This window comes from Pantoea sp. XY16 (assembly GCF_025153065.1).
Classification (GTDB): Bacteria; Pseudomonadota; Gammaproteobacteria; order Enterobacterales; family Enterobacteriaceae; genus Pantoea; species Pantoea alfalfae.
Map to the genome: position 1 here is coordinate 343,716 of NZ_JANZNP010000005.1, position 115,343 is coordinate 459,058.

Genomic DNA, 115,343 nt, shown 5'->3' on the forward strand with positions numbered 1-115,343 from the left:
ACAATAAGCGCATGCGGATTAAGCGCCTGCAGCATGCCCTTCAACTGGTGCAGCTGCGCCGGGCTGAGCAGGTCCGTTTTGTTCAGCACCAGCAAATCACAAAACTCAATCTGATCCACCAGCAGATCAACCACGGATCGCTCATCCTGCTCGCCCAGCGACTCACCGCGCGACTGAAGATCATCGACTGAACGGTAATCGCGCAGGAAGTTAAAGCCATCCACCACGGTAATCATGCTATCCAGCCGGGCATAGGCTGAAAGACTTTCACCCGCTTCATCTTCAAACGTAAAGGTTTCGGCGACCGGCAGCGGTTCAGAAATACCGGTAGACTCAATCACCAGGTGATCGAAACGTCCGGCCTGAGCCAGACGTTTTACCTCCAGTAGCAGATCTTCTCGCAACGTGCAGCAGATACAGCCGTTACTCATTTCGACCAGCTTTTCGTCGGTGCGGGAGAGCTGCGCACCGCCATCGCGCACCAGCGCAGCATCAATATTAATTTCAGACATATCATTGACGATCACCGCGATGCGACGTCCTTCGCGGTTGTTCAGAATATGATTAAGCAGGGTAGTTTTACCGGCACCGAGAAAGCCAGAGAGAACGGCAACCGGCAGACGGGGATCGTCTGATGTCAGAGCAGAGAGTGTCATGGTGCTACCTGTAAGAATGCAATTAAAGATATGTTATAACATAACATTTATGGATTTGTTTTCAACCCGGATTTGTGCTTTTGTTTCGGGTATCAAAGAGCGTTTAAAAGGAGCGGAAATGCAACAACTCACGCTTGTCCCGCGTCTGATGCCAGCCGTCAGGTGCGGAGAGAAAACCTCGACGATTCGCTGGCAGGAGGGCCATATCACCATTGGCCCGCTGAGACTGGTGAATCAGCAGGATGAAAATGACGCGGTAATCGTGTCGGTGACGCAGGTCGACACGCTGCGCTTAAGCGAAGTCGCCGCAATGCTGGGAAAACAGGAGGAATGGCCTGATGAGGTGCTGCTGGAAGGGATGCGCGAGCACTATCCGGAGATCAGGCTGAGCAGTGAGGTGCAGCTAATCACTCACCTCACGCCCGCAGAAACCCTGCAGAAGCTCCCTGAATAGTGATCAGCTGTGCTCAATCACCAGCAGCGCCATCGTATCGGCTTCCAGCGCCCGAAAGATATGCAGCTCGTCGCCCGGATAGGTAATGTAATCACCCACATCCAGCTCTACGGCGCTGTCCACCGGCCCCACCAGCGCCCGACCTTTAGCAATAATAATATGCTCTATAGTATTGGGAATATGGGGCTGCGATATGCGCTCACTGCCAGGCTGAACCTCCAGCAGATAGATATCACGCCGGACGCCAGGCGGGCAGGATGCCAGCAGAACCGCCTGATAGTCTGCCAGATCGGCGGTTACTGTCAGGCCCTCTCCACGGCGGATCACCTGCAGACGACGCGCATCCGGCTCCAGCAGCCGTGAAAACGGAATATTCAGCGTTACGCACAGTGACCACAGCGTCTCAATGCCCGGATTGCCATTACCCGCCTCCAGCTGTGAGAGCGTTGATTTGGCGATACCGGCGCGGCGCGCGACTTCGGCCAGTGACAGGCCGGCTCGCTGACGTTCACGCACTAAGGCATTGGCAATGATGCTGATAGGGGTATTCAAACGCACTCCTGATAAACGAAAAGTTTTTTATAACGAACGAATTGTTCGGCTTGTAAAGCGACGCTGCAGTGTTCATTATATCGGATTATATGTTCATTATGAGACAGAGAAATGCTTTTTCCGCAAATGCAGTTGCTGGACAAAGGGGTGATCAAAGCGATTTTTCTGGTCTGCCTGGCTGATGGAATTGTCGGTTTATCCTATGGCTCGCTGGCCTCCGCCGACGGGTTTCCGCTCTGGGTACCGCTGGCGCTGTCAACGCTGGTGCTGGCAGGTGCGTCTGAGTTTCTGTTTATCGGCATCGTGGCTGGCGGCGGCAGTCCCTTTACCGCGGCCGCTGCGGGCCTGCTGGTGAATGCACGTCATCTCCCTTTTGGCATTGCGGTCAAAGATCTGGTGGGAAAGGGTTCCCTGGGCTGGTTTGGCTGTCACATTATGAATGATGAAAGCGTGGTGTTTGGTATCTCACAACCACAGCTTGCCCAGCGTCGCAGCGCGTACTGGCTGTGCGGCATCGGTATCGGCTTAATCTGGCCGGTGAGTGTTATGATCGGGGCGGCGATTGGTCAGTTTATTCCTGATGTCTCAATGATTGGGCTGGATGCGGTGTTTCCGGCGATCCTGATTGCTCTGATCTTCCCGGCGCTGCGCCAGCGCCGAACCAGAATCCCCGCCACCGTCGGCGCGCTGCTCTCCTTACTGGCGACGCCGCTGGTTCCGGCGGGCATGCCAGTACTGTTCTCGCTGCTGGGCCTGCTGACATGGAGATCGCGCAAATGACGCATCAGGGAATGATCATTGCCGGCATCGCCATGCTGGCCGCCGGAACGTATCTGATGCGCTTTGCCGGTGTCAGGCTGGGAAATCGTCTGCCTATCAGCGAGCGCACTCAGCAGATGCTCTCCGACGCTGCCACGGTGTTACTGCTGGCCGTCGCGGCGACCACCACGCTGTTTGAAGGCCAGCATTTTGCCGGTGTGGCACGGGTGGCGGGCGTGGGGTTTGCCCTGTTGCTGGCCTGGCGTCGGGCTCCACTGATTGTCATTATTCTGGGGGCGGCAGCGATGACCGCGCTGTTGCGTTTTCTCGGCGTGGCCTGATGCTGCTTTACACGACTTCCCCGGACATCACTGTAAAGCGCCTCCAGCGCCCAGGATTGCTATCTGACCGGGCATCACGGCATGATGGTCACTCATCACCCGCCGGAGTTTACGCATGAATCGTCCGCTACAGATTGGTCTGTTACTTTTCCCTGATGTTACCCAGCTCGATTTAACCGGCCCGTGGGAGGTATTTGCACGCACGCCCGGCGTGGAGTGCCATCTGATCTGGAAAAATCGTCAGCCGGTACGCTCCGATCGCGGCCTGTCGATATTACCGACTACCACCTTTGACGATTGTCCATTACTGGATGTGATCTGCGTACCGGGCGGGCCAGGACAGATTGCCCTGATGTCGGATGATGAAACGCTGAATTTTCTGCGACGGCAGGCTGACCAGGCGCAATGGGTCACTTCGGTCTGTACCGGTTCGCTGGTGCTGGGCGCTGCCGGATTGCTGAAAGGATACCGAGCGACCTCACACTGGAGTTCCATCGATCAACTAGCTTTGCTGGGCGCGGAGCCAGTGAATCAGCGGGTGGTGCGTGACCGCAACCGTATCAGCGGCGCAGGCGTCACCTCCGGCATCGATTTTGCCCTGACGCTGGTGGCGGAAATCGCAGGAGACGCCGTCGCCAGAGCCGTTCAGCTGCAGATGGAATATGACCCCGAACCACCGTTTTCCTCCGGCTCGCCGCAGACCGCGCCGCCCGCGGAGGTGGCGCAGGCACGGGCGAAAATGGCTGAGTTCATTGCTACGCGCCGTGCAGCAACTGAGCGGGCCGCGCGGCGACTACAGGCTGATCAGCTTACGGACGCCGGGGATGCGCAACAGCAGAAGTGACAGCGCCATCGAGATGATCAGCGTCAGGGCGATGACCAGCAGTTTATCGCCCAGAGTCTGAATGCGGATAGCGGCTGCCAGCACACCAAAAATCAGGTAATGCAGGATATAAACACCGGTCATGGTCTTGCCGAGTGTGGTCAGAAATGAGGTCAGCCATTGGGCTTTATCCGGCAGCCGGATAGCGTTAATGCTGATCACGATCAGCACCACCAGCAGATAAACCTGTGAGCCGGTCAGCACCACATCATTGTGGGTCGCCAGAAAGCGCGCGATAAAGTAATAGCGCTCATACAGCCAGGTAAAGAGATACACCGCGGGCAGCAGTAGAAGGCTCACCTTTATGACTCTGGGTGATGTCAGTAACTGCATCACCCGTGGCGCAGCCATCAGTCGGCCCGTAAGGTAATAAAGTACCCAGGTCCAGATTCGGTACTGTGGCAGCAGCGAAAAGGCCCGCTGGTCCGGATAGAGGCTGGCGAGCAGGTCATAAGCAAAGGCCAGCACCAGCAACAATAAAATCCCTGCTGCCATTGCGCCAGGCCGCTGAATCAGCCAGTCGATTAGCGGATGCGAGATGTAAATGACAATCAGTGCAATCACAAACCACGGCTGGATCAGGTAGCCTTTGTGGTGCATCCCGGCAAACCAGAAAAAGCTGAACCAGAAGATAAAAATCAGCATAATGCGGCGAATTTTGCCAAGCTGCCATGCGGGTGTGTGCAGCTCGCCCGCGTCGAGATAGCCGCTCAGCAGAAAATAGAGCGGCGTAGCAATGGTCGAGATAAAACTCAGCACATTCAGCGTCAGATTAACGTCGTAATGGTAGCTGTCGTAACTCTGATACAGCGTGAAAAACGACACGGCGGTGATGCAGGCCAGCGTCTTCAGCATTGCCAGCCCGGTCTTATTCACCGTGCGCCTCCCGTCCGTGGAAGCAGCGATAGATCACCGGCAGCACCAGCAGGGTCAGCACCGTTGCAAATCCCAGACCAAAAATAATCACCACCGCCATGCTCTGGAAGAAAACGTCGCGCAACAGCGGCAGCAGGCCCAGTACGGTAGTAAAGGCCGTCAGCAGGATAGGGCGGAGGCGCGACGTCGCCGCATCAATAATCGCGAGCTGCAACGGCTTCTCCTGCCGGAACAGCCGGATCTCCTCAATCAGCACGATCCCGTTGCGGAGCAACATCCCTGACAGGCTGAGCAGCCCGATCAGCGCCATAAAGCCAAAGGGAATACCGGTGATCAAAAAGCCACAGGTCACACCAATCATCGCCAGCGGCACGGTGATCCAGATTGCGACGGCGTCACGCAGCGAGTTGAACATCAGCACGGTAATGATGAACATGGCCAGAAAGCCTACCGGCAGCGAACTCAGCAGACCACTTTGTGCTTCTCGTGAGCTCTCAAGTTCGCCACCCCAATCCAGTCGATAGCCCGCCGGGAGTTTAAGCTGATCGATCTGCGGCTGAACCCGTGCCACTACCTGCGCGGACGTTAAGCCTGAGGCGGGATCGGGATCCGTCTGCACCGTCAGCACGCGCGTACGGTCACGACGCATAATCAGCGGGTTTTCCCACTCCAGCCGGAAGTCAGAAATCACATTGCTCAGCGGCACAAAGTGCTGCAGGGCAGCGCTCCAGAGCTGAATGTTTTCGATGTGATCAACACTCTGCCGCTCTTCATCAGCCGGATAGAGCATCACCGGCATCAGCCGCGATCCGTCCCGGAAAATGCCCACGGCATCGCCGCTGAAATTCATTCTCAGCGCCTGATCGATATCGCGCTTATCAATGCCCAGCTCCTGACCACGCAGTGCCGAATAGACCGGGCGGATCACTTTGCTGCGCTCCTGCCAGTCATTACGCACCGGGAACGTCGATCCATCCGCCAGAAAAATCGCATCCAGCTGGCTGCCGATGTGACGCAGCACTTCCGGATCCGGGCCGGTTACTCTCAGGGCAATCGCGCTGTCACTGGCGCTGCCAAACTGAATGCGCTTGATGCGCTGATTCACCTGCGGGAAGTTCTGCTGAATATAATGCTCGGTCTTCAGCGCCAGTGCATCCAGCTGCCGGGCATCCTTAACCCGCACCATAATCTGTGCGAAGTTGCTGTACTGGCGCGCCGCGTCATACGTCAGGGTAAAACGCAGTGCACCCTGACCCACTGTGGTCACCGTTGCCGTAACAGCCGGATCCTGATTAATAAACCGGGCTATTTCCCCCGCAGTATCTGCGGTGTAGTGAATATCGGTGCCGTAGGGCAGCCAGAGATCGGTAAAAAAGACCGGCGTGCTGGATGAGGGGAAAAAGTTCTGCTTCACCAGAGTAAAGCCATACAGCGACAGTGCCAGCAGCGCGACCATCGTCGCCAGCGTGATCAAGCGAAAACGCAAAAGGCCGCCCAGCGCCTGGCGGTAGAGCCGAAAAACGATGCCCTGGTAAGGATCGGAGAGGTCAGTTTTGGCGGGCTTCGCTGCGCCACGACGTTTCTCGCTCCAGTTAATAAATACCGGGGTCAGTGTCAGCGCGGTTACCCAGCTCAGCATCAGCGAAATCAGCAGCACCTGGAACAGCGATTTACAATATTCGCCGGTTGAGTCCTGCGACAGGCCAATCGGTGCGAAGGCAAGTATCGCGATAATCGTGGCACCCAGCAGGGGCAGGGCTGTACGGCGTACCATGCGGGAAATCGCCTGCTGTAAAGGATGTCCGCGCTGATGATCGATCTTCACCCCTTCGACGACGACGATGGCATTATCCACCAGCATGCTGAGCGAAATAATCAGCGCGCCCAGCGATACCCGCTGCAGTTCCAGTTTAAACAGGTACATGATCAGTAGTGTGCCGAGCACGTTAAGTGCCAGTGATGCGGCAATCACCATGCCGCTGCGCAGGCCCATAAACAGCAGCAGCGTTCCCACTACAATTGCCAACGCCATCAGAAAGTTGAGGATAAAGCCATCAACAGACTGTTTCACCTCGTGCGCCTGATTGTAGAACACCTTCAGGCTGATCCCGGCGGGGGTATCCTGCTGATAGTGCGCTATCCGGGCGGAGAGCGCGTCGCCAACATCAATCACGTTGACGCCAGGCGCAAACGAAATGCCGATTGCCAGTGCCGCTTCACCATCGGCAAAGTAGATATTGGCCGGGTTATCGGTCACGCCACGTGTCAGGGTGGCGATATCGCGCAGATGCACGTTCTGCGGGCTGCCCGCAGGCAGAATGGGCAGATTCGCCAGGTCGTCGAGTGTCTTTAGCTCGCCGGTAGGGTGAAAACGGATGGATTCGCTATCGACCCGCAGCGTGCCGGCACTGGCAACACTGTTATTCCGGTTCAGCAGATCGGCGATGCGCTGCGGCGTCATACCATAGGCGGTCATTTTGCTGGCGGAAAGGGCAATGCGGACCTCCTCCTGCTCAACGCCCGCTACCGCGACTTTCGCCACGCCCGGCACCAGTACGAGATCGCGCCGCAGCTGATCGGCATAGTTACGCAGTTCGCTGTTCGTAAAGTCTTTGCCGTGGATAACGAAGAAATAGCCATACACATCGCCGAAGTCGTCGTTCACCAGTGGAGCCTGCACGCCTGGAGGAAACTGCCGGGCCGCATCGCCGACGCGGCGACGTAGCTCATCCCAGATTTGCGGCAGCTGATCGGCAAGATAGCGGGTGTGGATATTGACGGTAATCTGCGACAAGCCGTTGCCTGAAATAGACGTGACATTGTCCAGTGATGGCAGGCGCTGCAGCGCATTCTCCAGCGGCAGGGTCACCTCTTCTTCGACCTGCTGGGCTGACGCGCCAGGATAGTGGGTGACAATCACCGCCGACTTGATGGTAAACAGCGGATCCTCAAGGCGGCCAATGTTCAGCAGGGCATAAATGCCGCCCACGCCCAGCAGCAGAATAACCATCCAGATGCGAATGGGTTTATCAAGAAAGTGCTCCTGAATACGCATTATAACCCCCGCTCACGCTGCCAGATGCGCACCGCTTCACCGTCACGCAGCTCACCCACACCGGCAGCAACAATGCGGTCGCCCGGCTGCAGCCCGCTGATAATTTCAATGCCCTGCGCGGTAAGACGACCTACTTCGACGGGGCGATCTTTAATGCGCAGAGCCTCGCCATCCTGCTCAACCAGCCAGACGTGCGGCTGATTAGTGGGGCTGCGATCGGGATTGAACACCGCAGCCGCCGGTACCACCAGCCGCGGCTGCGCTGGGGCATTCGGCAGGTTATGCAGCTTAACGCGCACTGAGCCGCTAAGGCCGGCAACGCCAGGCAGATCATCGGGACGCAGCATGGTCAGCACCACCTGGTACGTCAGCGTGGCAGCGTCGGTCTGGCTGGTGTGCTCTTTATATTGCGCGTTGAAAAAGCGGCCTGGCAGGGCGTTAAACTGCACCTCCGGCTGATAGTGAATATTCTGGATGTCCAGGCTGGTAAAGAGGGTTTCAGGCAGCGTGAAGATAACATCGAGCAGATCGGCCCGGGTCAGCAGCGCAATCGGCTGTCCGGCGGCTACGACCTGATGATTACGCGCCTGTACTCTGGCAATCACCCCATCAAACGGCGCGCGCAGGGTCAGGAACTGTAACTCTTCCTGCGCGATTTTCAGTGCGGTAGCGGCGGCATCACGGTTAGCACGCTGCACATCCATTTCCGATTTTGAAACGGCGCTGCGCTGGGCCAGCGTGTTAAAGCGCTGAAATTGCCGCTCCGCCAGATGTAGCGCGGTCTGACGATCGCGCACCCGTAGTGTCGCATCCGTGTCGTTCAGGGTGGCAAGAATTTGACCCGCTTTCACGGGCGTTCCGTCACGGATGTCGAGCTGTACCAGCTGGCCCGCCCTTTTGAAAGCCAGGTCGGTATTATCTCCAGCCTGAATACGGGCAGGAAATACCCGGATATTCTGCGCAATGTCCGGCTCAAGGGTAAAAACTTTTATTACGCGGGGTGGTGGCGCGTCCGGTTCTTTTTTTTCATCGCACGCTGTCATAAATAAGCAACAGAGAAAAACAGGAATAACCTTGCGTTTAATCATTTTATTCGCCTTAACATCAGCTATTTCACTGCGGTTTAATAAGCGTTAAGGCGTCATTAGCCTGGTGCTTATCGCCACCGGGATAAAAATATTTTTTAATATTCGTAATCTTATTTTAACGAGACGGCAGGGCCGCTTCGCCTGGATCGGGTTACGCTGCCATATGAGAGACCACCAGCCAGGTCAGTAAGCCGACTAATGTGGTTGCGGTGACCGCGAGAATAACGAAACCGCAAAGCATGATAATGCTCTGTTTTTTCATCAGAGTTTCCTTTTGCGAGCCAGAGTACAAGCCGAAGCACACTGCATCAGCATACTTAAACCTTACCTAAACAAAAACAACGTTGTTATTCTCATAATATAGGTTAGATTTAATTTAGCCATTTTATGTTATTCATCAGACGTTTCTTACCTAAATATGATATCGGTCATTACCGGCGGGAGCGGCTCCCCGCAAAATGCATGTCTTTTAATTGCGCCTTTAATTCATCGCTAAATGGCACGAGGTTTATATATGCTAAATAATGATAAGCAGGATAAAGCGTTAGCTTTATCTGAGCGCCCCTGGTATCAGCGTAGTGTAGTCGAGATATTTTCTGACCTGCAAAGCTCTCCAGCAGGATTATCGACTGCTGACGCACAGGAACGTCTGCATAAACAGGGGCCAAACGCGCTGCCGCAAAAAGCGGATAAATCAGCGCTGCTCAAATTTATCGCCCATTTTAAAGATGTGCTGATTTATATTCTGCTGGCCGCAGCGGTGATCACCGCGCTTATGGGCCACTGGGTTGATACCTTTGTCATTATCGGCGTGGCCGTTATCAATGCCCTAATCGGCTTTATTCAGGAGAGCAATGCCGAGAAATCGCTGAAAAGCATTCAGAACATGCTCGCCAGTGAAGCGATGCTGGTGCGGGACGGCAAACAGGTCACCGTCGCAACACGCGATATTGTGGTCGGTGACGTGGTGATGTTACGACCCGGCGACAAAATCCCGGCTGACCTGAGACTGTTTGAAGTTAATAACCTGCGGGTTGAAGAGGCGATACTTACCGGCGAATCAACGGTGGTGTCGAAGAAAATCGACACGCTGAGCGGTGAAAAATCGCTGGGGGACCGTCTGAATCTGGCGTTTTCCGGCACCACAGTCAGTTCCGGCACCGCCTCAGGTGTGGTCATCGCCAGTGGGGGTGACACGGAACTGGGCCATATCAACGAAATGATCAGCGGCATAAAAGAGGCTAAAACCCCGCTGCTGGTGCAGATCGACAAACTGGGTAAAGCGATCTTTTTCATCATCCTGCTGATGATGGTCGCTCTGTTTATCTTCGGTTACCTGCTGCGTGACATTCCATTGGGTGAGCTGTCTCTTTCCGTGATCAGCCTGGCGGTTGCGGCCGTGCCGGAAGGTCTTCCCGCTATCATCTCCATCATCCTGTCGCTGGGCGTGCAGTCGATGGCGCGCACTAAAGCGATTATCCGTAAGCTGCCGACTGTCGAAACACTGGGCGCGATGTCCGTGATCTGTTCCGATAAAACCGGCACGCTCACCATGAATGAGATGACGGTGAAAGCCGTAGTGCTGGCGAAGAGCCGCTGGCGCGTCAGCGGAAACAGCTATGAACCCAAAGGGGAGATTGTTGCTGAGCAGGGCGACGCAAGTGGACTCTCTGCGGCCCAGGATCCGCTGTTTCAGCAGTTCCTGCATGCGGTAGACACCTGTAATGAAAGCCAGCTGCGTCAGGAAAGTCAGGGTCACTGGACGATTGTTGGCGGCCCGACTGAAGGCGCGCTGAAGGTGCTGGCGGCGAAGGGCCAGACGACACCTCAGCCGGTTGAGGTGGTGAGCAAGCTGCCGTTCGATTCCCTCTATAAATATATGGCGGTCAGTTGTGTTGCCAGCGGCGAATCTTATGTGCTGCTGACCGGTGCGCCAGATGTACTGCTGACGCTGTGTCAGCAGCAGCAAACACCGGAGGGCGCCGAGCCGATTGATCGCGCTTACTGGGATGCCGCCATCACCACTTACGCCAGCGAAGGGCTGCGCACCGTAGCCGCCGCCTGGAAGCGAACATCTGCACCCGTTACCGCGCTGGACCATGCCGATCTGAAAAGTGACATGGTGCTGCTGGGTCTTGCCTGCATGATGGATCCCCCACGCCCGGAAGCGATTGCCGCCATCGACGAGTGTCAGAAAGCGGGTATTCGCGTCAAAATGATCACCGGCGACCATCAGGAAACCGCGATGGCGATTGGTCAGATGCTGGGTATTGGCAACAGTCAGGCCGCCATCACCGGCTACCAGCTTGAACACATGAGCGATGCCGAACTGGCCGACGCCGCAAAAACCTATGACATCTTCGCCCGAACCAGCCCGGAACATAAACTGCGTCTGGTGAAAGCGCTGGAAGCGAGCGGTGAGATCGTCGGCATGACCGGCGACGGTGTGAATGACGCACCGGCGCTGAAACAGGCCAACGTCGGCATTGCGATGGGCATCAAAGGCACCGAGGTGACAAAAGAGGCGGCCGATATGATTCTGGCCGACGATAACTTCGCCACTATCGCTGCGGCGGTGAAAGAAGGACGTCGCGTTTACGACAACCTCAGGAAAACCATTCTGTTTATCATGCCAACAAACCTGGCACAGGGCCTGCTGATTATTATCGCGATTCTGATGGGCAATCTGCTGCCGTTGACTCCGGTACAGATCCTGTGGATGAACATGGCGACGTCGGCCACGCTGTCGTTTGGTCTGGCGTTTGAACCTGCTGAAGCCAATGCGATGCGCCGGCCACCGCGTAATGTGAAAGCGCATGTAATGGATGCTTATGCTATCTGGCGCGTGGTGTTTGTCGGCCTGCTAATCTCCATCAGTGCCTTTGTGCTGGAGGCCTGGCTGCAACCGCGCGGCTACAGCGCTGAGTTTATCCGCACCGTCCTCCTGCAGATGCTGGTCACCGCGCAATGGGCTTACATGCTTAACTGCCGTAATTCTGATGGCTTCTCACTGGATCGCGGTCTGCTGAAAAACCGCGGAATCTGGCTGGTGACGCTGGTACTGATTGTTCTTCAGGCGATCATTATCTATGTGCCATTAATGAATACGCTGTTTGGTACGCGCCCACTGCCAATTAACTACTGGCTGATTTCGCTAATTGTCAGCATCGCGATCTTCATTGTGGTTGAGATCGAGAAACGCCTCACCCGCGCATGGCGGGTGAAGACGGCGTCACTGAGTTAACTCTGACTCCGGGTCCTGCTGCGGATTGCTCGCCAGCAGGACCTTCTTAATCAGATAGGTCAGAGGAATAGCCAGTATCCCGCCCGTAATCCCCAGTAATGCCTGCCAGAAGAGAAACGCCAGCAGCTGTGTGGTGAGCGCCAGATTGAGTCGTTTACCAATCAGCAGAGGTTCAATCACCGAACTCAGGCAGAGGTTCAGCACCATAAAGAAGCCTGAGACCGCCAGCGCAACCTGTAAATCAAACATGATGTAGCTCTGGATCACTGGCGGAATTGCGGCCAGGAAAGAACCCAACACCGGCACGTAGTTAAAAATAAACATTAACACGCCCCAGAAAAAGGCAAACTTCAGTCCGATCAGGTGTGCACCTAAACCCACGATGATCCCGCCAAGAATACTGGTCAATGTTTTCACCCTGGCATAAACAATAACGCTCTCAATTCCCTCCTGCAGCGCCAGATAAAAGGCCTGATTTTTTCCGCTGACCCGCTGCTGAAGCGCCGCTTTCAGCAGCGGCATCTCATAGAGCATGAACAGCAGCATCAGGAACACCATGATCCACCAGGAGATGACGCCGGGAATTTGCGTCAGAAATGCAGTGACGATGCGCACTATTGCCCCCGCATCCACAAAGGTCAGCAACTGGTCGGGCGTCATACCGATATCGAGGCGGGCAAAGGCCAGCGTCAGCTGTTCAAGCCGGGCCGCCAGCAGCACGGGCGCCTGGCGGCTGAGCTGCATCAAATCGGGGGTCAGCACGGTTAACTTGAGGATAGTGACCACCATGATCAACAGCATCAGCATAATCACCAGTAGTGACGAGACGATGCGCGGTATGCGTTTGTTTTCCAGCCGGGTAATCAGGGGATCAAGCATGATGGCCAGTAACATCGCCAGCAGAACCTGATTGATCAGCGGTGCTGCCAGATAAAGGCCGGTGAGAATAATGGTCAGACAGGCGAGGATAAACAGCACGCGTGCCAGTGGCGGCCAGAGGGTGAACCAGCTCATTCCCATGATTGGGCTCCTTCAGCAAAGATAAGCTGCAGTATAGATGAGGCTTAAGCTTCAGTGCCTTGCGTCAGGTCAGAGGGGGGAGGGTCTGGAGAAAGGTTATGAAATGCGTATCAGCGTCATAATGCATTGTTTAGCTGCTGGGAAAAAGATTTTCATTGCGGGACAAATGAGTCTATCTTAAAGGAAATGATCATTCTCTAATGGTGTTTGCGATGAACGATAACCGTTTTAAAGAGCGGGGACGACCGCGGGCGTTTGATACCGATGCGGCACTGGACAGCGCAATGCTGGTATTCCGGCAAAAGGGCTATCACGCCGCCTCGATAGGCGATTTGGGCCAGGCAATGCAACTCACTACCGGCAGCATCTATAAAGCTTTTACCGACAAGCGCACGCTGTTTGCAAGCGTCTTTGCTCGCTATCTCTCAATGCGTAACAGCAGTTTAGCCGCGCGGCTGGCGCAATGTGAAAATGGCCGTGAGAAACTGGCGGCGCTACTCAATTTTTATGTGGATTCAGTGCGCGATGTCGAAGGTGAGCGCGGCTGTCTGGTCGCTGTCAGCGCCGTGGAGCTGCAAACTCTGGATGAGGAACTTGCCGGAGCCGTCAGCGCGGCGCTAATACGCAACCAGCAGAATCTGCAGCAGATAATCAGCCTGGGTCAGCAGGATGGTTCGATCAATCCCGCACTGGACAGAGAGGCCACCGCTTCGTTAATGCTTTGCATCGTGCTGGGGATGCGGGTAGCCGGTAAAGTTGCTGCGACCCGGCCCGATGTCAGCATCATCCCCCTGGCGCTGAAATTACTCGACTAAATTTTTTATTCATTAAGGAAGTGATCGTTTCCTTATTTTCCGGAGGTTTTATGCACGTATATCCACTCCACCAGCACCACTTCATTAATATTGACGCGCAGCGGCTGCACTACCTCAGCGCAGGCAGTGAACACGCTGAGACTGTGGTTTTGCTCGCGGGTTTCCCGCAAAGCAGTTATGCCTGGCGGGAGGTTATTCCCTTGCTTGCCAGCCGCTTTCACGTGATCGCACCCGACCTGCCAGGGCAGGGTGATTCTGACTTTCCAGCCAGTGGTTACGACACTGACAGCGTGGCAGAGCGCATACTGGCGCTGCTGGACCTGCTGGGTATCGAACGCTTTCATCTGGCCGGGCATGATATCGGGGCGTGGGTCGCCTGGTCACTTGCGGCAGGCCATCCCGAAAAGGTCAGGCGTCTCGCGCTGCTGGATGGCGGCATTCCCGGCATCACACTGCCTGACTTACTGCCAATGGTGGGTGATAGCGCCTGGAAAACCTGGCATTTTGGATTTCACTGTGTGGATGATTTACCGGAAGCGCTGATCACTGGCAGAGAGGCGATCTACCTGGACTGGTTTTTTAACCGTAAGTCAGCTAATCCACATCGCATCGATGCGGCAGCCCGTCGTGAATATCTGCGCGTTTTTCAGCAGCCCGGAGCCTTGCGGGCCGGACTGGCTTTTTACCGCGCTTTTGCACAGTCGGCAGAGCAGAATCGACAGCGCGCGTTAACAGGCAAACTGGCTTTACCGCTGCTGGCTGTCAGTGCCGACCAGGGATCGATACCCGATATGGCCACCCCGCTGCGCACCGTAGCGCATCAGGTAAGCAGTGAAACTGTTCTCAACTGCGGCCATTTTATTCCCGACGAACAACCCGAGAAATTAGCGGAAATACTGGCAGACTTCTTTGTTCCCTCTCCGGATAAAAGCGCAATATCACCTCAGTGACAGTAGGGAAAGTAATGTCGTGTGGCGGATTATTAATATTATTGCTGATCCGCTGTTATCTCATACAGGTTTCCAATAAATAACACTATCTTATTGATTTTTAAGCATGTAGAGCAGGCTGTTGCGCGTTGCTTTCTGTCGCGTGCTGTGAATAAATAAACGGTCATCAACGTCCGCCATCAGGATAAGATTAAAATAGCGGTCGGCAGCAAAGTGCCGATCGCATATTGCCGGGGCTGCTATGAATCAGGAAAAAGCACGACTGGCCGGGGAAATAAAAGCCAGAGTTAATGAACTTGAATCGCAGTTAGTGGCGATTCGACGTGATATCCATGCGCATCCGGAATTAGGCTTTGATACGCTGCGTACCGCCAGCCTGGTCACAGAGTATCTGCAGGCGCTGGGACTCAATCCCCGCACCGGCGTTGGTCGCAGCGGTGTTGTGGTGGATATCGACGGCGCAGAGCCGGGTAAGACGCTGCTGTTGCGCGCCGACATGGACGCGTTGCCAATCCATGAGCAGACCGGTTTACCGTTTGCCAGCCGCTATCCCGGAAAAATGCATGCCTGTGGGCATGATATTCACACCGCAACGATGCTGGGTGTGGCAACGATCCTGCCGCACTATCGTCAGCAGCTCAAAGGCCGGGTCCGGCTGATATTCCAGCCCGCGGAGGAGACGCCAGAAAGTGGCGCTGAGGCGATGATTGCGGACGGCGCGGCAGATGGCATCGACTGGGCCGTGACCCTGCATAACAAGCCTGAACTGGCTGCGGGGGAAGTCGCCCTGACGCGCGGGGCCAGCACCGCCTCCAGTGATGAATTCGACGTTACGGTACATGGCGTATCGACCCACGCGGCACGTCCTCACATGGGCACCGATCCGATTATCGCGACCGTGCATCTCATCAGCCAGCTACAGACCCTCATCTCGCGTGAACGCGATCCCGCTTACTCCGCCGTATTAACCATCGGGCACATTCAGGGTGGTACCACCCACAATATCATTCCCGATAGCTGCCTGTTTCAGGGCACCATCCGGACTAAGTCGCCGGAAGTACGCGCTGCTATGGAAGCCTCGTTTAAACGGATGTGCGAAGGGGTGGCGCTGGCGCAAAACGTACGGGTGGAGGTTAACTTCCAGCGCGGCGTGCCGCCTCTGATGAATGACGATCGTTTGATCGATTCACTGGAACAGATTCTGTCGCATCAGTTTGATAAACCCATCATTGCGCAGCCCAGCGCCAGCTTTGGTGCCGAAGATTTTTCACTGTTCACGGAACGGGTACCGGGCTGCCAGATTCATATTGGATCGGCCACGCCGGGCCGTGACGATCACCTGCATAACTCCGACTATCAGCCGGACGAACGCAGCATTACCGCCGGGACGCAGGCGCTGACCCGCCTTGCAATTGATTTACTCTCTTAATAATAAATAAATGAGGTTTATATGATGATGCGTAACCGCCTGTTCACGGCTTCTCTGACCGTCGCGCTGCTCGCCACTTCCGCGTTCAGCCAGGCGAAAGATTTCGGCACCCTGAAGTTTGCGACTGAAGCGGCTTATCCTCCGTTCAACCAGACCACACCGAGCGGCAAAATCGTCGGCTATGAGCCGGATATGGTGGCGGAACTGGCTAAACGTGCTGACTTTAAATATGAAATCATCGCCCAGAAATGGTCGGGCATGATCCCAGGTCTTATCGACGGTAAATATGATGCGGTGATCGATGCGGTGACCGTAACGCCAAAACGTGCTGAAGCGATCGATTTTACCCATCAGTACACCGTCAGCGTCTCCAGCTTTGTGACTGCGAAAAAAAGCCCGCTGGCCACGCTGCCAGGCAGCGGCACGATTGTGACGGCGAATGATGACGCCGGCATGAAAAAAGCAATCGACGATCTGAAAACCACGTTCAAAGGCAAAACCATTGCGGTGCAGGTCGCCACCATTCAGGCGGATTTCCTTCAAAAATACCTGGGCGATGTTGCCACTATCCGCACCTATCAGGCGGGTCCTGAAACCTTCGCCGACCTGATGAATGGCCGGGTGGATGCCGTCATGGCGTCTCGTACCAACCTCAACGCCTTTGTGAAAAAACATGCTGAGTCGATCAGCAGCAGCGGCTATGGCTTCTCCGGTGGCGTGCTGGGCGCAGGCTCGGCGATTGGTCTGCGTAAAGGCAACAGTGAGCTGCAGCAGGTGCTGAATCAGGCGCTGGACGCCATGATCAAAGATGGGACGCTGAGCAAACTGTCGATCAAATGGTTTGGCGAAGATGTCGCGCCGAAAGCGTAACCGCTGATGCTGATGAATATTGACTGGCAGATACTGGGCTTCGGGGATGAGGGCTGGGGTGGCGTGCTGCTTAATGCCGCCGCCGTTACCGTCAGCGTATCGATATGCGCCTGGCTGCTGGGTGCGTTGCTGGGCAGCGTGCTCTGCTGGATACAGATTGCCGGTTCGCGCTGGCAGCAGCGACTGGCGGCAGGCTATATCACACTGTTTCGCGGCGTGCCGGAACTGCTGGTGATCTACCTCTTCTACTTCGGTGGACGACAGGTGGTCTCCACCGTGGGCACCGCGCTGGGCTTCCAGGGACCGTTCGATGTGAACGGCTTTGTGGCGGGCGCGATTGCCATCGGGCTGATCTCTGGTGCCTATCAGAGCGGGGTATTCCGTGGCGCCTTCTACGCCATTCCCGGCGGAACGCTGGAAGCGGCGACCGTGACCGGCATGGGGCGGCTGATGATGTTTCGCCGCATTATCGTGCCGCAGGCGTTACGCACTGCGCTGCCCGGCATGGGCAACCAGTGGCAATCGGTGATCAAAGAGTCGGCACTGGTCTCGGTCACCGGACTGGTGGAAACGATGAACCAGGTCTCCACCGCAGCCAACTCCACCCAGATGTCCTTTTTCTTCTACAGCGTGGGTGCGGTGATCTACCTGATTATCACCACCTGTTCCGATATGGTTTTCCGCTACGTGGAAAAGTTTGCGATGCGCGGTCAACAGCGCGTGAAGGGATAAGGAGTCCACGTGGATATCATGTTTTTACAGCAGACGCTGCTGGCGCTGCTGAAAGGATTGCCGCTGACCATCAACCTGGCGCTGCTCTCACTGTCTGGCGGCGGCGTGCTGGCGCTGCTGCTTAACCTGCTGCGCATGACGCGTGTCGGCAGCGTTTTCTGTCGCTTCTACGTCTGGCTGTTTCGTGGTACGCCGCTGCTGATACAGATCTTTATGGTCTATTACGGTCTTGGCAGTTTACCGGCGGTGCGGGAAAGCCTGTTCTGGCCGCTGCTGCGCGATCCCTACTGGTGCGGCTTGCTGGCGCTGATTCTGAATGATGCCGCCTACACCTCGGAGATCCTGCGCGGCGGGCTGCGTGCCGTCAGTCAGCAGTCGCTGGAGGCCGCTAAAGTCTCGGGCATGTCGTCGTATAAAATCTTTACTCGCATCACTTTACCGATTGCGATTCGGCAGGCATTGCCGGCTTACAGCAATGAGATCATCTCGATGATCAAAGCGACGTCGCTGGTCAGCACTATCAGCCTGATGGAGATGACTGGCATTGCCGACTCGATAGTCTCTTCCACTTTCCGGGCGCTGGAGGTGTTCCTGAGCGCAGCGGTGATCTATCTGATACTCACCATGCTGGTCAGCAAAGGCGTATCGATGCTGGAACGACGCTTATCACCTTACTATTTTGGAGCACGCTCATGACCGCACCCACCATCATGCTGAGTCATCTCAGAAAGAGTTATGCGGGACACGAAGTGCTGCACGACATCAGCCTGACTGCGCAGGATGGCGATGTGATTTCGCTGATCGGTGCCAGCGGCTCAGGCAAAAGTACGCTGCTACGCTGCATTCCGTTTCTTGAAGTGCCACAGGCAGGCGAAATTGCGGTCGGCGAGGTGAACGTCACGCTGGATAACGCCGACGAAAAACTGAGCCGCGAGCAGCGCCGTCGCATCAAGCTGATGCGAATGCAGCTCGGCTTTGTATTTCAGAGCTTCAACCTGTGGCCGCATAAAACGGTGATGCAGAACATCATTGAAGCACCGGTTCATGTGCAGAAGCGCAGCCATAAAGAGGCAATTGAAGAAGCAGAAGCGCTGCTCCATAAAGTGGGACTCTATGCAAAACGCGACGCCTGGCCGTCGCAGCTTTCCGGCGGACAGCAGCAGCGCGTGGCGATTGCCCGGGCGCTGGCGCAGCAGCCGAAAGCGATCCTGTTTGATGAGCCGACCTCTGCGCTGGATCCGGAGCTGGTGGGTGAAGTACTGCGGGTGATCCGCAGTCTGGCAGAAGAAGGGCGCACCATGATTATCGTGACTCATGAAATGGGCTTTGCGCGTGACGTATCGAACAAAGCGGTGTTTCTGCATCAGGGGATGATTGAGGAGTCGGGCTCACCGGAACAGGTGTTCCTCGATCCGATCTCGCCGCGCTGTCGTGCCTTTGTGAACAGCCACTTTGAGCGCAATGCAGGCTAAAGCAACCGGGATGATGCAATCTGGCTTCAGCACTGATGGCTATTGTTTGAAGCCATGTTCAGGATTAATCACTCTGGCGCAGGCCGCCCGTCAGCTGGATAAACACCTCGATCATCTTCGGCAGTGCCTTTTCCGGGTCACGGCTGGAGCCGACCCAGAGTGCGGCATTCAGCGCTGCGCTGTTCAGCAGATGCGCGGCGGCATCGGCGTCTACCGGCTTGATCGTTCCGCTTTCGATCAGCTTCACAATCGTTTCGCGCGTGGCTGCCAGACAGCTGTTCTGGCTGGGCCAATGCGCGGGATCGCCCAGAAACGCCGGGCCATCGCGCAGCACAATACGCTGCACTTCGGCCTCCATGGCTAACTGAATATAGGCAATGCCTTCTGCCACCAGCTTCTCCCACTCATCTGCCACGCCAGATGCGGCTGCTTTAGCCCGCTGCGCCATCTCACCATCAACCTGTGCCACGACCGCTGCCAGCAGCCCTTTTTTATCGCCGAAATTATGGTAAAGCGCACCACGGGTCAGGCCAACGCTGGACGTCAGTTCATCCATTGATGCTGCCGCAAACCCTTTTTCAGCAAATGCGGTGCGCGCCGCTGCAATCAGCTTTGCACGGTTCTCTTCCATTGTTTCAGCGCGACGTTTAGCGGCCATGAGATCTCCTTTCACATACGGCTCGTATATCATTTGACATACGCAGCGTATGTGTGATTAATATGACATACGCCGCGTATATTAAATCATTCCTGTGTACGCCGCATCCTGCTTTGCCGACTGGCGTTATGAAAGGAACCACTATGATTACGCGCGAAACTGTTTTTCCCGCTGACCGCCATGCCCTTTATCAGCAGCATGGTTATTCTGCTGCCATCCGATCAGGCGATCTGCTGTTTGTCTCCGGTCAGGTGGGCAGCCGTGCTGACGGCACGCCCGAACCCGATTTTCCTGCTCAGGTTGAACGGGCGTTTGAAAATCTGGCGGCAACACTCGCTGCAGCAGGCTGCACTTTTGACGACCTGGTCGATGTCACCACGTTCCACACTGATCCGGAGAACCAGTTTGAAACCATCATGCAGGTGAAGCAGTCCATTTTTCCGCAACCGCCTTACCCTAACTGGACCGCGGTGGGGGTCACCTGGCTGGCGGGATTTGATTTTGAAATCAAGGTGATTGCCCGCATTCCGGCACAACAAAAATAATCCGGTGATGCCGCAAGAAAATAATTAAAACTTTTTGCATCCGTTTTCTTCACTCATTCGTATTAACAGATGAGGGCACATCGGCCCTGTCTGCAAACTCAATGAGGGAAGTGAAAATGAAACCATTCCTGCCAACTCTGCTTTTTTCTGCATTAGTTTTCAGCGGTGCAACCTATTCCGCATCCATGGACAGCGATACGGTCATGGTTGGTGGCGCTGCCATGTACCCGTCAAAAAATATTGTTGAGAATGCTGTTAACTCGAAAGATCACACCACGCTGGTCGCGGCGGTTAAGGACGCCGGTCTGGTTCCGACACTTGAAGGGAAGGGGCCATTTACCGTTTTCGCGCCGACCAATGCCGCCTTTGCAAAATTGCCGCAGGGCACCGTCGACTCTCTGCTTAAGCCAGAGAGCAAACAGAAGCTCACCAGCGTTCTGACCTATCACGTGGTCGCAGGAAAACGGGACATGAAAGCACTGGAGAAAAAAATCAAAGCGGGTGGAGGCAAAGCGGAGCTGAAAACGGTAAATGGCGCATCCCTGCGGGTGATGGCAAACGGCCCGCACAACATTCAGCTTAAAGATGCTCAGGGCAATGTCGCTAACATTACCACTTATGATGTGAATCAGAGTAACGGCGTCATCGACGTTATCGATACCGTGCTGATGCCGTAAAGTGTTACTTATACGGTGTGTAGCCACTGATACTGTGGCTACATCTTTAACAGGGAAGCCGATGACAAAAACTGTGCCTCAAATTCAGGCTGACTTAATGAACCAGATTGCCTGCGGCGATAAATCTGCGCTGGCGCAGTTCTATCACGTCCTCTCTCCCCGGCTTTACGGCATTATTCTGCGTATGGTCAGACGGCGCGACTGGGCAGAAGAGATCCTTCACGACACCTTTATTCAAATCTGGCAGTCGGCAAACGACTACGACCACAAGCGCAGTCAACCGCTGATCTGGCTCAGTCACATAGCAAGAAACAGAGCGATCGATTTTCTGCGCAAACACGAGAACAGATGCTGTTCGATTGAGGAAATTAGCGAAGCTGAAGCGGGTTTTCAGCGTTCACATCTATCTGACGAAAGTCCTGCTGAAGCGCGCCGCCTTCAGCACTGTATGGCGCAGTTACCGTCAGAACAGCGACAAAGCCTTTCGCTCGCCTATTATCGTGGCCTGTCACAGAGTGAGATCGCACTTTCCATGAGACAGCCCGAAGGCACGGTAAAAAGCTGGATACGTCGCGCGTTAACCCATATTCGGGGGTTTTGGCCTGGAACTAGGACTTATGATACTTCCTGGCGCAATATGTAAACGTGCAAGTTTATAAACTACCAGTGCAGGAATAAACATCCTGCACACACTGGCGTGAGCAGGAAAATTGATCATATGTTCTTTGTTGCGCTTCTTTTGCAGAAAGCGATTAATAAAGTCGCGCCATCATGCATGTCATCAATCACCACTTCAGTAATAAATGCCGGAACGTCTTTTATGGTTACTCTTTCTGACAATCAAACCTCTTTACGGCCCAGATACCGCTCTTTCATCAGCGACAATTTAATGCCGATATCCAGCGCTGGCGAGGGTGGCATGATATTGGCTTTGCCCAGCGACAGCATATCTGCAATATGCGGGTTATCCTGTTTCATCATGAAATCCGCCAGCAGCGTGCCTGCCACGGTCTGCTTTGAAATGCCTGCGCCGTTACAGCCGCACGCCGTGCAAATAAATTTGTTCAGCATACCCCATTCCGGCGCGCCGTTACGCGTGACGCTGATGGTGCCAGACCAGGTATGGGTTATCTTCACACTGCCCAGCGTTGGATAGACTTTCTTAAATAAGTGCTCATGCAGCTGGGTCGCCTCATAAGTCCGGGCCGCATTTACCTGCCCCCTGAGCGCGGGTATGACATGCTGGCGAATCAGGAAACGGCGATCTGAGGTAAAACGAAAGGTCGCTCCGGCAATGGCGTTAACCGGCGTGAGTCCCCAGCTCTGCATGGGGGGCAGGGTAGCCAGTTGTTCGTCCGTCAATGGATCGGTGATGCTGGCGAAGGTTGCCATGGCAGCCTGACGCGAAAGTCCCGGACGCAGCTCTGGTGATAGTGCATTGGTGGCCAGCATCACTTTTGGCGATTTAATCACCCCAAAAGGTGTCAGCACTTCAGCCGTGCTGCCGTAACGGATCCCCAGCACGGGTGTGTTATCGAAGCGCTGAACATTCTCAGGTAAACACGCGTTCAGGCCAGCAATCAGCTGTGCTGGATTAACCAGCACGCAGCCCGGTGTATAAATCCCTTTGCTGTAAAAGCGCGTACCGAGTTTATGGTACAGCTCCTCACTGTCTGACATCTGCCACGGCTCGTTCATCAGATCGAGATGGCTGGCATATTCCTTTAAAATAGCGTCGTTACCACGTTCAGCCTGACAGTGATATTTACCGACCTGTTCCCAGTCGCACTGAAGATGATGCTGGGAAATAACCTGCTCCAGCTGACGAATGCCTTCCTGAAGCAAATTCTGGTATGCGTTTGCCTTTTTTAATTCGGCAGTTGAGCTGCCAATATTATGCGGCAGGCCGATAACGAAGCCGGAATTACGTGCCGATGCGCTTTGCTGTGTGCTATGAGCTTCGACGATAATGATTTTCAGGTTCGGATTAATGTCTGCAAGGCGGCGCGCAAAGGCGACGCCTGCAAATCCTGCCCCGACGATGACCCAGTCTGCAGTGATATCGCCCTGCAACGCAGGCTGTGGCGGAAAACTGTGCTCACCCGCAGGCCAGCCCGGTTGATTATGATTGAATGGTATCGATGCGTAGCGCAATTCCCTATGCCTTATATGAAAAATAAAGCAGTTTTATAGGGGAAAGCGGGATGTCTGTGCCAGCGGTAATCTGACTAATCTTGATTTCAGACAAGTAAAATAAAGTGTTTTTTTCTGCACAACCCGGTGTGCACGGATTTGCCGAGAGGAGAGGATAACGCGCCCACAGATTTGCTCTTCAGGACCGAAAAATCACGCTGTGAATTTCAGCCACCACCTGTAACGTTGCCTCTTGAATGCTCCCTTCATTGCGACATAAAAACCAGCCGTTGCTGGCAACTTCCTGCTCAAACGCGCGGGTGCAGGCGATATGTTCTTCCAGGCGGTGAATTACCGTACTTCCCAGGCCACGCGATCGTGCTGCGGCTCTTTCCCAGGAAATTTCCGGCGCAGTGACCACCCCGACATGCAGATCTGGCGTGCGGACGTTGTGCTCACGGTTTAGCTGCAGAACCTCTGTAAAAGGAATCATCCGTCGAAACGCGGCATCTGATGGATACCAGCGATCCATCAGGATAACGCTGTTTTGCGGCTGTTTAGCCAGTACGTTCTGTGAAATCCAGGCACGACTTAAAGCAAAACGCTGACAGATTTCCCCTTCCAGATCTGCTGAGGGATCTCTGGCAAGCCGGTTAACCAGCGCCATGGATTCTGCCCTGAAAGGATCGCTCTTTCTCTCGCTGAGTCGGATCACTTTCATGTTGTCTGCCCTCAGCACTTGCGTGATGGCTTCCAGCAATGTGGTCTTGCCAGCGCCCTTCGGCCCATCCAGAGAAACAAACAGTTGACGATTCATGACTGGAGTGACGATAGAGTCAGGATTTCAGTAAAACGCACATTTGCCAAAAGCATGTTATTTCCTGGTGTGAGAAGCGGATAGTGTCTTAAGCCGTGGGCCATCTTTGTGAGAACAAAATGGAGGAGTATTCACAGACGATAATGGATACGATAAAACGGCTCTGCCTGGCAGGCCTTATCATCCTATTTTCGGATGCATGGAGTAAAACCTGCGTCCTGTAGTTTACGGGAACAGCCTGGAAAACAGAAAGTTCCTGATTTAGTCTGCTGACGGAGGGTTTGAGAGAGAAACGGACCTGAACGCATGCGACGCTCATGTAAACGCAGGACAAAAATCGTTTCTGACAGGGAATCGCATCGCATCAGTTAATCCGTAACGGGTAACATTTTGTCCAGTTGTAGTTGATCTTTGCCAGCGTCAGTTCTCCGGCGACATCCCCAAAATCAACGGTCTGACGTTCCAGAAAATAGCGACGCAAGGTTACGGGTAAAAAAGCCGCGTTGTAGCGCAGCAGGGTGCTGTGCCAGAAGGGGGCCGGTAAAGGGCTGCCGGAATGACGCATCAGCAACTCATGTTTCCAGTCAGAATCGAGCACTTTTTCGCAGAATGACTGGCGCATGGCTACGGCAGGACTTTCAGGGATCCCTGCGAGCAACAACTGACCGGGCAACGCAATGAGCCGGAGATTCCTGATAACGATTTTCTTCGCATCAAGTCCGGTCCAGATAGCCGTCAGCTGATCCACCTTTTCGGGCAACGACGCGTTTTCGTGATAGAGCGGCAGGGTCAGAGGTAAAAAGGTAAAATGAAAACCGTCTGCTGGCAGAACATCGGCTAGTGGATCATCTCTGGTGAGTTGCTGCAGTTCACACAGCAGACGTGTGACATCAGAGGATACAGACGGCTGTATGCCTGCTGCGAGAGCGAATTTTACCGGATCGTAGTAGTTCCCTTGCCTGATATCGCCAATGCCTGCATTTTCTCCCCATATCGCAACGGTATTCTCATTTGCAGAACGGTAGATGTTGTGCAGATTCATCGATTTCATATCAGCCCTTTTGCCATTTAAATCTGTTTGTCGCTAAGGATATTTCTGACTAACGTTTCAGGCTACCTGATTAATCTTTAAGTGATCATTTGGACATTAAAAAAAATGTGAAAGGTTAATTCAGTGCGGATCTCATCCGAGGTGTCTCTGTGGCTCATCGCGCACGTTTAACAAGGTGCTAAACGTGCGCCTCGGCCTTGTAGCGGACAGTGGCAATTTTTGAAGACTGGTAGGTAATCTGACGCAAAAAGGCATTCGAAACATAATGCAGTATCAGCTTTTAACACGCCAAAATTCCAGAATTTCCCTGGTAGCCAGATGTACATGGAAAATGGCTGGACAGCCATTATGGCGACTCGGGGCAGAGGCCGGTTTTCAGTCAAAGAAATCGACAGGGATGATGCACGAACTGGAACGCTGGATGGTGCCGGATAAGCTGCCATTGCTCAGGCTGGCACAATCCGGTGTTTTTTAGGGAGGTTTGGCATTTGCCTGAGCTGGCAACTCCATCAGCTTTTGCAGTTCAGGTCCTGCAGCACGACGTATCAGCATTGTTGTACTGTCTGTTTAGTCTGCAGGCATGAGGCCGCCGGAGTAATCAATCTCCGGCAGACCGCGTTAACAGCATACGGATAATTACGTAGATGCCCTGGTTCCGCTCATCCCGGGAGAACCATCATGTCCTCCCTGACTCCCGCCGCTGCCACCCTGACCGCCGACGCCGCCTGGAGCGGCATCGCCGCCGTTTCCGCCATTACCTGATCCGTCACCATTACCTCCGTTTCCACCATTTCCGCCGTTTTCCCCCCCATTACCGCCGTCGCCGCCATCTCCGTTGCTGCCAGAACCGGCATTCCCTCCGTCTCCCCCGTTTCCATCACCGCCACCGTCGCCACCATCACCATCACCGCCGGGTGAATTATTCCCGCTTCCTCCGTTGCCACCATTCCCTCCATCGGCTCCGTTTGTGCCTCCATTTCCGCCATTTCCGCCATTTCCGCCATCTGAGTTGGAACCCGTGCCAGCGTTACCGCCGTTACCGCCATTACCTCCGTTCAGACAACCGGTGCCTGGTACGCCATTTTTACCATTTTCTCCGTTGGGTGAAGTGGCGTTCCCATTCTGTCCATTCTGACTTTCACAGTCAGACAGCTGGATAGCGCCCTGCGGCAGTGTCTGACTGAAGACTGGAAGGGAAAAAAGAAGTCCTGCCGAAAGCGGTATGAGAATCAGAGTGTTGAGCAGCTTTGACATAAAATTTCCATCCTTTAATTAATAGCCGCCTTCCGGAGGCGACCATTTTTAGTAAGATTTAACAGCCTGATTACGCGCCGCCGCCGTCACCACCACCATCACCGCCATCACCACCGCCGGAACCATTGCCGTTAGCTGAGCCGTTGCCAGTGCCGTTACCATTACCGTTGTCGTTCCCGTTACCGCTGCCGCTGTTATTACCGCCATCTCCGCCCGGGCCACCTGGAGAATTGGCTCCAGAGCCGCCGTTACCGCCGTCACCACCATTCGCATCGCTAATAAGTACGAAGGTATGGGAGAAGTGGTCAGTAAGCGGTTCGTTAATTAACGGTGCGGCGACAGAAATTCGCGCCGCAGAGAGAACAAAAAGACCTAAAGCAAGAGTTAGTTTTTTGTGTCTCATAATCCATCCTTAAAGGTAAGAAATACATGAGATAATCGCGGCCCATCCCGTAAGTAATGAGCCATTTGATTAAAGGTAAATTCATTAAAAATTAAAATCACAGGAGTGTAATGAAACGTATATCGGTGTCTTAGGATGTTTTCATTTGAATTTGAGCGGAGACATCGGAGGTGTTAATTCTTTGTCAGGTCATTGAGTGTATATAAAATTTAAGGCTAATAATTAATCTGCTAATGGTTTGCTCTTTTCATGAACATACACACATTACACTCTTATTAAAGTGGTTTTCTATCAACAAAAAAAAGTGGCGTATATAAATTTAAGAAAAAAGGCGAAAATTTCATTTCTGTATAATTATGCTGACTATTAAGAGGGATGTTCTGATGGATATTATTTAACGATTCTGAACTAACTTTAGCGAACCTTTGAAATACAGATATTTCAGGAGGTACTGCCAGAACAGCTACAGACGAGACCTTAACAGCTAAGGAAACTGCTCAATATCGTTCGGCTGCAAAACAGTAATGCTGTGAGAGCGTTCAGTGTGCGGCCGGTTAATAGTTCGCGGTAGCTTCTCAAACAACCAACTGCCGGAACATGGCCCCCTTCAGCTCCCCGGCGTTGCCGGGTCGTCGAGCTCCACTGCGCTAACCGGCAGTGCCGCTAAGCTCTGCCGAACCGCTAAGCGTTCCGGGCCTGACGGCCAGGGTCTGATGGCGAAAGGCAGGGTTAGCCTCAGCAGCCTGCTTACCGTGCGTAATGAGCGGAAAGCGGACTTTGTATTACCGGTATCATTGAACTCTTAGAGCATTCCACTCATCGCGGGTGATTTCCCAAAGCTCAGAATCCAGAAGGCCGCTGACATACTCCTTCTTGACAGTTTTGATAGGCCGCATTCCGCTAGTGACCGAAATACGCTGAGAGCGGCGGTTAAGGGCTGCTTTAGGTGCGCGTAACACCGGTTTATTCAACACATTGAACCAGTAATCTGTAGCCGCAATACTAGCCTCACGCATATAGCCCTGACCCTGATATTCCGGTGCGAGCCAGAATCCACGATTGTTATCTTCTTCATCGTAAAGACAGATCAAGCCCATAACTTTATCTGGTATCTCACGATTTCTGATAGTCCAGAACCATGCAATTCCTTTCGCCATGTCAGGCAGAGCAACGTTATTGACGTAATTTTCTGCACCATTCTCTGGATAAGGCCAGGGGACCGATGCCACCATATAGCAGACTATTTCCCAGCGAGGATAAAGCGTCTGGATCTGCTTAGCATCTTCGGCGACTAATGGTTTTAAAAGCAACCGATCTGTTGTAAGTGTGGGGGTTAGCATAGGCAGTTATCCTTACTGGTTAATAAATTCCTGATCAGATTCTGTTTACCTTACGAAAAATATGCACATACCGTCATCTGTTACATCATGCAAAGATGGTATTACGGCTTCAGCGTCCGCTTCTGGCACATAGCGGGCATTCAATTCTCCCATTGTTAGCAGCATGGCGCTTTGAAAGCGTATTGCCCGTTTTTCAGCTGAGGCTATGACGGGTTAAGCTAACCAGGCCAGAACGATGGTCGAAGGCTTGCGAAGGCATCGTGATGCGCTGTTACAGAAACCCTTTTAGTAAAAGCTATCAAGGCCGTCTGCCAGCCTGTTTTGTGCTGTTCAGCGAGCGTCTTGCATAGCTAAGGCTGAATCACCTTTCCCTGTTCATCAAGCAGATCCGTCAGAAGTGCTGTGCCGTCGCTCCCCACGCGAAATGCCCCGTATCGTGCCTGCGTGAAACGCTCGCCATGACCTTCCTGAAAGAAATAAGCGTTGGTGCCGACGGTCAGCGAGCCGGAGTGTTGATGGTATTTTACCCGTAGCTGATTCGTCTGTAGCGGCTCACCCTGATCAAACCGGGCCTGAGTTGCATGACGCTGCGCATCGAGGTACACAATCAGAGTTCCGCTGGTGGGCAGGCATGGCGCTGACCGGGTTGCGCCGCAGGCCACCGCCTGTTGATACAGGATCTGCTCCAGCGGTCGGGTGAGGGCATAATTCAGCGCCATGTAATCACCCTGCATCAGGGAGCGCGGGTCAACCGGCGCAAGGGGTAATATCATGACCGCGCCCTGTTTCAGCAACTGCTCTTTTTGCCAGATGCTGACATTAACGGTCACCAGCGCCAGCGCTATCACCGCGCCTGTCAGCCATCGGCTCTTTTTACGCGTTCTCACTCGCACCTCCGATCTGTGCGGGTAACACTTTTGTGACGACCCACGCCAGCCCCAGCAAAATCAGACCACCAGCCAGCAGCAACAGCGCTTTATGCAGCAGCAGCACTTCCAGGAAGTAATACCAGCCAATGACATACAGCACCATGAACCCGCCACTGACCACCAGCAATCCCGGACTTCCCTGATAACGTGCCATCAGAATTAACCACAATCCCAGCCCGATACCCGGCGCATAAAGGGCGGCAGCCCCGCAGATAACGGCGGCGGGCAGCGTGATGATCGAAAACAGCGGCTGACTGCTCTTTTTCTGACTGAGCGCACTCAGCACTAAGCCTGCCGCAATACCGGTGCCTGTCGCAGGCGGAAGCATAGAAAACTGCGCAGAAGACCAGAGTAAATTCATGAGAACCGCCGCGTTTATGCCGAGTGAACTCAGCACCATCAGACCCGCCGGGATGCCATACAGCAGGGGATGCACGGCGTCAGCATAGGGTCCTGCCAGTAATCTCAGTTGATGACTGACAATCCACAGCCACAAAAACATCACCGCTGCCACCAGCAGGGAAACAGCAACGCGGCCTGCCGTTGGCGACAGGTAGAGCAGGGAAAGTAAATAGCCCGCCAGCACCAGAAAAAAAGTCAGGGCAGTGATGGCCATAAATCGGTAAGTGCTGTCAGGCATCGCCACCGCCATCGCCGCGAGAATCGGTAATGCGCACAGTGAGCTCAGCATCATAAAGCTGACGTCATCGCTCTGGATTTGTAACACAACGCCGATAACCAGCCCACACGTCGCCGCAATGGCCCATGCCAGCCCAAGGTGATACTTACCGTCACGATCGCTGCGTAACAGGCCGCGGGCAATCACGGCGAGGACCAGTGAAGGCCCGATAAGGGTCACAGCATTCGGGTCGTCGAGCAGGTCAGTGCTATAGAGCACCAGCGCCATCAGTAATAGAGTGATGATCGCGGCGACCCAGCCTCCGACGCTCAGCGCCAGCCTCAGATACCAGGGCAGATTGGATGCGTGACCGCGTTGCTGAATCTCCCTAATCTGTGCGTCGCTCAGCAGACCCTGATGACGCAGGGCATCTGCCAGGAAGGTCAGCCCGGCCGGAGCCTGATCGAGCGGTCCCTTTTCAGCCAGTTTGCGCTGCCACTTCAGCAGGATCGAACCATTTGCCGCCACCCAGAAAATCATCAGAACGCCGGTCAGATACAGGTCAGCCGTAACATAGGCTACAAGGAATAACTGCATGATCAGTGCGCAGCCCACAATTGTCAGACTGGTGATGCCCAGCGTCAGCATACAGAGATCAACATGGCGATAACGGTACAGGTAATAGCCTGCCAGCAGGGTGGCCACCCAGCCGCCCGTGACTAACGTAAAGTGGTTAGCACCGTGCCCGTCAGAGATATTTCCGGCCACGATGGCGGTCAGCAGCAGCAGTAAAAATCCGGCCATGACGCGTGAGAACCAGCGGCTTGCCAGCCAGCTCTCAGGATGATGCGTTATTGCCCGACAGGCCAGAAATTCCCTGATAATCAGGCAGGCTGCCAGCAGTGCCAGATAGACGTGCAGCACTGTCGTCGGGAGCCAGAAGAAGCTGTCAGACACGGCGAGCTCCAGCAGTGACGTCGGCAACGTGGCGGTGTAATAGAGCTGGAACGCCAGGTTAGCGACCAGCCAGCTGCAAAACCACAGGCTGTTTTGCCGGGCAATCAGCGCCAGCGGCAGAAGAATGCATAACCAGGCCCGGAATAGCTCCCAGCTATCCGCACCCGTCTGATAAATCTGTCCGTAAAGCGCAAAGAGAGCACCGAAACTTAATCCTGCTGCCAGCAATGCGCTGCGTGCCAGCGTGCTGTACCAGCGCCACCAGACCACTACCGCCAGCGCGACGATCAGCAGTTCGGTCAGGGCGAATTTCGCCATCTTCGGCAGCCAGGCCCAATTCCAGGCAATAAAAAACACCGCACCTGCAACCAGTGACAGCAATCCCAGACAGCAAAGTACCGGGATAAGAAACTGACGCCACTGCGAATCGGAGGGGCTGATACCACAGAAAGCAAAGATGCGCTGGCAGGTTTCCGGGCTCAGTCTTCCGACGTTGACCAGACCAGCAATCTGACGGCAAAGATACGCTGCCGTTCGTGATGGCATCCCGGTTATTCCATCAGGTGCAATCTCCCTCATACAATCTCTGCCTCTGTTTGCGGTGTGAGTTTGATGACGATAACCACGATTCTTCCCTGCGCTCACGCTTTGCTGAGCGGCCGATAATTTTGCTGAACAAATGTAAACATCTTTTGCGGGATATAACAGTGTCAATCTAATACGAGGGGGGAACGCTGCGCGATCCGCCACACTCTTTTGAATATGAGCATCGCTGACCAGAGCACCTGCGTTTACTGATGTCATAATCCTGATCGTTTTGTCTGAACAGACAGGTCCATCCCACTGAGCTCACGGGAAAATAATCACTCTGTTAACCGCCAATGTTTCCCGGTGATTTCATTTTTCTGTCACTTTTATTCTTTAGGCTCGTGGCTTTCCTTAACGGATATAAAAATATGAAAATAAAAGCGATTTCTCTGCTTATCGGTTGCGCACTCTCTTTATCAACATTAGCGGCACAGCCGAAAGTTGAAAGCTACGTCGTCAGTTTCCCTGAAGGAACGCGCGTGAGCTACAACGGGGCATTCGCCAGCGCATTTCCTCAGGGTCTGCCGGTGGGTATTGGTTCCGGTTTGCTGTTTACCGGTAAGCAGGGGGAGGCGCTGACCTTTGTTACCGTCACCGATCGCGGACCCAATGCCGACTCACCTGATGTCGGTAAGAAAGAATCAAAAATATTCGTCACGCCGGACTTCGCTCCACTGCTGATGAATATTCGGGTGCAGAACGGCAAAGCCGAGGCCACGGATGCCCGACCATTGCATGACGATAAGGGCAATATAAACGGATTGCCGTTGCAGGATGGCGTCATTGGATCAACTAATGAAGTCGCGCTAAGCGATACGCTGAAAGCGCTGCAGGGTGACAACCGTGGTCTGGATACAGAAGGCATTACGCCGGATGGCAAGGGCGGATACTGGCTATGCGATGAGTATGGTCCGTTCCTGATTAATGTAGATGAGCGCGGTAAAATCCTGGCGATTCACGGGCCGCAGGCAGCCGAAGGGGAGAAATCCATCGCAGGCGGTCTGCCGAACATACTCAAATGGCGTCAGCCAAACCGTGGCTTTGAGGGGATCACCCGCATGCCCGATGGGCGTATCATTGCCGCGGTGCAGAGCACGCTTAATATCGACGGTAAAAGCAAAAAGCAGGCGCGCTTTACCCGCCTGGTGAGTTTCGATCCGGCGACCGGGAAAACCGCGATGTATGGTTACCCTATCGACAGCGAGGCTTACAGTAAAAACAGTGACGCAAAAATTGGCGATATCGTGGCGATCGACAATCAGCATATCCTGCTGATAGAACAGGGCACCGATAAAAACGATGCGATGCGCAACCTTGTCTATAAGGTGGATCTTAGCCCGGCTACCGAGCTTTCAGCATTTGATAAGCCCGGTGAATACCCGGAGTTTGACGACGAGAAAACGCTGCTGAAACGCGGCATTAAGTTTGCCGCTAAAAAGCGGGTGGTTGATTTACGTCAGCTCGGCTGGCAGCAGGAGAAAGCCGAAGGGCTGGCGCTGATCGACGATAAAACGCTGGCGATCACTAATGATAATGACTTTGGCGTGAAAGCGGTGATGCAGGATCCGGTTGAAGGTAAGAAGCGTAAGGATTATCGGGTGACGGAGCAGGGGACGCTTAAGGTTGATGACAAGCCGGTTGCCACGACTATTAGCCTGAAGCCACTGAAGAAACCGGAGTCGGACAGTGAGTTGTGGGTTGTTACGCTGGCGGAATCGCTAAAATAAGATTCAAAGGAGTAAAGCGTTAACGTTCGTTTTTGGTCAAAGCGGACAGATGCGCATGTTAATGTCCGCTTTGTGCCAGAAGCGGACATTACCTAATTAAGTACCGGCAGCCGATGGCCAGCACGGAGCGTTTGACGAGGCAGGCGTCGTCAAAGCTGCTATCACCGCGCATCAGATAAGTAGCGACCATCAATACGGATTCTGAAAAAAGTGTCACTGTCTGCGGCCGCACAGAACGCCTGGTAAACCTTTGCCGGTACGGCAAGCTAGCGCCTGCAAGCGCCGTTCCGGTACTCCAGCTCCAGCACGCCTGTAGTCGCGTCGTATCCCGCGCTTCTGAAAAGCGCAGATGTAACTTCATGTCTGTTCATAGTGTTCTTCCGGGCAGGTCCCTGATGAAGAGAATATTTGATCGTAAAAGCGCGGGGCACCCGTGCAGAATACCTGTACAGGGTAAAATACAATGGCATACAGCATGCTGTTTACTTGCGGCTAATCCACTGCGTGTCCTTGACTATGAACGCCCCGGGCGTTTACTGAAAACTTTATAAAGTAGTGATTTTATTTGTTATAGGTCTTAACCGGTTTACACGTCGGCGTGCTTACGGTTGGTTCCTGTAACGGAAGGCCAGGAATCACGTGGGCTTCACAGTCTAAAATACGCCCCTTATCAGTAGTTGCGCGATACGATATCACCTGAGACCCGAGCGCGTCAGGCTTAGACATGGAAACATTAGTCACAGTTATCTCATCGGAAGACCCCAGGCCTAACATTTTGGAAGTATCAGCCTGTAGTATCGGGATTGCGAGATCAGGAGACATCGTAGTACACGCACTTAAAAGAAAAGAAATAGCTGAAATACAGATAATTTTTTTCATGATTTTAACTCCAGATTATTCATGTTAAATTTTATTTGCTAATTACCAATGGTCTACCAGCAACATATTTAGCTCATCGTTAAATGGTCAAGATTATTGATATAAGTATTCCTTTTAAGTAATGGTTTTTATTTGAAGTCTAGCAGGTATTCAGGTCAGTTTATTCCCCAATAATGTAATATGCCGGTTGTACCGAATCCCCAGCCTCCTAATCCACAGTTACCTTTGACTTCGTAGTAATCGATTATGTTCGTTTTGGGATCAGCCCAGAATCCAACTCTACATGACTCCTGCACATGTTGTGTTTCGAACTGATTAACCAGAACCTGACGGCCTTGTGACGTATCCATATAAGAACCGTTGAACTTTTCCTGATCGTATTCAAGTCCCTTAAAGTAAAATTGATAAAAATTATGTCCGTAAAATTTACTTTCCGTACTGACACTTGTTTCTGTACTAACAAACAATGGATTACCGAAAACCCTGTAGGCTTCATTGATGTTTTTTCCCATAAGATTTGCTGCTGCCGTCCGCTCCGGAGCCAGGGTAGAGCATCCTGATAGCAGCCAGGCAGCTGAAATAGTAACAGCTATTTTATTAATCCGTTCACACATTTTTTAAGGCCTTCTTAAAGGTAAATTCACTCAAGAAACAGCACCATATATTACATAGTGGTAATAAATTCTTGATTAATGCCCTGCCAGGTGCCTTTATTTCATTTCCCTTATATTCAGGATTGCCACCTAGCGAAAACCATTCTATTAATGTGCGCTGTTAGAAAAAAACTTATGACAGGTGAATTTATAATCCTGAACCCAGAAGTTATGCAGAATATTTTATTCCCAGTCATGACGCATACCATCCATACCGAATCCCTACATCGCCAGCCAAAGTTAACTTTACTATTTTCGCTCCCGCCAGCTAACGGTAAGATGCCAGGCGGAAGAGCGGGCGGATACGAGCGAATGAGAATTAAAAAATAAAAATAATGAGTCAGGAATGATTTTTATTTTCTCAATTAGCTCATAATTTAATTACATAATCCAGTCAGAAACAACTTTGTTTTTGGTAAAGTAAATTGTCAAAGAGTCGCTACGATGCTCTGAATTTCCGGTTACTTTATCAGAAACAGAAGTTATATCATCCTTGGTGTTCTGTGCTATAGTGGCACTAGTCATGGCGCCGCTTAGTGCTGAGGTTCCGGGAATGTATGAAAGCGCTTTTGAAAGCGAACTCATGTTACCATCCTTATTAAACGACCATACGTAACTACCGTCTGAATGTGATGTCTGTCTGTCTGGTGTGCCATAGAGAGCCTTAACCTCAGATTCTGTCGTTTTATTAGGCGTGATGTGAGCTGAAACATAACTCCGGGTAAACTTATCCTCACCGCTGAAGGAGCTGCATCCTGAAACAAGTAGCATAAATGAAATTGCTGCCGCATAAATCTTCATAATATTGACCTTATGATATTTCCTGAGTTGATTGAATTTTTATGACAAATTACCACCGAAGTTTTGTCAAAGTTTTTTCTTATACTGAAAAGCCCGTTTTTAACTGATGTTCTCCCAGTAATTGCCGGATTATGTAAGCTTTCTCCATATTAAATCCAGATAAGAGCAAGACTTACTAAAGAGTTGGTTTTGGTACCGGTATACTTCCATCAATCAATTTTGCCCCTTCAGGTCTTTTTGGGCAGCCACCTGATGAATACCATCTTGTTATTATCCCTTGCTCAACCAGAAATCGCTTATCACAGTTTGCATATTCAGGAATATAGTTCCACATACTTGAATCGTATCCATTTACAATCCAGTTATACTGGTAATCCAGTATGCTGCTTCCGTTACTCAGAGCCTGGCTGTTTTGAGGCGGTCCCCACGCCATTACCAGTTCATCTGCCGACGACCCTACCCATGATGCAGCGATATCTGAACTGGTCTGATAACGCTTATTAAAAATCAGGTTGCCGAGTGGAGAGCCTGCACATCCAGTCAGTATTAATAAAGGAATAATTAAATAAATGCACCGCATATGATTTCCCTTAAATCATTATTTATAAATTAAGATATTTTATTCTCATAGCTTCAGTTACTTTTCAACATAACACCCCTTTAACCAGAGGGTTTAATATTGCTCAGGCTGAATCTAATAAAATAAAAAGTTTCTTAGTATCTTTAATACTCCACATCTCTACATGCATTTTTCTATGGCGCCGCGCAGCTTTGTGACGGCTCAATGTTAAAATCGTTGAGCGGCCCCTTAATTAAAGACGAAATTTTTCAGTAATACATCGACAGATTTGCAAAGTATAAAATGAATCGCTGATTCATATACTTGCTGTATTACTGCAGTTCAATTTTCTGCCTTTTGTTAGAAAGACCACCTGTCGAAAGCCATTTTGTTAGTATGCCCTGCTCGACAAAAAAAACATGAGCACAGGTTTCATAATCCGGCATATGATTGCGCGTTGTTAAACCATATTCATTTACAGGCCTGTTATACAGGTAAGTCAGTGTGCTACATCCGGCACTCCGATTCAAGCTATATTGCGGCGTACCCCATGCAATCAGCAGTTCATCCTGCGATATCCCTACCCATGATGCAGCAATATCTGAAGCAATCTGATCACATTTATTAAGTATAAGATTACAGGATGGAGAGCCTGCACTCCCCGACAAAATCAAGACAGGCCTGATTAAAGAAAGCCACCTCATTTATTTCTCCTTCCCAGAAAACCTTAATTTTGCAAAAGCGACATTGAAAGATATTCTTCATTTTTTCAACAGGGTATCTCTTTTTCAGATCATCTTAAGGCTGTACTGTCAGAGAATTAATAAAAGTACTAGATTGTGCAAATTCTTCGGAATGAATACATGTCCCGTAAGGTACAGAACTCAAATTCCCGAATGGTAATGTTACCAGCCTTCGCAATCATTTCTCTCCACTCCATACTTTTTTCCCTATACTCCAACATTTCCGCTCCATCAAGCGTCTGCAGAAGATACCCGAGCGTAATATGGTACTGATAGGAGCAATGATCGTCGCGACGAATACCCGTTATTTCTGACAACTCATCTCTTATTTTTTGAAGACGGTTGTGTGTGGTTTGATCGGCCGGTTTTAGCGGGATGAAAAAATTATCATTTCTTCCCGGTAATGGTGCGTCTGAGTCCACTATGAAATCAAAGCGTTCAGACAGGCCTGGCTGACGTAAATTAAGTTTATCCAGAAAACATCTGTTAAGCTCCTCCAGCGCCAGCTCACGAGATATACCGGCTGGCCATGGGCCTGAATGACGATCGCACTCGTTTACACCGGTAAAAAGCGTAATGTGGTAACTGCTGGATGGAAGGGCCGTCATTTTCCTGAAAAAACGGGTTTCCGGCAGTTCTCTGTATACATTAAGAATTGTATCAAAAGTCTCAAATCCTTCCCCCTGCTGTTCAAGGTGGCCAAGAAATGTATTACCCGCAAAAGGTAAAGGACACCCGGAGGATGAAAATTTTCTTCCCACATCCGGGGCGTAACTGACAAAATCACGTGACATATCCCATCCTCTTTTACTGATATACGGGCCGGCGTACCCTTTACACCAGAGTAAAACTAATCCGGCACTGCTACTTTTTTATATTCAGTGTGTAATATAAAGGCAGCATTGCTGCCCCGCGTGACGCACCCTCTTTACTGAAAGCAGAAGCTTCAATTTGTGCTGATGGCCGTAACGGCTCTAATCGTCCGCTGACTCTCAGCCTGAGCTCCTTCACCAGCCGGCCGACGATTTTTTTAGGCATCGCGCCACCCAGCGTGATGACTTCAGGGTCCAGCCATTGGATACAGCTGAATATAATGGGTTCCAGTTGTTCACTGACACGCGCTATCCAGCACTCAATAACCTTATTCCCGCTGCAAGCAAGGCCATCAAGTTCATCGGGATCCAGACCGGCCTTCTCCAGAGTGATAAGCAAATCTTTATAAGAAGGCCTTGGCAGTTCGAGTGGGAAACTCATTCCAAGTTCTCCGGCATTCGAAAACCCCCCACTCAGAAGCTTATTGTCAGCAATAATGCCTGCAGCAATTCCGTAACCCAGATCAATAAGGACCAGGTCAGAAATGTTACTGTGATTACCGGAGTAATATTCGGCAATGACAGAAGCATTTACGATGTTTTCTACCCAGGTCGGGTAAGGTAACGCTGCAGCAAAAACCGTCTGAAGGTCAACCTCCCTCCAGGTATCAAGCCATACTACTGTCTGTCTTTTACGGCCGTCTTTTTTCAGGAATCCCGGAACGGCATATCCAATGCCCAGTATTCGTGAGTTACTTAAACGTTTCTTTTTAAGTGCACCGGCAACCATCTGTATGACCTGATTGACCGTATGGGCTATTTCACGGTTTTCAGCATGTTTTTCTGAAACCTGTATGAGCGGTTTTCCGCTTAGGTCAACGACGGCAATATCAATAAACCCGGGACTGAAGGAAACGCCTACAGAGCAGGCCCCTGCTGGATTCAGGCGCAGGGGTAAAGAAGGCTGACCACGCTTGCCATCATGTACAGGCTCACCCTCGATAATCAGCCCGGTAAAAATCAGTTCACGACACTGCTGTGTTATAGCTCCCGGAGTCAGTCCTGAGAGGCGACTGAGCTCGGCCCGTGTAACGGTGCCATGATTCCTGATCAGGTCGATCAGATTACGCTGCGTCGCGCTCAGTTCTAAAGGTGCACTGACTAAATTCATGATAATTCCTATATACGGGCATCAAATGGTTAAGCACATTTTAACCCGGCGTCTATGATGAGTCTTTTGACATACAGGACATCATCATGGCTGACCATGTCAATCAGACCTTCCTTCATCCAGAACAGTATCTCGCTGCGGACATCATGCCCGAACTTAAAACGGTAGTACTCCAGCGTATCGAGACCGAGCTTGCCCGGAGTAAGGTAAAGGCGTACACCTAATCCCGCCTGCTTATAGGCCTTCAGATCGTCTATATGTGTATGTTCATATTCAAGACAAACACAATCAGCACCCGAACCGAGAATAGCTTCAAGCTGATTTTTATAACGTTCAAGTGAGACTGTCTGAATCTTCAGACCCGGAACACTGTTCCTGACCTGATTAAGCAGTACATGGTTAAACCCCAGTAACTGCATTCTTTCGATAATGCCGGTTCTGGTGTTCACCAATTGGGTGAATCTTTCAATAAAGCGGTCAAGACGACAGCGCTGTTTTATCTCTACGACAAGACCCATATCGTGCCTGATCGCCCAGTCAAAAATGTCATCCAGGTGCGGTATGGCAGCCTTTCCTTCTTCGGAGGAAGCGCTGGCGCTAAAGTCATACGTTCTCAGTTCGTCGAGAGTCATATTTGCCACATAACCAGAGCCATCCGATACTCTGTCAATGCGGTAATCATGAATAACCACCATTTTCTCATCCTTAGTCATGTGCACATCGAGTTCAATACTCGACATTCCAGCCAGGCGTGCGCCATCAAATGCCAAAAGCGTATTTTCGGGATACTTACTGGAGTATCCACGATGGCCGTTCGCCAGTACGACCCCTTTACTGGCCTGATGGAAGTTGAACACGTTCAGCACCTTTGAGAAAAAGTATTATTCTTCACTATTAAGTATGTTATCTAAACTTAATAAAAAAAGCAGCGAAAATCTAATTTATTTTTTTATTTAATAAAATCATATATATACAGTTTTCTTAATGAGGGTTATCCTCACGTAATTCACTGTCACAAAATTTTAATGTTTAATCATTAAAGTTAATCGTGATGATAATTAGGGACTGCATGATGGCTAAACTGAGACTTGAAAAAATTACAAAGCGTTTTGACGAGTACTATGCAGCGAGAGAGATCTCTTTCGATGTTGAAGAAGGGGAGTTTGTCACCCTGCTGGGACCCAGCGGATGCGGTAAAACAACCCTTCTGAAGATGATTGCGGGATTCGTTACCCCAGACAGTGGAAACATCATTCTGAACGGTCAGGCAATTAATACACTACCCCCGGAGAAGCGAAGCACTGCGATGTGTTTCCAGTCTTACGCTTTATTCCCTCATCTGAATGTTGTTCACAATATTGCTTATGGGCTGAAGCAGAAGAGGATCCCCCCTGGCGAACAGAAAGCTACGGTGAATACCGTGCTGAAACAGATGGGCCTCGGATCACAAAGACACAAAATGCCTTCTCAGCTTTCAGGCGGGCAACAGCAAAGAGTTGCGATCGCGAGAGCCATGGTAACAAAGCCTCACGTCATGCTTTTTGATGAACCTCTTTCCAATCTGGATGCAAAGCTGCGTGAAAGTGTGAGATATGAAATCAAGCAGCTTCAGGAGCGCCACAACCTTACATCAGTTTATGTGACGCATGACCAGAGTGAAGCGCTCTCCATGTCAGACAAAATTGTGGTACTTAATGCAGGGAACATTGCGCAGGCAGGCACACCTGAAGAAATATACTATCAGCCGGCAAACCGCTTTATTGCCGATTTTATTGGTGCGGCAAATATTATGCAGGCAACCATATGCAGGGCAGAACAACCCGGCTATTACAGGGTATCCACTTCAATGGGGGGCTTCTACGTCAGCTCTTCCAGAGTACCTGAAAGCGATCATTGCTGGATATGCTGGCGACCCGAAGATGCTGTATACATTCCGGAAAGCAGAAAAGACTCTAATCACTTTACCATCACCGTTGAAAGTATGGCTTTTATGGGAAACCATACCGAGGCTTTGGGGCACACAAGCGATGGAACCGGCGTGCGGCTGCAACTTATAAAAAAACCTTACTTTAAAACCGGTGAGCAGGCATGTTTCTATTTGCCTGAAAATGCCATCGTATTTCTGGAGCCTGTGATATGAAAACTAATGTCCGGCAGGAGTTATTTGCCTGGCTTCTTATGATAAGCGGGCTTGGTACTATCCTTATGCTTATGGGCTCAACATTCTATGTTCTGATAGCGCAGAGTATTGGCTATTTTAATCTGACGGGTGAAAGTTATTTTACACTTCAGTACTGGTCCGGGATGCTTCGCGATCCCGTACTGGTGAGCTCACTTCTTTATTCATTGAAAGTTTCACTTCTCGGAGCCCTGGGGGCCGTTATTCTCGCCTACCCCATCGCTTTATGGCTGAGAAAGCCGCTGCCCATGAAAGAAAGTATCATTGCCATACTGCGTATACCTATGTTTATTCCTGGCCTTGTTGCAGCCTTTTTATTTATTAACATCATTTCATTCCATGGTGCTATTAATGAATTCCTTCTGGCCGCAAAAGTTATCGGTGCGCCGCTGCGTATGCAGAATGACAGTTTCGGCACGGGAGTCATTGTCCTGCAGATATGGAAGAATATGCCCTTTGCGCTGATTCTGATAAGCAGCTCAGTGAATACTGTGAAAAATGATCTTTTAAACGCATCGGTAAATTTAGGCGCTAATAAGTGGCAGCGGTTTATCACTATTGTACTGCCACTTACCCTGCCCGCAGTGCAGGTGGCATTGATTATTGTATTCATTGATGCGATCGGTGACTTTGCTTTTTATTCAGTCGCCGGGCCTCATGATGTTTATTCACTTGCGCGACTGATGCAGTCAACGGCTATGGAGTACGGAGAATGGAATAACGCTGCCGTGATTGCCATGATCATCATGATAACCTCACTATTATTCAGTATAGCAGTTAAGTTAATGATAACACCTTTCATGACATGCAAAGGCGACCTGAAATGAACGTGAACAGTCCAGAAAAGACCAGTGTAGTCATGAGAGTTTCGGTAGCTTTTTTTCTCATTGCTAATTTTATATGGCTTGGGCTGCCCGTGGGCATGGCGGTAATATGGTCGATGGTTGACCCTGCACATCCCTGGAGTTTCCCTGACATATTTCCGGACAGCCTCTCTTTCACAAGATGGGTAAATATGTGGCAGACGACATCGCTTCCTGACGCTATGTTCAACAGTTATTCGATAGCGTTAACAGTAGCTCCCCTGAGTCTGTTACTGGCTCTTCCTACTGCTTATGCTTTCGGACGCATACCTTTCAGAGGAAAAGGGATAGCTGAAATCCTGACACTGATCCCCCTCGTTATGCCGGGTATGTTGATCGGCATATTTTTCAGCGCCATGATCTTGCAACTCGATATCGAAAATCCTTTTATCAGCATCGTTACGGGACATACTGTCCTCGCACTGCCTTATGCAATAAGAATACTTTCCGCCGGTTTCCGGGCTGTACCGCAGGAGATGATTGACGCCAGCCGCGATCTGGGTTCGGACAGGTGGGCAACATTCAGGAATGCTTATCTGCCTTTTCTGAAGAGTGCCATTCTTGCTACTCTGATACTGTGTTTCGTCAGGAGTCTTGAGGAATTTTCCGTTTCATATGTACTGGGTTCACCGGATTTTATTACCATTCCGACAATACTTTATTCTTTCCTTGGATACACGTTTGTAAGACCAGACGCAGCAGTTGTATCAATGATACTCATCATTCCTAACATCTTCCTTATGATCATCATTGAAAGAGCGCTGAAGGATAATTATGCGGCTGAGGCAACTGGCAAATATTAATATGAAGAGGTTAATATGAAACGATTTTTAACTTTAACTACCGTTATAACGGTTACTTGTCTCTCTTTTTCCGCGGCAAAGGGAGCGCAGCTTTCAGAAATGACGTGGAGCGAGGTTGTCTCCCAGGCAAAAAACGAAGGGACAGTTAACTTTAATGTCTGGTATCTCAAGCCACAATGGCGAAATTTTGTAAAAGAATTTGAACATGAGTACGGTATTAAAGTAATCATTCCTGAATCGACCATAGACGGGAATCTGAATAAAATTCTTGCTGAAAAAAATAAAGAAACCGGGAAGCTTGATGTAGTAGGCTTTACGATGAGCCAGATGCCACTTGTCCTTAACTCTCATACCGTTTCGCCAGTAGCATGGCTTCCTGAATACCAGAATGGCTATAGTCAAGTCAATGGTACCGACTTCCTGGGATATGGCCTTGCATTCTGGGGAAGCCAGACCGGGTTTGCGTATGACCCGCTGCAAATGCAGGACAAAAAACTGCCTCAGACTCTGGAGGAGCTTCAGGGCTTCATCGACAACAATCTAAATTTATTTGGATACAATGATCCGCAAAATGGCGGGGCGGGTGAAGCTTTTATACAGAGAGTACTGACACTCCACGGACAGGGAGAGCATAAGTTAGCTGATAAAGCAGACCCGGCCGTTCTCCAGCAGTGGGATAAAGGATGGGAATGGTTTATTAAAAATAAAAGTAAGATCACGCTCACAAAATCGCAGGCAGACAGTCTTACCCGTATCAATGATGGCGAGCTTATTCTGGCACCTGCGTGGGAAGATCACCTGCTGACTCTTAAAAAAACAGGTGCAGTGACATCACGCATAAAATTTTATGTACCCGGGTTTGATATGCCTGCCGGTGCCAACGCTGTAGTAATAGCTAAAAATTCAGCACACCCCGCTGCATCTGCTCTGTTTGTCAACTGGCTGATCAGTGAAAAAACGCAAAGCGAACTCCATAACGTTTTTGGCTCAATTCCTGTCAATAAACATCTGAATAAGGAATTCGATGAGAAATTTCAGAAGGTAAGCTTTTATAACGCCCCATACAGCGTTGAGCTCAAAAAAGAATTTTCAAGGCGGGTATTGCTGAGACGATAAAATTTACCGTTAAACATTTTCCGCAGAATAAATGATTTTTATCAGGTTACACATCCTGTCTCTCATCAATAAGGTGCTATATCAGCTCTGGTATATGCACCTTTTGTCCTGTTCACGATGCGCGCGACTCACGCTCGCTTTCTGTGACCGCATTAAAAGTTATATGTGGCACACAGGTCAGGTGCCAGTAAGAGGTAATTCCCAGGGGAAATTTCGTGTATTAAGTTAAAAATCATTAACTGCGCATTATCTGGACTGACAAGATGGATTCTGCTTTTCGCTCAAAGCGGACATTGGCCTGCACAACGTCCGCTTCGTGCCAGAAGCGAACATTCGGAAGAAATCATAGGTAACAAGCAGATGTGTCGGCTGATATCAGTGCGTATTAGTCAGCAGGGCGCAGCCCAGACTGACTCAGCGTCATAAAAAGGCTTGTCACCTTACCGATATAATTTACGGAAGGAAACAGCCAGATGAGGTTAAACCCACCTCTGGCTGCCGGATGGATATCAGAAAGTTTCCCAGTTGGTTTCTGATGTCCTGAAGGACGACTGAGGTTTTAACACAGGCGTGACCGCCTGAACCTTCGGCGTCAGCAATCCGGAAGAAGGCACACGGAACACGGCAACGGTTCTCTCAAGCTCGAGCGCCTGCTCTTCGAGGCTGCTGGCCGCTGCGGATGACTCTTCAACCAGCGCAGCGTTCTGCTGAGTAGTTGTATCCATTTCCGTCATGGCCTGCGCAATCTGCGTGATCCCGCGGTTCTGTTCGTCCGACGCAGCGGCAATTTCACCCATGATGTCCCTGACCTGCGATACAGACCTGACGATATCCTCCATCGTATTGCCGGCACGGTTAACCAGCTCGGTCCCGTTACTTACCCGGCTTAGAGACTCACTTATCAGCGTCTCAATTTCTTTTGCAGCAAGCGAACTGCGCTGCGCAAGGTTGCGGACTTCACCGGCAACCACAGCGAATCCGCGCCCCTGCTCGCCAGCCCGGGCCGCCTCGACTGCGGCGTTTAGCGCAAGAATGTTCGTCTGGAAAGCGATGCCGTTAATAACGGAGATGATTTCCCCAATCTTGCCTGAACTCTGACTTATTCCCCCCATGGTGCTAATCACGTCGCTGATGATATTCCCGCCGCGGCTGGCATTGTGTGACGCGTCGGTAGCCAGCTGGCTGGCGTGATGCGCGTTCTCCGCATTTTGCTTAACCGTGGATGTCAGTTCTTCCATGCTGGCAGCCGTCTCGACCACTGCAGCCGACTGCTGTTCGGTACGTGACGACAAATCGGTGTTACCGGCCGCAATTTCAGAGGAGGCGCGGGCAACGTTATTCACGCCGTCCCTGACCCGCGAGATGATGTTACGCAGGCTCTGGTTCATGGTGCCCACGGCAGTCATCAGCTCGCCAAGCTCATCAGTGCGGGAGCTGGTTATTTCTGACGTCAGGTCACCTTCAGCAATACGTTTTGCAGACGACAGCGTTTCTCTCAGCGGGATGGTGATGCTCCGCGTCATTCGCCAGGCAATAATCAGGCTGAGAATAATACAGGCGAGGGTAGCCAAACCAATCTGCCAGATTGCGGTGTGGATATACTTCTGAGCCATCTCTGACTGAAAGAACGCGAGTCCTGTGATGGCGCTATTCAGTTTGCCTGCCGCTGCGGTCATTTCCTCTGAAGCCAGGCTTTCTGCCCGCACCGAAAGGAGATAATTATTTAACAGGGCGGAACCCGATAAAGTTTTCTGGTCCACTTCCGCCAGTATTTCAGCGAGCGCATTGTCAGAATCGCCTTTGAGCTGGTTAACAAGCGGAGCAATCGTGTCCCTGATCCCAGTGAATTTATCCAGCGCGACAGACTCTGGCTTTCTGATAAAGGCCTGGATATAAAACGCTGCCTGCTCTGTTTTGAAACTGAGAGAAAGCAGGGGCGCAGCAATCCCTGCGGGGACAGAAGCCTGACTGGAAGCCAGTTTTTCAGCCAGTGAGGCCAGATCCATCGTGTTTATCTGACTAAACGCGAGTGCAGCCCTGTCACTGCTCTCAAGAAAGGCCCGACGTTTTTCCTGATACTGCGCCAGAACCACACCCAGGAGAGAAAGCCTCTCACTTCCTTCGGCTGACCACGAGTACTTATCGAGACTGGTTCGTAAAGCAAACAGCTGATTCATCGCCTCGCCGTTAATCTCGATAAACTTTTTATCCCGGGTGTACTGAAAAAGCGTGCGGTTAAGCCTGGCTTTTGCCAGCGTGTCCAGCATCTGAACGGTAACATCCCGCTTGGCTGAGTTTTCCTGAATACTTAAAAAACAGCGAAACGCGAGCGCCGCTATGATAACAGAGGCCAGGATGACCAGTGTGAATCCCAGCGCCAGTTTGCCCCCTATTTTTAAATCCGTAACTTTTTTTATAATATTCATTTTAATAATCCCAGTGTTAAATAATACCCTGCTCCTGAAATAACCTCAGGCTTCAATACGGTATCGGTAAAAAAGATGCTTTGTTTACACCTTTTTTGAATGCATTTAAAAAGGTGTTTTCAGGAAGGATTTAATGAGTCATCCCGCTTCGGTTAGTGCTGGACACTACCTGGATTGATTGTCATTGCGGTTATGGTTTGGTATCAACCTTGTTTTAGCGGACAGACAATTAATAAGCATCTTTACCTGTGCATGAAAGGAAATGTAAATAAGTGCGTGTAGAGAAATGCGCACGTTTGCATTCATCATGCTCACCCACAGTGTGCATCCAAAATAAACCACGCAAGCTTATGATAAATATAGCTAAATATCATAAATCTTGTATTGGGCTACCCATTATCGATAGCAGAATGAGATTAAACCTGTGAAGGCTTCAATCACACTTTTACCGTGATAATTTCGCTTTTTAAGAACGTATAAATATTTTATTGTAAAAATTAAAAAACGCCGGTTTTATCTTAAAGTATGGTGCGATTATGACGATAAACTGTCACAGGCAGGCCTGCAGCAGTAGTCCTGAAGAAATAAATCAGCTAAACAGATTAGCTGCAAATACAGGACAGGTAATATGGTGGAATCCTCAACTTCAATCAATCTCTGAATGTTTAGTGAAATGATATTTTGTGTGGCATGTGGATTAGAAATGTATTAATGAATTTAACCTGAGGATGAGACTATGCCACTACGAGATGAAGATAAAGGGCAGACAATTATTAGCGAGGCCGCACTACGTCTGGCCCTCGCTGAAAAAGAGATAAATATTAATTCCCTTTTGATTGAACTGGGACACATGGCAACAGATAACTGCCACGACGAGCGCCTCAATAAAATTTTTGTAGCCAGAACATGGCTGAGAGAGTTCATCACTCCGGTTCCTGCGGAACAGCACGCACTTTACCTGCAGATACTCGCTGGCCTGAATGAATAAAATAACTGTTAAAAAAGCAGAATCCCTGTGAGGCAGCAATGATTCCATCGGACTCAGGCGGATCATTCCGTCAACACATAAAAATGTAATACGGTGACCTTCTATGACCGCTCAAAACAATCCTGTTTGTTTACACCTCCTACTGGCACAAAGCAGACCTTGAATAATAGGTTTGCTCACAGCCAGAACAACCCGTTCCCCCAGCGCAGATTCCTGGTGGCGGGGGCTGCATGATCTCCACGCTGTTGATGACGCTGCTGCTTCACGGGTTATAGCGATCATATTACCCAGCCTTACACGGGCGTTCACGTACATCCGGCTACATCAGTAAGGGTTTTATCAAGCCCCGTGTGTTGCAGACTGTCGCGAAGCCCGGCGTAATTTCCTTCTGTCAGACGTATCAGGATATTCAAATAAAGCGCCAGCGTGCGTCTCTTCAGCGTCAGTGAAGCGAGAGCCGTTCAGGAGCGCCCCTGTTTTAACCGAAGTGCATTTTCAGCGTAAACAGATTGTCTTTTACCTGCGTCTGTTTTAATTGAAAGGCGGAAATTGATTCACAGATTAAGGCAAAAAATCACGCGGTGTTGAATTCAGAATGGAACGGAAAGCAGCGCTATAGGACGCCGGACATGAAATGCCAGGCTCATAAGCGGCCTTTTTGATTGGAATGCCATTCGCGAGTTGATCCAGCGAAACATAAATCATTGCTCTTTGCTTTCAGGTGTTGAAACTACAGCCCGTACCTTTAATAAACAATCGCGAAAAGGTACGCTCTGACATCGCCGCTATAAAAGCGAGAACACTCATCGATGCTTCTCAGCGTTGGTTAACCAGTAGTTCCCTGACAGCAGAGAATAATCGCTCATCATTTTGCATTGGAAGTACTGCAGTTAATGGTTGAGTTTCGCTGAGTATTTCCAGAAGCAACAGGGCCATATTGCGCTGACTCGGCCTGTTGTCGTTCTCACTGAACAGACCTGTTATCAGTTCTTTCACCAGGGGCAGCGCCGTAATAACGTGTACCGGGTCACTCTTCGTAAAATTGGTGCATTCTGCGAAAAGGCTGCAACTAAAACAGAGAGCCCTAAGATCGGTATGAGACAGCAAATTGTAACTATGGATCTGCAGAGGTGGCAGCCACAATGCACCCTGAGGGGGATAACCCATCGGTTGTTTTCCGTTTCAACCAGCATGACCTCCTGACGGCATAGCGTTATTGCCACTCAAGATGATGTTGGGGAGGATCGATTTATCCACATTGATAGCTTATAGCCGTGCCAGACCAGCCAGTAAAGTCTTCATGTCCCGGCGCTTTATCTATACTACCTGGCATTTCAGATTCAGACCCTGCCACTATGATACTTAAATCGGAATCATCCGGCGTGCGAGTTCACGGGATAGAGAATGTTTATCGCCAGATTATCCCAGGTATAACAGGAGCCTGTCTTAATGCGGGTACACTTTACTTACATGAACGTTTCGAAGCACCAGGGCATAAGAAACATGGGCGAGAAATCAGGGTCATGATGTGACTTACTCACACTGATACGCAGGTGATGCGTTGTCAGCCAACGCTCAGGGCATCGATTTTCTAATCATTATGGGCGGTCCACAAGATCCAGCCACAACATCTGAAGCGTGCCCGCACTTCGATTCAAAAGGTGAGCAGGCGCTGATTGCCTCCGCTGTTAAAACCGGTACGGCTGTGATTGGTATCTGCCTGGGATCACAGTTGACCGGTGAAGCGCTCGATGCGCCGTTCGCCCATAGCCCGGAAAAAGAGATTGGCAAATTTCCGATTACCCTGACTGAAGAGGGCAGAAGGGATGCGTTGTTCTCTCATTTTACGAAATCGCTTGATGTCGCCACTGGCATAACGGCATGCCGGGTCTTACTCCGGAAGCAAAAATGATTGCTTTCAGCGAAGGCTGCCCGCGCCAGATCGTTTCATATTACGACCATGTGTTTGGGTTCCAGTGCCATATGGAACTGACGCCGGATGTTGTTGAGCTGCTGATCGCGCATCCTGACAAAGATCTGAGCCGTGCTGCAGAATACCGCTTCGTTGACACGCCGGAAAAACTTCGGGCGCATGATTACAGCGAAATGAATCAGGTACTCTTTAAATTTCTGAACAAGCTGGAAAAACGTTATAAAGCCGCTCAGGCATAAGGTCATTCCGGGTGAAAACTGTTGCCGGTTTTATGGCAGATAAGCGGGTGTTGAGCATGAAGAGGATTTTTGGCTTTCAGTCAGATTGACTTGCCGCCGACCTTCCTCTTCTCAATCATGCGTTCTCAGCCTTGCTTTTTTATATCTGCTTACATTCCCAGACTGGCCAGCAGGTCGTCTACATCATCCTGGCTGGCAGGGGTTTCTGATGAGGAAGCGGGTTTAGACGGCGCTGCGCGCTCGGTCGTGCCATGTGAACCAGTGTTATCACGGATGACCTGTATCAGCTGCTGCTCAGCCTGATTCAGCACGGCCATCATCGCCTGGACTATCTGTCCGGTAAGATCCTGGAAGCCCTGTGACATCATAATCGCGTGCAACTGCTGTTGTGTCAGACCCGTGATGCGGGGGACCTCATCCAGTAAGGCAACAGTATCAGCAGCTAATGCCTGATCCTGTTCTTTGTCCGACGGATTCCCGGAAGTGGCATCCCAGCGTTGAGTGAGCTTCTCCGCTTTTTCGCCCAGTTCGGTTTGCAGAGGCTGCGTGATCTCCACGCTGTTGATGACGCCCTCTGCGGCTTCACGGGTCATAGTGACCACATAACCCAGTCTTTCACGGGCATTGGGGATACTTCCCGCCACATCTGCAATGGTTTTATCAAGCCCTAGCTGTTGCAGACTGTCGCGAAGCTGCCGCAGGATGGAGCCAGCACGCGCCGTGATTTCGCTAATTTCCTGCTGCTTACTATGGGTGTCGGATGGTGACATGAATGTTTTTCCTGCGGACAGAGTTTCGATATCTGAGGTTATCGGCAGAGTCCGGCGGTTTTTTAAATTTCCTGTGATTTTTCCCATCGAACAGACGTATCAGAATGTTAAAAAGACGCCTCGGTGCGGATATTTTCAGGTTTGGGAAAGGGAAAAATGTGGCTGAATAGCTGTGTTCACACAGCGGGCTTTTCTGCCTGGAGAATGTGCCAGCGGTTACGTTTTTTTTGATCGAGAAGCGGGCTTTGGTCGTTGTTCCACTGCGGAGAGCGTAACCGTCAGCGAAGTTGCTTATTGATTAACAGAGGCATGCCAGCGGCAGCCATTGATATGGTGCTTTTGATAGCCGGTGCGATGATTTGAAACGGAAATTAGCGCATCAGGTAAATCTTCATTGCTGCTGTGAACGGTATAATATCTGTTCAGACAAACGGCGAGAGGTTGTAATCAAATGCTGACGTATATCACGATTGGTACAAATGACCTTCAGCGATCCATGGACTTTGATGACGCTGTTTTTAAAGTGCTCGATGATTCACGACTGCCAGCCCGGACAGAGGGCTGGGCAATGTGGGGTATTTACTTCAATGCCGACTGACCAATGTCCGCTTCTGGCACAGAATGGACTTGCGCGTCGCACTATTCGCATCCAGCAAAAGCAGCCCCTGCGCCACGTTTTTGATGCCCCTGACACAGAACCTATGTGCGCGCGTGGCAAGGTACGCTGTGAGAGAAATGCGCACATGCTGCGCTTCTTGTCCGAAGCAAGAGACTCTGGCGATTTTCCTTAAGCAGATGCAGACCTCAGTTGCTGTCACTCGGTATCTTAACGACGACTTTGCCTTTCGCATGTCCCTGCCCAAGGTAGGCAAGAGCTTCTTTTGTTTCCGCGAAAGTAAATACCTTGTCGATCACAGGCTTGATTTGTTCAGTTTCTACGAGTTTACAGATTTGAGTAAGCTGATCGCCATCAGGCCGGACAAAAAGAAATGAATAGGTCAGGCCTCGCTTTCTGGTAAGACGCAAAATCCTGCGGCTCATCAGCCCGAACACAAAACGCAGGAGAAAGTTTAGTCCCCGAGTCCGGGCGAACGCAGTATCTAACGGGCCGACAAGAGAAACAATCTTTCCGCCCGGCCTGAGAATTTGGGCAGACTTTTCAATTGAGTCGCCTCTGATAGTGCCGAGAACCACATCGTAGTCACTCAACTGTTTTTCAAAATCTTGTTTTTTATAATCAACAACTTCATCTGCGCCAAGATGACTTACCCATTCGACATTGTCTGTACTGGTAGTCGTTCCCACCTTTGCACCAAATTGTCTGGCCAGCTGGATAGCAAAACTGCCAATCCCCCCGGAACCTGCCGGGATGAAAACCTTCTGGCCTGGCTGCAACCCGGCTCGATCTGTCAGCGCCTGCCAGGATGTGAGGCTCACCATCGGGAGCGAAGCCGCCTGGACGAAATCCAGGTTTACGGGTTTCATGGCCGCAGCGCTTTCAGTCACTAAAGCAAATTCAGCAAGAGAACCCGTTCCCGTGTCGAAAATGCTGGCGAAAATTTCGTCGCCTGGCTTGAAACGCGTCACGCGACTCCCCGCTGCGATCACAACCCCAGCTAAGTCGCTACCCAATGTGGCGGGGAGCTTGAAATGCAAAACCGGCTTGAATATTCCGGTTGGGATCAAGTTATCAATCGGGTTCAGACCCACGGCGTAAACTTTAACCAGGATTTCATCAGCAGCAGGGGCTGGATAATCGATGTTTTCAAATCCCAGCTCAGGGGATTTACCGTAGCGTTTAAACGTAAATGCTTTCATCGTCTTATTCTTCATTTATTGTTTTGCATCAAGCTGAAGACTTTTGCGCACCACCTTATCCAGGAATGACGCAGGGGCGAACCTGAGAATAAAATTCAACTGACCAGCCAGCTTTCCTGCCGTATAGCGAATCTTTGGACGTGAAGTCTGTGCGGCTTTAACCACCACGTCAGCCACCACCTCTGGACTTTCCGCCTCAGCCATTGCCTTGTTCACTACTTTCGTCAGCTTAGCCCGAATCTGGTCATACTCCTGAAGCCTGGCGTCCGGCTCGATATTATTGGCTTCAAACTGTGTTTTCATGTAAGCAGGTTCGATGACAGAAACTCTGATGCCCTGCGTGCGCAGTTCATGATCCAGTGCGCCCGAATACCCTTCGACCGCATGCTTACTGGCCGCATAAAGTGCCACATACGGCAACGGAACGATGCCGAGTATCGAACCAATATTGATGATACGCCCGCTGCCCTGACGGCGCATATGAGGGATTACTGCCCGGCTCAACCTGACGATGCCCAGAAAATTGGTGTCGAAAATGTGCCTGGCCTGATCAACAGAACTTTCTTCCGCCGCCGCCGGAGCGACCCCAAAGCCCGCATTGTTCACCAGAACATCGATACGCCCTTCCAGACCCAGTAACTCCTCAATGGCGGCCCCGACAGAGGCGTCGTCGGTCACATCCAGCGTAAGTAACGGAAACGATTGTTTTCCCGCCTGTGAACCACGCCGGCTTGTGCCATATACAGTAAATCCAGCGGCTAAAAGTTTACGGGCAGTCGCTTCGCCGATACCCGAGGACGCACCGGTAACCAGTGCAACACGTTTTTTTATCATGCTGAATAAGACCTTAATGATGTGTTTGAGGTTTCTCATCGCGGATGAGACGACAGGCTGTAAGGGATTTATGTCGGATTTACCGCTGCGCAGAACAGCCGGAAGACCGTTCTGCACAGTGCACCTCATTGATTACCGTGTTTTATATCGTTCAGCGGCTTCATCCTGTTTGATGTCTGTAAGCAGCGCCTGACGCGAAGCATCAAGGGTGTCCCAGTGGGCAGCATTACGTAAAGGCGGGATGGTGACGAGTTCACGGCGGTCAAAGCCCACCAATGCGGCATCCACTAACTCGCCCACTTCCATGAAATTTGCCGAGTTACTGATGTCGATACCTGCGCGGTCCCAGATTTCCGTATAAGTGCCGGCAGGAAGCACCGCCTGGATATAAATGCCTTTAGATGACAGCTCGACATTCATTCCCTGAGACAGGAAAAGCACAAAGGCTTTGGTTGCTCCGTAAACCGTCATGGCAAATTCCGGGGCGAGTCCGACGATGGAACTGATATTGACGATCGATCCTTCGCCCGTTTGCACAAAGCGTGGCACCACGGCACTGGCCAGTCTGGTCAGGGCGGTGACGTTAAGCGCGATAAGGCTTTCTATCGAATCAGGCGTCTGCTCTGTAAAACTGCCAGACTGCGCGATACCCGCGTTATTGATAAGGGTGCCAATCCGTGTGTCTTCACGCAGACGGGATTCGACCGCGGCTAAATCACGCGTTTGCGTGAGGTCGGCAGGCAGAACGTCGACAGAAATGCCATTTTCCTGTCGCAGACGCGCGGCCAGTGTTTCTAACTTCGTTTTGTCGCGCGCGACCAGCACCAGGTCGTGGCCCCGGCTGGCAAACCGTTCTGCGTAAACAGCACCAATACCCGTGGATGCGCCTGTGATGAGAACTGAAGCTTTAGTCATAAGTTGATCTTCTTTATTAATGTGTAAAAAGAATCTGCAATGTGCGATGTATGTAGGGCTTTACTTGCTGGCCTCAGTCAGCGACGGGTAATCGGTATATCCCGCTGCGCCACCGCCATAAAGGGTTTCAGGATTGAGTGAGGCCAGAGGCGCGCCCGTCTTCAGCCTTTCGACCAGATCCGGGTTGGAGATGAACAAGCGACCGAACGCGAACAGATCGGCTTTGCCTTGCGCAAGCTGAGTGGACGCCAGTTCCAGGTCATAGCCATTGTTGCCGATATAGGTGTTTTTAAAACGCCGGCGCAGGGAGTCGTAATCAAACAGTGAAACATCACGCGGGCCGCCCGTCTCACCTTCAACTACATGGAGGTACACGATGCCTGATGCATTAAGTTCATCAGCGACGTAGTCATACAATGGCTGCGGATCACTGCATGAAATGGCATTAGCATGGGAAACTGGTGAAATGCGCACGCCGGTGCGGTCAGCACCAATCTCATCTTTAACAGCCGCTGTAACTTCCAGCAGCAGGCGCGCACGGTTCTCGATAGAGCCACCGTACTCATCAGTTCGCTGATTGGCGCCATCTTTAAGGAACTGTTCCAGTAGATAACCATTCGCGCCGTGAATCTCTACACCGTCAAATCCGGCGGCAATGGCATTGGCCGATGCCTTTCTGAAATCGTCAATAATCCCCGGTATTTCCTGCAACTCCAGCGCACGTGGCTCAGAAACATCAGCAAAGCCATTATTCACAAAGGTTTTCGTCCCGGCGCGCATCGCAGACGGCGCGACCGGTGCAGCCCCACCCGGCTGTAAATCGACATGCGAAATTCGTCCTACGTGCCATAACTGTACAAATATGCGCCCACCTTTGGCATGCACCGCGTCAGTCACTTTACGCCAGCCATCGATCTGAGCCTGTGTGTAGATCCCCGGCGTATCCTGATAGCCCTGCGCCTGTGCGGAGATCTGTGTCGCTTCAGTGATCAGCAATCCTGCTGTGGCACGCTGGGCGTAGTAGGTCGCCGCCAGTTCGCCCGGTACCAGCCCCGCTCCGGCCCGATTACGTGTCAGCGGTGCCATCACGATGTGGTTGGCCAGTGTTAGTGAGCCAAGTTCATAGGGTTGAAATAATGTCTGATTCGTCATGCTTATTCGCCCGTTAATGGTGGGTTGTGGTGTCAATATAATGATGATGATCATAATCAATAAAGTCAACCAGTTTGATTATGGTCATCATCAATGTATACTTAAACTCAATTTTTAAAAGGGGCAGGAAACCATGAAAGTGTCGAAAGAGCAGGTTCGGGAAAACCGGACACGCATTGTTGAAACGGCCTCAGAACTTTTTCGTGAGCGCGGTTACGATGGCGTGGGCGTCGCGGAACTGATGGCTGCGGCGGGATTAACACACGGCGGGTTCTACAAGCACTTTAGTTCCAAGGCTGACCTGATGTCGGAGGCCATGAGATGTGGTTTTACGCGATCGGCAGAAAGTACGGTTGGTGTGAGCCGGGAAAAATTTATTGAATACTACCTCTCCCGACAACACCGCGATGATATGGGGAACGGGTGTGTGATGTCGGCACTAGGCACCGATACTGCGCGTCAGTCTGAGTCAATGAAGGCGGCATTTGCGGCCGGGATTGAACGTCAGCTCGCAGTGTTGGGGAATGAAAATGTAACGCGCGCTGACCTGATTGATAATATTGCACATCTTGTTGGTGCCCTGGTTCTATCTCGTGCCTGCCCTGATAACTCAGCACTGGCTGATGAAATTCTGGATGTGTGCCGTACTCGCCTTTGCAGTCAGGATGTCCATAAGGATTGAATATATTCTGTTGCGGGAATTATTTTATGAGCAGTGCAGTAATTAAATAACCCATGTCCGCTTCTGGCCCATGATACGACTTTTGTTCCATGAGGACCTTGTCATGTTCAATCTTCATAGTGTCAGGAGATTTAATTATGGATGTCCCATATGAGCGAGATGCAGACATTATGGTCTGCCTCCGGGGAATATCGATCGCGACGATTACACCTGAGGATTATAGCCGCACTGCTGCTCGTTCAAGCGTTCGGAGGGCGTATATTCCCGCTAACCGTACCCGGAGAGGCTGACCCTCGATCAGATTGCTGTTCACTTTGCTTCGGTCTGTGGTTGTGCGGCTGATGTGCCAGACCTTACGCCTGACAGCTATGTTGAATAGCTGCTCAGACAGACACCGATGACAAAGATGAAATCGGAAGTTACCACTGCGCCCCTTTATCGCCGCTGGTCAGCAACACTGTGGAAACCATTACCGGTCGTCCACCGGAGCGGTACGCCGAGTATCTGGTTACGAACTTTTGCACCGAAAGCCTGAATAAAGCTGACGAAAGATGAATACACCAGCCTGTATTTCCGGTTTAACTTTCAGCATAAAGCAGTCCGATAGGGTCTTAAATGCGTTTTAAGTGAAAACGGTAGCTAAAAATTATGCTCACTGCCTTCTGGTGGCTTTAAAATAACGCATTGTATTAATAAATGCTTGGGTAATTAACAGTCGCCAGGCACCATCCTTTTTTCATCCAACGATCGATGCTAATCATCCAGGGTTAGTTTATTAGAGTAAGCACCAGGCATAATGGCCAGTTTATTTCATATTAAAAAAGGCGCTTAATCAGCGCCAGATGACCCTATATAGTAACCTGATGGCTAATTTTTAACGGCGACTCAGATTCCAATCTCATTTTTAACCCATGCTCGCGCTTTTTTGACCGTCTCTAATGGCGGTGCTTTTACCGGGTCTTGTTCTGCCTCAATAATTATCCAACCACTATAATTTGATTGTTTCAGAAAATTAATTACTGGCGTGTAATCGACGATGCCATCTCCAGGAATGGTGAACAGACCGTTTCTGACAGCATTATTAAAGCTCCAATCATTGTTGATCACATTATTTAATACATCTCCACGCACATCCTTCATATGGATATGTGCCACCCGGTTGCCGTAGTTTTCCAGCACCCAGCTAATGTCTATGCCAGCGGTTGTCGCATGGCCACAATCCAGCACGATACCTACTACATCATCAGTCGCTTCCAGGAATGCTTTCAACTCATCGTTAGTTTCTACAATCATCATCAAATGATGATGGTAAGCGAGACGCAAGCCGTAAGTTTTCAACAGTGACGCAGCCAGACTATTTACCTTCTGCGCATACTGCTCAAGATTGATGCTCCCTAAAGCTGGAGACAGCGATAATGGCTCATCCAGAGGAGAATTGCCTGGCATAACACCGCACTCACCATAAACCATTACTTTCGCCCCAAGAGACTTGAGAAGTAATGCGTGATTGTGAACAGCTTCAAGCTCTTCCTCGACGCTACGCTCAGCAAGAAATCCGTTAAACCAGCCGGATGCCAGCTTGAGCTTTGCGTTGGAGAGAATCGGCTGGAGTGTATTAATTGTTCCCGGGAATTTACGCCCCAACTCAATCCCTTCATAACCAGCTGCTGCGGCTTCTTCCAGGCAGGTTTCTAGCGGGATATCGCCGCCGAGATCTGCCAGTACATCATTGGTCCAGGACAGTGGACTCACTCCAACAAGAATACGCGTTGAGACGCTCATATTTCTATCCTTCAAAATAAAAAGCACCGCTCCCGATGAGCTGCGAAGCGATGCTAACCAGGTCCTGCGAGGCTCGGGGGGGGCAGGGATTACAGGGTGAACGCTTCGCGGAAAGCGTCCAGCGCCGCCACAGAATCACCTGATGCCCAACCTTCCAGTGCTACCACGCCGTGGTAGTTGATGCCCTGCAGCGCCCGGGCAACGGCTTTGTAGTTGATCTCGCCCGTTCCCGGCTCCTTACGGCCCGGCACGTCAGCGACCTGGATTTCACCAATGTACTTCTCGCTTTTCTGAATCAGCTCAATCAGGTTTCCTTGACCAATCTGCGCGTGATAAATATCAAGGTTCATCTTCAGGTATGGGCTGTTCACTGCGGCAACCAGCGCAAGCGTATCGTCTGCTTTGGCGAAAGGCGTACCCGGATGGTCAACGGCCGTATTCAGGTTCTCCAGAGTGAACACCTTGCCGGCTTGCTCGCCCAGTTTTGCAAGCGCATCCAGCGTTTTCTTCGCCTTCAGCCACATGTCACCGGTTACTACTTCAACTGGTTTCACAGGCAGGCCGACATTGTTCAAACCGGTTCCGTGCAGGTTCAGTGACGGACAGCCAAGACGACAGGCAACCTCAATTGACTCGCTGGCACTGGAAAGCAGCAGTGCAATCTCTTCGTCGTCGGTCAGGTTTCCTGAGATATAGCCGGTCATTGAAGTAATGCGGGCACCGGTTTTCACCAGCGCTTCGATGTCTTTCTGGGTCCAGTCCCAGATTTCCACGCCGAAGCCCATGGCGTGAAGGCGTTCCACGCGCTCAATGAAAGGCAGTTCGAGGAACACCATTTCAGCGCATACGGATAATGAATAGTCAGACATGAGTAATCCTTACAGAGTGATCGGCTGAGACTGCTGAACAGAGGCAATACATGCCAGCGCAATTTCCAACGCGTTGCGAGCATCTTCGCCCGTTGCCTTCGGGGTTTCACCGGTCGCAACACAACGCACGAAGTCGGTCAGCTCTGCTACATAGGCATCACGCAGCAGATCGGTATCGCGGCGTGCAGTATCGATTGAGATACCCTCAGCGGTGTACCGCACGCAGTTGTTCACGTTCATATTGCCAGCCTGCAGCATCCCTTTGCTGCCGAACACTTCACCACGCACGTCGTAGCCATATACTGCCTGGAAATTAGCTTCAGCAGTAGCTATTGCGCCGTTATCAAAACGAATGTTCACTACGGCGGTGTCCAGCAATCCACGGTCTTTAAAATCAGGACGAACTAAAGCATCGGCAACGGCATAAACCTGGGTAGGTTTCGCCCCCGGGTTCAGGTGAAGCAGGATGTCGAAGTCGTGGATAAGGGTTTCCAGGAAAATGGTCCAGTGTGGGATTGGAGCAGGATCGCCCAGGCCTGGATCGCGTGTGGTTGAACGCAGCAGCTGCGGCACACCAATTTTACCTGCTTTGATTTCTTCGTAAGCAGCAGCAAAACCGCTCACGAAGCGACGGTTGAAGCCAACCTGCAGCGTAACACCGGCTTCTTCAGCGGCGTTGATTGCCTTATCTGCCTCTTCCAGAGTCACAGCCATTGGCTTCTCACAGAAAACGCCTTTACTCGCCTTTGCTGCTGCTACAATCAGCTCAGCGTGAGTACGCGCTGGAGATGCTATAACGACTGCGTCGATGTCAGGGTCATTCAGCATTGCCTGCGGGTCGGTATAGGATTTTTGTGCGCCCAGTTTAGCGGCCAGTTTCTCTGCGGCGCCTGGAACAGGATCTGCAACTGCTACTAAAGTGGCACCTGGAATACGTTGAGCAACCGTTTCACCATGAAAACTGCCCATACGACCTGCGCCAATCAGACCAACGCGCACAATATTTTTTAAAGACATGTGACTCTCCTCAATATGTAGGGTATTTAAGGCTTACTTTTGGGATACCGATTCTGGTGTAACGAGCGGTTGCTGCTCATGTCCAAAACGACGGGATTTAGAAAGCATCAGCGGTTCGATGTGCTCCAGCGATACACCTTTTGTCTCAGGCAGGAAGCGGCCAACGAACCAGAAAGCGATGACGCTGAACCCGCCGCATAGCAGCAGCGGGAAGGCGCCGTGGAAATGCTCCATCAGTGCCGGACTGCGGTTCATCATTGGAAAGCTCTGAGTAACGATGAAGTTTGAAATCCACAGGGAACAGAAGGCATAGCCCATCGCTACAGCACGCATACGGTTCGGGAAGATTTCTGATATCAGCAGCCAGGCACCGAGGCTCCATGACAAGCCGAATACAAAGATAAATCCCACTAAGCCAACCACCGGCAGGTAACCTTTGGCTTCGTTCATGAAGGCCCAGGAAGTGAAGAACAGGAAGGCAGCGCAACCTAAAGCACCCCAGCGAAGTAACGGAATACGGCCCACGCGGTCAAACGCAACCAACGCAATACTGACACCCGCTAACAAAGCCAGACCCAGAAAAATGCTTTGAAACAGAGAGTCCTGTGTATTACCCGTCACGTTCTGCAGTAGTGATGGTGCGAAATACATCAGGATATTGATGCCGGAAACCTGCTGAAGCACGGCAACGGCACAACCGATCCACAGAATATAAGATGCCTTTTTGTCCTTAAGAATGCCGCGCTGCGATGGCGCACTGGTTGAGGCGGAATCAACATCAATAGAACTACGGATCTCGGCGTATAAGCGTTCAGCATGTGCTGCGTTGGAAAGAGAGGTCAGCACCTTGAGTGATTTCTCTTTTCTGTTATGCATCGCATACCAGCGTGGCGATTCTGGCATAAAGAAGGCCATCACCAGGAACAGGACGCAGGGAACCAGTGCTGACGCCAGCATCCAGCGCCAGCCCATCGATACAATCCATTCGTGAGCCGCCCCTTTGGCAATCAGATAGTTCACCACGTAAACCACCAGTTGGCCGCTCACCATCAGCATCTGCTGCATACCCAGCATGCGCCCACGCAGATCTTTCGGAGACACCTCGGCGATGTAGAGTGGAGTAACGGCAGAGGCCATTCCCACGGCCAGACCGCCAATCATGCGATAGATAACGAACCAGGTAAGGTCATTGGCGAGAGCCGCGCCGACTGCTGAAATGGCAAACAGAACTGCAGTAATGATTAATGTCGCTTTACGGCCAATATGGTCAGTAAGGCGCCCGACACCCCAGGCACCAATAACACATCCCAAAATAACGTTAGAAACCGCCCATCCACTTTCAGCAGGCGTGAGCGATAAATGTTCAGTCAGTGGTTCGATAACGCCTGAAATAACAGAGGCGTCATAGCCAAGAATGATCCCGCTGACTGATGCGATGGCACAGATGAAAATGAGGTAAGGCACATTATGCTTTCGTGTAGACATTTCAATATTTCTCCACGGTGGTTTTTATGATTTGTATTTGTAGGTAAGACCTTTCTGGTTAGCAATGAATGTGCCAACTCACACATCGCTGTTTTATATGGGAATAAAAAAAGATGACGATCACAAAGTGTTTATAAAAAGGACATGTCTCCATAACATGTCTATAGAATGTACATATTCAAAATATTAGATAATGAAACGTATGAACCATAAAAACGAAAAAACGTGGGATGAGGAATGGGAGCTGATCGCCAGGCTGAACCATGCGCAGAAATTTGACGAATACATAGAAGAACTGGGGATAGCCTGGAAAGCTTTCGAGCAGGGAAATGTACCGAAAGGCTTACGCCCGGCTGTTCACGCATCATGGATACGTAGCCATGAAGAAGGTATTGATGCCTATCGCTTCGAATACCAGTTATGCGCAGAGCACGAACTTCGCAGAGTCATGACACGGAACTCGGCATTAATCGCCATAGCGCGCGATATCATGCGTAATCTGCTCGCCTATAATCCTGATGGTCACATCAATCTGACTGACGCTAATGGTGTAACGATGCACTATTGTGGCCAGGATTTAACGCCAGTAGGCAGTATTCTCAGCGAGGCAATATCCGGTACCAACTGCACCGGTCGCTGCATTAAAGAGAACAAACTGGTCTATATGCTGAGCGCAGAAAATTATAAAGAAGCGCTGCGTATTCGTGGCAAACACTGCGCTGCGGCTCCCATCCGGGATGAAAATGGCGTTATGCTGGGCGTGCTGACATTAACTGCCAATCCTGGCTATTTTCACTACCATACTCTGGGAACCGTTCAGGCTGCTGCAGAGGCAATTTCACAGCAGCTGATTTTGCGTCATTTAGTAAATGAGCAGGAATCAGTAATGGAATCGCTGAATGAAGGCGTTCTGGTTGTCAGTGAGAGAGGCACAATTCGGCAGTTAAACCGCTATGCCCGCCAGATATTAGGTATACAGGAAGATGTCCGCTTCCGTGATGCTGATGAAGTATTCATGCCGGATGATTGTTCATTCAGAGCGCTGCCAGCCTGTAAAGATCGCAACATTACTCTTTCTCCTGGCCCTGTTTCGCGTATCACATGTGTGATTTCCGTTGTTATCACACCTGAAGGTGGCCGCGTCATTTCTATGCGTGATAACCGCCGTATACGTGATATGACGCGTCGTGTTATTGGCAGTAGTGCCAGCTATACCTTTGACATGATTCTCGGCCAGTCACGCATAATGCAGGATACCCGTAATAAAGCACGTAACGCTGGACGCAGTGATAGTACTGTACTGCTTACAGGCGAAAGCGGTACCGGCAAGGAGCTATTTGCTCAGTCCATCCATAATGGCAGTAATCGCAATGCCGGTCCGTTCCTTGCTGTTAACTGTGGCGCAATTCCTCGTGATCTTGTGCTGAGCGAACTGTTTGGCTATGAGGATGGCGCGTTCACCGGTTCAAGACGTGGTGGCTCAGCGGGTAAATTTGAACTGGCAGATGGAGGAACGCTGTTCCTTGATGAAATCGGTGATATGCCGCTCGATGCGCAAGCCAGTTTGTTGAGAGTACTGCAGGAAGGTGAAGTGACGCGCATCGGCGGGAAGCAACCACTAAAAGTCAATGTGCGTATTGTTGCTGCAACCAATCGCGATCTGAAAAGAGATATTGATAATGGCTCATTCCGTCGTGATCTCTATTTTCGCCTGAACGTGATCAGTCTGCCCATTCCACCTTTGCGAGTCAGAAAAGAAGATATCAAAGAGCTGGCTGACTGGTTCTGCGAAAAAATATGCCGCGCACTCAATCGTGAACGCGCATTACTTTCCGGTTCGGCGCTGCAGATGATGGAAAACTATGACTGGCCCGGAAATGTGCGTGAACTGGAAAATATTGTTGAACGAACCATCAACCTGACCGAAACGGACGATATCAGTGATAAAGATCTACCTGAGGAGCTTCGTCTGTCCGCCTGTGCCATTTCCGATATACCAGGCGAGAGCGTGAAAAGTTTTAGTCTGAAGGATGGCGAGAAGACGCTAATAGAACTCTGTCTGATGGAAAAAAAGGGCAATATGCGTCAGGTTGCCATCGCGCTGAATCTTTCACGCGGTGCGCTGTATAACAAAATGAAGCGTTACGGGATTGAACCCGATAATTACCGCAGGTTATGTCATGATGTCTGAATCAGCTGTAACAGACCGGAAAAACGTCCGCCTTTGGTACTGAGCGGACATCGGCTCCGTCCCGGGTCTGAGATATGCCGTAAGAGAGCGTTTGCCACGCACAGAGATCATCGGGCAGTCATCTGATAAAGAACAGGGTTCTGACTTCGAAACACCCTGATTCTAAGCGCATTCGATTTCCCGGCCTCGTTCTCTGATCCTGCATCCCGGCTTTACCCTCAAATGGACAACGCAGGGACAAATCAGGACAACATACGGGCAGCGTATGGAACCCATCAACGCTCTCAGCTATTCATGACGTTAAATCATGTCTGTTGAGGGAGAAAAGATGAACTTTTATCGCAGTAAAGCATTTACCGGCTCTAAAGCCTGGGATGCTCAACACATTGCCAGCTTCGATAATATCAGCGTGAAACTTCACTGGACCGATCAACCCTATAGATGGCACATCAATGACGGACAGGAGGTTTTTGCTGTTATGGATGGGTGTGTTGAGATGCAATACAAAGAAAACGGTGATATCAAAAGCAGGACACTCAACACAGGTGATATTTTCTATGCCAGCGAAGGGACAGAACACATTGCGCGTCCACAGGGCGTCGCCCGCGTGTTGGTCATTGAAAAAGAGGGTTCCGTTTAATCAAGGTCTGCTCCGTTAACCGGTAAAGCCGGATGTCAGTGTTTGCTTTGGCCATCAGTAATACCAGCCAGCTACCCGCAGGCTGGCGTGAACGGGATAATCTTGCAGGAAACGGCAGACCAGACCTATGTTTGCCAGGGGCAGGCTGTCGATGTCATATCCAGCCTGCCAGATTTATAAAACCTCAGGCCGCGCGCACCTGCGGCATCGCAATATCTGCGCTGATACGTGCGCCGTCGGCATCAAACACCATGCAGTGGTGCGGATGGAAGCTGGGACGCAGCGTCTGATAAGGGCGGAAATGCACATCGCCCGGCAGCAGCATCTTAAAGCCGTCGTGGCCGTGGCTCTGACCAAACAGATAGGTATTATTGCCGAGCCGTTCCACAACCTCGCAGTGGAAGTCGATATTCAGAGGCGCATCGCCGTTGATCTGCAACTGTTCCGGCCGGATACCCAGGGTGATCTCATCTCCTGACTGCAGCTGGCGGATGGGTGAGGGGAGTTGCAGCCGGTGTTCGCCGTCATTGATCAGGGCGACCAGCCCGCCAGGGCCACACTGTTCTACACGCGCGGGCAGGAAGTTCATCTTCGGCGAGCCGATAAAACCCGCAACGAAGCGGTTGATCGGGTTGTAGTAGAGTTCCATCGGCGAACCGACCTGTTCCACCTTGCCGTAGTTCATCACCACAATCTTATCGGCCAGCGTCATCGCCTCCGTCTGATCGTGCGTCACATAAACCATGGTGGTTTTCAGCTCCTGATGAAGCTTAGCGATGTGCAGCCGCATATCGACACGCAGCTCTGCATCCAGGTTCGACAGTGGCTCATCAAACATAAACACCCGGGGATTACGCACAATCGCGCGACCAATGGCGACACGCTGACGCTGTCCGCCGGAAAGCTGCTTAGGTTTACGATCCAGTAGTTGCCCCAGCTGCAGCGTCTTCGCCACCATTTCAACCTGATGCTGAATCTGCGCTTTTGGCAGCCCGTTGACCTTCAGGCCGTAACCGATATTCTCCGCTACCGTCATATGGGGATAGAGCGCGTAAGACTGAAACACCATCGCCACCCCACGATGCGAAGGTGCGACATCATTCATCACCTCATCGCCAATCAGAATCTCACCGTCACTGATCTCTTCCAGTCCGGCAATCAGCCTCAGCAGCGTGGATTTTCCGCAGCCTGATGGACCGACGAATACTGCAAACTCACCAGCTTCAATATCGAGTGCGATATTTTTTAGCGTTTCTGTTTTACCAAAGCGTTTGGTGACATTTCTCAATCTGATGCTGGACATGCTGAACCTCATGGCAAAGAGTCTGGTGGCTAAAATGTACGACGTATAACAGTGGGTCAGATTCCACGTCAGGCCTGATGGTGCCTGCATTGACTATAACGTTCTGTCCGGGCACGCCCTATCGCTGTTTTTGATTTCTGTAATACCGATCACACATTGGTGCAAACGGGCTGGAGCGCAGCACCTGTTCCGCGTAGCGTATGACTCAAATGCGATACGTTACTCATACTTCATATGCACAATCAGCATGTGTTTATAAAAAGAACATCAGCAAATGGCAGCTAAAAATGTCATACCTTCACACGAGGCCGGTAATGAAAATCAAAATCAGCGTTACGCTACTCCTCTCAGCATTGATGCTTAATCAATCCGTCTGGGCCGCTCAGCAACTCACCGTCTGGGAAGACATTAAGAAATCGGACGGCATCAAAACGGCGATCGCCGATTTTCAGAAAAAGTTCGGCATTGACGTAAAAGTGCAGGAGATGCCGTTTGCGCAGCAGATTGAAAAGCTGCGTCTGGATGGCCCGGCCGGAATTGGCCCGGATGTGCTGGTGATCCCTAACGACCAGCTCGGCAGCGCGGTAGTGCAGGGCTTGCTGGCTCCGCTGAAAATCGATGCGGCAGAGCAGAGCGCTTATACGCCTTCGGCAATGGCCGCGTTCACACAGAATAATGTGGTCTACGGCGTGCCTAAGGCGGTTGAAACCCTGGTGCTGATCTACAACAAAGATCTGCTGCCCGCGCCGCTGAAAACGCTGGATGAGTATCGCGCGTTCTCGCAGAAGCAGCGCGAGGCAAAACAGTATGGCCTGCTGGCGAAGTTTGACCAGATTTACTACAGCTGGGGCGTGATGGCACCAACGGGGTCTTACATTTTTGGTAAAGACGCAAAAGGCGTGATTAACACCAACGATATCGGGCTGAACACCCCTGGTAGCGTGGAAGCGGTGACCTATCTCAGGCGCTTCTTCAGCGAAGGATTGTTGCCTGGCGGCATCATGGGCGACAACGGCCTGAATGCCATCGACTCGCTGTTTACCGAGAAGAAAGCGGCGGCGGTGATCAACGGGCCATGGGCGTTCCAGCCTTATCAGGCTGCCGGGATCAACTACGGCGTGGCACCCCTGCCATTGCTGCCTAACGGCAAACCGATGAGCTCTTTCCTGGGCGTGAAAGGCTATGTGGTGTCGACATGGAGTAAAGATCAGGCGCTGGCGCAGAAGTTCCTGACCTTTATCAACCAGCCGCAGTATGTGAAAGAGCGCTATCAGAAGACTCAGGAGATCCCACCGGTTACTGCGCTGATGAACGATCCGATTATCAAAGAGGATGAGAAAGCCAACGCTGTTGCGGTGCAGGCGGCGCGAGCCTCAGCCATGCCGGGCGTGCCGGAGATGCAGGAAGTGTGGGGCCCGGCCAATGCGGCGCTGGAGCTGAGCGTTTCCGGCAAGCAGGAGCCAAAAGCGGCGCTGGATAACGCGGTGAAACAGATCACCATGCAGATTGAAGCGATGCAGGCCAGCAACCAGTAATGCTGGTTCACGGGATAACCGTACAGGATAAGGATCAGAGTGTGGCTATATCTTCCGATGAACATCTGGTGACCGCTAAGCGTCCGCGTCGTCATGCGACGACCGGTGCGTTGCTGGCACTGCTGCCTGGCTTCGGCCAGTTTTATCACCGCCAGTGGGCGAAAGGCCTGTGCTTTCTGATTCTGCTCAGCAGTTTTACCGGCGTCTTCCACGATTTTCTGCGAGAAGGATTCTGGGGGCTATACACGCTGGGTGAATCGGTGCCGCGCGATAACTCCATTTTCCTGCTGGCGGAGGGAATTATCAGCGTGCTGATCGCCGCCTTTGGCGTGGCGGTCTGGGGATTGTCGGTGCGCGATGCCTGGGTCAATGGCGTTAAGCGCGACAGGGGGCAACCCCTTAACAGCGTGCGTCAGCAGTATCAGCTGCTGCTGCGCGACGGCTTCCCCTACCTGATGATTTCGCCGGGGTTTATTCTGCTGGTTTTCGTGGTGGTGTTTCCGATTCTTTTTGGTTTTGCCATCGCCTTCACAAACTACAACCTCTATCACACGCCGCCGGCGAAGCTGGTGGACTGGGTAGGATTCAAAAACTTCATCAACATTTTTACGCTGTCGATCTGGCGTTCCACCTTCTTCGATGTGCTGCAGTGGACGGTGGTCTGGACGCTGCTGGCGACCACACTGCAGTGTACCGTCGGCGTGATGCTGGCGATTCTGGTCAATCAGAAGGACCTGCGCTTTAAGCCGCTGATCCGCACCATCTTTATCCTGCCGTGGGCAGTGCCGGGTTTTGTCACCATTCTGGTCTTCGCCGGGATGTTCAACGACAGCTTTGGAGTGATCAACAACGCAATTCTCGACTTCTTTGGCATTGCACCGAAAGCCTGGATGACCGATCCATTCTGGACCAAAACCGCGCTGATTATGATGCAGACCTGGCTCGGCTTCCCGTTTGTGTTTGCGATGACCACCGGGGTGCTGCAGGCGATCCCGGACGATCTCTATGAGGCGGCGATCATGGACGGTGCCAGCGCCTGGACGCGGCTGAAAACCATCACGCTGCCGCTGGTGCTCTACGCCATTGCGCCGATCATCATCACGCAATACACCTTCAACTTTAATAATTTCAACATCATCTATCTGTTTAACAACGGCGGTCCGGCGGTGGCGGGGTCGAATGCCGGAGGCACCGATATTCTGGTGTCGTGGATCTACAAGCTCACCATGTCGTCGTCGCAATATGCTATCGCCGCTACGATTACCATTCTGCTGTCGATTTTCGTGGTAGGTCTGGCGCTGTGGCAGTTCCGCGCGACCCGGTCGTTTAAACAAGATGAGATGGCGTAAGGGAGCAGTTATGGCGAAGTCCGGCAGTATTAAACGCGAAAGGTGGATACGCCTGTCGCTGACCTGGCTGGTGGTGCTGGCCGTCTCGGCCATCATTATCTATCCGCTGGTCTGGACGGTAGGAGCATCACTGAATGCAGGTAACAGCCTGCTCAGCAGTTCGATCATTCCGGAGAATGCATCGCTTCAGCATTATCGCGACCTGTTTAACGGCACGGTGCCTTACCTGACCTGGTACTGGAATTCGATGAAAATCAGTTTCCTGACCATGGTGCTGACATTAATCAGCGTCAGCTGTACCGCTTACGCCTTTTCCCGTTTTCGGTTTAAGGGACGGCAGAATGGGCTGATGCTGTTTCTGCTGCTGCAGATGATCCCGCAGTTTTCAGCGCTGATCGCGATCTTCGTCCTGTCGCAGCTGCTGGGATTAATCAACAGCCACCTGGCGCTGGTGCTGATCTACGTTGGCGGGATGATCCCGATGAACACGTATCTGATGAAGGGCTATCTCGATTCGATACCCAAAGATCTCGATGAGTCAGCGCGCATGGATGGCGCGGGCAACTTCCGCATCTTTGTTGAGATCATCATGCCGCTGTCGAAGCCGATTCTGGCGGTCGTTGCGCTGTTCTCGTTCACGGGGCCGCTGGGCGATTTCATTCTCTCCAGCACCATTCTGCGCACGCCGGAACAGTTCACGCTGCCGATTGGACTCTACAATCTGGTGTCGCAAAAAATGGGTGCCAGTTACACCACCTATGCGGCCGGAGCCGTGCTGATCGCTGTGCCGGTAGCCGTGTTCTATCTGGCTCTGCAAAAATACTTCGTCTCTGGCCTGGCTTCAGGCAGTACTAAAGGATAAATCATGACGCCCAAAACATTGATTCTCGCCCTGGCGCTGGCCTGGGCGACGCCGCTGCTCGCCGCCGATAAGCCTGCCATCGGCTCTGCCGGGCCGTGGCCCGCCGATTTTATCAAAGGTGCGGACATCTCTTCACTGGCAGAGCTGGAGAAGCAGGGCGCGAAATTCTACAACGCGGACAACCAGCAGCAGGATGCTATCGCCATTCTGAAAGCCAGCGGCATCAACACTATCCGGCTGCGGTTGTGGGTCGATCCCACTGACGGCAGCGGTCACACCTACGGTGGTGGCGGCAACGATCTGGCGACTACGCTGGCGCTGGCGAAGCGGGTTAAAGCAGCGGGCCTGAAGCTGCTGCTGGATATTCACTACAGCGACTTCTGGACCGATCCGGGCAAGCAGTTCAAGCCCAAAGCCTGGCAGTCACTGACCTTTTCGCAGCTGGAAACGCAGGTGCATGACTACACCCGCGACACCATCGCCCGCTTTAAAGCAGATGGCGTCATGCCGGATATCGTGCAGATTGGCAACGAGCTTAACGGCGGCATGCTCTGGCCGGAAGGCAAGAGCTGGGGCCAGAACGGCGGCGAGTTTGATCGGCTGGCCGGCCTGCTGAAAGCCGGGATCAGCGGGGTGCGCGAGAACCTCAGCGATCCGCATCAGGTGAAGATCATGCTGCATCTGGCCGAGGGTACTAAAAACGATACCTTCCGCTGGTGGTTCGATGAAATCGTTAAGCGTGATGTGCCGTTCGATGTGATCGGTCTGTCGATGTACACCTACTGGAACGGCCCGATTAGCGCTCTGAAAGCCAACATGGATGATATCTCCCGGCGCTATGACAAAGACGTGATGGTGGTGGAAGCCGCCTATGGCTACACGCTGGAAAACTGCGACAACGCTGAGAACAGTTTCCAGGCAAAAGAGGAGCAGGCAGGCGGCTATCCCGGCACGGTCGCGGGTCAGGCGGCCTATCTGCATGACCTGATTAAAGCGGTGCTGGCAGTGCCGGACCATCGCGGCAAGGGTGTGGTCTACTGGGAACCGGCGTGGATCCCCGCGCCCGGCAATACCTGGGCTACGCCCGCCGGCATGAAATATATCCACGACGAATGGAAACAGGGTAACGCCCGAGAGAACCAGGCACTGTTTGACTGTCACGGCAAGGCGCTGCCTTCGCTACAGGTTTTTCATTAACTATCAGCACTAACGCTGATCTCTTCCTCTGAGGACCAGGTATGAATAAATTTCCCCCGCTGAGCGCCCGGGTTAACCGGCTGCTGCATGGTGCTGACTACAATCCGGAACAGTGGGCGCACCAGCCGGGCATTATTGATGACGACGTCGCGATGATGAAGCAGGCGAACTGCAACGTGATGTCGGTGGGTATTTTCAGCTGGGCGAAGCTGGAGCCGGAAGAGGGGCGCTATGAGTTTGGCTGGCTGGATGAGGTGATCGATACGCTCTGGCTGCAGGGGATTTCCGTGTTTCTCGCCACACCGAGCGGGGCCAGGCCGGCCTGGATGTCGCAGGCGTATCCTGAGGTGTTGCGCGTGGGGCGCGATCGTGTACCTGCCCTGCACGGTGGCCGTCATAACCACTGTATGACCTCGCCGGTTTATCGCCAGAAAGTGCAGGCGATGAATAGCCGCTTGGCCGCGCGTTACGCGCATCATCCGGCGGTGGTCGGCTGGCATATCTCTAATGAGTATGGGGGCGAGTGTCATTGCGATCGCTGTCAGCAGGCCTTTCGCGGCTGGCTGCAGCGTCGCTACGAGACGCTGGAGAAGCTGAATCTCGCCTGGTGGAGTGACTTCTGGAGTCATACCTACACAGACTGGTCACAGATTGTGTCGCCTGCGCCGCAGGGCGAGATGTCGATTCATGGTCTGAATCTGGACTGGCGGCGATTTATGACCGATCAGGTGACTGACTTCTGTCGGGAGGAGATTAAACCGCTGAAGCAGGCCAATCCCGATCTGCCCGCGACCACTAATTTCATGGAATATTTCTACGACTACGATTACTGGAAGCTGGCACCGGCGCTCGATTTTATCTCCTGGGATAGCTACCCGATGTGGCATAACGAGAAGGATGAGACCACGCTCGCCTGTTATACCGCGATGTACCATGATTTGATGCGCACCCTGAAGCAGGGCAAGCCGTTTGTATTGATGGAGTCGACGCCTGGCTCAACGAACTGGCAGCCGACCAGTAAACTGAAGAAGCCGGGGATGCATATTCTCTCTTCGCTGCAGGCAGTGGCGCATGGTGCGGACGCGGTGCAATATTTTCAGTGGCGCAAGAGTCGGGGATCGGTCGAGAAGTTTCACGGCGCGGTGGTTGATCATGTCGGCCATATTGATACGCGAACAGGGCGTGAAGTGAGTGAGCTGGGCCGGATGCTGGCGGCCATGACGCCGGTAATGGGCAGTCGGGTTGAGGCGCGCGTCGCGATTATTTTCGACTGGGAGAGTCGCTGGGCAATGGATAACGCGCAGGGCCCACGCAATCTTGGTCTGCACTATGAGCGTACGGTAAACGAGCACTACCGCGCGTTCTGGGAGCAGGGTGTTGCGGTAGATGTGATTAACGGCGACAGCGATCTCAGCGGTTACGATCTGGTGATAGCGCCAATGCTGTATATGGTACGCGACGGTTTTGCGGCGCGGGTTGAGCAGCATGTTGAGCGGGGCGGGCATTTCGTGGCCAGTTACTGGAGCGGCATCGTGAATGAGAGCGATCTCTGTTATCCGGGAGGATTCCCTGGGCCGTTGCGGCCGCTGCTCGGCATCTGGTCAGAAGAGATCGATAGTCTGACCGATGAGGAGTTTAACGGCGTGCGCGGGGTGCGCGGCAATGAGCTGGGTCTGAGCGGGCCATATCAGGCGCGGGAGCTTTGCGAGCATATTCATCTCGAAGGGGCCACGGCGCTGGCCAGTTACGAGAGTGATTTTTATGCCGGAACCCCGGCGGTGACGGTGAATCGGGTTGGTCAGGGTAAAGCCTGGTATATTGCGTCACGTAATGATCTGCCGTTCCATCGGGATTTTTATGGTGCGCTGATTAAGCAGCTTGGGTTACCGCGTGCGCTGGCGACTGAGCTGCCGCCAGGCGTTGTCGTTCAGCGGCGAACTGATGGTGAACAGGCATTTCTGTTTGTGCAGAACTTTACCGGTCAGACGCAGCAGGTCTCGTTGCCTGTCGGGGTGAGTGATTTGATTGATGGCTCGGGTGTGGGGGAATTGCTGACGCTTGGGCCATGGGGATGTCGGGTTCTGAGTAGGCCAATGGAGTAGGGGGGGAGTACAGGCTCAGGAGTTAATTCATTGGCGATTGCTGGCAGTCTGAGCACTGGCTCAGGGGGCATATGCCTTCCGTAAAGACGCAAAAGACGGCATCCATGTCCGCTCAGCAGGGGCAATTACGCATCTCATCCCTGAGGTGCGCCCGTTAGCGGGCCAACGCATCGCGTTGTTCAAAAACGCTTCCGGCGTTTTTATCCGGGCGGTGTGATGCTTTGCTACAGGCATATGCCCCCATCGCTTATGGATTGGGAGCTGTCTGTTGGAAGGTCTGCATATAACTGTTGATATAGAGCAGGTTTTAAGAGGCTGATTGCAGGATAGGCGCAGGAAGCGTGTATATTCTGTGAGCAGCCCCAGGCATTCTGCCCCGCGTTTTCGTTTATCACTCGTGAGTGGCGGGCAGTTGCCCGCCTTTTTATTATCTGAAGGAGAACCACATGTTGAGTCTCAAATCGTTTAAGCAATATTTCAGTCGGCAGCCGCTGACGGTGGAAGAGCTTGAGGTAGACAGCGCGCTACTGGAGCGTCTGGTCAACTGTTTTGGCGGACGTGACAATATTCAGCAGGTGGATGCCTGTTTAACCCGGCTGCGGGTGAAGGTGACATCGCTGAAAGCGGTGGATACGGCGGGATTGCAGAAGGCGGGGGCGATTGGCGTGGTGATTCTGGGGCATGAGGTGCATGCGATCTTTGGTAAGCAGTCCGACCAGCTGCGTCAGCTGCTGGAAGAACGTTTCTTTAAACCGGAGTAACAGACGCCCGAGAAATATGAATAAAAAAATGGATAACCGTCGCCGGTTATCCAAATAAGCCCCTGCATAAGAGCTCAATAATGATCACAATGAGGAGATTGCGCGGTTACCACCAGGCTTCAACCTGTACGCCGAAGTTCCAGGTGTTATTACTGGTGTTGTCTTTGAAGCTGTGTCCATCCTCTGAGTCATTCAGGTAAGAGGCAAACAGTCGAAGTTCCGGACGAGACATAAATTCGGGACCGGCTGCCAGACCCAGCGCCAGCGTATATTTCTGTCCTGCCGCTTTATAGTCGCTGCCCACTTTGTTTTCATCTTTCTGCCAGAAGCTACCGACTTCACCGATGCCGCGGACATACTGCGTAAACTGATACTGACCACGCCCCACCAGCGACAGCAGGGTACTTTTGCGGGTCTGTGCGGTGACATCGTCCGCCGATCCCCAGGTAAAGACCTGATTCAGTGAGAACTTGTCGGTGATCGGAAGCAGACCGGTGTTAATCACGCGGTAGCCGGTGGCGTTTTGAGTATCATTCCACATGTCATACCAGCCGCCGCCCTGCGAAATCATGTTCTGCGCCAGACCTTTGTTGGCGTACTGGAACACCAGCTTCTGGTAGCCGCCCCACATGTCCTGACTGATTTCACTGGTGAGCATGACGCCGTTATCTGCGTTATACAGGCCACCATATTCTTTCTGTTTGTTGGTGGTGTTTGGCATGGCGTAATCAATACCAAATTCGGTCCAGGCGCCGTTCCAGGGTTTCCAGCCGGCATAGCGAAGATCGAGGTAGTTGATGTTGACGTCGTTGTCGCCATCGACGCGGTAATCCACGTCATTCGCATCGCCACGAATCCAGGCAAAGGAGATAGCGCCCGGACCCAGCGTGTAGTTTTCGATACCGGCACCTGAACCCGAGATGTTCCAGTACTTGGTATCAATGATGTGCAGATCGTGACGCTGGTAGTAGCGTTTACCGCCCCAGATCACCGCATCTTTATCACCCGGCACCAGTCCTTTGATCTGCAGGTTGAGCTGACGCAGGCCAAATTGCGCATCGTCGCCGAAGGTAGTTTCGTTATCGTTTGAGCCGTCGGAGAACATACTGACCATGGTGTCGACGTAAAAACTGACGTCATCCTTTTTGTAGACTTCGCTGCCCAGCTCAACCTCGCCATAAGTGTCGGCTTCATTGCCGAGACGGCCAACCTTGTTCTTTTGATACTCTTCAATACCGCCATCCTGCGATACGCCAACGCCACCACGCAGATAGCCATGGAAATCGATGTTGTCGATGGCGGCATAGAGCGTCGGGGAGGTCAGGGCCGCAGCAAGCGCCACAGCAGCAGTACGTAACCTTGTTTCCATGTTATCCTCAGTTTTTATTTGTAATACGTTCACATGACAGCGGCAGTAAACGCTTTTTGTCAGATGAGTGACAAATAAAATCGCGATAATGTGTGATTTACTGCAAATAAAATGGCGGAATCTGTAACGATTAGTGAATCAGATCACCAAATTTTACGATGTGAAGGTATTACTTTTATTTTTTATTCGCGCAATGTGACTGCGGTAGTCTGGCTGACATCAGGGCTGTGATAACATTCCGCCATCGGTAATCAGGGATGCGAATTATGAAATCAAAAAATGCCACCTTAGAGGATGTCGCCCGTCATGCTGGCGTGTCGTATCAGACGGTATCAAGGGTTCTGAATAAGTCGGCAAACGTCTCGGAGTCAACGCGGCGCAAGGTGGAACACGCAATTGAAACCCTGCGCTACGTACCCAACCGCCTGGCTCAGCAGCTGGTGGGCAAGCAGAGTACAACTCTGGGTCTGGTAACGACTTCGCTGGCGTTGCATGCGCCCTCACAGGTGGCCGCTGCGGTTAAACGTTATGCGAATGCTGCGGACTACCAGGTGCTGATCGCCATGATTGATGAGAACGTCAATCAAAGTCTGCAGGATTGCATCAATGAACTTAAATCTCAGCGGGTGGATAAAGTGATCATCAATGTCCCGCTGGAGAGCAGCGCTGCTGAGCAGGTCGTGCAGGAGAACGACGATATTCTCTGTCTGTTCCTTGATGTTGATCCCTACAGCGCAGTGTTTAACGTTTCGTTTAACCCGGCTGACGGCACCCGCGCCAGCGTCAAATACCTCTATGAGCAGGGGCATCGCGAGTTTGCCCTGCTGGCGGGTCCTGAGCAGTCGGTCTCCGCCAATCTGCGGTTAAAGAGCTGGCTCGACACGCTGGAAAGCTACCGTCTGAAGCCGGTCAGCATCAGCCACGGTAACTGGGATGCGCAGAGTGGTTACAATGGCGTGCTGCAACTGCTGCGTGAAGCGCCAGAGTTCAGTGCACTGCTGGTGGGCAACGATCAGATGGCGCTGGGTGTGCTGAGTGCGCTGCATCAGCGAGGTGTGGCCGTGCCTGGGCAGATTTCGGTGATTGGCTACGATGACACTTATGAAAGTGCCTTTTTCCATCCGTCGCTGACCACGGTGTCGCTGGATCTCGATTTGCAGGGCAAAGAGGCGGTTGCCCGTCTGTTGCTGGTCAGTGAGCAGGACGAGCAGCGTTCCTCCTCGATTCTGCCGGCAAAGCTGGTGGTGCGCAGCTCGACCGGTATCGCCGGACAGCAGCAGCGTGATTTAAAGCAGATTGCGGAACAACTGCGGCTGATTGCCAGCCGGCTTGAGTAGCGGGGAGCCAGGCAAAGATAAAAAAGCATAACAACACCTCGCTGCTATGCTCAGATCAGGATAACGTTTCTGAATGTCAGAAAAATTACCTATTGCCTGAGCTGGTCGGTAAACGGGCATTCTTACTACCTGTAAGCCAGCCGGCATGCTCAGCCCGATTCCTCTACATCCAGGATGTGACACTATGCTGTGGCTTGAACAGGGACTTTACCTCAGGATCGAAGAGTTAGCGCATGGCCCCAGGCCGCTGCCGCTTTCCAGTGGCTTTACCCCGCAGACCGCTTATCGCGCACTGGGCTGCTTTAACCCCTCTGAAACCTCAGATGCTTACTACATTCTTTCAAATGACCGTGACGAAATCTGGTTTATCTGCAACCGGCATCTGAGAACCGTTTTTCTTGATGCCAGCAATACAGCATTTCGGGTGAAAATGCAGGAGCCAGTAGAAAGTCTGCCCGTCCTCTCTGCTGCGCATGAAGGGATTATCGTCTCGCTGGAGCGGCCAGCCTGAATTTAACAACCTGCACGGACGATGACAGATCAGATAAAAAATAGCCGCCATCACTGGCGGCCCTGACCAGGTTCAAAAAGAAGCGTTACCTTTAATTCTTCCGGTCGTGCTTTTTAATTCGCGGGGGCGGTCTTCATTGCCGCGCGCTGTGGCAGCACCACCAGAAAAGCGATGATGATCAGTGCCAGCGTCAGCGAGGCGCCATAGCGACTCAGCGCCAGTCCGCCTGAAGCAAGAGGTTTGTCCAGGAAGTCACCGACAACGGCACCCAGTGGCCGGGTCAGGATAAAGGCTGCCCAGAACAGCGCGGTTCGTGAAAGGGAAGTAAAGCGACTTGCCGCCCAGATGATCGCCAGCGCGCCAACAAACAGCAGGATCCCGCCATCGTAACCCAGCCCTTCGCTGTCTGCCGTCCAGTCACCCAATGCTGTGCCCAGTGTCTGAGAAAACATAATGGTGACCCAGTAAAAACTCTCAGTAACAGCGTTGTTTACCGAACTCACTGCGACCGTTCCACAGGTCATTTTCCAGAGAAAAAGAGAGAGGATCAGCAGAGTGCTCAGCAGCAGCGTACCGCCCAGATAACCCATGTTCAGTGAGCGATCGGCAAAGTCCGCCATCGTTGTACCGACAGTGGTCGTCGCCACGACGGTGAACCAGTAGATCCATTTGTTGAAGCTGGTGCGATTGATCTGCACTACGACAGCGACCAGAAAGATGATGGCGAAAATCAGTGTTCCGGTCAGGTAACCGAGATTCATCGACATCGTCACCGCATCGCCGCCGGTTTCACCCAGGGTGGTTGCAGCGATTTTAGTCAACCAGAAAGCCGCGGTAACGGCCGGAACTTTACTCAGAGCGTGAGAAGCTGTGTTGTTATTTTGCATAGGGTGATTCTCCGGATAAGCCCTGCATGGGCTAATACAGCGGAGATGTTATAGGATTAATCTTAAGGAAAGATTAAGCTGCACAAGAGGTGAGAGAAATTTTCGACCGGTTTTTTACTGCTGCCTTGAGGATGGAAATGCGCCACGATAAGCAGTTTTTAAAGGCCAGGTGCTATTATGATTCTGTATTAAAAGATTTTTTATACGTCTTGCGGGGTGTTAAATCCTCACTGCCCTGAAGGGCTTTTCAGAATGGCTCAGATGGCTCTTTCTGACAGCACATTATCTGCGAGTAAAAAAAATTAACAAATTGTGAAGCGCAATTAATTGTCAGCAGCTTAGTCTTTGTCAGTCTGGCTATCAGTCCCTCCGCCATTCAGCCAGCCGGAATGACATGACTGAGTGACGCCCCAAAACCCGCAGGGATTTACTGTCGGAACAATGTTCTGCCGGTTCCAGGGTTCACAGCCATCAGACAACAAGCCGTGATTAAAGATTATGTCCCGATGAGCCGATATACACAGACTCATACTTCTGACACTGCAACCTGATAGCTTTACGTAATGCCACAGGAGAAGGCACCTCAGAAACTGCTGCCGGTAAGGCCTCAGTTTCCACCAGCATTTATCACGGCCCGCAATACTGAACCCTTATCCATAGCCTCCCTCAGCTACAGGCAGGCATTAACGGTTATAATCAGGTCTGTAGCGACGTGTATTGAACTTATTTAACATCGTCAGCAACGTCGGAGTCGGCCACCATGAATCCAATGATCAAACCTTCTTTTACCGCTGTTTGGTCTACGGATGCTCAGGGGATCTGCATCGCCAGTCAGGAAAGTCCTGCGGGTCTGATACCTGAGCTTAAAGGCGTGACGCTGAGTTCATGGCTGAGACTGGCGCAGGCTGACGACGATGCAAAGATCGCACTGCAACTGACTGCAGCCCTGGAATTGCTGAGGCCTTTCCATATTGAAGTGCCGATTCATTGTCTTGATGGCAAGACGCGTCGGGTTCTTGTTTCCGGCCTGCCGGATTGCCAGCCTGGCACCTCCCATCTGCAATACAACGGCTTTATTCTGGATGTGACCGGGCAGCGTAAAGCGCTGGAAGATGCACTGCGCACGGCGGCGGAATATCGTCTTCTGATTGAAAACAGTACCGATCTGATCGCCCATTGCGACGCGGAGGGCAGATACGTATCAATTTCTCCCTCTTACAGCGAAATCATAGGCTGGACAACCGAAGAGGTTGTGGGGCAACTGGTCGTGGATTTCCTGCACCCCGATGACCGCGAGTTAGCTACCGAAGCGCTGGGATGCATCTTCAGCGGCGGGGTACTGCCGGATGTCGTTGAGGTGCGTAAACTGCATCGCGACGGCCATTACATCTCACTGGGTACCAAAGCCTGTGGCGTCATCAATCCCAGTTCAGGAAAAAATATTGGTGCCGTGCTGGTGTCGCGCGACATCACGCGGGACAAAGAACGGATGCGTAATCTTGAGAGGCTGGCAACCCTGGACACGCTGACCGGGCTGCACAATCGTGCCTGGATTAACGAGAAGGTGGGATTCATGCTGGCGCAGGCAGACGATCAGGCCTACACCACGGTGATGTTTATCGATTTGAATGGCTTCAAGGCGGTGAACGATCTGATGGGTCATGCAACAGGCGATGCCCTGCTGCAGCAGGTCAGTGAACGGCTGCAGCACTGTATGCGTCCGGGCGACTCTGTTGCCCGACTGGGTGGTGATGAGTTTGTTGTGGCTGCTAAATGCAGCAATCACGAGGCCGCGTCAACTATTGCCCTGCGGATTATTGACAGTCTGCATGCACCTTTCGCCATCAATAGCATGGATGTACGCATCGGCGCAGCGATTGGTATCAGCCTTGCCCGCTTCGGGACAGCAACGGCTAAAATGTTATTCGAGAATGCAGATAAGGCGATGTATCAGGCTAAAGCACGACGTGATGGTTCTTATCAGTTTTTTGAGCCAGCAGCGGAGTAGCCGTTGTATATGATGGCGCGTCTCCGCTTTCACTCCTTAAGTGGTTATCCTGCACTTATCTGCTCATCACCCTACGCTATCAACATGCAGGAACGTCGCTCAGGCTAAGTTCATGCAGATTCTTCGCTATCCCGCCCTTCATCATAATCCACCTGCGCCTGCTCCATGGCACCTCCATGTTGCTTTGCCCAGTTCACCAGCGCGACGAAAGGATCCTGCAATGTCCGTCCCAGCGGCGTAATCGCATATTCGACCGCCACTGGCGATGAAGCAATCACACGGCGGCTTACCAGTCCGTTGCGTTCCAGCCGGCGTAAGGCCTCTGTCAGAGATTTATGGGTGATGGGGTCGAGCCTGCGTTTGATGGCATTAAAACGTGAGGGCTGAGAGCATAATACAGTCAGGATTAAGACCGACCACTTATTCGCTACCTGTTCCAGGACAGGGCGCGTGCTGTTGATCTCGGCCAGTAGCTGGGTGATATCAGTTGCCATGAGGTTTCCTTTAGGATATCTGGTGTACATCAGGTGCGTAATTGACACTAAATATAATAAATATACCATCAGGTGTCTAACCTCTATCCGGAGTCGCAATGATGAAACTGAGTGGAAAAATCGCCCTTGTCACCGGGGGTAATAGCGGTATCGGTCTTGCTGTCGCTCGCCGTTTTGCAGAGGAAGGTGCACGCGTTTTTATCATCGGCCGACGGGAAGCGCAGCTGGCTGAGGCAGTCGCACTGATCGGCGGTCAGGTCGAGGCCATTCAGGGCGATATCACCCGCTCAAATGACCTTGCGCGTCTGTTCGAAACCCTGGGCACCAGAGCGGGTCGCCTTGATATCCTCGTCAACGCTTCAGGTGTGTCAGAACCGGCCAGCCTGGAAGAGACCACGGAAGAACACATCGATCGCGCTTTTAATCTGAATGTGCGAGCCATGGTGCTGACGGTGCAGCACGCAGTGCGGCTGATGGGCGAGGGCAGCAGTGTCGTGCTGGTGGGTTCCGTTGCGGGCGCGATAGCGAATCCCGGTTATGGCAGCTATTCCGCCAGCAAGGCCGCGGTACGGTCTTATGCCCGCACCTGGAATAGTGAGCTGGCACCGCGCGGCATCAGGGTCAACACGCTGAGTCCTGGTCCGACCAATACCCCGATGTTTGACCGGGCCAGCGATGAAGTCAGGCAGACGCTGACCGCCCGGATCCCGGCAAAGCGGCTGGGAAATCCTGAGGAGGTGGCGGCTGCGGCACTGTTCCTGGCTTCAGATGAAAGCAGCTATATCAGTGGCACCGAGCTGGTGATTGATGGCGGGATGATTGCATAAAATACCCTTGAGAGCGTCACGGGTTATCGTGCCTGTGACGCCATTCTGACCATCAGCAAAATCACTTTGCCCATTGAAGCTTTCGCAGGTATCAGGTTGCGAAGCGAGTAAAGGCTGAGTATTCGCTGATATCGGCAGATAAGTTCCAAATTGACAAGAGCACAAAGAATAATAAATGTCGGGCTCTGAACATCGTTAATTTCATCTTCTACATTAATGGCCCATCCCCACTCTCACCCTCTTAAAGTGCAGCCAGAATGGCAGCTTCCATTTTTTCCGGCGTAGTGGTCGGGGCAAATCGTTTGATGGGTTTGCCATCACGCCCAATCAGGAACTTAGTGAAGTTCCATTTAATACGGCCACCCAGCACGCCGGGTAATTCTTCTTTCAGGTAACGGAAAATCGGGTGCGTTCCGGTGCCGTTAACGTCTACTTTTCCTGACATAGGAAAACTCACACCATAGTTGATGTGGCATGTCTGCGCGATGTCATCGGCACTACCCGGTTCCTGTTTACCGAACTGGTTACAGGGAAAACCGAGTATCACCAGGCCCTGAGCGGCATACTTTTTGTAGAGTGTTTCAAGCCCTGCATATTGTGGCGTGAATCCACAATGACTGGCGGTATTCACCACCAGAACCACCTTGCCAGCATAGTCGGCCATCGGGATTGGCTGACCATTCAGGCTGGTGGCAGAGAGTTGATAAAAGGGAGACATGATGCAATCCTCAGAGCGGAACCTGTTGTCCGTCAACATTAGCACAGTGCGGATAACGGCGTTGGATCACGAGATTGAGTGTCTGGTTCGATATCAGCGGCGCGAGCAATCGCTGAATGCACCTGGCGGGAAGAGCAGCACTCTTACCGCCAGGTAGTTAATATCATTCCAGACACATCACTTAACCATTATCGCGAAATCCGGGATAAAGACTCATCCCACCATCGATAAACAGTGTAGTGCCATGAACATAGTCGGAAAGATCACTGGCCAGCCAGACCACTGCATTCGCCACATCTTCCGCCGCACCGATACGCCCATAAGGGATGAGTTTTAACAACGCTTTACCCGCTTCGCCCTGGGTCGCTTCTTCGTTAATGGCAGTCGCGATAGCGCCGGGTGCGACTGAGTTTACGCGTATGCGATCTTCGCCTACTTCCTGTGCCAGGCTTTTCATCAGCAAATCAACCCCGCCTTTTGAGGCGGCGTAATTAACATGTCCGGCCCAGGGAATGAGCTGATGAACCGAGCTCATATGAATGATCTTACCTACAGCCCGACTGATCTCCGGGCGGTGCTCCTGGTCACGAAACTGACGCAGCGCAGCCCGTGCGCAAAGGAACTGCCCGGTCAGGTTCACGTCCAGAACGGTATTCCAGTCTGCAAGCGACATCTCAATGGAAGGCGCATCTTTCTGCAGCCCTGAGTTAGCCACCAGGATATCCAGCCTGCCGAATTCAGCAATCGTCTGGGCAAAGAGATTTTCTACATCAGCCTCTTTTGATACGTCTCCCTTTACTGCAATGGCGCGTCCACCGTCTGCACGGATTTTTTCAACCAGCTCTTCGGCAGGTTCCGCCTGGCTATGGTAGTTAACCACCACACCGGCACCTGCTTTGGCAAGTGCTTCTGCGCAGGCATAGCCGAGACCTGAGCTAGCGCCGGTAACCAGTGCAACCTGATTTTCGAGTGATAAGATCATGTGGCTTCCTTAATTCTGTAAATGATGAGCTTGTTAAATCCGGCGGGCTTCATCATGGCATTGAAAATCGAGGTATCGCTGACACCACGATTTTCAGACACCCATACGATGAGAGAGCTGGTGGCCGGATCGCGCGCATGGGCCTGGGACACTGAATTATAGATGCGAAGTGCGGGGTTGGTTGATGTTGTGGTCGGTATCGGGATTGGCGGAAAATGACCGTGATGCATTTGGGTTCATCTCCTTTTATCCTGACTGTAATCATCAAAAAGGGTATCAGCATGATAACGGTCGAAAAAGCAGATCCTCGCTCAGCAGAGTCACAACTTCTGGTAAGTAAACTGTCAGCTAAGCTTGCGGCGATTACTGGTGATGGCGGCAACAGTAACTTCACCATGGACTCTTTGAATGATATGAGATCGCTTTGGGTAATTGCCAGAAACGACAAGGGCAGAGCAGTAGGGTGTGGCGCAATCAGACCGTTAACCGGACATATTGCCGAACTCAAAAGGATGTTCTCAGATCGTAGTTCCCCGGCTATTGGTGGTGCTTTGCTCACTTTCCTGGAAAACGCTGCCCTTAGTGTGGGTTATAGCCAAATCTGGCTTGAAACGCGTTCTGTTAACCATAAGGCTGTAAATTTTTATCTGAGAAAGGGTTATGAACGGATTGATAATTATGGACCCTACATTAATCGCAAAGAGGCGGTGTGCTTTGCGAAAATCCTGAAATGATATTTATTCAGGGGTTTTCTTAATCGGATAAGTGACGAGTGGTTTGATTTCTTTAAGCACAAACATGCTCTGCATTTCTTTGATGCCTGGCAATCTGCGTACCACTGACATGGCAAAATCAGCATAAGAGTCCAGATCTGATGCTACAACCTGTAGCAGAAAGTCGGCATCCCCTCCGATGCTATAACAGGCAACCACATCCTCCAGCGCGGTCACTTCTTCTTCAAATTTTCTGGCCTCCGCCTCACTATGACTGTCAATGACGACCCGAATGAAAACCATCACACCCAGACCAATTTTTTTGCGATCAAGAACCGCACGGTAGCCCTGAATAACTTCATCTTCTTCGAGCTTGCGGACCTTGCGCCAGCAGGGAGAAGCTGACAGGTTTATTTTCTCTGCCAGCACCTGGTTAGTGACGCGAGCATCATCCTGTAAAATTTTAAGGATTTTCATATCTGTCAGACTAAGGGCTATATGAGGAAATTCCTTTCTTTTCATGAGCATTAAAGGGTTGTTTTTACCTTAAAAGCGGCATTTAGTAAATGATATAGGTAACAATTTTCCGCATCATTTCTGCATAATAAATTCACTATCTAAACAGTTATTACACACGGTTTTGGGGGGGATCTGAATCTGCATTTAATCTGTTTTGGCATTTTTATTTTAAATGGCGCATGGGATACGCCATATTTCTCAGGCACCCATGCAGATTGAGTCATGTGCATCCCGCAGTGTTACATCGATAAAATAACGGACGGTGCATGGCAGTTAATATCATTAAAACAGGCAAGCTTAATAATGGAGCCAGATACGCGCACCACGAGCAAAAAAGGATTAAAAACAACTAAGGCTATTACTGCCTGAGTTACTCCGTTTTCACTCAGGCCAGATATGTTTAAGACATTATATCAAACCGATCTTCCTGAAATTAGATACTAAAAGGAATCATCATGTCAGATGCCGCTCAGATAATAGCTTATACGGCTGCGCTCGGTTTAGCTGCCGTAATTCCGGGTCCGGGTATGACTGCATTAGTCGCTCGCAGTGTAAGTGGTGGGGCGGTGACGGGCTTTACGATGCTGGCCGGCCTTATTCTCGGAGACTTAATCTATTTATCTATAGCGGTATTTGGGCTGGCGGTGATCGCTCATACCTATACTTCTCTTCGCTCTGATTAACTGGGCTGCATCACTCTATCTATGTATGCTGGCATGGAAATTCTGGTGTCACCAGTCTCAGACTATAAACATTGCCCGGAAAGCGACAAAACGAGAACTGGCTTCAGCCTGGTTTTCAGGGCTGACCATCACGCTGGGAAATCCTAAAACCATCGCTTTTTATCTGGCAATATTGCCTCTGGTAATCTCTCTGGATAATGCATCATTGAAGATGTGGGGAGGAATTCTGGTACCGCTAACCGTGATTGTCCTTTTGGGTGTAGGCGCGGTTTTTATACTTGCTGCGCTCAGAATACGCCACCTTCTCACCAGTGAAAAAGCGCAACGACACATTTTCCGTGCAGCCGGATTCATTATGATGCTGGCCGCAGTCGGCATGGTGATAAAGACTTTGTAAAAGCCAGCACCTCAGGGCCAGAAGAGGATTCTGCAACACATCAGATACATCTGAGTTGACTCGTCATTCACAACGCTCAGCACAACATAAAAAGCATCCTTGTTTCGCATTATGTATCTGGATATAACTCACCTGTGAATCGCTAAACAAAAGGCCTATGAGGTTTTCAGCAAGTTTCCCTTCAGCTATGTCTGCCACTATTAAAAAATGTTCCTTGTTAAAGGCCCGCAGTGACAGAATTCTGCTTTGCATCACTTCGGGTAAGGCATTCAGGTAAATGCCTTGTCGGGTGCATCCCTCCCAGACATAAATCGCATGAGTGCTAAAAAAGGGGGAGTCTGCAGGCTGATAGATGTGATTGATCAGCAAAGCGGTTTCACCGACGGGGATATCACACAATGAGATACGGTCAGGATAACCCGGATAGCACTCTACCGTTTGTCGTATAGCATTATGATTTTTCAGATAGCTTTCGCTTTGTCCAAAAAGATGAGCAAACGGCTCGGCTTTCAGGCCGGAGATTTTGTATTTCATAATGACCCCTGTGGTTTCCATCGTTACACCGCGAGTCATTACGTTATCGAATAGCCTGGGGCAAAACTCGCCGTTTTCGGTCCGGGGAATCAGTGACATAAACCTTTGGTCGTCGCACGTGTTGCAATCATTAGCCACTGAACCTCAAAACATCCTATTTTTTCTCCTCCATACCTGTTCTCTGATTGGTACCTCGGAAAAAGATCGCTGAATCCGACCCGTTAACGACATGCCCATCACATAAACGAAAACAGATGAATACTTTTTTGTGACAACTAACACAACCTGATTACATCCTCAGGCAGGGGGCAGATTTTATCGTGATAATAGTTTTACTCAGTACATTACTGTTGTACATCGTACAATAATGCGGTTTCTCCACTGCCCTAAACCGATGACAAAATTTTGAGGATTATCATGTCTGAAAAACAGCACATCACGACATTCTCTGCCGATATTGAGCAGCAGACCGTTAAGAAGGTGGTCTGGCGCATTTTGCCCTTTCTGATTGTCTGTTATCTGATTGCCATCATCGACCGCGGCAACATCGGAATGGCTTCATTACAGATGAACGAAGATTTAGGGTTGTCGAAAGCGGTATTTGGTTTTGCAAGCAGCCTGTTTTTCGTGGGTTACTTCCTGTTTGAAGTTCCCAGTAACCTCGCCATGCAGAAAATTGGCGCAAAGATTTGGATCTCTCGCATCATGGTGTCGTGGGGCATTATTTCGGTCTGTACTGCTTTTGTTGAAAGTGCCAATACGCTCTACGTACTGCGCTTTTTACTGGGTGCAGCCGAGGCAGGCTTTTTCCCTGGCGTGATTCTTTATCTGACTTACTGGATCCCGGGCAAGTACCGTGCGCGTGTGATTGCAACCTTCATGGTGGCAATCCCGGCAGCGAACTTTATAGGGTCGCCTATCTCCGGCCTGATTTTGTCGTTCGACGGCTGGTTGGGCATGCGTGGCTGGCACTGGTTATTCATCCTGGAAGGTATTCCGGCGGTGGTTCTGGGGATTGCAGCCTTCTTTTTACTCAGTAATCGTCCGACTGACGCCAGCTGGTTAAATCAGGAACAAAAAGCGTGGCTGAGTACAACTATTCAGGCAGAAAACGAGAAGAAAAAAGCGATTGGTCATATCTCGCTATGGCAGTTACTGCGTCACAAGCATATCTGGGTGATGGCGCTGATTTATGCGGGTGCTTCTGCGGCGGGATCAACGCTGAGCGTCTGGTCTCCGCAACTGCTGAAATCGTTCGGGCTGGATAACTTCTCCACCGGTTTAGTCAATGCGATTCCTTACGGTCTGGCATCCATTCTGATGGTTGTATGGGGCAGAAGTTCTGACCGAAGCGGCGAGCGTCGCTGGCATACCGCATTAACGCTGTTCCTGATTGCGGGTGGTCTGCTCTCCGCCTTTATCACTAACAGCCTGACCGGCAGTGTTGTCATCCTGTCATTGGTATTAATGGGGGCCTACTCAATGAAAGGACCTTTCTGGGCGCTGGCATCGGGATGGATGTCATCCACTACCACTGCTGCGGGTCTGGCCGCTATCGGTGCGATGGCGAACCTGATTGGCGGAGGATTAATGGTCAACGTTTACGGCATCATTAATCAGGCGACCGGCAGCCATACGCTGGCAATGATGCCACTGGCAATCCTCTGTGGCATCGGCGGTATTGCGGTGCTGGTTATGGGTCGCAGAAAACAGTTAAACATCGAAGTTGACACGCACGCTTCGCCAGTCAGTAAATAACGTAATATCATCTGCAGATGCTGAACATTGCGTCTGCAGGTGAGTCCTTTCAGCGTTACTGACACAAGAGCACTGTTTTGAATAGCCTTTGAATATTCATCTTTTGATTTTAAGACGTCAGTGGATTAATTGAGCAGAGACGAGATCAGGCTTTCTGTCACAGACTTTCGCTTTGAACGGTAAGTTCTATTACCTCATCATACAAGTGGGTTTAAAGCCTCGCACCCTCTAAAAGCGATGGCTCAAAGCCTGCATCAGAGCAGGAGTGAAGAGAAAACCCCCGGTGGGCTGAAACATTCATATTACAACCATCAGGAAGTACATATATTCCATGAGGTAATTTTTAAAATGCGGGTGACATAAAGCAAGCAGGGAAGTATTCGCTAAGAGAAATTTAGCAAGAGTTTAGGATCAGAAAAACAGGATGCAATCTAAGAAGCACTTCGCTTAAAAGAAGTCTGTCAGGCGTCAATACCTGATGAAAATTCATGATCACAATTCCCCGCCCGTTGAAGACAGATCCATACCCCTGCACGATCCTCCAGCCTTTCCTTACTAAGGATTTGCAAGGAAACGTTGCTGTTGTCGCTTCAGACAGGCATGCATTACCTATAACCGTCAAAAACTATTCGGCTATTCCTGTTGATCATGGTGTTATGTCAACGTTCCGATACCCATCAACAATCTCATGAGCCACTCCTGTCCTCGCTTTCTTAAGGCAGAAATGATTGGGATATTACTGTATGATGTTGTCCTTCGGATATGTGAGTTGGGTGAAAATACGATTCACAGCAGTTCATGAACCAGATTATACTTCTAAACCACTCAACCTGAAGGTAACAGCTGACGTGAAGGATACATACTATAACGACCAAAGGATAAATTCGTTGATCCAGGAGGAACTGGATGCATTCTTCGAGGATTACCCGGGTATTATCTATGCATACGCTATTATGAATAAAAAAGACCCTTCGCAGATGCAGATTATCAATAACAATCCGGCGTGGTTTGATGTTTACCTTGAAAGAAAATATCAGTTTATCGATCCCGTCATTATCCGCGGCTTGCGCTGCGTTGAAGACTACTTTTGGGAGAATGAAGTTATTTTGTCAGAAGGTTACAATCTCACCAGGATTTTCAACGAAAGTTTTCAATATAACATATATCGGGGGCAGACATTTCCTCTGCATGACTACCTGAATAACCTGGTTGTATTATCTGTTATTGGGAAGAAGGATTTCGAGTTTGACATTGATAAACATCGGTCAAAATTCATGAGTTTCCTTATTCATCTGCACCAGAAGACGCTCAATCTATATAGTCAACATCAGCAGAAAAAAAATGCCTTTTTATCACCGCGAGAGCGACAGATTCTTAAGTGGGTCAGTGACGGGAAAACATATGCTGAGATTGCTATTATTTTATCCATTGCAGAGCGCACGGTAAAATTCCACATGGGTAATGTAATGAAAAAACTCGGTGTTAATAACGCAAGACACGCTATAAAACTTGGCGCAGAACTCCGCTTACTGGAAAACTGAGCCAGATACTTATTTAAAGATGGCGTAAGTGCTGTAGCTTCTCACGAAGCCATTCAGAGTGTTTGTCCTTAATGATGATATCCTCAATGACGCTACTGTTAGCAGGCATAAAAATATAGTAGATAACTTCTCCTTTTTCAGAAATCCCTTTTTGAATGACCTCTGTTTTCCAGTTGGCGTGGCGAAATATGGCATACATGCCGCGACTGACCACTGCGTACATCCCTGAATATTTCTTCTTCATGCAAAAAATAATCATTGCAAGAAATAATGCTTTACTGGCGGGTAAACCATCCAGTTTTGCAGCATCACGTCTTTCTTTGTCTAAAAACAGGCGAGTAATTTCACAGCAGGGAATATCTGTAGGGAGACTACATACACCTGAGAAGTATTTATGGAAAATTTCGCTCATCATCGTCGGCTGCGTCGAGTCTATGAATCGTGCGCCGCATAGCAATTTACCGGCGTGCATACCCAGTAAGTAAGTTGTGTTTTTGTTATCAAAAAGGTCCTTTTCCATACCGTCAATGCATTCGACCTCCCAGTCGAGCCGATCCCGAAATGTTTTTCTTCTCAGCCGGTATAACTCATTCGCTTGTTCAACCGACAATTCATCATAATCACGCAAAAAAAAATCAATAGCAGAACTCATTAACTCCCCCTAAATAATCACATGATGAAACTATCACCCCTGCCCTTAAGGACAGCTTTTATTATATCGTACAGGTCTTATAATAAAAATGTGCCTGACTGCTTAGCACTTTCAATGCATAGCGGTCAGGCGGTCAAAGACCAATGCAACACCAGGGAAAACCACGCAAGATTATGTGATTTTTAAAGTCTTGCGTACAGAGTGCAAAAAGCATTCAAATAATAAAAATACCAGAATACGAAATAAGTCAAATAACCATCATTAATTTATTGCCCCTTAGTGTTTTAAGGGGCAAAATTTCCTGTTCAGTTACTCCAGTCAAGTAATGGATGTAAAAATACGCATTAAGCTAGCAACATTGCTCTTCATTTGATAGCTACTGCAGTGAGTCTGTCTGAAAGCACTTCAGCGGTTAGCCTGCCAGCGTTATCATAAGTAGTGATGAGTTAATACTATCGTTTTTTTAACTTCTTATTTTCAATTTATATAATTTTCCATATTTTAAGAACGCTTATGGTGATTCTGAGATCACCTGACTATGCAGGCATTATTAGTCTGCTGACAGTTATTCATTATTTTCCGCACATGAAGAATATCTCTGAACCCCTTTTCTTTCAGGTATTCATCCTTAATGCGGCCTTCGACGTTTCCATCAAACTCATATTGCTTTGGCTCACCAGCTAAATTAAGCGTAACTTAATATCAAGCTTAAAGGCCATGGCTCGTCGCGTGGAAAATAAATTCAGGCTCTGAAAGTTATCTGTCATGAGGCGGTTTTTTGTTTTTCATCTGGATGTGGCATCCTCTCATCGTTATTGCCGACAGGGACCCGTACTGAGGTTATCCTGCCCTGAGCGAATGGCTCGCGGCAGGATCGAATCTAATAGCTAAGCATCAACTTCAACAGGCATTTTCGTTAAAACTGTCACGTGCCATAAAGTCAGGGGATGCTTAATGGTTCAAACTCTCAGCCTGCAGACCTCATTAAAAAGGAATTTGTGACGTGATTGACTTCATACGCTTGAGTGAGCGCTACAAGCAGCTCGACGACTTAATCCCTCATTCGGAAAAAGTCCGCGAAGTTGACGTCAACGGGTTATATCAGGATTTATGAGTCTGAAAAATGTGTAAATGAACTCCCGATCGTATACCAGGGTGGTGGAGTCAATTCTGATTTGTTATCAGTCTGACTTCAGCTGTTCGCTAAAAGCAGACACGCATTATTTATAACCCCCTGGCATCAATGATAGCTTCTTAACGCTTTTAGTGATTGCAGAGACTCAAATCTGTAAAAATGCCGACTACATAGCGATAAAGCCTGTTTAGTCGGCTATAGAGATGGCTCAGGACACCGCGCTTTCATTTTTCAGAGATTCCAGAACGTTCAGAATATTACTGGCCGCCACCGTACCCATCTTCACGTAGGAGTTGTCACTGACGCCGCCAATGTGGGGCGACAGAATCACATTCTCAACATGCTGCCAGATATGCGGTGCCGTCAGAGGTTCAGTGGGGAAACTATCCAGTGCGGCCCAGGCGACGGTGCCATTGTTCAGTGCCGCTAAAAGCGCGTCATCATCAATAAGACCGCCGCGTGCCGTGTTTACCAGAATGGCGCCTTTTTTAAACAACGCCAGTTTCTCTGCATTAATCATCTGGCGTGTCTGTCCGGTCAGCGGGCAGTGCAGCGAAATGATGTCTGCCTGTTGCAGCAGGTCGTCAAGTGAGGCGGACTCACACTCATCAGGAAAGGTTTTTGCAAAAGGATCATAGGCGAGCACCTTCATACCAAACGCCCGCCCAATGCGGGCAACGCGACCGCCAATTGCACCAAGCCCGACCAGACCCAGGGTTCTGCCTTCCAGCTCCACAGATTTATGCGTGGATTTGTCCCAGTGCCCATGACGCATGCGCTGATCCAGCGTTATCACGGATTTGGCGCAGGCCAAAATCATCGCCCAGGTATGCTCGGCTACAGCGGCTGCGTTGGCACCCGGCGCACACTGCACACGAATATCGCGTGCCGCGGCTGCCTGTTGATCGATAACGTCAATACCGCTGCCGTGTTTGGAAATCACGCGCAGGGCAGGCGCAGCATCCATGATGCGGGCATTAATTTTTCCGTAACGAACAATTATCGCTACCGGATTATGCTGCTGGCAGAGTCTGAACAGGGTATCTTCGTCCGGCTGTTTGCCTGCATAAACCAGGCTGAACGCGTTCAGCAGGCTGACTGCCTGCGGAGCCAGATCGCTGGCCGTGACCAGAATGACGGGAAGTTGGGTTGTCATCAGAGCGTCTCCCCATCCGCCAGCATGCCAGCGGTAAGAAGGGCTTTCTCCAGCCACGGCGCGCGAAGGTCGCCATCACGAATGGCGGCAATACGCCCGGTCTCGAAATCCAGTTTTTTCTGCGCCAGCTCGAGCAGGGCAGGGATCTCTTCACGCGGCAGAATCACCACGCCATCACTATCTCCGATGACCAGATCGCCGGGCTGAATGGCAGCGCCCGCGACAGAAACCGGATAGTTGACCCGTCCCGCAACAGACTTGGTCGGGCCACAGGGATTCAGACCTGCAGCAAACACCGGGAAGCCGTTCGTACTCAGTGCATCGGCGTCACGCACCGCGCCATCAATAATAATCCCCGCAATGCCGGAGGCTTCAGCCTGGGTCGACATAATCTCGCCGATTAATGCACAGCTGATATCGCCTTTGCCATCAACCACAATTACGTCGCCCGGCTGGGCGATAGCCAGTGCAGCATGGATCGCCAGATTATCGCCGGGCCGGACCTCGACGGTGATAGCGGGACCAGCGACTTTCATCGTGGAGGCGACTGGTTTGACGCGACCATGCAGCGTCCCGCGTCGACCGGCGACATCAGCCAGTATCGCAGCCTGGAACTGAGCCGCCTGTTGAACAAGCTCTGGTGCGACACGGATAATGTCGCGATTGATGAAGGTATTCTCTGCATGTGGCATAGATTATTCCTCTTTCGGTTTACCAGATACAACTTAGTTGTACAATATAAAACTACTATATCGATGTTAATTCGCATCGCACCAGTGTTAAGCACCCATTTGTGATGTAAATACGATGTGAATCACAAATTGCGCGGTAAACTGCCTGCCGTCGCATACAGGAGGACGTACCCATGGGGAATGAAGGCGTAATTGCCGTAGAAAAAGCGCTGGCGCTGCTGGATTGTTTCAAACCTGGCGAGGAGTCGCTGACGCTTACCGCGCTGGCGCAGCTGTCGGGTTATCACAAAACGACGGTCTATCGCCTGATGAACTCACTTGAGCGCATGAATTATGTGATTCGCCGTGACAATGGCGTCTATACCCTGGGGCCGAGGCTGCTCTATCTGGGCAAGCTCTATGAACAATCTTTCCATCTGGCCAGCATTGTTCAGCCTGAGCTTCACGCTCTGGCGACCGCGACGGGTGAAAGCGCCTCATGGTATGTGATTGAAAATGATCAGCGACTCTGTCTGTTCAGAGCTGAGCCTTCTGAAGGACTGCGTGAAACGCGTCTGCCCGGCACCTTTCTGCCGCTGGATAACTCTGCCATCGGGCAGGTGCTTCGCTACTGGGGCAAGCACGAACCCCTGTTTGATGCTGTACCTGAACTTCCGCTGTTTACCTCCGGGATGCGCGATCCGCACATTGCGGCATTTTCCGTACCGGTGTTTGGGGAAGATGACAGGCTGCTCGCTGCGCTGGCACTCACCGGGCCATCGTCACGTCTGACGCAGGCGAAGTGTGAGAGCGGACTGGGGAAACTGATGAAAGAAGCGGCCAGCCGGCTCTCAGTTAAATCAGGCGCGCATAAAGTGACATGCGATAATTTTTATAAGATTTAGCAAATGTGTAGGGCACAGGTGATCCCCTGTCAGGGCCGTGCCCTTAGCAGCAATTTTCTGCAGGCTGGAATCGATTGATTTCCGCTAAGGTGAATAAAAAGATGTCCGGCGTGTCTGAGTACGAAACCGTCAAAAGCCTCGCAGATGTGGTGGGGTGATAATAATTTATTGATTTAAATTAAAATTATTTATTTCCGTAGCGTCTTAAAACATCCTGATTTCACTCCAGATGTTTTCAGGCACGCTGGCCGCATGAAAAATTCCCCGCTTTCCCGCCTCAACATGAATTTCCTTCATGTTCGTTGAAATTTAATCACTTTTTTTCAACCGGATGTTGAGGCATAAAGTAAGAATTGTTAATAACTTTGAGTCATATGAACGCTTGTTAAGGGATAGCGAAGTTGCATAACCCTGAAGCAACAAATCATATCAGCGACCAGGATACCCGATAGCGATGAACAACGTAGCCTTTACCCTTAAGCGCATTCGTTTCGACGAAAACTATAACCCTTCGAAAAATACGCGGGCGACGACTAACTTCGCTAATCTGGCGCGTGGTGAAAAACGCCAGGAAAACCTGCATAACGCGCTGGCGATGATCGACAACCGGTTTAACGCGCTGGCGCACTGGGACAACCCAAAAAGCGATCGTTACTCTGTCGAACTTGAGATTATTTCTGCTGAGCTGAATCTTCGTCCTGGCAGCAACGACGAATCGTTCCCGGCGATTGAGATTCTGAAGACCCATATCGTCGATCACAAAACCGGTGAACGTTTCGAAGGGATTGTCGGCAATAACTTCTCATCCTACGTACGTGATTATGATTTCAGCGTGGTGCTGATAGAGCATAATAAAGGGCAGACTGAATTCAGTCTGCCGGATGATTTTGGCCAGCTGCACGGCAACATTTTTAAAAGCTTCGTCAACTCAGCGGCCTATAAAGAAAACTTCAATAAGTCTCCGGTCATCTGTCTGAGTGTGTCGAGCAAAAATACCTATGTGCGTACCGGTAATGTGCATCCGGTGCTGGGCATCGAATACCAGCAGGATGCGCCTTCGCTGACTGATTTTTATTTTGGAAAAATGGGCCTGAAAGTGCGTTTCTTTATGCCGCAGGGCAGTGTTGCGCCGCTGGCCTTCTACTTCCACGGTGACCTGCTCAGCGATTACACCAATCTGGAGCTGATCAGCACTATCAGCACCATGGAAACTTTTCAGAAGATCTATCGCCCGGAAATTTATAACGCGAATTCTGCAGCCGGACAGTGCTATCAGCCAACGCTGCACCATCAGGATTATTCATTAACCCGCATCGTTTACGATCGCGAAGAGCGTAGCCGTCTGGCCGTTGAGCAGGGTAAGTTTACTGAGGCGCATTTCATCAAGCCTAATCAGACACTTCTCGCACAATGGTCTGCTGAATCCGTTCTTTGATTAATTAAAAACAAAAGGTCACCTGCTATGAAAACTTTATTACCGACATCCACTGCGGGCAGCCTGCCTAAACCGTCCTGGATTGCGCAGCCAGAGGTGCTGTGGTCACCCTGGAAACTGCAGGATGAAGAGTTAGTTGACGGTAAAAGAGATGCACTGCGTCTCTGTCTGGACGACCAGGTTCGCGCCGGCATTGATATCGTCAGCGATGGTGAGCAGACCCGTCAGCACTTTGTAACGACGTTTATTGAACACCTCAGCGGCGTGGATTTTGAGAAGCGTGAAGTGGTCCGCATCCGTAATCGTTATGACGCCAGCGTGCCGACCGTAGTGGGTGAAGTCTCACGTCAGAAGCCGGTGTTTGTTGAAGATGCAAAAATCCTGCGCAAGCTGACCGATCGTCCTATTAAGTGGGCGTTGCCGGGTCCGATGACGATGATCGATACCCTTTATGACAATCACTATAAAAGTCGTGAAAAGCTGGCCTGGGAATTCGCAAAAATCCTGAATCAGGAAGCGAAAGAGTTAGAAGCCGCAGGCGTTGATATTATTCAGTTCGACGAACCAGCCTTTAACGTCTTCTTTGATGAAGTGAATGACTGGGGTATTGCCGCACTGGAGCGTGCTATTGACGGTCTGAAGTGCGAAACCGCCGTTCACATCTGCTACGGCTACGGTATCAAAGCCAATACCGACTGGAAGAAAACGCTGGGCACAGAGTGGCGCCAGTATGAAGAGGTCTTCCCAAAATTGCAGCGTTCGGCTATCGACATCGTCTCACTGGAGTGCCAGAACTCGCGCGTTCCGATGGATCTGATTGAGCTGATTCGCGGTAAAAAAGTCATGGTCGGTGCTATCGACGTAGCGACTCATGAAATTGAGACGCCGGAAGCAGTGGCAAGCACGCTGCGTAAAGCGCTGCAGTTTGTGGATGCTGAAAATCTCTATCCTTCAACCAACTGCGGCATGATTCCTCTGCCGCGTCAGGTTGCCAATGGCAAACTGCATGCGTTGAGTGCGGGTGCCGAGATTGTCCGCCGGGAAATTCTGGGAAAATAATCTTTTCCTGAGCAGACGCAGTCCGGTTTCAGAGGCCTGAAAGGCGATTTAAAACCGGACTGAACTGCCCTTAGTGTTGCTTTATCTTTCCCGCCATCCGTCTCTTTATTATTCTCTTCATCCCACTCCTCTTACATCACGATCAAATTCCCTGGTCTGAAACCTTTGTAACGTAATCCGCCAGGCTGTCGGGTTCAGCGTTCACGCCCGTTTCAGGTTACGTTCAGCTCAGGGGGGCGTCAGCGGAGCGGAGTTGACCCGGACGAATTCTGAACCATATCGCGTACATCGCCGGCAGGAATACCAGCGTAATCAGGGTGCCGCCTAACGTACCGCCAATCAGGGTATATGCCAGCGTTCCCCAGAATACGGAGTGCGTCAGCGGAATGAAGGCCAGAATGGCAGCCATTGCCGTCAGCAGCACCGGACGCGCACGCTGTATCGTTGCCTCTACCACCGCATCAAAAGGCGAGAGTCCTTGATGCTCATTATGGTGAATCTGCCCTATCAGGATTAGCGTGTTGCGCATCAGGATGCCCGACAGCGCTATCAGTCCAACCAGTGCATTGATGCCAAACGGCTGGTTAAACAGAAGTAGCGTCGGCACCACACCAATCAGTCCCAGAGGCGACGTCAGAAAGACCATCACCATCGCCGACATCGAACGCACCTGCAGAATGATAATCAGCAGCGTCATGGCGATCATAATCGGGAACAGCGGTGCCATTGCTTTGGTCGCTTTGCCAGATTCTTCAATCGAGCCTGCCTGTTCAATGCGGTAGCCCGCTGGCAGTGAATCGATGATGGGCTGTAACGCTTTGAGCATCTGCTTTGAGACCTCCGGCGGCTGCAGATGCTCAGCAATATCACCGCGCACCGTCAGCGTCGGGGTGCGATCGCGGCGGCGCAGAATCGGATCTTCCATGCGTACATCAACGTCGCCTATCTGAGAGAGTGGAATACGCTGACCTGAGGAACCGACTAAGGTAAAGCCCGCTATTCTGGCCGGATCGAGCCGGATGTTACCCGCCGCACGTCCCATAACCTGTACGGAGCGGATATCTTCACGTACTGAGGTAATCGGAACGCCAGAAAGCAGGAACTGAAGCTGCTCTGCCACCGCATTCGATGTCAGTCCCACGGCCTGCAGACGATCCTGATTAAGCGTGAAATGCAGCGTCGGCACCTTTGGCCCCCAATCCATATTAACTGTTCTCATTAGCGGACTGGCCTGTAGCACTGCCTCTACGTCGGCTGCGATGGCGCGCAACGTGTCGGGATCCGGCCCCATGACGCGATACGACACCGGATAGGGCGAGTAGGGGCCAAACACCAGTTGTGTCACGCGGATGCGCGCCTCTGCTGCAAGTCCATGAGCCGCCGCTTCGCGTAACCTGTGCTTGAGTGTTTCACGCGCTTCCTGGCTGTCCGTCAGCACAACAATTTTCGCAAACGAGGGGTCGGGCAGTTCGGGAGCCATGGCCAGATAAAAACGCGGTGACCCTTGTCCGATATAAGATGTGACGATTTTTGCCTCTGGCTGCTTCTGCAGCCAGGCTTCGATTTTTGCAGTCGCCTGGCTGGTCTCCTCGATTGACGTTCCATAAGGCATCTGGACTTCTGCCAGCACTTCCGGGCGGTCAGAGGTGGGGAAAAATTGTGCGTTCACAATCCCCATGCCGAGCACGGCAAGCGTAAATAGAGCAACCACCGAACCGGCCACCAGCCATTTGCCTGCGATGACACGGCCCAGAATATGACGGAATCGGTTGTAATGGCGGGTGTTATAAATCGCGGTATGTCCTCCCGCCACCGTTTTGATCTCCGGCAGCATTTTCACGCCAAGATAAGGCGTAAAGACCACCGCCACTATCCACGAGGCGATCAGGGCGATGCCGACAATCCAGAACATATTGCTGGTGTACTCGCCGGCGGTAGATTGTGCAAAACCATTCGGCATAAAGCCCACAGCGGTAACCAGCGTACCCGCCAGCATTGGTGCCGCCGTATGACTCCAGGCATAGGCAGAGGCTTTGATGCGGTCATAACCTTCTTCCATTTTGACCACCATCATTTCAATCGCGATGATGGCGTCATCGACCAGCAAACCCAGGGCAAGGATCAGCGAACCCAGGGTGATGCGATCAAAATTCTTGCCGGAAGCCTCCATCACAACAAACACGATAGCCAGTGTCAGTGGCACGGCTGCGGCGACCACCACACCAACCCGCCAGCCCATACTGACAAAGCAGACCACCATGACCACCAGCAGGGCGACAAAGAACTTGATCATGAATTCGTCTACGGCTGAACTGATGTTGATGGCCTGATCGGTGACCTTCGTCAGCGTCATACCCAACGGCATGCCGTCATTAATTCTGGCCGTTTCCTCATCCAGTGCCTTACCGAGATCGAGGCCATTCCAGCCGTCGCGCATAACGACGCCTAACAACAGCGCCTGCTCGCCCTGATTACGTACGATAAAAGTCGCCGGATCTTCATAGCCTCGCTCAACCGTCGCGACGTCTGAAAGGCGCAGTGTTCTGCCCCCGGCAACGACAGGCGTCTGGCGGATTTTTTCCAGTGTGTCGAAGGCGCCATCAAGACGAATAAAGATTTGGGGGCCGCTGGCATCTATCGAACCGGCCGGGGTCAGCACGTTCTGACTGTTCAGGGCAGAAAAGATATCCTGGGGGGAAATGCCGAGCGTGGCCAGCCTGTCATGAGAGAACGAGATAAAAATTCGCTCACTCTGCTCACCAATAATGTTGACCTTTTTTACGCCGGCTACATGCAGAAGCTGCTGGCGCAGCGATTCAGCATCCCTTGCCAGCAGACGCTGCGGCTCCCCCCTGGCCTTAAGCGCAAATAAGGCAAAAGTCACATCAGAGAACTCGTCATTAACCATCGGTCCGATGACACCCGCGGGCAGGCTGCTGGCTTCATCACGGACTTTCTTGCGCGCCTGATAGAACTCTTCCTGCACCTGTGAAGGCGGCGTGCTGTCCTGCAGTGACAGCATGGTAAACGCCAGACCCGGACGGGTATAGGTCTCACTGCGGTCGTACCACTTAAGCTCCTGCAGACGCTTCTCCAGCGGCTCAGCAACCTGATCCTGCATCTCCCGGGCAGTAGCACCCGGCCAGGCTGTGATAATGGTCATCTGCTTGACAGTAAAAGGCGGGTCTTCCGCTCGCCCAAGTTCGAAGAACGACAGAATACCGGCAACAGTAATCAGAATGATCAGGAAGAGGGTAATCGATCGCTCACGTACAGCCAGCGCCGAGAGATTGAAACGTCCCTTGCTCATGGATGACTCCCCGCACTGTGCGCGTTGCCGTGCGAAGCCGTGCGCACTTTTTCACCCTCATGGAGCAGATGCGCGCCAAGCGCAACGACCTGCTCACCCGGCTTGAGTTTTCCGACAACGCCGGCGTTGTCATCCCCAAGGTTAATCACCTGCACCGGGCGCCATGAGACGGTTGCGGGCTGACCTGAAATGCTCCAGACGCCCGGCCCTTTACCCGGATCGTAGAGCGCGGCTAAGGGCACGTTCATTACCGCAGCTTTGCTGGCGTTTTCCGCGATGTTAAGCGTGACGGTCGAGCCCAGCGGTGCATTAGCCAGCGCGCCTTCCAGTACATATCTCGCTTCAAAGGTTCGCGTCACCGGATCAGCGGCATCTGATAGCAGGCGCAGCCTGGCGGGCACCCGTTTATCTCCGGAGCCGTAAAGCGTCGCCTGAGCATCACTGTCCGGCGCAGGCCTGAGCGTCTCAGGTAACTGTACGATGGCCTCACGCTGTCCGGCTCTGGCGAGCCGGATAACCGCCTGTCCGGCACTGACCACCTGACCCGGTTCTGCCAGCGTATCTACGACAACGCCATCGGCGTCGGCCAGCAGCACGGCATAACCCGTTGCATTCTGCGCGACGCTGGCCTGTGCCTGTGCGGCTCTGAGATCGGCTCTGGCCGTATCGGCAGCGGCCTTTATCTGGTCGTAGGCTGATGCCGATACGGCACCCGTCGTGACAAGGCCTCGATAGCGCGCTTCATCCTGTGTGGCTTGCTTAGCCCGTGCCCGCGCTGCCTCCACAACCTGTTGCTGAGCCTGAGACTGTAGTGTCAGGTCAATCGGATCCAGACGCATCAGCGGCTGACCGCGTTTGACCGCCTGACCGGTATCCACCAGACGTTCAAGGATTTTGCCTTGTACTCTGAAACTGAGATCGCTTTGAATCCGGGCGACCACAACGCCGGTAAAGGCGTGGGATCGATCTATCGCGCTTACCACGGTTGCAGTCCGCACCAGAGGAGCCTGCGTTCGGGGATCGTCGCGGGTGGAAGGTTCACCGCAGGCCACCAAAGCCAGCGGCAACACGTAAACAGCAAGGGTGGCGGATTTAAGCCTGAGCATAAGTTCCCTTAAAGCGGTAACAGGATAGTTTGCGCATTCTCATTCTTGTGACTAATTAAGTCAATGGTCACTTATGGCTGGATTTTTATCATCAACAAATTAAGGCATGTCACTGTAAAGGAGTCATAACAAAAGGTTGTGGCAGCTGAGCAGGAGAATATCCGAGGCTGCGGGCAATGAAAACGGTTCCTGTGCACCTTGCATTTTTGGGGCGGCAAGCCAGGTGGATCTATGATTCAGCCGCAGATGGGTATCGGCAGATCCTGTTCCCTTAACGTCGCTGACCCTGATTGACTTAAAGTGACCATTATGAAATTAGGTCACAAATCGCGAGGGATGTCAGGCAGATCGATGTTCCTCCCGCTTTTTCGGAAAACAAGGTCTGTATAGCCGTTAACGCGCCCCTGTCATTCAGTGAATACAGCTTATCGCTGCCGTACCTGATGCCTGCCCTTTTTATTAAGCCTCCTCCGTAAAAACCGGCAATGTGTTAATGAATAGTAAATTTCTTTGCCAGCGGATATAACATATCGATAATCCCGCATCGCAGAGAAAAATATGGCGCTTTCACACGAGTTAATCCTGATCTTTACGACCTATTTTGTTGCCACGGCCAGTCCCGGACCGAGCAATATGGCGATAATGGGGACAGCGATGGAAAAGGGCAGAGGTGCCGCGCTGGCGCTGGCTGCGGGTGTCGTGAGTGGGTCGATGATCTGGGCGCTGCTGGCAGCCTGCGGTGTGCTGACCATACTGACAACCTTTGCTCAACTGCTGATTGCGTTGAAAATTGGCGGCGGATTATATCTGCTCTGGCTGGCGTTTAAAGCCGGTAAATCTGCGTTACGCCGTACGGAAGCCGGAGAGTTTAAAACCAGCGATGCCCGGGTCGCTTATGGTAGCCTGTTCCGTCAGGGTATCCTGATGCATATCGGCAACCCCAAAGCGATTCTGACCTGGGTGGCGATTATGTCATTTGCCCTTAAACCCCAAGCGGTCACCTCGACGTTACCAATGATTATCTGCGGCTGTGCGGCGATCTGCATGGTTGTATTCGGTGGTTATGCTTTGCTATTTTCGACGGCTGTAATGAGCGCTTTTTACCGTCGAATTCGTCGCGGGCTGGATGCGCTGCTAGCCTGTTGCTTTGCGCTGGCAGGATTGAAACTGGTCTTCAGCCGTAACTAATTACGGCTAATGATGACGGAGCGTCATCCGTTTTGACTCATTATGAGGAACGATCAGATGATGAGCCGGAGCGGCAGCAGGCGATGCAACCCTGATAACGTCATGGCGTAAACCAACAGGTTATCGCGCTGACTTGCTGACGAGCTTATAGATGGGTGATTTATCGAAGCGGTGTGGGTTTACTTATTTTTTTAACTGTAAGCCCCAGTATTCTGAACAGGCTTTAATCTCGTGCGGAGAATTAAGCAGAACTTTTGGCAATCTGACCTGATCGTAAAGCGTCTGATGGTACTTACGATTCTGCGGGGCAGTACGAACAATATATTTAAGCATCTCCAGGCTTACGGACTCTCTGCTGATGCCGAGACCCCCTATTCGCGGTGTGGATGAATAACACCTGCGAATATAACGCAGCAGTGCCACGGTCACTTTTACATCCAGAAGAATCAATCCCGTGGCATGAGCAAATCGTTCCTCAATGCATTTTGTATAATTTCCCTCCATCACCCATTTTTCCTGACTCACTGCATCCGCATGCAAATGGCGAAATGCTTCCGGCGCTCTGGGAATCCATTGACTACCAGGAAGATGGTGAAGTTGATCAAGATGAACAACAGGTAAATTCGTTTTGCGGGAAATAGCCTCTGCTAAGGTGGATTTACCGCTGTTTGAAGGACCCATAATACAAATGCGTGGTCCCAGCGCCTCTAAAGTCAGTGCACTATTCATAATATGTCCTTTGAATTTGCCTTGTCTGAAAGGAATAACGGCCTGCTGACATGATGCTTTTCTATGCATTTCGCAAGGTTTTAATCTTATATGGAATGTGTTGACCTGCAGGAGGCGAAAATAAGGGTTTCTGAAGGCATTATGAATCAAAGTTATGCCAAAGCGAACCTGATGATCTGATTTTCAAAGAAGTCACCCGCCTTACGGGTTGTATTTTTCACGGTAAAGGTTTGTTACATCCTGCCGATTAATTACTCAATTCATCAAACCGTAGAGGGCATTATGGTGTTAATCAATGGACTTACAGACGGCGTGGCAAATAGCTATGCTACTTCCGGTGCAATCAAACCATCTTCAGGCGTCAATACCGAGTCAATTACCGGAAAAACGCTTCCTGACGCTGTAGTTAACATCTCTCAGGCGGCAAGAGACCGCCTGATGCAGGTCGTAGCTGATCCTGTCTCAGCTGAACAGCAGGATATAAATCTGAAAGGTCTGCTGACAAGTCGATCCGCTAATCAGGGACCCACGTTTAACCTCGGCTATGCGCTTTTCAATGATCCCTATACTAACTGGGATGCAAGGACATTCCGGCCCCTGGTGGACATGACGACAGATAACACCCAGGCCAGTATGGATGAGTTTGCGGGCGCACTTCATCAGGTGCTCGCTGAAGGTCAGGTGGGACAAAATCAGTACGATAACAGCGATACCTCTGAAGCGATGGCAATAACGTTAACGCAGGTGAAACTGCACAAACTTATTGAGAAATATGTTCCGGAGGACAAGTGGGAGCAGGCGACGGGCATTGTTGATGAGATGATCCACGGTAAAGTGGCATTCCGCGAAGAGCGCACGCTGCTGGGAGCACAGCAGAGGCTGGATATTGCGCATCAATATGGCACCCGCGAAATCGTGGCGGATGCGCGTGATTATCTCAACCAGGTAAAGAGCGGCACCGCGCGGCCACAGAATGAACGGGCCAGGATGTTCGAAGCGACAAAATCGGGCAGTGACATGAACGCCATTTTCAGTGCGTTTGCTGATGTGATTCGTTCCACACCGAATCCGGGCAACAAATCGCAACCCTCAATCGATGACGCACTTAAACAGCTGGAGGTTTATCGCCAGCAGTGGCAGGCGTTCGCTGATAAATACATAGCTTAAAAGGTGATGAACCTGCGGCTGGCGGCTCTTTCGTGACAATAAAGCCATCCTGAGCGTCGCGTCGGCAGGATTGCTACGATGAGGCTGTTTAGTATGATGAGACACTCTGATAAACCCGACTAAAACAAAAAGCACTGATTACACATTTACAAATTTAAATGTGTAAATATAATGGCGCCTCTTACACATCAGAGGACCTTTTGTTATGCCGTCACTTTTTACCCCCCTGAACCTGGGCGATCTCACGCTTCGTAACCGCATTGTATTGCCGCCGCTGACGCGTTGTCGCAGTGAACAGCCGGGCAATATTCCCGGCGAGTTGATGGTGGAGTATTACCGCCAGCGTGCCAGCGCGGGACTGATGATCACCGAAGGCACCCAGATTGAACCTCGCGGGCAGGGCTATGCATGGACGCCGGGGATCCACAGCGACGCTCAGATCGCTGGCTGGAAAAAGGTGACAGAGGCGGTACATCAGGAAGGCGCAACGATTTTCTGTCAGCTCTGGCATGTTGGTCGCGTCTCTCACAATGAACTTCAGCCCGGTAAACAGGCACCGGTTGCCCCTTCAGCCATCGCGGCTGATAACGTCCGGGTATTTATTGAAACCGGACCTGGTGCCGGGATACTGACCGCACCCAGCGAACCACGGGTACTGACCAACGCGGAAGTAAAAGAGATCGTGGCGCTTTACCGACGCGCAGCGGAAAATGCAAAAGAGGCGGGTTTTGACGGTGTGGAACTGCATTCCGCCAACGGTTATCTGATTAACCAGTTTATTTCGGAGCACACCAACTTCCGTACGGATGAATATGGCGGTTCAGCAGAGAATCGTCTGCGTTTTCTGCGTGAAGTGGTTGAGGCGGTCAGCTCGGTATTTGGCAGCCACCGTGTTGGCGTGCGGTTTGCGCCGCTGTTTTCGAGTACCAACGAAGAGCGCGTCTATCTTGGCCTGGTTGAAAGCGATCCCCACGCAACCTACATCCGCGCCGCTCAGCTTCTGAATGAGCTGGAAGTTGGTTATCTCTCTATTGCCGAAGCGGACTGGGATAATAGCCCGGATATGCCAGAGTGTTTCCGGGTTGCGCTGAGGGAAGCATTCCGATCGCCGATCATCTATTCCGGTCGCTACACGGCGGAAAAAGCACAGCGTATGCTGGATAACGGCTGGGGCGACCTGGCGGGTTTTGGCCGCTCGTTTATCGCGAATCCCGATTTGCCTGCGCGCATTAAATCGGGCTATCCGCTGAATGAGGTCGACAACGCCTCCCTGTATGGCGGCACTGAGAAAGGCTATACTGACTATCCTGTTTTTCAATCCTGATCTTATGTGAGGCGGCATGTCCCCCGAAAATGCCCTGAAGTTACTGTCCAACCCGACCAGAGTGGCAGTACTGAAGTGGCTTAAAAATCCTGACGAAGCGTTTGCGGGCTATTCGCAGCTCTATCCCTTCGCTCAGTATGGTGTCTGTGCCACCCTCATCCAGGACAAGGCGGGCTTATCACAGCCCGCTACCTCGTTATGTCTGAAAGCCCTGCACAATGCGGGACTGGTCGAAGCCAGCAAAGTCGGGAAATGGACCTACTATCGCCGCGCTGAATTGCGTATTCGTGAAATAACCGACGTGGTGACACAATCGCTGCAGGCGCTTTAGAGCACCTGCCGTTTAACACATCTCTCTTTTCTCATATGCGAATGCATAGCCTTTGCACTCACAGTAAACGCCTGCACATATCCTCCGAATTTCTGGCGCGTCTTCACGCATGCGGCTTGACGAAGCTGCCCGCTTAACTTACAACTAAAGCCGTCAGGGGAGTCTCGCCAGAGAGACTGAGAGGCTAATAGCGTAGTGCGCGGCTTAGCGACCCTTAGAACCTGACCCAGTTGATACTGGCGTAGGAAGACGGGTATCGCATCCGATACTTGCCGCAGGGGCGCGTTCGCGACGTCTCTGCCTTTTCCCTCCGTATCACGGGTCTTCGTTAACTGATAACGAGGCCAAAGTGAACTATCTCATCCTGAACCTCTTTCTTCCTCTCCGGTGGACACCATGAGCCGCTGGTCGGTGATCGGCAGCGGCGTCGCCGGGCTGTGCGTCGCCACACTGCTCAGGGAGCGGGGAGAATCCGTCGAAATTATTACGCAGCCGGACTGTCGTGCCGCCTCGCACTGGGCGGGCGGTATGCTTGCGCCCTGGTGCGAAGCGGAAAGCGCGCCGCCGCAGGTGATCGAATGGGGCCAGCATGCGGCGGGCTGGTGGGCGCAACGCGTTGATGGCGTTGAGCAGCAGGGCACGCTGGTGGTTGCGCCGCCGCGAGACAGCCGTGAACTGACGCGCTTCGCCAGCATGACGCAGCAGCATCGGTGGGTCGCCCCCGGTGACATCGAACCGGCGCTGGAAAATCGCTTTGCCCGTGGCCTGTTCTTTGCTGCAGAGGCGCATCTTGATCCGCGCGGCGCACTGCAGCAACTGCGCGCCACACTGCAGGAGGCTGGCGTACCCTTTCACAGCGGCAAACCCGGCGGCACAATCATCGACTGCCGCGGCATTCACGCTCTTGATCATCAGCCCGCCCTGCGCGCCGTGCGGGGCGAAATGCTGATCCTGCGCACGCATGATGTTCAGCTCTCCCGTCCGGTCCGTTTGCTGCATCCGCGCTTTCCCTGCTATCTGGTGCCGCGTGCCGGAGGCCACTTCATGCTCGGAGCCACCATGGTCGAAAGTCACGACAGCAGCCCGATCAGCGGCAGGGCGATGATGGAGTTGCTGAGCGCGGCTTACAGCCTGCATCCGGCGCTGGCTGAAGCGCGCATCGTGGAGAGTGGCACCGGTCTGCGTCCCGCCTACCGTCAGAACCTGCCGGAAGTCCGCTATGAAAATGGCCGCTTCTCGTTAAACGGGCTGTACCGCCACGGCTTTTTACTGGCCCCGATCATGGCTGAAAAACTCATGCTGCAACTCACTCAGGAGATGACTCATGCGAGTTCAACTTAATGGACGCATGATTGAAACCAGCGCAATCACGCTGGCGGAACTTATGGCGGAGCAGCAGATTGACCCGCGCACCGTCGCCACTGCGCTGAACGGTGAGTTTGTGCCGCGCAGCCGTTATGCCAGCCAGCAGCTTGAGCCGGGCAGCCAGCTGGAAATCCTGTCACCGATGCAGGGAGGTTAACCATGTTCTATCAATTTGCCCCGCAATCACGCTTTCTGCTCGGCACCGCCGGCTATCCATCACCGGACATTCTGCATCAGGCAATCGACGCGTCAGGTGCGGAGATCATTACCGTCAGCCTGCGTCGTGAAGGCAGCGAAGGCGGTGCGTTTCGCACGCTGTTGCAGCAGCTCAATAAACGGATTCTGCCGAATACCGCAGGCTGCCACACGGTGAAAGAGGCGGTGACGACGGCGCAGATGGCGCGTGAACTGTTCGACACGCCCTGGATTAAGCTGGAAGTGATTGGTCATGCCGACACGCTGCAGCCCGATCCCTTTGCGTTGGTTGAAGCGGCCCGAATCCTCTGTGCTGATGGCTTTCAGGTCTTTCCCTACACTACCGAAGATCTGATCGTTGGCGAGAAACTGCTGGAAGCGGGTTGTGAAGTGCTGATGCCCTGGGGCGCGCCGATTGGTTCCGGCCAGGGGCTGCGCAATATAGAGGGACTACGCGCCATGCGTGCGTGGTTTAAAGATGTGCCGCTGATTATTGATGCGGGCATCGGTGCGCCAGGCCAGGCGGCACAGGCGATGGAGATGGGTTTTGATGGCGTGCTGCTTAACACGGCGGTAGCGAAAGCACGCGATCCGGTGCGCATGGCGGGTGCCTTTGCCGCCGCGATCCACGGCGGGTACGAGGCGTTTCAGGCAGGATTGATGGAGCAACGCGACATGGCGTCAGCTTCTACGCCCATTTTTGGTCTGGCACAGTTCAGTTAAGGAGCAGCGATGACGCGTTATCAGCGACAGGCGATGCTGCCGGAGATTGGTGAAGCGGGGCAACAGCGCCTGAGCGGGGCAAGGGTGCTGGTAGTGGGTGCGGGCGGCCTTAGCGCGACGCTGCTGCCATTGCTGGCCGGAGCGGGCATCGGATTTATTCGTCTTTACGATGGCGATCGGGTCGAGCTGCACAACCTCCACCGGCAGACGCTGTTTGGCGTCGGGGATGTGGGCCAGCCGAAAGCAATCTGTGCTCAGCGCGAGCTGGCGCTGCGTAATCCTGACTGCCACGTTGAGGTACATCCCCAGATGTTGAGCGCCAGCCAACTGCCGCAGGCGCTGAAGGGGGTCGATCTGGTGGTGGATGCGGCGGATAACTTCGCCATCACCTATCAACTCTCCGACGCCTGCTCTCCGCGTGGTCTGCCGCTGATCTGCGCCTCGGTGCTGGGTCGCAAAGGCTATGTCGGCGGATTCTGCGGCGGTGCGCCTGGCTATCGTGCGCTCTTTCCTCAACTGCCGATAGCGTCGGGAAACTGCAATACGGCGGGCGTGATGGGGCCTGCGGTAGCGACGCTGGGTGCAATGCAGGCCCAGATGGTGCTGAGTGTGTTATTGAAACTGACGCCGTCGCCGCTCGGCTGCATGATTCACTGCGACTTTGTGGACTGGCACATCAGGCAATTTCGCTTTGATGATGCACCTGAACCCGACGTGCCGGGCATCCCGTTTATCGATAAGCTGATGCTCAGTGAGGACGATTGCATTGTGGAACTGCGCAGTCCCGAAGAAGCGCCGGTCAGTGTGGCCGGACGGGTGTTACGGATTTTGCCGCAGCAGATAGCAGCCTGGCAGCCGCCATCCGATCAGCGTGTGGTACTGGTGTGTGCCAGTGGCATGCGTGCAGCTCAGGCGGCTGAGAACCTCGCCGCGCGTGGTGTTACGCGTCTGGCGTTGATGGCGGCAAATACGCTGTAAGGTTCGGGTTTAGATCACCTCGACCAGCTGGAACGTTTCGAAGATCAGCTCCATTTCGCTGTGGAAATAGCCTTCACGTTCGAAGTAGCGCTGATGTTCCTGCCGCCAGTGGTCGAGGCTGAGATCGCCTTCGCCCTCCAGCATCGCCATCTCGGGCGTCACGCGATCAAAGCGCGTCAGGAACAGTCCGGTAGTGCGGATCACGCAGACGGGCCGTTTTTCGCCGTTCAGAACAATGGTGTAGCCGCCCGGCTGTGGCAGGACTTCCTGATCCTGCCAGCTCTGCAACGAACCGCAGGTGGCTACCTTTTTTCCGGCAATAATCAGCGTTGCCAGCTCGTTAGCTAATTCCGGGGAATCACCGAATGCATCTGTGAATGCACCCGGATATTTGTCCTGCAGTTGTTCCAGCGTCATCGACATCCGCAAATCCTTAATGAAAGAAGCGCCTGACCGGAATAAATGCAGGCCAGTGTCGCCGTTAAGATAAAGCAGCAGCGGTTTATATGCTGCTAAGCGCGTTACAGCTTACCCGGCCTGCTCATGGGAAAACAGGCTTAATTATCATGATATTGGGTTTGGGTGTGTGCTGGATCGCAAAGGAGAGGCATACTCTGGCGCGGCCAGCCACAGCCGCGCACAAAAACTAACGCATCAGAAAGCTCGCCCAGTGTTCAATGTCGTCACCGCTGCTGATATCGGGCTGCACCAGACCATTCACCATAAAGGTCGGTGAAACGTGGATACCATTCTGGCGGGCATATTTGCAGTGCCATTTGATCGCGTTCTGCAGATTGGGCTGATCAAACGCGGCGCTGGCATCCACGCCGCTGTACTCCCTGAGGCGGGCCAGAATCTGGTTCGGCGTTGCATCGCGATTCGGGCCGGTACAGTGATCGGTGAACTCAAACTCTTCACGATGATCGGCGACTGCCTGCATTACCTTCTTTGCCGCCTCTTTACTTTCGCTGGCGGCGGCAAGGATGTAACGCACAATCACGCCGGAATAGAGGTGCCACGGCTGTGATTGCAGGCGAATCTTCAGGGTCATCTTCTCTTCACCCACATGCGCCAGTAACGCGTCAAATTTATTGAACGCGCGTACCGAAAAAGGGCAGGTGGGTTCCAGAAAGACTTCAAAGATTGCGGGACCGTGGCCCCAGATCAGGACATCAGCATGCTGACTCATCGAAAACTCCTTTAAGATAAACGGAACGGAAAGTGTCCTTACCCTGGCAAATCCTCATCGCATCAGCCAGTTGAGAATCAGCCGTAATTGTTACAAAAAACAGCAATCAGCGGCTGAGACGCGCGTAACAGGCGACAGCAAGGGCCATTAATCGTTAGAATTATCGGCTTTGGCATTCTCAACTGCTGGCCCTGCAACGCAGCTATAGTTATCTGCAGAATTTGCTCGCCCGAATGAGAAAGTCAGTTCTGTTAACTGTATGCTAATCGTCTGCCTGGGGCCGATAAGCGTTAGAAGAGGTTAATTTTGCATACCGATCTTACCTGGAAAATTCTCCATCGCGTTATTAACAAGACAATCTCTGACATGCTGGATGATCAGCAGAGTATTGACGTGTTATCACTGCGCGCCCGGCTGCATGAGCTGGCTGAAAAAGAGGAGGATGAGGTCATGGTGCTCTGTTACTGGCAGGCAAGTAAAATTCTGCTTCGACTCCCCACCACCGTAACAGCCAGTCAACTGATGGTTGCCGCACGGCAAGCTTTTCGCACGCCGATGGATCACGATCTGCTTTAAGTTGCACTGGCTTGCTATTTCATCGTAATGAATAATTGTTGCAGGCTATTGTTGAGCGACACGTATGTGCTGCTGGCGAAAAAGATATTCCCATTCTGGAACCTATAAATAATTAAAGTAAATATAAAGGGCTGTATAGGTGAATGTGTTATTAAAAAGGGATGTTTAACCGGCTGACTAATCCTTTTCTTAAATTACCGGAAATTGATCCAGAACATGAAAAGCGTTTAATAGATTATTTGGGAATGTAACGAAACGACCTGTTTATCTTTTATATAGCTGCACAGCGCTAATATAGTCCCAACATAATAAACACCGGGTTGTTATGTTGGCGCATTTTATAAATGCATATTTATCCATCAGGTGGCTGATCCCAGCCGCTTTGCATGTATTGAAAAGAGACAGGTTTGATGAATATCAGAAAACGTATTCTGCCAGTGGCACTGGCTGGCCTTATGATTTCCGGATCGGCATTAGCCGCAGCTGACGGCCCATCACCCATTGTGCCTAATCCGGGAACCGCCGCCGGTACTCAGGGTGCAGGTGGCGAAGTGAAATTTACCGGTGAAATTACCGATGTTTCCTGTGACGTTTCAACTGCCAGTAAAAATCAGAGCGTTGATTTAGGTAAGTGGGCGAAATCTTATTTCGAAAGCCGCAGCGAAACCACCGAAACCCCTTTCACTATTTCAGTCAAAGACTGCCCGGCATCGGTCACTAAAGTGGCCGTGCTGTTCGATGGCGATAAAGATAGCGGCGACAATACCCTGCTGAAAGTGACTGACGGTGGCGCAACTGGCGTGGGCATCAAACTCTACGAAGCTGACCGCAGCACACCGATTGCTATCGGTACCATTTCCAAAGCGGTCAACGTGGTTAAGGCTTCAGATGGGGGATCTGCCGACCTGAATTTCTTTGCCGATTATAAAAGTGATGGTGCTGAAATTGCAGTCGGTCCCGCCAACTCAGTTTCAAATTTTGTAATGGTTTATAACTGATTAAAAGCAGGGGCAACCCTGCTTCCCTCCTGAATATCAACGGCGTAAATGACTATGTTTAAAGTAATAAGAATTATTTCGCTTTTCTCTGCGTGTATGCTGAGCATGGCTGCTCATGCAGGTGTTGTGATGGGAGGGACGCGTATTATTTTTGTTGAAGGAAAAAAGGAGGCAGCGCTTTCTGTCACTAATCAGGATAAAACTATTCCCTACCTGATTGAATCCTGGATAGAGAATTTTAATTCAGATGATCACGCCCGCGTGCCTTTTATTGTCACGCCACCACTCTTCCGCCTCGATGCGGGAAAAGAGAATCTGTTAAGGATTAATTATCTGGGAATGCCCCTGCCGAAAGATCGTGAATCGGTATTCTGGCTCAATGTGAAATCTATTTCGCCTGCGCCACGCGATAAAAGTAACCAGCTGCAGGTTAATATCAAATCGAAATTTAAACTTTTTTATCGGCCCAAAGGCCTGGCGGGAAATCCGGCTGATGCCTGGCAACAACTCTCGTTTCGCCATGAAGGCAGGCAGCTGATTGCACATAACCCAACCCCTTACTTTGTCTCTTTTTATTCGATCAGCGTTAATCATCACGCCATTCAGGATCCTGGCATGATTGGCCCGGGTGAAGATCGTCAGTGGAACGTCGCTGATTCAGGCGCAGTGACATGGTCGGCCATTAATGATTTTGGCGGCATCACTGAACAACGTACGCGTTAGTCATTTATTTTGATTTGAATCCGGGGCATCAACAGTGAAAGTCACTCAACAGGCCAATACAGGGAAGAAAAAGCACGCGAAACCGCTTTACGCCTCCTCCTGGTTTGCAGGCGTTCCGGGTCTGATGCTGCTTATGTTCTGCCCGCTGCGTGGTGCGCGTGCGGACGACTACTTTAATCCGGCGGCGCTGGAATTTTCATCCGATCAGCATAACGCCGCCGATCTCCACTATTTCGCCCATGAAGGCGGCCAGCAACCGGGTACCTATCATGTCACGCTGCTGCTCAACAACCGGATGATTGATAGCCGCGATGTCACTTTTGTGCAGGGCAGAAACGGGCTTGTTCCGCAACTGACGGCGGAGGAACTTTCAGCGATTGGTGTCAACGTAAACGGCTTCTCTGCGTTCAGAAATCTGAAGAAAGATGAGACGGTTGAGGAACTGGGTGATTTCATACCCGATGCTGCGGCCAACTTTGATTTCGCGCACCAGCAGTTAAATCTTTCCATTCCCCAGATTGCCCTGAAAATAAAAGATCGCGATTATGTCGATCCTTCGCGCTGGGATGAGGGTGTATCGGCCGCTTTTGTAAATTATAACCTCACCGGAAGCAGCAGCCGTAATGAAAGCGACCGCTGGAATTCAACGCTGCTCAGCCTGCGCAGTGGGGCCAATCTTGGCGCATGGCGACTGCGTAACACGGCCACCTGGCGCTATGATCTGGTCAGTCACTGGCAATCCCAGACTACTTATCTGGAGCGGGATCTTAAGACACTGAAAAGCCAGTTCAGGGTCGGAGATACCTACACCTCTGGCGACGTTTTTGACAGCGTGCAGTTTCGCGGTGTGCAGATCATGTCTGATGACACCATGCTTCCCGAGAGTCAGCGTGGTTTTGCCCCGGTGATACACGGCATCGCCCACAGCAATGCCCGGGTCACGGTGAGTCAGCATGGCTACGTGATTTATGAAACTGTAGTCGCACCGGGCGCATTCGAAATCAAAGATCTCTATCCCACGGCGCAGAGCGGTGATCTCGATATCACTATCCATGAAAGCGATGGCACGGTGCGAACCTTCACCCAGCCGTACTCGGCGGTGCCCTATATGCTGCGTGAGGGGCATATGAAGTACAGCGTCAGCGGCGGTCGTTATCATTACTCAGGCAGCAACAATCTACGTTCACCTGAATTTGTGCAGTCCACACTGTTTTACGGACTGCCGCATGACTTTACCGCCTTTGGTGGCGTTCAGATGGCGCAGAATTATCACGCTGTGGCGATCGGTCTGGGTAAAAGTCTTGGCGATTTTGGCTCGCTGGGAACCGATGTTACCGTGGCTAAAACCCGTTTAGCGCAAGGCCAGAGCAGCAGTGGTCAGTCAGTCCGCGCGCAGTATCAGAAAAATTTCGCCTCCACCAATACGACTTTCAGCATGGCGAGCTATCGCTACTCCTCCAGTGGTTTCTATGCTTTCAGCGAAGCCAATGCGATGACCAGCCCGACCCGCTACGTGGCTAACAAGCGCAGTCGGTCAGAAATAATGGTCTCTCAGGAAATGGGTGACTACGGCAGCCTTAGCGCCTCTGCCTATGTGCAGCGCTACTGGCGTTCAAAGAGTGAAGATCGCACCTTGCATCTGGGTTTTTACAGCAATTACAAAGCCATTTCCTGGGGCATCGCCTGGTTTTATACCGACTCGACCAGCGTCCGTAAGGCTGACCGCGCGGTCTCTTTTAATGTCTCTGTTCCCTTCATCGCGCTGCTGCCAGACAGCTCCGTCAGCTACAGCATGAACTCCGGCAATGATGGGAATGTTTCGCAGCAGGTCAGCCTGTCGGGTAGCGCGTTACAGGACAACAACCTGCATTACAACCTGCAGCAGGGCCACAACAGCCAGGGACAAAATCTGAACAGCAACGGCTCGCTGGACTATCGCGGCAGTCGCGGCAGCCTCAGTGCTGGGGTCAGTCATGAACGCCACAGCACTCAGTTTAACTATGGTCTCTCGGGCGGCATCGTCGCACATGCACACGGCATTACGCTGAGCCAGCCGCTGGGCGACACCTTCGCGATTGTGCGTGTGCCGGGTACGGCCGATGTGGGCATTCAGAGCAGCAGCAATGTGGTCACCGATGGTCGCGGCTATGCGATTGTGCCGTCACTTTCGCCTTATCATGAAAATGCCATCGAACTGGAAACGGATACGCTGCCCGACAATGTTGACGTCGAACTGGATGGTCAAACGGCTATCCCGACACGCGGCGCGATTGTGATGGCCGACTATGCCACCCACGTGGGTAATCGGGTGCTGTTCACGCTTAGCTGGCAGGATGCCTTCCCACCTTTCGGGGCGACGGGGCAGATCGCGCTCGCCGAAGAGGGAAAAAACAGCAGCACCAGCGGCATCGTCGCTGAAAAAGGCGAACTCTATCTGAGTGGTGTACCCGCCCAGGGTGTTATCGAGGTGAAATGGCAGGAAGAGGGGGGGGAGAAAAGCTGCCGCGCGCCGTTCCGCCTGCCTGCCGCCAGCGGCACCAATCCGGTCAGACTCGTCTCTGCGGTTTGCCAGTAATTCACAGGAATGTAAGATGAAATCAGTTCTGCGTTTAGCGAAAGGGATGATGCTGATTATCCCGACATTATGTGCTTTACCTGCACTGGGACAGGAGTCCTGTCAGGGCGTCAGCCAGGTGGTCGTGCAGGTGCATAACGTCAACTATGTGCCGGGCGCAGCCGATGGCACCCCCATCTCGGCGCAGATGCCCCTGCAAAGCAGCAATGCTTTTACATGTAATAAAAACAGCGGTGAGCAGGGCTATAACTACAAAGATATGGGGTTTGAGATTAATGCTGAAGAGTCCGGCTTACAGACCAATATCGCGGGCGGGCACAATACGCCGATATACCGTGTTCCAGGCGTTGAGAGCATCGGTTTCGCTATTGGTTTCAAGGAGCCGTCTTATTGCGGTGGCGGTTTCGCTGATACCACCGGTAAAGGTAAAACCAGCTCGATCTGCAACTCCCAGACCAGCCCACAGTTAAATTCTGCCCACGACATAACCCTTCAGTCCTATGTGGTGTTTTATAAAATTCCCGGACAGCGCTCGCCGCTTAACCCTGGCGATCAACCCGCATCTGTCGGTGAGGTGAACATTGGCAATGCCAGCCTGAAGGTCGGGGACAGTGCAGCCAGCAGCCAGCCAATCAACGACAAGCCGCAAATATTCCTCTCCAGCTTTACCGTGCAGTATGGCAGCTGTTCTGTGGTCGCCTCCCAGTCCGCTATTAATGTGGACATGGGAAAGGTGAGTAAGACGGAATTCACCGGTATCGGCAGCCGGGCAGGAAGCGAGAAGCGCTTCCGGATTCAGGTGATGTGTGAGCACAGTGCAGCCGTAAAAGTCGGTTTCTTTGGTATGGCTACATCAGGTGATAAAGATGCCATCAGCCTGACGCCTCAGAGCAACTCAGCATCCGGTGTAGGCATTGCTCTGACTTATGGACCCGGCCTGCAGGTCCCGGAAGGTCAGCGCGTGCCGCTGAATGTCTCAACCGATCAGCTGCCGGTGCTGACGACAGTTTCTTCTCCCAATCAGGCGGCGTCGATGACGTTTAACGCGCAATATATTCAGACTGGCGGGCAGGTGATGGCGGGAAAAGCGGACGGCACGGTGACGTTCAATCTCGTTTATAATTAACAGGCACAGGCTGTGCATCACTGACGAATGCTGCGTGATGCTGGCTGCATGTGTCATCAGCCCTGCGCATTACGCCCGCTCAGCATCGCTATACGGCCCGTCTCCTGCAGCAATTGTTAAAACCCGCTAACCATGATCCGCGGTTTTCCCTAATCTCTGTTAAAATTATTCCTCTGTACCACTTTGCAGGATGCATGTTCGGGAGAAGCTATGTTGTGGATTTGGAATGCCCTGATTGTTCTGGTCACCGTTATCGGCATGGAGATAACGGCTGCGCTGGCGCACAAATACATCATGCATGGCTGGGGTTGGGGCTGGCACCTGTCACATCATGAACCACATAAGGGCTGGTTCGAGGTTAACGACCTCTATGCGGTGGTGTTCGCGGGCCTGTCGATTTTACTTATTTATCTGGGCAGCACAGGCATCTGGCCGCTACAGTGGATCGGTGCAGGGATGACGCTTTACGGTCTGCTCTATTTTATCGTGCATGACGGGCTGGTCCATCAGCGCTGGCCATTCCGCTATGTGCCGCGCCGGGGTTATCTGCGCCGGCTTTACATGGCGCACCGACTGCATCATGCGGTACGGGGTAAGGAAGATTGTGTCTCATTTGGTTTTCTCTATGCGCCGCCGCTGTCAAAACTGCAGGCGACGCTCAGGGAACGTCACGGCGTTAAACGGGGCGCTGCCAGAGGTAAGCAGGGCGTGGAGCAGGACGTCCCATCCGGGAAGTAACTGCCTGACCGGATGCTGCCACCAGCATGGCCAGTTTCTCTGGCGTGCTGGTGGACTGACGTTGATCCCACGCTTGTGCACCCGCTTCGACTACTTTCATACCGATCTTACGATAAACCTGTTTTGCCGTCGCAATGGCCCACGCTGAACGCAGCGGTAAACCGGGCAACCCCGCCGATGCCGATCGATAATAAGGTTCTGCCGTCTCCACCAGTCGGCGGGCAACGCGGCTGAGGGCCTGGCGATGGCGCGGGTCCGCCAGCGCCTCCCGCGTCAGCCCCTCTTCTGCCAGCCACTCAGCGGGCAGATAACAGCGTCCCGCTTCAGCATCTTCAACAATATCGCGGGCAATATTGGTTAGCTGAAAGGCCAGACCGAGATCGCAGGC

General features: G+C 51.8%; 105 protein-coding genes, 3 pseudogenes and 1 riboswitch (2 of these 109 cut by a window edge). Of the genes and pseudogenes, 57 read left to right on the top strand and 51 right to left on the bottom strand.

The window, feature by feature from the left end; genetic code table 11:
* Window positions 1–656 carry the 5' portion of a zinc metallochaperone GTPase ZigA gene (zigA, locus tag N1689_RS09390; RefSeq protein ID WP_161736383.1) on the bottom strand. Its footprint begins 574 nt before the window's first position, so only the first 656 of its 1,230 coding nucleotides appear in the window; its start codon is at window positions 654–656; its stop codon lies beyond the left edge, outside the window.
* 118 nt (window positions 657–774) lie between these two features.
* On the opposite strand from zigA, the gene N1689_RS09395 reads away from it, so the two are divergent.
* Complete coding sequence (locus N1689_RS09395; protein WP_260058679.1) at window positions 775–1,110, top strand: ASCH domain-containing protein; 336 nt, start codon at window positions 775–777, stop codon at window positions 1,108–1,110.
* 3 nt (window positions 1,111–1,113) lie between these two features.
* On the opposite strand, the gene N1689_RS09400 is transcribed toward N1689_RS09395, so the two are convergent.
* Window positions 1,114–1,662, bottom strand: a complete 549-nt coding sequence (locus N1689_RS09400) for a helix-turn-helix domain-containing protein (RefSeq protein WP_010246810.1) — start codon at window positions 1,660–1,662, stop codon at window positions 1,114–1,116.
* Between the two features lie 111 nt (window positions 1,663–1,773).
* Here N1689_RS09400 and N1689_RS09405 point away from each other — a divergent pair, with 111 nt between their 5' ends.
* The 3 genes from N1689_RS09405 (at window position 1,774) to N1689_RS09415 (ending at window position 3,606) form a co-directional block, all read left to right on the top strand.
* Window positions 1,774–2,442: an AzlC family ABC transporter permease gene (locus tag N1689_RS09405; RefSeq protein WP_260058680.1), complete on the top strand. Its 669-nt coding sequence runs from the start codon at window positions 1,774–1,776 to the stop codon at window positions 2,440–2,442.
* Window positions 2,439–2,762 (top strand): AzlD domain-containing protein, encoded by a 324-nt coding sequence (locus tag N1689_RS09410; RefSeq protein WP_033784885.1) that lies wholly within the window; start codon window positions 2,439–2,441, stop codon window positions 2,760–2,762. Before N1689_RS09405 ends, N1689_RS09410 begins: the two co-directional genes overlap by 4 nt.
* 115 nt (window positions 2,763–2,877) lie before the next feature.
* Window positions 2,878–3,606 carry a DJ-1/PfpI family protein gene (locus N1689_RS09415; RefSeq protein ID WP_222925514.1) on the top strand — a complete coding sequence of 243 codons (729 nt, stop codon included), beginning with the start codon at window positions 2,878–2,880 and terminating at the stop codon, window positions 3,604–3,606.
* Here N1689_RS09415 and N1689_RS09420 read toward each other — a convergent pair.
* From N1689_RS09420 to N1689_RS09430, 3 genes are read right to left on the bottom strand one after another with little or no spacing between them, the layout of a single operon-like run.
* Window positions 3,556–4,521, bottom strand: a complete 966-nt coding sequence (locus N1689_RS09420; protein ID WP_260058681.1) for an acyltransferase family protein — start codon at window positions 4,519–4,521, stop codon at window positions 3,556–3,558. The genes N1689_RS09415 and N1689_RS09420 overlap by 51 nt on opposite strands.
* A complete protein-coding gene (locus N1689_RS09425) occupies window positions 4,514–7,576 on the bottom strand; it encodes an efflux RND transporter permease subunit (protein WP_260058682.1) in 3,063 nt (1,020 codons plus the stop codon). Before N1689_RS09425 ends, N1689_RS09420 begins: the two co-directional genes overlap by 8 nt.
* Complete coding sequence (locus tag N1689_RS09430; protein ID WP_260058683.1) at window positions 7,576–8,664, bottom strand: efflux RND transporter periplasmic adaptor subunit; 1,089 nt, start codon at window positions 8,662–8,664, stop codon at window positions 7,576–7,578. Before N1689_RS09430 ends, N1689_RS09425 begins: the two co-directional genes overlap by 1 nt.
* 514 nt (window positions 8,665–9,178) lie before the next feature.
* On the opposite strand from N1689_RS09430, the gene N1689_RS09435 reads away from it, so the two are divergent.
* Window positions 9,179–11,908, top strand: coding sequence for a cation-transporting P-type ATPase (locus tag N1689_RS09435; RefSeq protein WP_161736390.1), 2,730 nt, complete (start codon window positions 9,179–9,181; stop codon window positions 11,906–11,908).
* Here the strand turns inward: N1689_RS09435 and N1689_RS09440 are convergent.
* Window positions 11,897–12,928, bottom strand: coding sequence for an AI-2E family transporter (locus N1689_RS09440; protein ID WP_260058684.1), 1,032 nt, complete (start codon window positions 12,926–12,928; stop codon window positions 11,897–11,899). The two genes, N1689_RS09435 and N1689_RS09440, sit on opposite strands and share 12 nt — an antisense overlap.
* A 200-nt stretch (window positions 12,929–13,128) precedes the next feature.
* On the opposite strand from N1689_RS09440, the gene N1689_RS09445 reads away from it, so the two are divergent.
* The 7 genes from N1689_RS09445 to N1689_RS09475 all read left to right on the top strand — a co-directional run bounded on the left by N1689_RS09445 (window position 13,129) and on the right by N1689_RS09475 (window position 19,196).
* On the top strand, window positions 13,129–13,743 hold the full coding sequence (locus N1689_RS09445) for a TetR/AcrR family transcriptional regulator (RefSeq protein ID WP_260058685.1): 615 nt from the start codon (window positions 13,129–13,131) through the stop codon (window positions 13,741–13,743).
* A gap of 50 nt (window positions 13,744–13,793) precedes the next feature.
* On the top strand, window positions 13,794–14,693 hold the full coding sequence (locus tag N1689_RS09450; protein ID WP_260058686.1) for an alpha/beta fold hydrolase: 900 nt from the start codon (window positions 13,794–13,796) through the stop codon (window positions 14,691–14,693).
* A gap of 241 nt (window positions 14,694–14,934) precedes the next feature.
* Window positions 14,935–16,122 (top strand): M20 family metallopeptidase, encoded by a 1,188-nt coding sequence (locus N1689_RS09455; protein ID WP_253417848.1) that lies wholly within the window; start codon window positions 14,935–14,937, stop codon window positions 16,120–16,122.
* A 21-nt stretch (window positions 16,123–16,143) separates the two neighbouring features.
* The gene (locus N1689_RS09460; RefSeq protein WP_260058687.1) at window positions 16,144–16,992 is read left to right on the top strand and encodes a transporter substrate-binding domain-containing protein; all 849 of its coding nucleotides are present in this window, start codon (window positions 16,144–16,146) and stop codon (window positions 16,990–16,992) included.
* Window positions 16,993–16,998: 6 nt separating this feature from the next.
* Window positions 16,999–17,724 carry an ABC transporter permease gene (locus tag N1689_RS09465; protein WP_202605044.1) on the top strand — a complete coding sequence of 242 codons (726 nt, stop codon included), beginning with the start codon at window positions 16,999–17,001 and terminating at the stop codon, window positions 17,722–17,724.
* A 9-nt stretch (window positions 17,725–17,733) separates the two neighbouring features.
* Window positions 17,734–18,420 carry an ABC transporter permease gene (locus N1689_RS09470; protein WP_161736099.1) on the top strand — a complete coding sequence of 229 codons (687 nt, stop codon included), beginning with the start codon at window positions 17,734–17,736 and terminating at the stop codon, window positions 18,418–18,420.
* Window positions 18,417–19,196 (top strand): ABC transporter ATP-binding protein, encoded by a 780-nt coding sequence (locus tag N1689_RS09475; RefSeq protein ID WP_010246775.1) that lies wholly within the window; start codon window positions 18,417–18,419, stop codon window positions 19,194–19,196. Before N1689_RS09470 ends, N1689_RS09475 begins: the two co-directional genes overlap by 4 nt.
* Before the next feature lie 64 nt (window positions 19,197–19,260).
* On the opposite strand, the gene N1689_RS09480 is transcribed toward N1689_RS09475, so the two are convergent.
* The gene (locus N1689_RS09480; RefSeq protein ID WP_161736100.1) at window positions 19,261–19,854 is read right to left on the bottom strand and encodes a TetR/AcrR family transcriptional regulator; all 594 of its coding nucleotides are present in this window, start codon (window positions 19,852–19,854) and stop codon (window positions 19,261–19,263) included.
* A 143-nt stretch (window positions 19,855–19,997) separates the two neighbouring features.
* On the opposite strand from N1689_RS09480, the gene N1689_RS09485 reads away from it, so the two are divergent.
* The 3 genes from N1689_RS09485 to N1689_RS09495 all read left to right on the top strand — a co-directional run bounded on the left by N1689_RS09485 (window position 19,998) and on the right by N1689_RS09495 (window position 21,719).
* On the top strand, window positions 19,998–20,399 hold the full coding sequence (locus N1689_RS09485; protein ID WP_161736101.1) for a RidA family protein: 402 nt from the start codon (window positions 19,998–20,000) through the stop codon (window positions 20,397–20,399).
* A 116-nt stretch (window positions 20,400–20,515) separates the two neighbouring features.
* Window positions 20,516–21,076, top strand: a complete 561-nt coding sequence (locus N1689_RS09490; RefSeq protein ID WP_260058688.1) for a fasciclin domain-containing protein — start codon at window positions 20,516–20,518, stop codon at window positions 21,074–21,076.
* Window positions 21,077–21,173: 97 nt separating this feature from the next.
* On the top strand, window positions 21,174–21,719 hold the full coding sequence (locus tag N1689_RS09495; RefSeq protein ID WP_260058689.1) for a sigma-70 family RNA polymerase sigma factor: 546 nt from the start codon (window positions 21,174–21,176) through the stop codon (window positions 21,717–21,719).
* 197 nt (window positions 21,720–21,916) lie between these two features.
* Here the strand turns inward: N1689_RS09495 and N1689_RS09500 are convergent, their stop codons facing one another.
* The 3 genes from N1689_RS09500 to N1689_RS09510 form a co-directional block, all read right to left on the bottom strand.
* Window positions 21,917–23,230, bottom strand: a complete 1,314-nt coding sequence (locus N1689_RS09500) for an FAD-binding oxidoreductase (RefSeq protein ID WP_260058690.1) — start codon at window positions 23,228–23,230, stop codon at window positions 21,917–21,919.
* 178 nt (window positions 23,231–23,408) lie between these two features.
* Window positions 23,409–24,026 (bottom strand): dTMP kinase, encoded by a 618-nt coding sequence (locus N1689_RS09505; protein ID WP_260058691.1) that lies wholly within the window; start codon window positions 24,024–24,026, stop codon window positions 23,409–23,411.
* Window positions 24,027–24,390: 364 nt separating this feature from the next.
* A complete protein-coding gene (locus N1689_RS09510) occupies window positions 24,391–25,077 on the bottom strand; it encodes a hypothetical protein (RefSeq protein ID WP_260058692.1) in 687 nt (228 codons plus the stop codon).
* Window positions 25,078–25,408: 331 nt separating this feature from the next.
* Between N1689_RS09510 and N1689_RS09515 the strand changes: the two genes are divergently transcribed.
* Complete coding sequence (locus N1689_RS09515; protein ID WP_260058693.1) at window positions 25,409–25,552, top strand: hypothetical protein; 144 nt, start codon at window positions 25,409–25,411, stop codon at window positions 25,550–25,552.
* Window positions 25,553–25,736: 184 nt separating this feature from the next.
* Here N1689_RS09515 and N1689_RS09520 read toward each other — a convergent pair whose 3' ends face one another.
* The 5 genes from N1689_RS09520 to N1689_RS09540 form a co-directional block, all read right to left on the bottom strand.
* Window positions 25,737–26,123: a hypothetical protein gene (locus N1689_RS09520; RefSeq protein ID WP_260058694.1), complete on the bottom strand. Its 387-nt coding sequence runs from the start codon at window positions 26,121–26,123 to the stop codon at window positions 25,737–25,739.
* A 278-nt stretch (window positions 26,124–26,401) separates the two neighbouring features.
* Window positions 26,402–26,734 (bottom strand): hypothetical protein, encoded by a 333-nt coding sequence (locus N1689_RS09525; protein ID WP_260058695.1) that lies wholly within the window; start codon window positions 26,732–26,734, stop codon window positions 26,402–26,404.
* A gap of 791 nt (window positions 26,735–27,525) precedes the next feature.
* A complete protein-coding gene (locus N1689_RS09530; protein WP_260058696.1) occupies window positions 27,526–28,074 on the bottom strand; it encodes a GNAT family N-acetyltransferase in 549 nt (182 codons plus the stop codon).
* Between the two features lie 350 nt (window positions 28,075–28,424).
* Complete coding sequence (locus N1689_RS09535) at window positions 28,425–28,961, bottom strand: GDYXXLXY domain-containing protein (RefSeq protein ID WP_260058697.1); 537 nt, start codon at window positions 28,959–28,961, stop codon at window positions 28,425–28,427.
* Entirely contained in the window at window positions 28,948–31,158 is a 2,211-nt protein-coding gene (locus N1689_RS09540; RefSeq protein WP_260058698.1) for a DUF2157 domain-containing protein, read from the bottom strand. Before N1689_RS09540 ends, N1689_RS09535 begins: the two co-directional genes overlap by 14 nt.
* 377 nt (window positions 31,159–31,535) lie before the next feature.
* Here N1689_RS09540 and N1689_RS09545 point away from each other — a divergent pair, with 377 nt between their 5' ends.
* A complete protein-coding gene (locus tag N1689_RS09545; protein WP_260058699.1) occupies window positions 31,536–32,894 on the top strand; it encodes an esterase-like activity of phytase family protein in 1,359 nt (452 codons plus the stop codon).
* A gap of 1,034 nt (window positions 32,895–33,928) precedes the next feature.
* Here the strand turns inward: N1689_RS09545 and N1689_RS09550 are convergent.
* The 7 genes from N1689_RS09550 to N1689_RS09580 all read right to left on the bottom strand — a co-directional run bounded on the left by N1689_RS09550 (window position 33,929) and on the right by N1689_RS09580 (window position 39,369).
* Window positions 33,929–34,387 carry a hypothetical protein gene (locus N1689_RS09550; RefSeq protein WP_260058700.1) on the bottom strand — a complete coding sequence of 153 codons (459 nt, stop codon included), beginning with the start codon at window positions 34,385–34,387 and terminating at the stop codon, window positions 33,929–33,931.
* Between the two features lie 420 nt (window positions 34,388–34,807).
* Window positions 34,808–35,227: a hypothetical protein gene (locus tag N1689_RS09555; RefSeq protein ID WP_253418021.1), complete on the bottom strand. Its 420-nt coding sequence runs from the start codon at window positions 35,225–35,227 to the stop codon at window positions 34,808–34,810.
* Between the two features lie 175 nt (window positions 35,228–35,402).
* Window positions 35,403–35,807 (bottom strand): hypothetical protein, encoded by a 405-nt coding sequence (locus N1689_RS09560; RefSeq protein WP_253418023.1) that lies wholly within the window; start codon window positions 35,805–35,807, stop codon window positions 35,403–35,405.
* Window positions 35,808–36,118: 311 nt separating this feature from the next.
* Window positions 36,119–36,490, bottom strand: a complete 372-nt coding sequence (locus N1689_RS09565) for a hypothetical protein (protein ID WP_253418025.1) — start codon at window positions 36,488–36,490, stop codon at window positions 36,119–36,121.
* A gap of 128 nt (window positions 36,491–36,618) precedes the next feature.
* A complete protein-coding gene (locus N1689_RS09570; protein WP_253418027.1) occupies window positions 36,619–37,323 on the bottom strand; it encodes a DUF1868 domain-containing protein in 705 nt (234 codons plus the stop codon).
* A gap of 70 nt (window positions 37,324–37,393) precedes the next feature.
* Complete coding sequence (locus tag N1689_RS09575) at window positions 37,394–38,512, bottom strand: ROK family transcriptional regulator (RefSeq protein ID WP_260058701.1); 1,119 nt, start codon at window positions 38,510–38,512, stop codon at window positions 37,394–37,396.
* Between the two features lie 29 nt (window positions 38,513–38,541).
* The gene (locus N1689_RS09580) at window positions 38,542–39,369 is read right to left on the bottom strand and encodes a glycerophosphodiester phosphodiesterase family protein (protein ID WP_260058702.1); all 828 of its coding nucleotides are present in this window, start codon (window positions 39,367–39,369) and stop codon (window positions 38,542–38,544) included.
* A 215-nt stretch (window positions 39,370–39,584) separates the two neighbouring features.
* Here N1689_RS09580 and N1689_RS09585 point away from each other — a divergent pair, with 215 nt between their 5' ends.
* The 4 genes from N1689_RS09585 to N1689_RS09600 are packed head-to-tail and all read left to right on the top strand — an operon-like array spanning window position 39,585 to window position 43,473.
* A complete protein-coding gene (locus tag N1689_RS09585; protein ID WP_046102998.1) occupies window positions 39,585–40,652 on the top strand; it encodes an ABC transporter ATP-binding protein in 1,068 nt (355 codons plus the stop codon).
* On the top strand, window positions 40,649–41,518 hold the full coding sequence (locus N1689_RS09590) for an ABC transporter permease (RefSeq protein WP_260058704.1): 870 nt from the start codon (window positions 40,649–40,651) through the stop codon (window positions 41,516–41,518). The genes N1689_RS09585 and N1689_RS09590 overlap by 4 nt, the downstream gene beginning before the upstream one ends.
* Window positions 41,515–42,357 carry an ABC transporter permease gene (locus N1689_RS09595; protein WP_253418031.1) on the top strand — a complete coding sequence of 281 codons (843 nt, stop codon included), beginning with the start codon at window positions 41,515–41,517 and terminating at the stop codon, window positions 42,355–42,357. Before N1689_RS09590 ends, N1689_RS09595 begins: the two co-directional genes overlap by 4 nt.
* A 15-nt stretch (window positions 42,358–42,372) precedes the next feature.
* Window positions 42,373–43,473, top strand: a complete 1,101-nt coding sequence (locus tag N1689_RS09600; protein ID WP_150029134.1) for an ABC transporter substrate-binding protein — start codon at window positions 42,373–42,375, stop codon at window positions 43,471–43,473.
* 509 nt (window positions 43,474–43,982) lie between these two features.
* Here the strand turns inward: N1689_RS09600 and N1689_RS09605 are convergent.
* Window positions 43,983–45,899, bottom strand: coding sequence for a methyl-accepting chemotaxis protein (locus tag N1689_RS09605; RefSeq protein WP_260058706.1), 1,917 nt, complete (start codon window positions 45,897–45,899; stop codon window positions 43,983–43,985).
* 736 nt (window positions 45,900–46,635) lie between these two features.
* Between N1689_RS09605 and N1689_RS09610 the strand changes: the two genes are divergently transcribed.
* On the top strand, window positions 46,636–46,887 hold the full coding sequence (locus N1689_RS09610) for a hypothetical protein (protein ID WP_222925541.1): 252 nt from the start codon (window positions 46,636–46,638) through the stop codon (window positions 46,885–46,887).
* A gap of 561 nt (window positions 46,888–47,448) precedes the next feature.
* On the opposite strand, the pseudogene N1689_RS09615 reads toward N1689_RS09610, so the two are convergent.
* Window positions 47,449–48,220: pseudogene (locus N1689_RS09615) on the bottom strand (AraC family transcriptional regulator).
* Window positions 48,221–48,336: 116 nt separating this feature from the next.
* On the opposite strand from N1689_RS09615, the pseudogene N1689_RS09620 reads away from it, so the two are divergent.
* Window positions 48,337–49,059: pseudogene (locus N1689_RS09620) on the top strand (glutamine amidotransferase-related protein).
* Window positions 49,060–49,208: 149 nt separating this feature from the next.
* On the opposite strand, the gene N1689_RS09625 reads toward N1689_RS09620, so the two are convergent.
* From N1689_RS09625 to N1689_RS09645, 5 genes are all read right to left on the bottom strand, one after another.
* Window positions 49,209–49,829 (bottom strand): protein phosphatase CheZ, encoded by a 621-nt coding sequence (locus N1689_RS09625; RefSeq protein ID WP_161736721.1) that lies wholly within the window; start codon window positions 49,827–49,829, stop codon window positions 49,209–49,211.
* An 804-nt stretch (window positions 49,830–50,633) separates the two neighbouring features.
* Window positions 50,634–51,662, bottom strand: a complete 1,029-nt coding sequence (locus tag N1689_RS09630) for an NADP-dependent oxidoreductase (protein WP_161736720.1) — start codon at window positions 51,660–51,662, stop codon at window positions 50,634–50,636.
* Complete coding sequence (locus N1689_RS09635; RefSeq protein ID WP_222925646.1) at window positions 51,663–52,481, bottom strand: oxidoreductase; 819 nt, start codon at window positions 52,479–52,481, stop codon at window positions 51,663–51,665.
* Window positions 52,482–52,613: 132 nt separating this feature from the next.
* A complete protein-coding gene (locus N1689_RS09640; RefSeq protein WP_253417809.1) occupies window positions 52,614–53,396 on the bottom strand; it encodes an SDR family oxidoreductase in 783 nt (260 codons plus the stop codon).
* Between the two features lie 60 nt (window positions 53,397–53,456).
* Entirely contained in the window at window positions 53,457–54,548 is a 1,092-nt protein-coding gene (locus N1689_RS09645) for an alkene reductase (protein WP_260058709.1), read from the bottom strand.
* 133 nt (window positions 54,549–54,681) lie between these two features.
* On the opposite strand from N1689_RS09645, the gene N1689_RS09650 reads away from it, so the two are divergent.
* Window positions 54,682–55,230: a TetR/AcrR family transcriptional regulator gene (locus N1689_RS09650; RefSeq protein WP_161736717.1), complete on the top strand. Its 549-nt coding sequence runs from the start codon at window positions 54,682–54,684 to the stop codon at window positions 55,228–55,230.
* A gap of 885 nt (window positions 55,231–56,115) precedes the next feature.
* Here N1689_RS09650 and iolE read toward each other — a convergent pair.
* From iolE to N1689_RS09670, 4 genes are all read right to left on the bottom strand, one after another.
* Complete coding sequence (gene iolE / locus N1689_RS09655) at window positions 56,116–57,012, bottom strand: myo-inosose-2 dehydratase (protein ID WP_253417803.1); 897 nt, start codon at window positions 57,010–57,012, stop codon at window positions 56,116–56,118.
* Between the two features lie 89 nt (window positions 57,013–57,101).
* A complete protein-coding gene (locus N1689_RS09660; protein ID WP_260058710.1) occupies window positions 57,102–57,881 on the bottom strand; it encodes a TIM barrel protein in 780 nt (259 codons plus the stop codon).
* A 9-nt stretch (window positions 57,882–57,890) separates the two neighbouring features.
* Complete coding sequence (locus N1689_RS09665) at window positions 57,891–58,898, bottom strand: Gfo/Idh/MocA family oxidoreductase (protein WP_161736714.1); 1,008 nt, start codon at window positions 58,896–58,898, stop codon at window positions 57,891–57,893.
* A gap of 33 nt (window positions 58,899–58,931) precedes the next feature.
* Entirely contained in the window at window positions 58,932–60,383 is a 1,452-nt protein-coding gene (locus tag N1689_RS09670) for a sugar porter family MFS transporter (protein WP_161736713.1), read from the bottom strand.
* 202 nt (window positions 60,384–60,585) lie between these two features.
* Between N1689_RS09670 and N1689_RS09675 the strand changes: the two genes are divergently transcribed.
* Together N1689_RS09675 and N1689_RS09680 are read left to right on the top strand one after the other, a co-directional pair.
* On the top strand, window positions 60,586–62,574 hold the full coding sequence (locus N1689_RS09675) for a sigma-54-dependent Fis family transcriptional regulator (RefSeq protein ID WP_260058711.1): 1,989 nt from the start codon (window positions 60,586–60,588) through the stop codon (window positions 62,572–62,574).
* A 328-nt stretch (window positions 62,575–62,902) separates the two neighbouring features.
* Window positions 62,903–63,214, top strand: coding sequence for a cupin (locus N1689_RS09680; protein WP_260058712.1), 312 nt, complete (start codon window positions 62,903–62,905; stop codon window positions 63,212–63,214).
* Between the two features lie 184 nt (window positions 63,215–63,398).
* Here the strand turns inward: N1689_RS09680 and N1689_RS09685 are convergent, their stop codons facing one another.
* Window positions 63,399–64,607 (bottom strand): ABC transporter ATP-binding protein, encoded by a 1,209-nt coding sequence (locus tag N1689_RS09685; RefSeq protein ID WP_374206940.1) that lies wholly within the window; start codon window positions 64,605–64,607, stop codon window positions 63,399–63,401.
* 224 nt (window positions 64,608–64,831) lie between these two features.
* Between N1689_RS09685 and N1689_RS09690 the strand changes: the two genes are divergently transcribed.
* The 6 genes from N1689_RS09690 (at window position 64,832) to N1689_RS09715 (ending at window position 72,323) form a co-directional block, all read left to right on the top strand.
* A complete protein-coding gene (locus N1689_RS09690; RefSeq protein ID WP_260058713.1) occupies window positions 64,832–66,052 on the top strand; it encodes an extracellular solute-binding protein in 1,221 nt (406 codons plus the stop codon).
* A complete protein-coding gene (locus N1689_RS09695; RefSeq protein WP_202605113.1) occupies window positions 66,052–67,401 on the top strand; it encodes a carbohydrate ABC transporter permease in 1,350 nt (449 codons plus the stop codon). Before N1689_RS09690 ends, N1689_RS09695 begins: the two co-directional genes overlap by 1 nt.
* A 10-nt stretch (window positions 67,402–67,411) precedes the next feature.
* On the top strand, window positions 67,412–68,263 hold the full coding sequence (locus N1689_RS09700; RefSeq protein ID WP_033786803.1) for a sugar ABC transporter permease: 852 nt from the start codon (window positions 67,412–67,414) through the stop codon (window positions 68,261–68,263).
* A 3-nt stretch (window positions 68,264–68,266) separates the two neighbouring features.
* Window positions 68,267–69,460: a glycosyl hydrolase 53 family protein gene (locus N1689_RS09705; RefSeq protein ID WP_260058714.1), complete on the top strand. Its 1,194-nt coding sequence runs from the start codon at window positions 68,267–68,269 to the stop codon at window positions 69,458–69,460.
* A 41-nt stretch (window positions 69,461–69,501) separates the two neighbouring features.
* Window positions 69,502–71,562: a beta-galactosidase gene (locus N1689_RS09710; RefSeq protein ID WP_260058715.1), complete on the top strand. Its 2,061-nt coding sequence runs from the start codon at window positions 69,502–69,504 to the stop codon at window positions 71,560–71,562.
* Window positions 71,563–72,008: 446 nt separating this feature from the next.
* Window positions 72,009–72,323, top strand: coding sequence for a glucose PTS transporter subunit EIIB (locus N1689_RS09715; RefSeq protein ID WP_150015418.1), 315 nt, complete (start codon window positions 72,009–72,011; stop codon window positions 72,321–72,323).
* A gap of 106 nt (window positions 72,324–72,429) precedes the next feature.
* Here N1689_RS09715 and N1689_RS09720 read toward each other — a convergent pair whose 3' ends face one another.
* Window positions 72,430–73,692, bottom strand: coding sequence for a maltoporin (locus N1689_RS09720; protein ID WP_260058716.1), 1,263 nt, complete (start codon window positions 73,690–73,692; stop codon window positions 72,430–72,432).
* A 266-nt stretch (window positions 73,693–73,958) separates the two neighbouring features.
* Between N1689_RS09720 and N1689_RS09725 the strand changes: the two genes are divergently transcribed.
* Both N1689_RS09725 and N1689_RS09730 read left to right on the top strand, forming a co-directional pair.
* Complete coding sequence (locus tag N1689_RS09725) at window positions 73,959–75,029, top strand: LacI family DNA-binding transcriptional regulator (RefSeq protein ID WP_260058717.1); 1,071 nt, start codon at window positions 73,959–73,961, stop codon at window positions 75,027–75,029.
* A gap of 184 nt (window positions 75,030–75,213) precedes the next feature.
* Window positions 75,214–75,540: a hypothetical protein gene (locus tag N1689_RS09730; RefSeq protein ID WP_161736919.1), complete on the top strand. Its 327-nt coding sequence runs from the start codon at window positions 75,214–75,216 to the stop codon at window positions 75,538–75,540.
* Between the two features lie 113 nt (window positions 75,541–75,653).
* On the opposite strand, the gene N1689_RS09735 is transcribed toward N1689_RS09730, so the two are convergent.
* Window positions 75,654–76,427: a hypothetical protein gene (locus tag N1689_RS09735; protein WP_161736918.1), complete on the bottom strand. Its 774-nt coding sequence runs from the start codon at window positions 76,425–76,427 to the stop codon at window positions 75,654–75,656.
* A 760-nt stretch (window positions 76,428–77,187) separates the two neighbouring features.
* Between N1689_RS09735 and N1689_RS09740 the strand changes: the two genes are divergently transcribed.
* Window positions 77,188–78,435 (top strand): sensor domain-containing diguanylate cyclase, encoded by a 1,248-nt coding sequence (locus tag N1689_RS09740; RefSeq protein ID WP_260058720.1) that lies wholly within the window; start codon window positions 77,188–77,190, stop codon window positions 78,433–78,435.
* 110 nt (window positions 78,436–78,545) lie between these two features.
* Here N1689_RS09740 and N1689_RS09745 read toward each other — a convergent pair whose 3' ends face one another.
* The gene (locus N1689_RS09745) at window positions 78,546–78,929 is read right to left on the bottom strand and encodes a helix-turn-helix domain-containing protein (protein WP_222925553.1); all 384 of its coding nucleotides are present in this window, start codon (window positions 78,927–78,929) and stop codon (window positions 78,546–78,548) included.
* Between the two features lie 98 nt (window positions 78,930–79,027).
* On the opposite strand from N1689_RS09745, the gene N1689_RS09750 reads away from it, so the two are divergent.
* Window positions 79,028–79,756 (top strand): SDR family NAD(P)-dependent oxidoreductase, encoded by a 729-nt coding sequence (locus N1689_RS09750; protein WP_222925554.1) that lies wholly within the window; start codon window positions 79,028–79,030, stop codon window positions 79,754–79,756.
* Window positions 79,757–79,997: 241 nt separating this feature from the next.
* Here N1689_RS09750 and N1689_RS09755 read toward each other — a convergent pair whose 3' ends face one another.
* The 3 genes from N1689_RS09755 to N1689_RS09765 form a co-directional block, all read right to left on the bottom strand.
* Window positions 79,998–80,474: a glutathione peroxidase gene (locus N1689_RS09755; protein WP_161736126.1), complete on the bottom strand. Its 477-nt coding sequence runs from the start codon at window positions 80,472–80,474 to the stop codon at window positions 79,998–80,000.
* A 181-nt stretch (window positions 80,475–80,655) separates the two neighbouring features.
* Window positions 80,656–81,456, bottom strand: coding sequence for an SDR family oxidoreductase (locus N1689_RS09760; RefSeq protein ID WP_161736127.1), 801 nt, complete (start codon window positions 81,454–81,456; stop codon window positions 80,656–80,658).
* Window positions 81,453–81,686 carry a hypothetical protein gene (locus N1689_RS09765; protein WP_253417782.1) on the bottom strand — a complete coding sequence of 78 codons (234 nt, stop codon included), beginning with the start codon at window positions 81,684–81,686 and terminating at the stop codon, window positions 81,453–81,455. Before N1689_RS09765 ends, N1689_RS09760 begins: the two co-directional genes overlap by 4 nt.
* Here N1689_RS09765 and N1689_RS09770 point away from each other — a divergent pair.
* The gene (locus N1689_RS09770; RefSeq protein ID WP_237566742.1) at window positions 81,681–82,190 is read left to right on the top strand and encodes a GNAT family N-acetyltransferase; all 510 of its coding nucleotides are present in this window, start codon (window positions 81,681–81,683) and stop codon (window positions 82,188–82,190) included. The genes N1689_RS09765 and N1689_RS09770 overlap by 6 nt on opposite strands.
* A 3-nt stretch (window positions 82,191–82,193) precedes the next feature.
* Here N1689_RS09770 and N1689_RS09775 read toward each other — a convergent pair whose 3' ends face one another.
* Window positions 82,194–82,667, bottom strand: coding sequence for an Lrp/AsnC family transcriptional regulator (locus tag N1689_RS09775; RefSeq protein ID WP_222925556.1), 474 nt, complete (start codon window positions 82,665–82,667; stop codon window positions 82,194–82,196).
* Window positions 82,668–83,143: 476 nt separating this feature from the next.
* On the opposite strand from N1689_RS09775, the pseudogene N1689_RS09780 reads away from it, so the two are divergent.
* Window positions 83,144–83,768: pseudogene (locus N1689_RS09780) on the top strand (LysE family translocator).
* Between the two features lie 63 nt (window positions 83,769–83,831).
* On the opposite strand, the gene N1689_RS09785 reads toward N1689_RS09780, so the two are convergent.
* Window positions 83,832–84,302 (bottom strand): DUF1203 domain-containing protein, encoded by a 471-nt coding sequence (locus tag N1689_RS09785; protein WP_260058722.1) that lies wholly within the window; start codon window positions 84,300–84,302, stop codon window positions 83,832–83,834.
* A 417-nt stretch (window positions 84,303–84,719) separates the two neighbouring features.
* Between N1689_RS09785 and N1689_RS09790 the strand changes: the two genes are divergently transcribed.
* Window positions 84,720–86,060 (top strand): MFS transporter, encoded by a 1,341-nt coding sequence (locus N1689_RS09790; RefSeq protein ID WP_260058724.1) that lies wholly within the window; start codon window positions 84,720–84,722, stop codon window positions 86,058–86,060.
* A 743-nt stretch (window positions 86,061–86,803) separates the two neighbouring features.
* Window positions 86,804–87,601 carry a LuxR family transcriptional regulator gene (locus N1689_RS09795; RefSeq protein WP_260058726.1) on the top strand — a complete coding sequence of 266 codons (798 nt, stop codon included), beginning with the start codon at window positions 86,804–86,806 and terminating at the stop codon, window positions 87,599–87,601.
* A gap of 13 nt (window positions 87,602–87,614) precedes the next feature.
* Here N1689_RS09795 and N1689_RS09800 read toward each other — a convergent pair whose 3' ends face one another.
* The 3 genes from N1689_RS09800 to N1689_RS09810 all read right to left on the bottom strand — a co-directional run bounded on the left by N1689_RS09800 (window position 87,615) and on the right by N1689_RS09810 (window position 91,236).
* Complete coding sequence (locus N1689_RS09800) at window positions 87,615–88,253, bottom strand: acyl-homoserine-lactone synthase (protein WP_161736133.1); 639 nt, start codon at window positions 88,251–88,253, stop codon at window positions 87,615–87,617.
* Window positions 88,254–89,596: 1,343 nt separating this feature from the next.
* Complete coding sequence (locus tag N1689_RS09805) at window positions 89,597–90,544, bottom strand: hydroxyacid dehydrogenase (RefSeq protein ID WP_260058727.1); 948 nt, start codon at window positions 90,542–90,544, stop codon at window positions 89,597–89,599.
* Complete coding sequence (locus tag N1689_RS09810) at window positions 90,544–91,236, bottom strand: RraA family protein (RefSeq protein WP_161736135.1); 693 nt, start codon at window positions 91,234–91,236, stop codon at window positions 90,544–90,546. Before N1689_RS09810 ends, N1689_RS09805 begins: the two co-directional genes overlap by 1 nt.
* A 173-nt stretch (window positions 91,237–91,409) precedes the next feature.
* On the opposite strand from N1689_RS09810, the gene N1689_RS09815 reads away from it, so the two are divergent.
* The 3 genes from N1689_RS09815 to N1689_RS09825 all read left to right on the top strand — a co-directional run bounded on the left by N1689_RS09815 (window position 91,410) and on the right by N1689_RS09825 (window position 94,614).
* On the top strand, window positions 91,410–92,120 hold the full coding sequence (locus N1689_RS09815) for an IclR family transcriptional regulator (protein ID WP_161736136.1): 711 nt from the start codon (window positions 91,410–91,412) through the stop codon (window positions 92,118–92,120).
* A gap of 454 nt (window positions 92,121–92,574) precedes the next feature.
* On the top strand, window positions 92,575–93,555 hold the full coding sequence (locus N1689_RS09820) for a DUF1852 domain-containing protein (protein WP_260058728.1): 981 nt from the start codon (window positions 92,575–92,577) through the stop codon (window positions 93,553–93,555).
* Between the two features lie 27 nt (window positions 93,556–93,582).
* Complete coding sequence (locus tag N1689_RS09825) at window positions 93,583–94,614, top strand: methionine synthase (RefSeq protein WP_161736138.1); 1,032 nt, start codon at window positions 93,583–93,585, stop codon at window positions 94,612–94,614.
* A 223-nt stretch (window positions 94,615–94,837) separates the two neighbouring features.
* On the opposite strand, the gene N1689_RS09830 is transcribed toward N1689_RS09825, so the two are convergent.
* Both N1689_RS09830 and N1689_RS09835 read right to left on the bottom strand, forming a co-directional pair.
* A complete protein-coding gene (locus N1689_RS09830; protein WP_260058729.1) occupies window positions 94,838–97,924 on the bottom strand; it encodes an efflux RND transporter permease subunit in 3,087 nt (1,028 codons plus the stop codon).
* Window positions 97,921–99,030, bottom strand: coding sequence for an efflux RND transporter periplasmic adaptor subunit (locus N1689_RS09835; RefSeq protein ID WP_253417765.1), 1,110 nt, complete (start codon window positions 99,028–99,030; stop codon window positions 97,921–97,923). Before N1689_RS09835 ends, N1689_RS09830 begins: the two co-directional genes overlap by 4 nt.
* 558 nt (window positions 99,031–99,588) lie before the next feature.
* On the opposite strand from N1689_RS09835, the gene N1689_RS09840 reads away from it, so the two are divergent.
* Window positions 99,589–100,218 carry a LysE family translocator gene (locus N1689_RS09840; RefSeq protein WP_260058730.1) on the top strand — a complete coding sequence of 210 codons (630 nt, stop codon included), beginning with the start codon at window positions 99,589–99,591 and terminating at the stop codon, window positions 100,216–100,218.
* Window positions 100,219–100,401: 183 nt separating this feature from the next.
* Here N1689_RS09840 and N1689_RS09845 read toward each other — a convergent pair whose 3' ends face one another.
* Window positions 100,402–100,947: an AAA family ATPase gene (locus N1689_RS09845; protein ID WP_253417763.1), complete on the bottom strand. Its 546-nt coding sequence runs from the start codon at window positions 100,945–100,947 to the stop codon at window positions 100,402–100,404.
* Window positions 100,948–101,385: 438 nt separating this feature from the next.
* Here N1689_RS09845 and N1689_RS09850 point away from each other — a divergent pair, with 438 nt between their 5' ends.
* The 7 genes from N1689_RS09850 to N1689_RS09880 all read left to right on the top strand — a co-directional run bounded on the left by N1689_RS09850 (window position 101,386) and on the right by N1689_RS09880 (window position 107,030).
* Window positions 101,386–102,114: a hypothetical protein gene (locus tag N1689_RS09850; protein WP_260058731.1), complete on the top strand. Its 729-nt coding sequence runs from the start codon at window positions 101,386–101,388 to the stop codon at window positions 102,112–102,114.
* Window positions 102,115–102,319: 205 nt separating this feature from the next.
* Window positions 102,320–103,438 carry an alkene reductase gene (locus N1689_RS09855; RefSeq protein WP_260058732.1) on the top strand — a complete coding sequence of 373 codons (1,119 nt, stop codon included), beginning with the start codon at window positions 102,320–102,322 and terminating at the stop codon, window positions 103,436–103,438.
* A 16-nt stretch (window positions 103,439–103,454) separates the two neighbouring features.
* Window positions 103,455–103,769: a helix-turn-helix transcriptional regulator gene (locus tag N1689_RS09860; protein ID WP_161736144.1), complete on the top strand. Its 315-nt coding sequence runs from the start codon at window positions 103,455–103,457 to the stop codon at window positions 103,767–103,769.
* Between the two features lie 145 nt (window positions 103,770–103,914).
* Window positions 103,915–104,034: riboswitch (TPP riboswitch) on the top strand.
* A gap of 131 nt (window positions 104,035–104,165) precedes the next feature.
* The gene (locus N1689_RS09865; protein WP_260058733.1) at window positions 104,166–105,110 is read left to right on the top strand and encodes an FAD-dependent oxidoreductase; all 945 of its coding nucleotides are present in this window, start codon (window positions 104,166–104,168) and stop codon (window positions 105,108–105,110) included.
* Entirely contained in the window at window positions 105,094–105,291 is a 198-nt protein-coding gene (gene thiS / locus N1689_RS09870) for a sulfur carrier protein ThiS (protein WP_161736146.1), read from the top strand. Before N1689_RS09865 ends, thiS begins: the two co-directional genes overlap by 17 nt.
* Window positions 105,292–105,293: 2 nt before the next feature.
* On the top strand, window positions 105,294–106,052 hold the full coding sequence (locus N1689_RS09875; RefSeq protein WP_161736147.1) for a thiazole synthase: 759 nt from the start codon (window positions 105,294–105,296) through the stop codon (window positions 106,050–106,052).
* A 9-nt stretch (window positions 106,053–106,061) separates the two neighbouring features.
* Window positions 106,062–107,030 carry a HesA/MoeB/ThiF family protein gene (locus N1689_RS09880; protein ID WP_260058734.1) on the top strand — a complete coding sequence of 323 codons (969 nt, stop codon included), beginning with the start codon at window positions 106,062–106,064 and terminating at the stop codon, window positions 107,028–107,030.
* A gap of 9 nt (window positions 107,031–107,039) precedes the next feature.
* Here N1689_RS09880 and N1689_RS09885 read toward each other — a convergent pair whose 3' ends face one another.
* Together N1689_RS09885 and N1689_RS09890 are read right to left on the bottom strand one after the other, a co-directional pair.
* On the bottom strand, window positions 107,040–107,453 hold the full coding sequence (locus N1689_RS09885) for an ASCH domain-containing protein (protein WP_161736149.1): 414 nt from the start codon (window positions 107,451–107,453) through the stop codon (window positions 107,040–107,042).
* A gap of 223 nt (window positions 107,454–107,676) precedes the next feature.
* Entirely contained in the window at window positions 107,677–108,219 is a 543-nt protein-coding gene (locus N1689_RS09890; RefSeq protein ID WP_260058736.1) for a thioredoxin domain-containing protein, read from the bottom strand.
* 306 nt (window positions 108,220–108,525) lie between these two features.
* Here N1689_RS09890 and N1689_RS09895 point away from each other — a divergent pair, with 306 nt between their 5' ends.
* The 6 genes from N1689_RS09895 (at window position 108,526) to N1689_RS09920 (ending at window position 114,955) form a co-directional block, all read left to right on the top strand.
* Window positions 108,526–108,795, top strand: coding sequence for a hypothetical protein (locus tag N1689_RS09895; RefSeq protein WP_161736151.1), 270 nt, complete (start codon window positions 108,526–108,528; stop codon window positions 108,793–108,795).
* Window positions 108,796–109,205: 410 nt separating this feature from the next.
* The gene (locus tag N1689_RS09900; RefSeq protein WP_222925832.1) at window positions 109,206–109,793 is read left to right on the top strand and encodes a fimbrial protein; all 588 of its coding nucleotides are present in this window, start codon (window positions 109,206–109,208) and stop codon (window positions 109,791–109,793) included.
* A gap of 54 nt (window positions 109,794–109,847) precedes the next feature.
* Entirely contained in the window at window positions 109,848–110,516 is a 669-nt protein-coding gene (locus N1689_RS09905; RefSeq protein WP_222925831.1) for a molecular chaperone, read from the top strand.
* 34 nt (window positions 110,517–110,550) lie between these two features.
* Window positions 110,551–113,091 carry a fimbria/pilus outer membrane usher protein gene (locus N1689_RS09910; protein WP_260058738.1) on the top strand — a complete coding sequence of 847 codons (2,541 nt, stop codon included), beginning with the start codon at window positions 110,551–110,553 and terminating at the stop codon, window positions 113,089–113,091.
* A gap of 16 nt (window positions 113,092–113,107) precedes the next feature.
* Entirely contained in the window at window positions 113,108–114,217 is a 1,110-nt protein-coding gene (locus tag N1689_RS09915) for a fimbrial protein (protein WP_222925830.1), read from the top strand.
* Between the two features lie 210 nt (window positions 114,218–114,427).
* On the top strand, window positions 114,428–114,955 hold the full coding sequence (locus N1689_RS09920; RefSeq protein ID WP_161735401.1) for a sterol desaturase family protein: 528 nt from the start codon (window positions 114,428–114,430) through the stop codon (window positions 114,953–114,955).
* On the opposite strand, the gene crtB is transcribed toward N1689_RS09920, so the two are convergent.
* Window positions 114,894–115,343, bottom strand: the end of a protein-coding gene (crtB, locus tag N1689_RS09925) for a 15-cis-phytoene synthase CrtB (protein WP_161735403.1). Its footprint extends 480 nt past the window's final position; 450 of the gene's 930 nt are visible here — the last part of the coding sequence; the start codon falls outside the window, past its right edge; the stop codon is at window positions 114,894–114,896. The genes N1689_RS09920 and crtB overlap by 62 nt on opposite strands.

Coding starts and splice junctions, on each gene's coding strand:
- N1689_RS09395 (WP_260058679.1), top strand. CDS start 775: ATGCAACAACTCACGCTTGTCCCGCGTCTGATGCCAGCCGTCAGGTGC.
- N1689_RS09405 (WP_260058680.1), top strand. CDS start 1,774: ATGCTTTTTCCGCAAATGCAGTTGCTGGACAAAGGGGTGATCAAAGCG.
- N1689_RS09410 (WP_033784885.1), top strand. CDS start 2,439: ATGACGCATCAGGGAATGATCATTGCCGGCATCGCCATGCTGGCCGCC.
- N1689_RS09415 (WP_222925514.1), top strand. CDS start 2,878: ATGAATCGTCCGCTACAGATTGGTCTGTTACTTTTCCCTGATGTTACC.
- N1689_RS09425 (WP_260058682.1), bottom strand. CDS start 7,576: ATGCGTATTCAGGAGCACTTTCTTGATAAACCCATTCGCATCTGGATG.
- N1689_RS09430 (WP_260058683.1), bottom strand. CDS start 8,664: ATGATTAAACGCAAGGTTATTCCTGTTTTTCTCTGTTGCTTATTTATG.
- N1689_RS09435 (WP_161736390.1), top strand. CDS start 9,179: ATGCTAAATAATGATAAGCAGGATAAAGCGTTAGCTTTATCTGAGCGC.
- N1689_RS09440 (WP_260058684.1), bottom strand. CDS start 12,928: ATGGGAATGAGCTGGTTCACCCTCTGGCCGCCACTGGCACGCGTGCTG.
- N1689_RS09445 (WP_260058685.1), top strand. CDS start 13,129: ATGGTGTTTGCGATGAACGATAACCGTTTTAAAGAGCGGGGACGACCG.
- N1689_RS09450 (WP_260058686.1), top strand. CDS start 13,794: ATGCACGTATATCCACTCCACCAGCACCACTTCATTAATATTGACGCG.
- N1689_RS09455 (WP_253417848.1), top strand. CDS start 14,935: ATGAATCAGGAAAAAGCACGACTGGCCGGGGAAATAAAAGCCAGAGTT.
- N1689_RS09460 (WP_260058687.1), top strand. CDS start 16,144: ATGATGATGCGTAACCGCCTGTTCACGGCTTCTCTGACCGTCGCGCTG.
- N1689_RS09465 (WP_202605044.1), top strand. CDS start 16,999: ATGCTGATGAATATTGACTGGCAGATACTGGGCTTCGGGGATGAGGGC.
- N1689_RS09475 (WP_010246775.1), top strand. CDS start 18,417: ATGACCGCACCCACCATCATGCTGAGTCATCTCAGAAAGAGTTATGCG.
- N1689_RS09480 (WP_161736100.1), bottom strand. CDS start 19,854: ATGGCCGCTAAACGTCGCGCTGAAACAATGGAAGAGAACCGTGCAAAG.
- N1689_RS09485 (WP_161736101.1), top strand. CDS start 19,998: ATGATTACGCGCGAAACTGTTTTTCCCGCTGACCGCCATGCCCTTTAT.
- N1689_RS09490 (WP_260058688.1), top strand. CDS start 20,516: ATGAAACCATTCCTGCCAACTCTGCTTTTTTCTGCATTAGTTTTCAGC.
- N1689_RS09495 (WP_260058689.1), top strand. CDS start 21,174: ATGAACCAGATTGCCTGCGGCGATAAATCTGCGCTGGCGCAGTTCTAT.
- N1689_RS09505 (WP_260058691.1), bottom strand. CDS start 24,026: ATGAATCGTCAACTGTTTGTTTCTCTGGATGGGCCGAAGGGCGCTGGC.
- N1689_RS09510 (WP_260058692.1), bottom strand. CDS start 25,077: ATGAAATCGATGAATCTGCACAACATCTACCGTTCTGCAAATGAGAAT.
- N1689_RS09515 (WP_260058693.1), top strand. CDS start 25,409: ATGGCTGGACAGCCATTATGGCGACTCGGGGCAGAGGCCGGTTTTCAG.
- N1689_RS09520 (WP_260058694.1), bottom strand. CDS start 26,123: ATGGCGGTAACGGCGGTAACGCTGGCACGGGTTCCAACTCAGATGGCG.
- N1689_RS09525 (WP_260058695.1), bottom strand. CDS start 26,734: ATGAGACACAAAAAACTAACTCTTGCTTTAGGTCTTTTTGTTCTCTCT.
- N1689_RS09530 (WP_260058696.1), bottom strand. CDS start 28,074: ATGCTAACCCCCACACTTACAACAGATCGGTTGCTTTTAAAACCATTA.
- N1689_RS09540 (WP_260058698.1), bottom strand. CDS start 31,158: ATGAGGGAGATTGCACCTGATGGAATAACCGGGATGCCATCACGAACG.
- N1689_RS09545 (WP_260058699.1), top strand. CDS start 31,536: ATGAAAATAAAAGCGATTTCTCTGCTTATCGGTTGCGCACTCTCTTTA.
- N1689_RS09550 (WP_260058700.1), bottom strand. CDS start 34,387: ATGTGTGAACGGATTAATAAAATAGCTGTTACTATTTCAGCTGCCTGG.
- N1689_RS09555 (WP_253418021.1), bottom strand. CDS start 35,227: ATGAAGATTTATGCGGCAGCAATTTCATTTATGCTACTTGTTTCAGGA.
- N1689_RS09560 (WP_253418023.1), bottom strand. CDS start 35,807: ATGCGGTGCATTTATTTAATTATTCCTTTATTAATACTGACTGGATGT.
- N1689_RS09565 (WP_253418025.1), bottom strand. CDS start 36,490: ATGAGGTGGCTTTCTTTAATCAGGCCTGTCTTGATTTTGTCGGGGAGT.
- N1689_RS09570 (WP_253418027.1), bottom strand. CDS start 37,323: ATGTCACGTGATTTTGTCAGTTACGCCCCGGATGTGGGAAGAAAATTT.
- N1689_RS09575 (WP_260058701.1), bottom strand. CDS start 38,512: ATGAATTTAGTCAGTGCACCTTTAGAACTGAGCGCGACGCAGCGTAAT.
- N1689_RS09585 (WP_046102998.1), top strand. CDS start 39,585: ATGGCTAAACTGAGACTTGAAAAAATTACAAAGCGTTTTGACGAGTAC.
- N1689_RS09590 (WP_260058704.1), top strand. CDS start 40,649: ATGAAAACTAATGTCCGGCAGGAGTTATTTGCCTGGCTTCTTATGATA.
- N1689_RS09595 (WP_253418031.1), top strand. CDS start 41,515: ATGAACGTGAACAGTCCAGAAAAGACCAGTGTAGTCATGAGAGTTTCG.
- N1689_RS09600 (WP_150029134.1), top strand. CDS start 42,373: ATGAAACGATTTTTAACTTTAACTACCGTTATAACGGTTACTTGTCTC.
- N1689_RS09605 (WP_260058706.1), bottom strand. CDS start 45,899: ATGAATATTATAAAAAAAGTTACGGATTTAAAAATAGGGGGCAAACTG.
- N1689_RS09610 (WP_222925541.1), top strand. CDS start 46,636: ATGCCACTACGAGATGAAGATAAAGGGCAGACAATTATTAGCGAGGCC.
- N1689_RS09625 (WP_161736721.1), bottom strand. CDS start 49,829: ATGTCACCATCCGACACCCATAGTAAGCAGCAGGAAATTAGCGAAATC.
- N1689_RS09630 (WP_161736720.1), bottom strand. CDS start 51,662: ATGAAGAATAAGACGATGAAAGCATTTACGTTTAAACGCTACGGTAAA.
- N1689_RS09635 (WP_222925646.1), bottom strand. CDS start 52,481: ATGATAAAAAAACGTGTTGCACTGGTTACCGGTGCGTCCTCGGGTATC.
- N1689_RS09640 (WP_253417809.1), bottom strand. CDS start 53,396: ATGACTAAAGCTTCAGTTCTCATCACAGGCGCATCCACGGGTATTGGT.
- N1689_RS09645 (WP_260058709.1), bottom strand. CDS start 54,548: ATGACGAATCAGACATTATTTCAACCCTATGAACTTGGCTCACTAACA.
- N1689_RS09650 (WP_161736717.1), top strand. CDS start 54,682: ATGAAAGTGTCGAAAGAGCAGGTTCGGGAAAACCGGACACGCATTGTT.
- iolE (WP_253417803.1), bottom strand. CDS start 57,012: ATGAGCGTCTCAACGCGTATTCTTGTTGGAGTGAGTCCACTGTCCTGG.
- N1689_RS09660 (WP_260058710.1), bottom strand. CDS start 57,881: ATGTCTGACTATTCATTATCCGTATGCGCTGAAATGGTGTTCCTCGAA.
- N1689_RS09665 (WP_161736714.1), bottom strand. CDS start 58,898: ATGTCTTTAAAAAATATTGTGCGCGTTGGTCTGATTGGCGCAGGTCGT.
- N1689_RS09670 (WP_161736713.1), bottom strand. CDS start 60,383: ATGTCTACACGAAAGCATAATGTGCCTTACCTCATTTTCATCTGTGCC.
- N1689_RS09675 (WP_260058711.1), top strand. CDS start 60,586: ATGAACCATAAAAACGAAAAAACGTGGGATGAGGAATGGGAGCTGATC.
- N1689_RS09680 (WP_260058712.1), top strand. CDS start 62,903: ATGAACTTTTATCGCAGTAAAGCATTTACCGGCTCTAAAGCCTGGGAT.
- N1689_RS09685 (WP_374206940.1), bottom strand. CDS start 64,607: ATGCAGGCACCATCAGGCCTGACGTGGAATCTGACCCACTGTTATACG.
- N1689_RS09690 (WP_260058713.1), top strand. CDS start 64,832: ATGAAAATCAAAATCAGCGTTACGCTACTCCTCTCAGCATTGATGCTT.
- N1689_RS09695 (WP_202605113.1), top strand. CDS start 66,052: ATGCTGGTTCACGGGATAACCGTACAGGATAAGGATCAGAGTGTGGCT.
- N1689_RS09700 (WP_033786803.1), top strand. CDS start 67,412: ATGGCGAAGTCCGGCAGTATTAAACGCGAAAGGTGGATACGCCTGTCG.
- N1689_RS09705 (WP_260058714.1), top strand. CDS start 68,267: ATGACGCCCAAAACATTGATTCTCGCCCTGGCGCTGGCCTGGGCGACG.
- N1689_RS09710 (WP_260058715.1), top strand. CDS start 69,502: ATGAATAAATTTCCCCCGCTGAGCGCCCGGGTTAACCGGCTGCTGCAT.
- N1689_RS09715 (WP_150015418.1), top strand. CDS start 72,009: ATGTTGAGTCTCAAATCGTTTAAGCAATATTTCAGTCGGCAGCCGCTG.
- N1689_RS09720 (WP_260058716.1), bottom strand. CDS start 73,692: ATGGAAACAAGGTTACGTACTGCTGCTGTGGCGCTTGCTGCGGCCCTG.
- N1689_RS09725 (WP_260058717.1), top strand. CDS start 73,959: ATGAAATCAAAAAATGCCACCTTAGAGGATGTCGCCCGTCATGCTGGC.
- N1689_RS09730 (WP_161736919.1), top strand. CDS start 75,214: ATGCTGTGGCTTGAACAGGGACTTTACCTCAGGATCGAAGAGTTAGCG.
- N1689_RS09735 (WP_161736918.1), bottom strand. CDS start 76,427: ATGCAAAATAACAACACAGCTTCTCACGCTCTGAGTAAAGTTCCGGCC.
- N1689_RS09740 (WP_260058720.1), top strand. CDS start 77,188: ATGAATCCAATGATCAAACCTTCTTTTACCGCTGTTTGGTCTACGGAT.
- N1689_RS09745 (WP_222925553.1), bottom strand. CDS start 78,929: ATGGCAACTGATATCACCCAGCTACTGGCCGAGATCAACAGCACGCGC.
- N1689_RS09750 (WP_222925554.1), top strand. CDS start 79,028: ATGATGAAACTGAGTGGAAAAATCGCCCTTGTCACCGGGGGTAATAGC.
- N1689_RS09755 (WP_161736126.1), bottom strand. CDS start 80,474: ATGTCTCCCTTTTATCAACTCTCTGCCACCAGCCTGAATGGTCAGCCA.
- N1689_RS09760 (WP_161736127.1), bottom strand. CDS start 81,456: ATGATCTTATCACTCGAAAATCAGGTTGCACTGGTTACCGGCGCTAGC.
- N1689_RS09770 (WP_237566742.1), top strand. CDS start 81,681: ATGCATTTGGGTTCATCTCCTTTTATCCTGACTGTAATCATCAAAAAG.
- N1689_RS09765 (WP_253417782.1), bottom strand. CDS start 81,686: ATGCATCACGGTCATTTTCCGCCAATCCCGATACCGACCACAACATCA.
- N1689_RS09785 (WP_260058722.1), bottom strand. CDS start 84,302: ATGAAATACAAAATCTCCGGCCTGAAAGCCGAGCCGTTTGCTCATCTT.
- N1689_RS09790 (WP_260058724.1), top strand. CDS start 84,720: ATGTCTGAAAAACAGCACATCACGACATTCTCTGCCGATATTGAGCAG.
- N1689_RS09795 (WP_260058726.1), top strand. CDS start 86,804: ATGATGTTGTCCTTCGGATATGTGAGTTGGGTGAAAATACGATTCACA.
- N1689_RS09800 (WP_161736133.1), bottom strand. CDS start 88,253: ATGAGTTCTGCTATTGATTTTTTTTTGCGTGATTATGATGAATTGTCG.
- N1689_RS09805 (WP_260058727.1), bottom strand. CDS start 90,544: ATGACAACCCAACTTCCCGTCATTCTGGTCACGGCCAGCGATCTGGCT.
- N1689_RS09810 (WP_161736135.1), bottom strand. CDS start 91,236: ATGCCACATGCAGAGAATACCTTCATCAATCGCGACATTATCCGTGTC.
- N1689_RS09815 (WP_161736136.1), top strand. CDS start 91,410: ATGGGGAATGAAGGCGTAATTGCCGTAGAAAAAGCGCTGGCGCTGCTG.
- N1689_RS09820 (WP_260058728.1), top strand. CDS start 92,575: ATGAACAACGTAGCCTTTACCCTTAAGCGCATTCGTTTCGACGAAAAC.
- N1689_RS09825 (WP_161736138.1), top strand. CDS start 93,583: ATGAAAACTTTATTACCGACATCCACTGCGGGCAGCCTGCCTAAACCG.
- N1689_RS09830 (WP_260058729.1), bottom strand. CDS start 97,924: ATGAGCAAGGGACGTTTCAATCTCTCGGCGCTGGCTGTACGTGAGCGA.
- N1689_RS09835 (WP_253417765.1), bottom strand. CDS start 99,030: ATGCTCAGGCTTAAATCCGCCACCCTTGCTGTTTACGTGTTGCCGCTG.
- N1689_RS09840 (WP_260058730.1), top strand. CDS start 99,589: ATGGCGCTTTCACACGAGTTAATCCTGATCTTTACGACCTATTTTGTT.
- N1689_RS09845 (WP_253417763.1), bottom strand. CDS start 100,947: ATGAATAGTGCACTGACTTTAGAGGCGCTGGGACCACGCATTTGTATT.
- N1689_RS09850 (WP_260058731.1), top strand. CDS start 101,386: ATGCAGGTCGTAGCTGATCCTGTCTCAGCTGAACAGCAGGATATAAAT.
- N1689_RS09855 (WP_260058732.1), top strand. CDS start 102,320: ATGCCGTCACTTTTTACCCCCCTGAACCTGGGCGATCTCACGCTTCGT.
- N1689_RS09860 (WP_161736144.1), top strand. CDS start 103,455: ATGTCCCCCGAAAATGCCCTGAAGTTACTGTCCAACCCGACCAGAGTG.
- N1689_RS09865 (WP_260058733.1), top strand. CDS start 104,166: ATGAGCCGCTGGTCGGTGATCGGCAGCGGCGTCGCCGGGCTGTGCGTC.
- thiS (WP_161736146.1), top strand. CDS start 105,094: ATGCGAGTTCAACTTAATGGACGCATGATTGAAACCAGCGCAATCACG.
- N1689_RS09875 (WP_161736147.1), top strand. CDS start 105,294: ATGTTCTATCAATTTGCCCCGCAATCACGCTTTCTGCTCGGCACCGCC.
- N1689_RS09880 (WP_260058734.1), top strand. CDS start 106,062: ATGACGCGTTATCAGCGACAGGCGATGCTGCCGGAGATTGGTGAAGCG.
- N1689_RS09885 (WP_161736149.1), bottom strand. CDS start 107,453: ATGTCGATGACGCTGGAACAACTGCAGGACAAATATCCGGGTGCATTC.
- N1689_RS09890 (WP_260058736.1), bottom strand. CDS start 108,219: ATGAGTCAGCATGCTGATGTCCTGATCTGGGGCCACGGTCCCGCAATC.
- N1689_RS09900 (WP_222925832.1), top strand. CDS start 109,206: ATGAATATCAGAAAACGTATTCTGCCAGTGGCACTGGCTGGCCTTATG.
- N1689_RS09905 (WP_222925831.1), top strand. CDS start 109,848: ATGTTTAAAGTAATAAGAATTATTTCGCTTTTCTCTGCGTGTATGCTG.
- N1689_RS09915 (WP_222925830.1), top strand. CDS start 113,108: ATGAAATCAGTTCTGCGTTTAGCGAAAGGGATGATGCTGATTATCCCG.
- N1689_RS09920 (WP_161735401.1), top strand. CDS start 114,428: ATGTTGTGGATTTGGAATGCCCTGATTGTTCTGGTCACCGTTATCGGC.